The sequence below is a fragment of the Glycomyces algeriensis genome (assembly GCF_027622855.1).
GTDB lineage: Bacteria > Actinomycetota > Actinomycetes > Mycobacteriales > Micromonosporaceae > Glycomyces > Glycomyces algeriensis.
Map to the genome: position 1 here is coordinate 446,181 of NZ_JAPZVR010000002.1, position 115,343 is coordinate 561,523.

Annotated in this window: 94 protein-coding genes and 4 pseudogenes (1 of these 98 only partly in view); 37 read left to right on the forward strand and 61 right to left on the reverse strand. The window is 69.7% G+C overall.

Features of this window, described 5'->3' with window-relative positions; genetic code table 11:
* Both O2L52_RS05320 and bioA read right to left on the reverse strand, forming a co-directional pair.
* Positions 1–275, reverse strand: the beginning of a protein-coding gene (locus O2L52_RS05320) for an aminotransferase class I/II-fold pyridoxal phosphate-dependent enzyme (RefSeq protein WP_344472611.1). 799 nt of this gene lie to the left of the window's left edge; 275 of the gene's 1,074 nt are visible here — the first part of the coding sequence; the start codon lies at positions 273–275; its stop codon lies off the left edge, out of view.
* Between the two features lie 362 nt (positions 276–637).
* On the reverse strand, positions 638–1,960 hold the full coding sequence (gene bioA, locus O2L52_RS05325; protein WP_270114294.1) for an adenosylmethionine--8-amino-7-oxononanoate transaminase: 1,323 nt from the start codon (positions 1,958–1,960) through the stop codon (positions 638–640).
* A gap of 467 nt (positions 1,961–2,427) precedes the next feature.
* Here bioA and O2L52_RS05330 point away from each other — a divergent pair, with 467 nt between their 5' ends.
* From O2L52_RS05330 to O2L52_RS05340, 3 genes are all read left to right on the forward strand, one after another.
* Complete coding sequence (locus O2L52_RS05330; RefSeq protein WP_270114295.1) at positions 2,428–3,732, forward strand: MFS transporter; 1,305 nt, start codon at positions 2,428–2,430, stop codon at positions 3,730–3,732.
* Between the two features lie 146 nt (positions 3,733–3,878).
* Complete coding sequence (locus O2L52_RS05335) at positions 3,879–5,123, forward strand: ornithine cyclodeaminase, nickel-pincer nucleotide-dependent (RefSeq protein ID WP_270114296.1); 1,245 nt, start codon at positions 3,879–3,881, stop codon at positions 5,121–5,123.
* Between the two features lie 280 nt (positions 5,124–5,403).
* Complete coding sequence (locus O2L52_RS05340; protein ID WP_270114297.1) at positions 5,404–6,546, forward strand: hypothetical protein; 1,143 nt, start codon at positions 5,404–5,406, stop codon at positions 6,544–6,546.
* Between the two features lie 59 nt (positions 6,547–6,605).
* Here O2L52_RS05340 and O2L52_RS05345 read toward each other — a convergent pair whose 3' ends face one another.
* Positions 6,606–7,565, reverse strand: coding sequence for an ROK family glucokinase (locus tag O2L52_RS05345; protein WP_270114298.1), 960 nt, complete (start codon positions 7,563–7,565; stop codon positions 6,606–6,608).
* A 329-nt stretch (positions 7,566–7,894) separates the two neighbouring features.
* Here O2L52_RS05345 and O2L52_RS05350 point away from each other — a divergent pair, with 329 nt between their 5' ends.
* The 3 genes from O2L52_RS05350 to O2L52_RS05360 are packed head-to-tail and all read left to right on the forward strand — an operon-like array spanning position 7,895 to position 12,187.
* Positions 7,895–9,703, forward strand: coding sequence for an AMP-dependent synthetase/ligase (locus O2L52_RS05350; protein ID WP_270114299.1), 1,809 nt, complete (start codon positions 7,895–7,897; stop codon positions 9,701–9,703).
* A 13-nt stretch (positions 9,704–9,716) separates the two neighbouring features.
* On the forward strand, positions 9,717–11,462 hold the full coding sequence (locus O2L52_RS05355) for a sensor histidine kinase (RefSeq protein WP_270114301.1): 1,746 nt from the start codon (positions 9,717–9,719) through the stop codon (positions 11,460–11,462).
* A 53-nt stretch (positions 11,463–11,515) separates the two neighbouring features.
* Entirely contained in the window at positions 11,516–12,187 is a 672-nt protein-coding gene (locus tag O2L52_RS05360; RefSeq protein ID WP_205324017.1) for a response regulator transcription factor, read from the forward strand.
* A 266-nt stretch (positions 12,188–12,453) separates the two neighbouring features.
* Here O2L52_RS05360 and O2L52_RS05365 read toward each other — a convergent pair whose 3' ends face one another.
* Complete coding sequence (locus O2L52_RS05365) at positions 12,454–13,590, reverse strand: glycosyltransferase family 4 protein (RefSeq protein WP_270114302.1); 1,137 nt, start codon at positions 13,588–13,590, stop codon at positions 12,454–12,456.
* A 128-nt stretch (positions 13,591–13,718) separates the two neighbouring features.
* Here O2L52_RS05365 and O2L52_RS05370 point away from each other — a divergent pair, with 128 nt between their 5' ends.
* On the forward strand, positions 13,719–15,149 hold the full coding sequence (locus tag O2L52_RS05370) for an NYN domain-containing protein (protein WP_270114303.1): 1,431 nt from the start codon (positions 13,719–13,721) through the stop codon (positions 15,147–15,149).
* 21 nt (positions 15,150–15,170) lie between these two features.
* Here the strand turns inward: O2L52_RS05370 and O2L52_RS05375 are convergent, their stop codons facing one another.
* Positions 15,171–15,605 (reverse strand): RDD family protein, encoded by a 435-nt coding sequence (locus O2L52_RS05375; protein WP_270114304.1) that lies wholly within the window; start codon positions 15,603–15,605, stop codon positions 15,171–15,173.
* A gap of 281 nt (positions 15,606–15,886) precedes the next feature.
* On the opposite strand from O2L52_RS05375, the gene glnA reads away from it, so the two are divergent.
* The 3 genes from glnA to O2L52_RS05390 all read left to right on the forward strand — a co-directional run bounded on the left by glnA (position 15,887) and on the right by O2L52_RS05390 (position 18,431).
* Positions 15,887–17,311 carry a type I glutamate--ammonia ligase gene (gene glnA, locus O2L52_RS05380; RefSeq protein WP_270114305.1) on the forward strand — a complete coding sequence of 475 codons (1,425 nt, stop codon included), beginning with the start codon at positions 15,887–15,889 and terminating at the stop codon, positions 17,309–17,311.
* A 119-nt stretch (positions 17,312–17,430) separates the two neighbouring features.
* Positions 17,431–18,126 (forward strand): AzlC family ABC transporter permease, encoded by a 696-nt coding sequence (locus tag O2L52_RS05385; RefSeq protein ID WP_270114306.1) that lies wholly within the window; start codon positions 17,431–17,433, stop codon positions 18,124–18,126.
* Complete coding sequence (locus O2L52_RS05390) at positions 18,123–18,431, forward strand: AzlD domain-containing protein (protein ID WP_270114307.1); 309 nt, start codon at positions 18,123–18,125, stop codon at positions 18,429–18,431. The genes O2L52_RS05385 and O2L52_RS05390 overlap by 4 nt, the downstream gene beginning before the upstream one ends.
* 104 nt (positions 18,432–18,535) lie before the next feature.
* Here O2L52_RS05390 and O2L52_RS05395 read toward each other — a convergent pair whose 3' ends face one another.
* Both O2L52_RS05395 and O2L52_RS05400 read right to left on the reverse strand, forming a co-directional pair.
* Positions 18,536–19,639, reverse strand: a complete 1,104-nt coding sequence (locus O2L52_RS05395; RefSeq protein ID WP_270114308.1) for an LPXTG cell wall anchor domain-containing protein — start codon at positions 19,637–19,639, stop codon at positions 18,536–18,538.
* Positions 19,640–19,879: 240 nt separating this feature from the next.
* Positions 19,880–20,989, reverse strand: a complete 1,110-nt coding sequence (locus O2L52_RS05400; protein ID WP_270114309.1) for a substrate-binding domain-containing protein — start codon at positions 20,987–20,989, stop codon at positions 19,880–19,882.
* A gap of 327 nt (positions 20,990–21,316) precedes the next feature.
* On the opposite strand from O2L52_RS05400, the gene O2L52_RS05405 reads away from it, so the two are divergent.
* The gene (locus O2L52_RS05405) at positions 21,317–22,228 is read left to right on the forward strand and encodes an MBL fold metallo-hydrolase (RefSeq protein WP_270114310.1); all 912 of its coding nucleotides are present in this window, start codon (positions 21,317–21,319) and stop codon (positions 22,226–22,228) included.
* A 12-nt stretch (positions 22,229–22,240) separates the two neighbouring features.
* Here the strand turns inward: O2L52_RS05405 and O2L52_RS05410 are convergent, their stop codons facing one another.
* On the reverse strand, positions 22,241–22,762 hold the full coding sequence (locus tag O2L52_RS05410) for a MarR family winged helix-turn-helix transcriptional regulator (protein WP_270114311.1): 522 nt from the start codon (positions 22,760–22,762) through the stop codon (positions 22,241–22,243).
* A gap of 132 nt (positions 22,763–22,894) precedes the next feature.
* On the opposite strand from O2L52_RS05410, the gene O2L52_RS05415 reads away from it, so the two are divergent.
* Complete coding sequence (locus O2L52_RS05415; RefSeq protein ID WP_270114312.1) at positions 22,895–23,803, forward strand: EamA family transporter; 909 nt, start codon at positions 22,895–22,897, stop codon at positions 23,801–23,803.
* A gap of 55 nt (positions 23,804–23,858) precedes the next feature.
* Here O2L52_RS05415 and O2L52_RS05420 read toward each other — a convergent pair whose 3' ends face one another.
* From O2L52_RS05420 to O2L52_RS05455, 9 genes and pseudogenes are all read right to left on the reverse strand, one after another.
* Positions 23,859–24,662, reverse strand: a complete 804-nt coding sequence (locus O2L52_RS05420; protein WP_270114313.1) for an ABC transporter permease — start codon at positions 24,660–24,662, stop codon at positions 23,859–23,861.
* On the reverse strand, positions 24,659–25,654 hold the full coding sequence (locus O2L52_RS05425; protein ID WP_270114314.1) for an ATP-binding cassette domain-containing protein: 996 nt from the start codon (positions 25,652–25,654) through the stop codon (positions 24,659–24,661). The genes O2L52_RS05420 and O2L52_RS05425 overlap by 4 nt, the downstream gene beginning before the upstream one ends.
* A 193-nt stretch (positions 25,655–25,847) precedes the next feature.
* Positions 25,848–29,741: an ATP-dependent RNA helicase HrpA gene (gene hrpA / locus O2L52_RS05430; protein ID WP_270114315.1), complete on the reverse strand. Its 3,894-nt coding sequence runs from the start codon at positions 29,739–29,741 to the stop codon at positions 25,848–25,850.
* Between the two features lie 183 nt (positions 29,742–29,924).
* Positions 29,925–30,431: a hypothetical protein gene (locus tag O2L52_RS05435; protein WP_270114316.1), complete on the reverse strand. Its 507-nt coding sequence runs from the start codon at positions 30,429–30,431 to the stop codon at positions 29,925–29,927.
* Positions 30,432–30,520: 89 nt separating this feature from the next.
* Positions 30,521–32,113, reverse strand: a complete 1,593-nt coding sequence (locus tag O2L52_RS05440; protein ID WP_270114317.1) for an ABC-F family ATP-binding cassette domain-containing protein — start codon at positions 32,111–32,113, stop codon at positions 30,521–30,523.
* A 284-nt stretch (positions 32,114–32,397) separates the two neighbouring features.
* On the reverse strand, positions 32,398–32,640 hold the full coding sequence (locus O2L52_RS25415; protein ID WP_344472614.1) for a carbohydrate-binding protein: 243 nt from the start codon (positions 32,638–32,640) through the stop codon (positions 32,398–32,400).
* Positions 32,626–33,213 (reverse strand): annotated as a pseudogene (locus O2L52_RS05445) (lytic polysaccharide monooxygenase auxiliary activity family 9 protein); the annotation flags it as partial. The pseudogene O2L52_RS05445 and the gene O2L52_RS25415, both read right to left, overlap by 15 nt.
* Positions 33,214–33,423: 210 nt before the next feature.
* Complete coding sequence (locus O2L52_RS05450; protein ID WP_270114319.1) at positions 33,424–33,537, reverse strand: methionine/alanine import family NSS transporter small subunit; 114 nt, start codon at positions 33,535–33,537, stop codon at positions 33,424–33,426.
* Positions 33,534–35,087 carry a sodium-dependent transporter gene (locus O2L52_RS05455; RefSeq protein ID WP_270114320.1) on the reverse strand — a complete coding sequence of 518 codons (1,554 nt, stop codon included), beginning with the start codon at positions 35,085–35,087 and terminating at the stop codon, positions 33,534–33,536. Before O2L52_RS05455 ends, O2L52_RS05450 begins: the two co-directional genes overlap by 4 nt.
* Before the next feature lie 327 nt (positions 35,088–35,414).
* On the opposite strand from O2L52_RS05455, the gene O2L52_RS05460 reads away from it, so the two are divergent.
* A complete protein-coding gene (locus tag O2L52_RS05460) occupies positions 35,415–37,628 on the forward strand; it encodes a HelD family protein (protein WP_270114321.1) in 2,214 nt (737 codons plus the stop codon).
* Positions 37,629–37,710: 82 nt separating this feature from the next.
* Positions 37,711–39,510, forward strand: a complete 1,800-nt coding sequence (locus O2L52_RS05465; RefSeq protein ID WP_270114322.1) for a Stk1 family PASTA domain-containing Ser/Thr kinase — start codon at positions 37,711–37,713, stop codon at positions 39,508–39,510.
* A gap of 51 nt (positions 39,511–39,561) precedes the next feature.
* Here O2L52_RS05465 and pyrE read toward each other — a convergent pair whose 3' ends face one another.
* The 7 genes from pyrE to O2L52_RS05500 all read right to left on the reverse strand — a co-directional run bounded on the left by pyrE (position 39,562) and on the right by O2L52_RS05500 (position 46,672).
* Complete coding sequence (gene pyrE / locus O2L52_RS05470; RefSeq protein WP_270114323.1) at positions 39,562–40,101, reverse strand: orotate phosphoribosyltransferase; 540 nt, start codon at positions 40,099–40,101, stop codon at positions 39,562–39,564.
* Positions 40,102–40,127: 26 nt separating this feature from the next.
* Positions 40,128–41,006, reverse strand: a complete 879-nt coding sequence (locus tag O2L52_RS05475; protein ID WP_270114324.1) for a phytanoyl-CoA dioxygenase family protein — start codon at positions 41,004–41,006, stop codon at positions 40,128–40,130.
* A gap of 221 nt (positions 41,007–41,227) precedes the next feature.
* Positions 41,228–42,925: a protein kinase domain-containing protein gene (locus tag O2L52_RS05480; RefSeq protein ID WP_270114325.1), complete on the reverse strand. Its 1,698-nt coding sequence runs from the start codon at positions 42,923–42,925 to the stop codon at positions 41,228–41,230.
* Between the two features lie 158 nt (positions 42,926–43,083).
* Entirely contained in the window at positions 43,084–43,521 is a 438-nt protein-coding gene (locus tag O2L52_RS05485) for a hypothetical protein (protein WP_270114326.1), read from the reverse strand.
* A gap of 121 nt (positions 43,522–43,642) precedes the next feature.
* Positions 43,643–44,110, reverse strand: a complete 468-nt coding sequence (locus tag O2L52_RS05490) for a ribose-5-phosphate isomerase (protein ID WP_270114327.1) — start codon at positions 44,108–44,110, stop codon at positions 43,643–43,645.
* A gap of 9 nt (positions 44,111–44,119) precedes the next feature.
* Positions 44,120–45,325 (reverse strand): DUF1015 family protein, encoded by a 1,206-nt coding sequence (locus O2L52_RS05495; protein WP_270114328.1) that lies wholly within the window; start codon positions 45,323–45,325, stop codon positions 44,120–44,122.
* Positions 45,326–45,517: 192 nt separating this feature from the next.
* Entirely contained in the window at positions 45,518–46,672 is a 1,155-nt protein-coding gene (locus O2L52_RS05500; protein ID WP_270114329.1) for an RNA-guided endonuclease InsQ/TnpB family protein, read from the reverse strand.
* Positions 46,673–46,867: 195 nt separating this feature from the next.
* On the opposite strand from O2L52_RS05500, the gene pepN reads away from it, so the two are divergent.
* Positions 46,868–49,405: an aminopeptidase N gene (pepN, locus tag O2L52_RS05505; protein ID WP_270114330.1), complete on the forward strand. Its 2,538-nt coding sequence runs from the start codon at positions 46,868–46,870 to the stop codon at positions 49,403–49,405.
* A 161-nt stretch (positions 49,406–49,566) separates the two neighbouring features.
* Positions 49,567–50,499: a hypothetical protein gene (locus tag O2L52_RS05510; RefSeq protein WP_270114331.1), complete on the forward strand. Its 933-nt coding sequence runs from the start codon at positions 49,567–49,569 to the stop codon at positions 50,497–50,499.
* 57 nt (positions 50,500–50,556) lie between these two features.
* Here O2L52_RS05510 and O2L52_RS05515 read toward each other — a convergent pair whose 3' ends face one another.
* The 3 genes from O2L52_RS05515 to O2L52_RS05525 all read right to left on the reverse strand — a co-directional run bounded on the left by O2L52_RS05515 (position 50,557) and on the right by O2L52_RS05525 (position 52,025).
* Positions 50,557–50,991, reverse strand: a complete 435-nt coding sequence (locus O2L52_RS05515; RefSeq protein ID WP_270114332.1) for a DUF5130 family protein — start codon at positions 50,989–50,991, stop codon at positions 50,557–50,559.
* A complete protein-coding gene (ctaJ, locus tag O2L52_RS05520; protein ID WP_270114333.1) occupies positions 50,978–51,238 on the reverse strand; it encodes an aa3-type cytochrome oxidase subunit CtaJ in 261 nt (86 codons plus the stop codon). Before ctaJ ends, O2L52_RS05515 begins: the two co-directional genes overlap by 14 nt.
* A gap of 265 nt (positions 51,239–51,503) precedes the next feature.
* Positions 51,504–52,025 carry an HNH endonuclease gene (locus O2L52_RS05525; protein ID WP_344472616.1) on the reverse strand — a complete coding sequence of 174 codons (522 nt, stop codon included), beginning with the start codon at positions 52,023–52,025 and terminating at the stop codon, positions 51,504–51,506.
* A gap of 293 nt (positions 52,026–52,318) precedes the next feature.
* Here O2L52_RS05525 and O2L52_RS05530 point away from each other — a divergent pair, with 293 nt between their 5' ends.
* Both O2L52_RS05530 and O2L52_RS05535 read left to right on the forward strand, forming a co-directional pair.
* Positions 52,319–53,347 (forward strand): mechanosensitive ion channel family protein, encoded by a 1,029-nt coding sequence (locus tag O2L52_RS05530; protein WP_270114335.1) that lies wholly within the window; start codon positions 52,319–52,321, stop codon positions 53,345–53,347.
* Positions 53,348–53,426: 79 nt separating this feature from the next.
* The gene (locus O2L52_RS05535) at positions 53,427–53,855 is read left to right on the forward strand and encodes a globin (RefSeq protein ID WP_270114336.1); all 429 of its coding nucleotides are present in this window, start codon (positions 53,427–53,429) and stop codon (positions 53,853–53,855) included.
* Positions 53,856–54,022: 167 nt separating this feature from the next.
* On the opposite strand, the gene O2L52_RS05540 is transcribed toward O2L52_RS05535, so the two are convergent.
* The 5 genes from O2L52_RS05540 to ettA all read right to left on the reverse strand — a co-directional run bounded on the left by O2L52_RS05540 (position 54,023) and on the right by ettA (position 58,850).
* Positions 54,023–54,904, reverse strand: a complete 882-nt coding sequence (locus O2L52_RS05540) for a hypothetical protein (protein ID WP_270114337.1) — start codon at positions 54,902–54,904, stop codon at positions 54,023–54,025.
* A gap of 138 nt (positions 54,905–55,042) precedes the next feature.
* A complete protein-coding gene (locus O2L52_RS05545) occupies positions 55,043–55,840 on the reverse strand; it encodes a type III secretion system chaperone family protein (RefSeq protein ID WP_270114338.1) in 798 nt (265 codons plus the stop codon).
* Positions 55,841–56,181: 341 nt separating this feature from the next.
* A complete protein-coding gene (locus tag O2L52_RS05550; RefSeq protein WP_270114339.1) occupies positions 56,182–56,748 on the reverse strand; it encodes a hypothetical protein in 567 nt (188 codons plus the stop codon).
* An 18-nt stretch (positions 56,749–56,766) separates the two neighbouring features.
* The gene (locus O2L52_RS05555) at positions 56,767–57,168 is read right to left on the reverse strand and encodes an acyl-CoA thioesterase (RefSeq protein WP_270114340.1); all 402 of its coding nucleotides are present in this window, start codon (positions 57,166–57,168) and stop codon (positions 56,767–56,769) included.
* A gap of 2 nt (positions 57,169–57,170) precedes the next feature.
* Positions 57,171–58,850 carry an energy-dependent translational throttle protein EttA gene (ettA, locus tag O2L52_RS05560; RefSeq protein WP_270114341.1) on the reverse strand — a complete coding sequence of 560 codons (1,680 nt, stop codon included), beginning with the start codon at positions 58,848–58,850 and terminating at the stop codon, positions 57,171–57,173.
* Positions 58,851–59,012: 162 nt separating this feature from the next.
* Between ettA and O2L52_RS05565 the strand changes: the two genes are divergently transcribed.
* From O2L52_RS05565 to O2L52_RS05575, 3 genes are all read left to right on the forward strand, one after another.
* The gene (locus O2L52_RS05565) at positions 59,013–60,431 is read left to right on the forward strand and encodes an alpha,alpha-trehalose-phosphate synthase (UDP-forming) (RefSeq protein WP_270114342.1); all 1,419 of its coding nucleotides are present in this window, start codon (positions 59,013–59,015) and stop codon (positions 60,429–60,431) included.
* A gap of 65 nt (positions 60,432–60,496) precedes the next feature.
* Positions 60,497–63,091 carry a trehalose-phosphatase gene (otsB, locus tag O2L52_RS05570; protein WP_270114343.1) on the forward strand — a complete coding sequence of 865 codons (2,595 nt, stop codon included), beginning with the start codon at positions 60,497–60,499 and terminating at the stop codon, positions 63,089–63,091.
* A gap of 99 nt (positions 63,092–63,190) precedes the next feature.
* Entirely contained in the window at positions 63,191–65,035 is a 1,845-nt protein-coding gene (locus O2L52_RS05575) for a protein kinase domain-containing protein (protein ID WP_270114344.1), read from the forward strand.
* Between the two features lie 279 nt (positions 65,036–65,314).
* On the opposite strand, the gene O2L52_RS05580 is transcribed toward O2L52_RS05575, so the two are convergent.
* Positions 65,315–65,665, reverse strand: a complete 351-nt coding sequence (locus tag O2L52_RS05580) for a hypothetical protein (protein ID WP_270114345.1) — start codon at positions 65,663–65,665, stop codon at positions 65,315–65,317.
* Between the two features lie 393 nt (positions 65,666–66,058).
* Here O2L52_RS05580 and O2L52_RS05585 point away from each other — a divergent pair, with 393 nt between their 5' ends.
* Positions 66,059–66,571, forward strand: coding sequence for a DUF3145 domain-containing protein (locus tag O2L52_RS05585; RefSeq protein WP_270114346.1), 513 nt, complete (start codon positions 66,059–66,061; stop codon positions 66,569–66,571).
* A gap of 59 nt (positions 66,572–66,630) precedes the next feature.
* Here O2L52_RS05585 and O2L52_RS05590 read toward each other — a convergent pair whose 3' ends face one another.
* Positions 66,631–67,278, reverse strand: coding sequence for a mycothiol-dependent nitroreductase Rv2466c family protein (locus O2L52_RS05590; RefSeq protein ID WP_270114347.1), 648 nt, complete (start codon positions 67,276–67,278; stop codon positions 66,631–66,633).
* A gap of 189 nt (positions 67,279–67,467) precedes the next feature.
* On the opposite strand from O2L52_RS05590, the gene O2L52_RS05595 reads away from it, so the two are divergent.
* Positions 67,468–68,277: an AraC family transcriptional regulator gene (locus O2L52_RS05595; protein WP_270114348.1), complete on the forward strand. Its 810-nt coding sequence runs from the start codon at positions 67,468–67,470 to the stop codon at positions 68,275–68,277.
* A 42-nt stretch (positions 68,278–68,319) separates the two neighbouring features.
* On the opposite strand, the gene truB is transcribed toward O2L52_RS05595, so the two are convergent.
* The 4 genes from truB to O2L52_RS05615 all read right to left on the reverse strand — a co-directional run bounded on the left by truB (position 68,320) and on the right by O2L52_RS05615 (position 71,682).
* Positions 68,320–69,252, reverse strand: coding sequence for a tRNA pseudouridine(55) synthase TruB (truB, locus tag O2L52_RS05600; protein WP_270114349.1), 933 nt, complete (start codon positions 69,250–69,252; stop codon positions 68,320–68,322).
* A 227-nt stretch (positions 69,253–69,479) separates the two neighbouring features.
* The gene (locus tag O2L52_RS05605; RefSeq protein WP_270114350.1) at positions 69,480–70,805 is read right to left on the reverse strand and encodes an MATE family efflux transporter; all 1,326 of its coding nucleotides are present in this window, start codon (positions 70,803–70,805) and stop codon (positions 69,480–69,482) included.
* A complete protein-coding gene (rbfA, locus tag O2L52_RS05610) occupies positions 70,802–71,248 on the reverse strand; it encodes a 30S ribosome-binding factor RbfA (RefSeq protein WP_270114351.1) in 447 nt (148 codons plus the stop codon). Before rbfA ends, O2L52_RS05605 begins: the two co-directional genes overlap by 4 nt.
* 137 nt (positions 71,249–71,385) lie before the next feature.
* The gene (locus O2L52_RS05615; protein ID WP_270114352.1) at positions 71,386–71,682 is read right to left on the reverse strand and encodes a DUF503 domain-containing protein; all 297 of its coding nucleotides are present in this window, start codon (positions 71,680–71,682) and stop codon (positions 71,386–71,388) included.
* Positions 71,683–71,834: 152 nt separating this feature from the next.
* On the opposite strand from O2L52_RS05615, the gene O2L52_RS05620 reads away from it, so the two are divergent.
* From O2L52_RS05620 to O2L52_RS05630, 3 genes are all read left to right on the forward strand, one after another.
* The gene (locus O2L52_RS05620; protein ID WP_270114353.1) at positions 71,835–72,362 is read left to right on the forward strand and encodes a DUF6069 family protein; all 528 of its coding nucleotides are present in this window, start codon (positions 71,835–71,837) and stop codon (positions 72,360–72,362) included.
* A 75-nt stretch (positions 72,363–72,437) separates the two neighbouring features.
* Positions 72,438–73,700: a sensor histidine kinase gene (locus tag O2L52_RS05625; RefSeq protein WP_270114354.1), complete on the forward strand. Its 1,263-nt coding sequence runs from the start codon at positions 72,438–72,440 to the stop codon at positions 73,698–73,700.
* On the forward strand, positions 73,691–74,338 hold the full coding sequence (locus O2L52_RS05630) for a response regulator transcription factor (RefSeq protein WP_309299881.1): 648 nt from the start codon (positions 73,691–73,693) through the stop codon (positions 74,336–74,338). Before O2L52_RS05625 ends, O2L52_RS05630 begins: the two co-directional genes overlap by 10 nt.
* A gap of 15 nt (positions 74,339–74,353) precedes the next feature.
* Here the strand turns inward: O2L52_RS05630 and O2L52_RS25555 are convergent.
* From O2L52_RS25555 to rimP, 5 genes and pseudogenes are all read right to left on the reverse strand, one after another.
* Positions 74,354–75,853: pseudogene (locus O2L52_RS25555) on the reverse strand (methyltransferase); the annotation flags it as partial.
* Positions 75,766–78,702 carry a translation initiation factor IF-2 gene (gene infB, locus O2L52_RS05640; protein WP_270114355.1) on the reverse strand — a complete coding sequence of 979 codons (2,937 nt, stop codon included), beginning with the start codon at positions 78,700–78,702 and terminating at the stop codon, positions 75,766–75,768. The pseudogene O2L52_RS25555 and the gene infB, both read right to left, overlap by 88 nt.
* 80 nt (positions 78,703–78,782) lie before the next feature.
* Entirely contained in the window at positions 78,783–79,127 is a 345-nt protein-coding gene (locus O2L52_RS05645; RefSeq protein ID WP_373897053.1) for a YlxR family protein, read from the reverse strand.
* Between the two features lie 4 nt (positions 79,128–79,131).
* Positions 79,132–80,166: a transcription termination factor NusA gene (gene nusA / locus O2L52_RS05650; protein WP_270114357.1), complete on the reverse strand. Its 1,035-nt coding sequence runs from the start codon at positions 80,164–80,166 to the stop codon at positions 79,132–79,134.
* Between the two features lie 74 nt (positions 80,167–80,240).
* Positions 80,241–80,702 carry a ribosome maturation factor RimP gene (rimP, locus tag O2L52_RS05655; protein ID WP_270114358.1) on the reverse strand — a complete coding sequence of 154 codons (462 nt, stop codon included), beginning with the start codon at positions 80,700–80,702 and terminating at the stop codon, positions 80,241–80,243.
* Between the two features lie 82 nt (positions 80,703–80,784).
* Here rimP and O2L52_RS05660 point away from each other — a divergent pair, with 82 nt between their 5' ends.
* From O2L52_RS05660 to O2L52_RS05680, 5 genes are all read left to right on the forward strand, one after another.
* Complete coding sequence (locus O2L52_RS05660) at positions 80,785–81,180, forward strand: hypothetical protein (protein WP_270114359.1); 396 nt, start codon at positions 80,785–80,787, stop codon at positions 81,178–81,180.
* Positions 81,177–81,590 (forward strand): DUF4439 domain-containing protein, encoded by a 414-nt coding sequence (locus O2L52_RS05665; protein ID WP_270114360.1) that lies wholly within the window; start codon positions 81,177–81,179, stop codon positions 81,588–81,590. Before O2L52_RS05660 ends, O2L52_RS05665 begins: the two co-directional genes overlap by 4 nt.
* A 123-nt stretch (positions 81,591–81,713) precedes the next feature.
* A complete protein-coding gene (locus O2L52_RS05670) occupies positions 81,714–82,307 on the forward strand; it encodes a PadR family transcriptional regulator (protein WP_270114361.1) in 594 nt (197 codons plus the stop codon).
* Between the two features lie 20 nt (positions 82,308–82,327).
* Positions 82,328–83,050: an ABC transporter ATP-binding protein gene (locus O2L52_RS05675; protein ID WP_270114362.1), complete on the forward strand. Its 723-nt coding sequence runs from the start codon at positions 82,328–82,330 to the stop codon at positions 83,048–83,050.
* 82 nt (positions 83,051–83,132) lie between these two features.
* The gene (locus O2L52_RS05680; RefSeq protein WP_270114363.1) at positions 83,133–85,865 is read left to right on the forward strand and encodes an FtsX-like permease family protein; all 2,733 of its coding nucleotides are present in this window, start codon (positions 83,133–83,135) and stop codon (positions 85,863–85,865) included.
* Positions 85,866–86,035: 170 nt separating this feature from the next.
* Here the strand turns inward: O2L52_RS05680 and map are convergent, their stop codons facing one another.
* The 9 genes from map to O2L52_RS05725 all read right to left on the reverse strand — a co-directional run bounded on the left by map (position 86,036) and on the right by O2L52_RS05725 (position 98,539).
* A complete protein-coding gene (gene map, locus O2L52_RS05685) occupies positions 86,036–86,932 on the reverse strand; it encodes a type I methionyl aminopeptidase (protein ID WP_270114364.1) in 897 nt (298 codons plus the stop codon).
* A gap of 1,232 nt (positions 86,933–88,164) precedes the next feature.
* Positions 88,165–89,346, reverse strand: coding sequence for a flavodoxin-dependent (E)-4-hydroxy-3-methylbut-2-enyl-diphosphate synthase (gene ispG, locus O2L52_RS05690; protein WP_270114365.1), 1,182 nt, complete (start codon positions 89,344–89,346; stop codon positions 88,165–88,167).
* 28 nt (positions 89,347–89,374) lie between these two features.
* Positions 89,375–90,637, reverse strand: coding sequence for a M50 family metallopeptidase (locus O2L52_RS05695; RefSeq protein WP_344472618.1), 1,263 nt, complete (start codon positions 90,635–90,637; stop codon positions 89,375–89,377).
* Between the two features lie 15 nt (positions 90,638–90,652).
* The gene (dxr, locus tag O2L52_RS05700) at positions 90,653–91,873 is read right to left on the reverse strand and encodes a 1-deoxy-D-xylulose-5-phosphate reductoisomerase (protein ID WP_270114367.1); all 1,221 of its coding nucleotides are present in this window, start codon (positions 91,871–91,873) and stop codon (positions 90,653–90,655) included.
* Between the two features lie 14 nt (positions 91,874–91,887).
* Positions 91,888–92,733 (reverse strand): formyltetrahydrofolate deformylase, encoded by an 846-nt coding sequence (gene purU / locus O2L52_RS05705; RefSeq protein WP_270114368.1) that lies wholly within the window; start codon positions 92,731–92,733, stop codon positions 91,888–91,890.
* A gap of 190 nt (positions 92,734–92,923) precedes the next feature.
* Positions 92,924–94,234, reverse strand: coding sequence for an ABC transporter substrate-binding protein (locus tag O2L52_RS05710; protein ID WP_270114369.1), 1,311 nt, complete (start codon positions 94,232–94,234; stop codon positions 92,924–92,926).
* Positions 94,235–94,277: 43 nt separating this feature from the next.
* Entirely contained in the window at positions 94,278–95,171 is an 894-nt protein-coding gene (locus O2L52_RS05715) for a carbohydrate ABC transporter permease (protein ID WP_373897017.1), read from the reverse strand.
* A complete protein-coding gene (locus O2L52_RS05720; protein WP_270114371.1) occupies positions 95,155–96,156 on the reverse strand; it encodes a carbohydrate ABC transporter permease in 1,002 nt (333 codons plus the stop codon). The genes O2L52_RS05715 and O2L52_RS05720 overlap by 17 nt, the downstream gene beginning before the upstream one ends.
* A gap of 214 nt (positions 96,157–96,370) precedes the next feature.
* Positions 96,371–98,539 carry an MMPL family transporter gene (locus O2L52_RS05725; RefSeq protein ID WP_270114372.1) on the reverse strand — a complete coding sequence of 723 codons (2,169 nt, stop codon included), beginning with the start codon at positions 98,537–98,539 and terminating at the stop codon, positions 96,371–96,373.
* A 156-nt stretch (positions 98,540–98,695) separates the two neighbouring features.
* Here O2L52_RS05725 and O2L52_RS05730 point away from each other — a divergent pair, with 156 nt between their 5' ends.
* Positions 98,696–99,463 carry a TetR/AcrR family transcriptional regulator gene (locus tag O2L52_RS05730; RefSeq protein WP_270114373.1) on the forward strand — a complete coding sequence of 256 codons (768 nt, stop codon included), beginning with the start codon at positions 98,696–98,698 and terminating at the stop codon, positions 99,461–99,463.
* 81 nt (positions 99,464–99,544) lie between these two features.
* On the opposite strand, the gene O2L52_RS05735 is transcribed toward O2L52_RS05730, so the two are convergent.
* Positions 99,545–101,101, reverse strand: coding sequence for a Rieske 2Fe-2S domain-containing protein (locus tag O2L52_RS05735; RefSeq protein ID WP_270114374.1), 1,557 nt, complete (start codon positions 101,099–101,101; stop codon positions 99,545–99,547).
* A 129-nt stretch (positions 101,102–101,230) separates the two neighbouring features.
* On the opposite strand from O2L52_RS05735, the gene O2L52_RS05740 reads away from it, so the two are divergent.
* The gene (locus O2L52_RS05740; RefSeq protein WP_270114375.1) at positions 101,231–101,449 is read left to right on the forward strand and encodes a hypothetical protein; all 219 of its coding nucleotides are present in this window, start codon (positions 101,231–101,233) and stop codon (positions 101,447–101,449) included.
* A 1,987-nt stretch (positions 101,450–103,436) separates the two neighbouring features.
* On the opposite strand, the pseudogene O2L52_RS25560 reads toward O2L52_RS05740, so the two are convergent.
* The 7 genes and pseudogenes from O2L52_RS25560 to rpsB all read right to left on the reverse strand — a co-directional run.
* Positions 103,437–103,724 (reverse strand): annotated as a pseudogene (locus O2L52_RS25560) (DivIVA domain-containing protein); the annotation flags it as partial.
* A 21-nt stretch (positions 103,725–103,745) separates the two neighbouring features.
* Positions 103,746–104,894 carry a dual-specificity RNA methyltransferase RlmN gene (gene rlmN / locus O2L52_RS05750; RefSeq protein WP_270114377.1) on the reverse strand — a complete coding sequence of 383 codons (1,149 nt, stop codon included), beginning with the start codon at positions 104,892–104,894 and terminating at the stop codon, positions 103,746–103,748.
* Positions 104,895–104,994: 100 nt separating this feature from the next.
* On the reverse strand, positions 104,995–105,921 hold the full coding sequence (locus O2L52_RS05755) for a phosphatidate cytidylyltransferase (RefSeq protein ID WP_270114378.1): 927 nt from the start codon (positions 105,919–105,921) through the stop codon (positions 104,995–104,997).
* Positions 105,921–106,478, reverse strand: a complete 558-nt coding sequence (gene frr / locus O2L52_RS05760; RefSeq protein WP_270114379.1) for a ribosome recycling factor — start codon at positions 106,476–106,478, stop codon at positions 105,921–105,923. The genes O2L52_RS05755 and frr overlap by 1 nt, the downstream gene beginning before the upstream one ends.
* A 129-nt stretch (positions 106,479–106,607) precedes the next feature.
* The gene (gene pyrH / locus O2L52_RS05765; RefSeq protein ID WP_270114380.1) at positions 106,608–107,333 is read right to left on the reverse strand and encodes a UMP kinase; all 726 of its coding nucleotides are present in this window, start codon (positions 107,331–107,333) and stop codon (positions 106,608–106,610) included.
* A gap of 225 nt (positions 107,334–107,558) precedes the next feature.
* Positions 107,559–108,371: a translation elongation factor Ts gene (gene tsf, locus O2L52_RS05770; protein ID WP_270114381.1), complete on the reverse strand. Its 813-nt coding sequence runs from the start codon at positions 108,369–108,371 to the stop codon at positions 107,559–107,561.
* Between the two features lie 11 nt (positions 108,372–108,382).
* A complete protein-coding gene (gene rpsB / locus O2L52_RS05775) occupies positions 108,383–109,231 on the reverse strand; it encodes a 30S ribosomal protein S2 (protein WP_270114382.1) in 849 nt (282 codons plus the stop codon).
* Between the two features lie 444 nt (positions 109,232–109,675).
* On the opposite strand from rpsB, the gene O2L52_RS05780 reads away from it, so the two are divergent.
* The 4 genes and pseudogenes from O2L52_RS05780 to dprA all read left to right on the forward strand — a co-directional run bounded on the left by O2L52_RS05780 (position 109,676) and on the right by dprA (position 113,665).
* A complete protein-coding gene (locus tag O2L52_RS05780) occupies positions 109,676–110,230 on the forward strand; it encodes a murein hydrolase activator EnvC family protein (protein ID WP_270114383.1) in 555 nt (184 codons plus the stop codon).
* A 65-nt stretch (positions 110,231–110,295) separates the two neighbouring features.
* Positions 110,296–110,643, forward strand: a pseudogene (locus tag O2L52_RS25420) (YraN family protein); the annotation flags it as partial.
* A gap of 19 nt (positions 110,644–110,662) precedes the next feature.
* The gene (locus O2L52_RS05785; RefSeq protein ID WP_270114384.1) at positions 110,663–112,204 is read left to right on the forward strand and encodes a YifB family Mg chelatase-like AAA ATPase; all 1,542 of its coding nucleotides are present in this window, start codon (positions 110,663–110,665) and stop codon (positions 112,202–112,204) included.
* A 297-nt stretch (positions 112,205–112,501) separates the two neighbouring features.
* A complete protein-coding gene (gene dprA / locus O2L52_RS05790; RefSeq protein WP_270114385.1) occupies positions 112,502–113,665 on the forward strand; it encodes a DNA-processing protein DprA in 1,164 nt (387 codons plus the stop codon).
* 391 nt (positions 113,666–114,056) lie between these two features.
* On the opposite strand, the gene O2L52_RS05795 is transcribed toward dprA, so the two are convergent.
* Positions 114,057–115,286, reverse strand: a complete 1,230-nt coding sequence (locus tag O2L52_RS05795) for a hypothetical protein (protein ID WP_270114386.1) — start codon at positions 115,284–115,286, stop codon at positions 114,057–114,059.
* Between the last annotated feature and the right edge of the window lie 57 nt (positions 115,287–115,343).

Here is a 115,343-nt window from a genome sequence, read left to right on the forward strand (position 1 = left end):
ATGTACCCCGAGGAGTACAGGACGGCGGTCTCGGTGCCGGTGTGCCGGGCGAAGTCGGCTTCGAACCGCTCGTGGACGCCGGTGGTGCCGCGCACGAGGCGGGAGCCGCCCGCGCCGAGCCCGTGGTCGGCGAGCGCGGCGGCCGCGGCGGTCAGGACGGCCGGGTGGCGGGAGAGCCCGAGGTAGTCGTTCCCGGCCAGGTCGATCGCGTCGGTGCGGGTGCGAACGGTGCGGGTCAGGCCGGCTTTGGAACGGAGGTCCGCCTTGCGGCCCAAGCGGTTCCAGACGGCGGCGGTATCGGCGCCCGGTTCGATCGGGGCGGCTGCCGCGCGCGCGGGGAGGGCGGAGTCGGATGCGGTGCTTCCGTCGGCGCCTGACACGCTGCCCACCGGGTCGCGACCAGGCACCCCCGGGCGGGAGGAGCCGGAGGCGGTGCTTCCGTCGGCGCCTGACACGCTGCCCGGGTCGCGACCGGGCACGGTTGCGACGCGCCCCAGGCCGGCGGAGTCGGATGCTGTGCCTCCGTCGGCGCCTGACACGCTGCCCGGGCCGCGACCGGGCACGTTTGTCGCCGCGCCGGTGTCGACTCCCGCTGAGCCTGGCACACCATCGACTTGTTGCGCGCCTTCCGCGGTGCTCACGCGATGACCTCGTCGAGGGCTTCGGCGAGGGCGTTCACGAGCAGGTCGGTCTCGTCGTCGCCGAGGGTCAGCGGCGGCATCAGGACCACCGTGTCGCCCAGCGGGCGCAGCCAGACGCCGCGCTCGCGCGCGGCCTGGCAGACCGCGAAGCCCGTGCGGGCGCCGACCGGGGGGACCTCGACGCCGATCATCGTCCCGAGCTGGCGGATCTCGACCACACTGTCCTTGGCGCCCACCGGTTCCAGCAGTTTTGCGAGGCGTTCGCCGAGCCGGGCGGCCTGGCCGATGACGTCCTGCTCCCCCATCACGCGCAGGTTCGCGAGCGCGGCGGCGCAGCACAGCGGGTTCGCGGTGTAGGTGTGGCCGTGGAAGAACGTGCGGGGCCGCGTGTCGCCGGGTCGGGTCAGGAACGCCTCGTAGACGTGTTCGGCGGCGAGCACGGCCGAGAGCGGCAGGTACCCGCCGGTGATGCCCTTGCCGCAGGTGAGCAGGTCGGGGACGACGCCGGCGTGCTCGGCGGCCCACATCCGGCCGGTGCGGCCGAAGCCGGTGGCGACCTCGTCGAAGATGAGGAGCGCGCCGTGGGTGTCGGCGAGTTCCCTTGCGGCGCGCAGGAACTCGGCGTCGTAGTCCAGCATGCCCGCGGCCCCCTGGATCATCGGCTCGACGATGATCGCGCAGACCTGGTCACCCGATTCGCGCATCACGGCACGCAGTTCGGCGATGGCCTGCCCGTTGCGGTCGGGGCCGAGGGCGCGGTCGCCGGGCGAGGCGACGCCGATCGTGTCGAGCAGGAGGGGCTTGTAGGCGTCGTGGAACAGGTCGTGGCCGCCGACGGCGACCGCGCCGAGGGTGTCGCCGTGGTACGCCTGGTCGAGGCGGACGAACTTGGGCCGGGGGTGCCCGGTCTGGGTGGAGTACTGGTAGGCGATCTTGAGGGCGGCTTCGACCGCGGAGGAGCCGTCGCCCGCGTAGAAGACCTTGGTGAGCTCGGGGCCGTTCCCCTTGGGAGCCAGGGCGACGAGCGCTTCGGAGAGCTCGATGCCGGGGGTGTGGGTGGTGCCGAGGAACGTGGAGTGGTCGAGCTTGGCGAGCTGGGCGGTGATGGCGGCGTTGATGTCGGGGTGCCCGTGGCCGAGGGTCGTGGTCCACAGTGAGGAGACGCCGTCGAGGTAGCGGCGGCCGTCGACGTCGATGAGCCAGGGCCCTTCGGCGCGGTCGACGACGACGGGCCGGTCGCCGGTCCAGGTGGCGTGCTGGGTGAAGGGGTGCCACACGGCCGATGCGTCGCGGGCGGTCCATTCGGCGCTGGCGGTCATCGCGACTCCTTAGATGGTTCCTACAAAACTGGTTGGAGGATACCGCCGCACGCGGGGTGTCCGGCAGGGGCGCGCGGCCGTTCCCGACTCGTGCGATGCCCTTGACTCCACCGTTACCGAACCGAGGCCGCCGCCGCATTCGCGAAGCGGCAGGCGTAGTTTTGGGCGGTCATTACGGACCCACCTGCTCCGTCCGGGTTTTTACACTTTGAACACAGTGGGACGCTTGACAACCACATGCGCCACGGGCAGACTGGTGACACTTGCGGCAATCGCGGAGGATTGTCACTTACCGCCCTTCAGGTATCACTGCGCGCTTCGGAAAGGCCCGGCGATTCCCTGCGCCGACACGGCCCTCTCCGTGTGCGATGCCGGGCGGGGCCGCACCGCCCCGCGGCGGCCCGCTGCGACGGTGCAGACCGGCGCCCGAGTCCGACGCTCGCGGAGCCGAGAACGAGGAAGGCCCAGTGTCGAACCAGAACCCCCCGCCGGCTCCGGCCGGGCCCGCGGACGACGCGCCCGAGTCCGATCGGAAGCCGTCGTTCTCCCAGGTCTTCGGCGACCGCGAAGCCGCCGGGTTCCTCCTCGCGTTCTGCCTCTCGAACGCCGGCGCCATGCTCAACCGCGTCGCCGTCACCTTCCTCGTCTGGCAGCAGACCGAGTCCTCCGCGCTCGCCGCCGCCTCGTTCGCGATCAGCTTCGCGCCCTACCTCGGCCTCGCCCAGGTCCTCGGGGCCTTTGTAGACCGCTACTCGTACCGCAACGTCATGGTCGTGTGCGACGTGCTGCGCGCCGCGCTCATCAGCCTGCTGCTCATCCCCGGCCTGCCCATCGGCGTCATGATCGCGATCGTCTTCGCCGTGGCCGCGGTCCAGCCCGCCTACAACGCGGCCCGCGTCGCGACCCTCGCCCAGATCCTCACCGGCGACGCCCTGTCCGTCGCGATCGCCCTCACCTTCAGCGCCGCCGCGACCGCGCAGATCGTCGGCTACCTCGCCGGCGGCCTGCTCGCCGCGATCGACCCGTACACGGCCCTCGCGGTCAACGCCGCGCTCTTCGTGGTCAGCGCCATCGCGATCAGCGTCCTCGTGCAGTACCGGCCCTCGGTCAACAAGCGCGAAGAGCGCCGCCACGTGCTCACCGAGACCGCCGACGGCCTGCGCATGCTGCGCGACAACAAGGTCCTGCGCACCGTGTCCTTCGGGATCTGGGGCCTGTTCGCGCTCACCGCCGTCCCCGAGGGCGTCGCCGTCCTGTGGTCGGTGCACCTCCACGGCGACTCGAAGACGCAGGGCCTGATCATGGCCGTCGACGCCGCCGCCGCGGTCGCCGCGACACTCCTGTTCACGCGCTTCGTGCGGCCCTCGGTGCGCGACAAGCTCATCCGGCCGCTCGCCTTCATCGGCCCCATCGTCCTCACGATGGCGCTGTTCGACCCGCCGCTCGCCGGGGTGCTCCTCATCGCGGTCGGCGCGGGCGCCGCGAACATGATCATGGCCCCCATGAACGCGACCCTCGCCCAGTGCATCCCCGACGGCTGGCGCGGCCGCGTGGTCGCCGCCGCCAACTCCGGGCTGCAGCTCAGCCAGGGCATCGCCATCGCCGGGATCGGCCTCATCGTCGAGTTCGGGGCGTCCCTGCCGTACGTCGTGGGCGCCTGGGGCCTCATCGGCTTCCTCATCCAGTACCTGGTCACCCGCAACTGGCCCGCGCCCGAGGAGATCGAGGCCGCCAAGGCCGCGGCCGCGCCGCCGCCCGCGACCGCCCCCTGACCCGCCGCACAGGCCCGAGGAGCCTTCGGGCACCGCTGCGCGGCGGGAGCTAGGCTCGTCTCGGCGTCCCCGGGCCGGCGCGCGGCGACGCCCGCGAGCCGCAAGTCCGCGGGGACACGAGGCCGGGAAGCAACAGGAGCACCAACGTGGAACACGCAAAGACCGTCGAGCTGCGCGGACACCTCATCGACCAGGGCATCTTCGCCCGCGTCATGGACGACGTCCTCGAGTACTCGGGGGCCTACACGATCGACCGCTTCGACGTGGGCCGCCACCACACCGACGAGTCCTACGTCCAGCTCACCGTCTCCGCCGAGACGCCGGAGCAGGTCGAACGCATCGTCATGCGCCTCCAGACGCACGGCGCGAACCCGCTCGACCCCGGCATCGCCACCCTCAAGCCGGCCCCGCGCGACGGCGTCTTCCCCGAGGACTTTTACTCCACCACCAACTTCGACACCCAGATCCGCCTCAACGGCAACTGGATGGACGTCGAGAACTCCGAAATGGACTGCGGCATCATCGTCGCCGAGGACCGCGCCCGCGCCTGGACCCTCCCGGTCTCCGACGTCAAGGCCGGCGAGCTCGTCGTCTGCGGCGGCCTGGGCGTCAAGGTCCTCCCGCTGCCCGAGCCCGAGCGCAAGAACCCCGAGTCCTCGAACTTCGAGTTCATGAGCGGCGGCGTCTCCTCCGAACGGCCGCAAGCGCTCCAGGTGCGCCAGATCGCCGAGCGCATGCGCGAGGTCAAGGCCCGCGGCGAGAAGATCCTCTGGGTCGGCGGCCCCGCCATCGTCCACACCGGCGCTGGCAAGGCCCTCGAAGCGCTCATCAACGAGGGCTACGCGGACGTCATCTTCGCCGGCAACGCCCTCGCCGCGCACGACATCGAGTCGAACCTGTTCGGCACCTCGCTCGGCGTCGACCTCGACAAGGGCCACGGCGTGCCGCACGGCCACGAGCACCACATCCGGGCCATCAACAAGATCCGCACCTGCGGCTCCATCAGCGAAGCCGTCGACCAGGGCGTCCTCAAGGGCGGCATCATGCACGCGATGGTCAAGAACCAGAAGGAGTTCGTGCTCGTCGGCTCCGTGCGCGACGACGGCCCGCTGCCCGACGTGTACACCGACGTCATCGAGGGCCAGCGCGCCATGCGCGCCGCCCTGCCGGGCGTGGGCTTCGCGATCATGGTCGCCACGATGCTGCACTCGATCGCGACCGGGAACCTCCTGCCCGCGAAGGTGCCGCTCGTGAGCGTCGACATCAACCCCGCCACGGTCACGAAGCTCGCCGACCGGGGCTCGGCGCAGGCGATCGGCGTGATCACCGACATCGGGCTGTTCTGCGAGCAGCTCGCGGGCGAGCTCGTGGTCGGCTACAAGCGCGACTAGACCGACGATCGGTAGGGCGGCCGGGGTCCCGGCCGCCCTTTCGCGTACGACCGTCCACTAACCCCCACCCACCGCTAGAGGGGAAAAGACTGTAGGGCCCAGCGTGCCGGGCGGGTGCGACAAGAACCCGGCCCCACGGCCGACGTGTCACCCGAAAGGGGTCGGATTCGGGTGAGGTAGCGCTTTCCAAACGGCGCCCCGCCCGCTATGATCCCATTAAATCGATTCATATCGATGTCTCAATTGAATCGTTTCATCGGACCAATGCACAGGAGCACCAATGTCCCTCGCACCGACGCGAAGACTCCGCACCCTCCTCGCCACCGCCACCGCCGTCCTCGCGGGCGCCGCAAGCGCTGTCACCTTCCCGGTACTCGACAGCGTCTTCGAACCCCACGCCGCCGTCGCGCAGGCCGCCTGCGGCGCCAACTCCCCGCACGCCACGGTCACCGGCTCCAGCGGCGCCTACGTCACCAGAGAGGGCTCGACCACCGTCTACTCCGGCGGCGACTACCGCGCCGCCGTCCAGGCGGGCGTCGACACCATCTCCAGCGGCCAGCGCGTCGCCGTGATGGCCTCGGGCAACATCGGCGCCAGCACCATCACCATCCAGAGCGGCAAGACCTTCGAAGGCTGCGGCATGATCACCGTGGGCAACCGCTCCGGCCGCGGCGCGATCGAGGCGATCAACACCACCGACGTCAACATCGCGTACCTGAAGATGAGCGGCAACCCGTACTTCGGGCTCCGGTTCTCCGGGACCAACGGCCTGAAGCTGGGCGACATCGACCTCACCCTCAGCGGCGGCCTGGGCATCCGCTTCGACCGCGACGCCGCCTGGAACTACAACGTGACCATGAACGACATCTACGTGTCGGGCGCGGGCAGCCACGCGGTGGAGACCTGGAACATCGACGGGTTCAACATCACGCGGGTGACCGCGCGGAACGTCGGCGAGTCGGGCCTGTTGATCCAGAACTCGCGCAACGGCTGGGTCGGCACGGTCGACGGCAGCAACGTCGGCGCCGGGACCGGCTACGCCACGTTCCGGATGGCGAACACCAACGGGCGGCTGGCCAGCGGCTCGTACAGCACCAACATCTGGGTGGACAACGTGATCTCCCGGGGCGGCGGGCGCGGGATCTTCTGCGTCTCGCAGTCCGGCGGGGTGGTCATCAAGAACGTCGACCTGGCGAGCAACGGGAACAACTCGGTGCTGATCGAGAACTGCTACAACGTGTCGATCAGGGGCGGGACCGTGAACGGGGGCGGCGAGGTGCGCCTCGCGGCCCGCACGGAGTTCGCGAACAACCGCGACATCTGGATCACGCTGACCGTGAACAACACGTCCGTGCGGGAGTCGCCCTGCGGCGAGAACACCAACTGGACGCTGAGCGGCAACGGATCGCGGAACATCTGCTGACGCTCAACGCAGAGCAGGGCCGGAGCGGCTGCTCCGGCCCTGCTGCGCGTTTAGTGTCCTTAGGGGACGATCTCGCGGTGGCGGGCGAGGTCGGACGCGCCGATGACGCCGGCCTTGGAGCCGAGTTCGGCGGCGCGGACCTCGGCGACCGGGATGCGGTCGCGGCTGGCCAGGGCCTCCTTGTAGTGCTTGCGGATCGGGTCGAGGAGCAGGTCGCCCGCGTCCACGACGCCGCCGGCGATGAGGATGACGCCGGGGTCGATGAGGTTGACCATGTCCGCGGCGGAGTTGCCGAGGTAGAAGCCGATGAAGTCGAAGGCGCCCAAGGCGACCTCGTCGCCCTGGCGGGCGGCCTCGGTGACCTGGCGGCCGGTGATCGACTCGGGGTCGCCGCCGGCGAGTTTGAGGAGGACCGCGGCCTTCTCGGGGTGCTCGGCGGCGCCCTCCTGGGCGGCCCGGGTCAGGGCCCGGCCGGAGGCGTACTGCTCGAGGCAGCCGGTGCGCCCGCAGCCGCATTCGCGGCCGCCGGGCATCACGGAGCGGATGTGGCCGATCTCGGCCGCGACGCCGTTGGTGCCGCGCAGGAGGTTGTCCTTGACGACGATGCCGCCGCCCACGCCGGTGCCGATCGTGTAGAGCACGGAGGAGCGGTGGCGCTTGGCGGCGCCGTACTTGTGCTCGCCCCAGATCGCGACGTTGGCGTCGTTCTCGACGACGACGGGGAGGTCGATGGCCGCGGCGACCTTGTCGCGCAGCGGCTCGTCCTTCCAGGAGAGGTTGGGGGCGAGCATCACGGTGGAGCGGTCGGAGGAGATCCAGCCCGCCGCGCCGATGCCGACGGCTTCGACCTCGCGGCCGGCTCGCAGCTCGTCGACGACTTCCTTGACGGCTTGGATGACGCCGGAGGTGTCGTCCGCTGGGGTGGGGCGCCGGGACGTGGCGAGGACGTTGCCGTCCTCGTCGACGAGGCCGCCGCCGACTTTGGTGCCCCCGATGTCGACCCCGATAGTCAGACTCACTGCTGTACCCTCCAGCGGTTCACGGTTGAGGCGTGGGATGCCGCGCGACGCTGCGGGCCACCGAGGACTTTACAGCGCGATGACCTGGAGATGAAATCGGCCGTTCCGTCCCACTCGGCGAAGGTATCACCGGCCGCGAGGGGAAAGGGTCGCTTGAGTGACAGTCCCGCAACGTGCGTTCGACGGTCCCGCCCCTGCTCCGCTAAGCTGCCCTTAGCATCATGGTCTGCCTCACAGTCCCTCTTCCATCGGAAGTTGACCCACCGGTAACATGAGCTGTGAGCCACTTTACAAAGCCGTGAACATGGCGTCTTGAACGGAGCCTTTCCATGCGCGAGTTCGCCGTCCCCCCCGTGGTGACTGTGCCCGACGAAGACAACACCCTCTCCGCGCTGTGGGACGCGGCCGAGAACCACCCCGCCTCGATCCTCTTCATGCGCACCTTCGACGACGGCGCCACCTGGCAGGACGTCACCTCCGTCGAGTTCCGCGAGCAGGTCGTCGCCGCCGCCAAGGGCCTGGCCGCCGCCGGGATCCAGCCCGGCGACCGGGTCGCCCTCATGTCGGCCACCCGCTACGAGTGGACACTCCTCGACTACGCGATCTGGGCCGCCGGCGCCGTCACCGTCACCATCTACGAGACCTCCTCCGCCGACCAGGCCAAATTCATCCTCGAGGACTCCGGCGCCGTCGCCGTGATCGTCGAGGACGCCGAGATGACCGCGATGGTCGAAGGCCTCGGCACCCAGGTCAAGCACGTGTGGACCATCGACGGCGGGGCGCTCGACGCCCTTGGCGCACTCGGCGCCGACGCCGGTATCGACATCGAGGAGCGCCGCACCTCCCGCAAGGCCGACGACCTGTGCACGATCGTCTACACCTCGGGCACCACCGGCCGCCCCAAGGGCTGCATGCTCACCCACCGCAACCTCCTGGCGGACATCCGCAACGTCATCCCCGAGGTGCCCGGCGTCCTCTACGACGGCGCGCGCATGCTGCTCTTCCTCTCTCTCGCCCACGTGCTCGCCCGCATCCTGCAGCTCGCCGGCATGGAATCGCGCACCACCATCGCCCACGCCGACCGCACCAAGCTCACCGCGGTCATGCCCGTGGTCAAGCCGACCACCCTGCTCGCCATCCCCCGCGTGTTCGAGAAGGTCTACGCCGGGGCGTACCAGAAGGCCGTCGACGGCGGCAAGGGCCACCTCTTCGAGAAGGCCACCGCCTGCGCCAAGGAGTACAGCCGCGCCCTCGACAAGCCCGGCGGGCCCGGCCTGGGCCTCAAGCTCCGCCACAAGCTGTGGGACGTGCTCGTCTACACCAAGATCCGGGCCGCCATCGGCGGCGAGTGCCGCACCGCGGTCTCCGGCGGCGCCGCCCTCGGCCCCGAGCTCGGCCACTTCTTCCGCGGCGTCGGCGTCACCATCTACGAGGGCTACGGCCTCACCGAGACCTCCCCCGTGCTCTCGCTCAACCTCGAGACCGCCATCAAGGTCGGCTCCATCGGCCGCCCCACCCCCGGCACCGCCCTCCGGGTCGCCGACGACGGCGAACTCCAGGCCAAGGGCCCGCAGGTCTTCCCCGGGTACTGGAACAACGACGCCGCCACCGCCGAGGTCCTCGACGCCGACGGCTGGTTCTCCACCGGCGACATCGCCGAGATCGACGACGACGGGTACGTCACCATCACCGGCCGCAAGAAGGACATCATCGTCACCGCGGGCGGCAAGAACGTCGCCCCCGGACCGCTCGAGAAGATCCTCGACGCCCACCCGCTCATCGCGTACGCCATGGTCGTGGGCGAGGGCCGCCCCTACATCGGCTGCCTCATCTCCCTCGACGGCGAGATGGTCCGCGACTGGCTCTCGCGCCACGACAAGGACCCGCAGACGCCCATCAGCGACCTCACCGACGACCCCGAGCTGCGCGCCGAGCTCCAGGCGAAGGTCGACGAGGCCAACCTGACCGTCTCCCGGGCCGAGCAGATCAAGCAGTTCCGGGTCATGCCGGTCGAACTCACCGAGGACGCCGGGGAAATCACCCCGTCGGTCAAGGTCAAACGACACGTCGTCATGGAAAAATACTCAAGCGAGATCAACGCGCTCTACGACACGGCGAAGGCGCAACGAAACGAGTAAGCGAGGTGCCCGTATGGGCGATGAGGCGGTGCTGGAGCGCCAGTGGCGACTGCCCGCCGTCGCGCTGCGGGGCGTGCTGTTCGCGCTGGTCGCGGTCTTCGGATGGGCCTCTCAAGGGCTCGCCGACGCCTTGACGTGGTGCGGCATCCTCGCCCTCGCGGCGCTGCCCGGCGTGGTCCTCCCCCGGCACCGGCTCCTGGCACCCGCTGGGCAGGTCGCCGAGGTCGCCGTCGTCGTGCTCGGCACGCTCGCCACGGACGGCCTCCCCGCCTGGATGCTGCCCTACCTCATCGCGCCGTTCGCCACGGCCGCGTTCGACGCCGCCGACCAGACCGGCGACGACCGGTACAGCCGCATGCGCGCCTGGGGCCCGCCCGTGCTCGTCGCCGTCGCCGCCGTCGGCCTCATCGCCCAGACACCGCGCATCTCCGCCTACGACCGCGGCACCTACGTGACGACCGTGGCCGTGGCGCTCGCCTTCGGGCTCGCCTCCGCCGTCGGCGCCTGGTGGCTGCGCCGCTCCCGCTCCTCCGACCTGCACCACTCGCAGCTGCCGTACGCCGAGGCCGCGGCCCTGCTCACCCAGTTGCGCGTCGTCGCCCGCCAACTCCCCGGCTCCACACTGGACCCTGGCGGGATCGCCACCGAGATCGTCGACACCGCCTCCCGCATCCCCGGCGTGGCCCGCGCCGCCGTGCTCTCCGCGGCCTCCGGCCGGCGCCTGGTCGTGCTCGCCCAGCACGCCGAGGAACGCGTCGACTGGGAGACCTCCCCGCAGCTCAACTCGCTCCTCGCCGACGCCTGGGCCGGCCAGAAACCGCAGGCCGGACAGGTACCGCTGTCGCGTTCCACCCAAGGGCCCGTGGCGTCCCTGGTGATCCCGCTCGTCGCCGAAGGCCGCACCGTCGGACTCGTCGCGATCGAGTCCGACGACCCCGCCGCGTTCGGCCCCGAGGCCATCACCGCCGCCGAGGACCGCACCAAGGGCGCGGCCCTGCGCCTGGAGACCGCGCTCCTGTTCGAGGACGTGCGGTCCATGGCGACCACAGAGGAGCGCCAGCGCCTCGCCCGCGAGATCCACGACGGCATCGCCCAGGAGCTGGCGATGCTCGGCTACGGCATCGACAACGCCATGGCGATCCTGCCGCCCGAGGCCGGGGAGGCGAAGGGCGAGCTGGAGGACCTGCGATCCGAGGTGACGCGGCTCGTGACCGAGCTGCGGTTCTCCCTGTTCGAACTGCGGTCGAACGTCGACCGTCAGGGCGGGCTGGCATCGGCGATTGCGGACTATGCTCGTACTGTGGGCGCTTCCGCCGGCCTCAGGGTGCACTTGTCGCTCGACGAGGGCGGGGCGAGGCTCCCCGCGAGTACCGAGGCCGAGCTGCTGCGGATCGCGCAGGAGGCGATCACGAACGCCCGCAAGCACGCCCGGGCCGAGAATCTGTGGGTGACGTGCGAGGTCGACCCGCCTTACACGCGCATCGAGGTGACCGACGACGGCCAGGGCCTCTCCGGTGAGGCCTCGGAGGGGCGGTACGGGCTGGCGATCATGAGCGAGCGGGCGGAGCGGATCCGCGGATCACTGGAGATCCGGCCGCACCAGCCGCACGGGACGACGGTGGCCGTGGTGCTCAACGCGGGCGCGCGCCCCACGCCCCGGGCCGAGACGCCCCGCCCGGGCTCGGCGGCCTGGGCGGCCGCCGACCGCACTTCGAGAACTGAACAGCAGGCCCGACGGCCCGACCGCGACAAGAACTGAAGGCTTGCGAGCCGGTTCGAGTGGCCGTGGCAGCCAATGAGGAGAGAGACGACATGAACGCTGAGGCGCAGGAGACGACCGGTCAGACGACCGTGCTCATCGTCGACGACCACGACCTGATCCGCAAGGGTCTCCGGCATGCCTTCGACCGCGACCCGGAGTTCGAGGTGGTCGGCGAGGCCGACACGGCCGCGGACGCGCTGCGGCACGCCGCTTCCCTCATGCCCTCCGTGGTCATCATGGACCTGCGCCTGCCCGACGGCTCGGGCCTGGACGCGACGCGCAAGCTCCGCAAGGCGCACCCGAACATGGGGATCGTGGTGCTGACGATGTACGCGGGCGACGACCAGCTCTTCGGCGCTCTGGACGCGGGCGCTTCGGCGTTCGTGCCGAAGTCGGCCCCGGCGAACGACGTGGTCTCGGCGGCGCGGCACGCGGCGGCGAACCCGACGGCGTTCAGCGCCGCGGACCTGGCCGAGGCGATGCAGCGGCGGCTGACCCCCACGGGCCCGCAGCTCTCGCCGCGCGAGTCGCAGGTGCTGAAGCTCCTCGCCGACGGCCTGTCGGTGGCGGGTATCGCGAAGCAGCTGTACGTCTCGGAGTCGACGGCGAAGACGCACATCTCGAAGCTCTACGAGAAGCTCGGCGCGGGCAACCGCGCCCAGGCCCTCATGACCGCCCTGAAGCTCGGCCTCCTCGAAGCCCCCGACCAGCCGAAGTTCTGAGCGGGGCGGCCGCCCCGGCCGCTCCCCCGATCACCACTCCCGGGCGGCTCCTGCGAGCCGCCCGCTTCTCGCCGTCCGCACTTCCCCGCCCACGAACTGAGGCGCACCTTGCTGACCTGCGACGACGCCGGGATGTCGGACCCTTGTGGGAGCATCGTCCTTTTCGGTTGGTCGGAGGTGGATGCGGGTGGGAAGGGGCATGCCCTACGCCGCCGGCGGCCACGCCGCGACAGCGGTCGGAGCCGCCCCGGCCGCACCCGCTCGGCTCAGACCGTCTCGCCGTAGAGCATGCCCTCGAGCCTGCCGGCCTGGCGGTCCCAGGTCCATTCGCTCAGGGCCCATTCGCGACTGGCCTCGCCGAGTTTTCGCGCCAGCGAAGGATCGGCGAGGACCTGCGCGAGCCGGAACGTGATCTCGCCGAGGTCGCGGCCGTCGACCACCCACCCGGACTGGTCGTGCAGCACCGTGTCCGGCGCGCCGCCCGAGTCGCCGGCGATCACCGGCAGGCCGCACGCGGCCGCCTCCAGGAACACCGCGCCGAGCCCCTCCACGTCGAGGCCGCGGCGGCGCGTGCGGCACGGCATCGCGAACACGTCCCCGGCCGCGAAGTGCGCGGCCAGCTCGTGCTCGGGCACACCGCCGGTGAAGACCACCTGCTCCCCCACGCCGTGCATCCGCGCGAGCGCGCGCAGCCGCGCCTCGTACGGGCCCTGGCCGACGATGAGGAGCCGCACGTCCGCGCCCACCTGCTCGCGCACATGCGGCAGCGCCGCGATGAGCATGTCCTGGCCCTTGCGCGGCACGAGCCGCGAGACGCACACGATCACCGGCAAACCCTGGAGGCCGTGCCGTTCGCGCACCGGTGAGCCGTCCACGCCGGGGTGGAACGTCTCGGTGTCGATGCCGAACGTCAACTGCTCCAGCCGGGTCAGGTGCCCGGCGACCGGCGCGATGCGCCGGTGCGTGTAGTCCCCCAGGTAGGTCATGACGTCGAGCGATCCGGCGATGCGCCGCAGGGCGCCGCGCGTGCCGGGCATCATCGCCCAGCCGACCTCGTGCCCGTGGGTGAGGGCGATCGCGCGCTCGATGCCGGTGTCGTGCTTGAGACCCGCCGCGAGCAGGCCGAGAGGGGCGGCGGCGCCGAACCAGACGCGGTCGCAGCGGTGCTCGCGGGCGACGGCGGTGACGGCGCGGGCGACCCGGGGGGTGGGCACGAGCATCGCGCTGCGGTCGCGCACCACGGTGAAGGGCTGGACGGCGTCGAACTCAGCCCAGCCGGGCGAGGTCGAGGTGTAGACCACCAGGTCGTCGGAGGGCAGCCGCAAAGCCATGCCGTGCACAAAGGTCTGTATGCCGCCCCGGCGGGGCGGGAAGTCGTTCGTCACCAGCAGCGTCCGGCTCATCATGACCCCCTACATGATCCGACCAGTCTGACACGCGGGCCCGGACGTGCGCTGCGATCCGCATGACCGGGGGTGAAGACCTGCGGTCGGCAGTCCCCGCATGTGACGGCGGTGGCACACTGGTGCCTATGTTGAGCGGCCAGGAAAGCGGCGACGAAGGCCCTGAACCGACGGCCTCCGGAGACGGGGGCGGTGCGGACGGGGCGTCCGAAGAGGACCCCGCCGAACCGGGGGCCGGGCCGTCCGGCGGTGCCGCAGCGGACGGTGACGGACCGGCGGTGTTCCTCACGGAACCGGTGCGGCGCAGGGCCGTCGAGATCGCCGCGGTCGCCATGCCGGGGCTCGGCCAGGGGAAGGTCCCGGCCCGGCTCCGACGCTTTCTCAAGTTCAGTCCGGTCAAGCGGGCGAAGCTCGCGAAGCCCGAGCTCGTGGTCGCACTCGCCGCCGACGCCGCGTTCCGCGAAGGGCTCGCCGAGGTGCTCACCGCGACCGATTCGCCGCTGATCGCGGCCATCGCCACCGGCGGGGAGGTCTCGCCGATGGCCGATCCGGCCGAGGTCGCCGCGCTCGCCTACTTGATCCGGCCCGAGGGCTGGCGCGACCTCATCGCGACCGCGACCCAGGCCGTGGCCGAGGCCCCGGAGGCCCCGGCCGTCGAGACCGGCGCCGAAGTCGACGCGAAGCGGTTGGCGTCGTTGGAGAAGGAGATCGGGAAGCTCCGCGCGGCGCTCGCCGAGCAGCGGTCGGCCGCCGCGGTCCTGCAGGAGGAGCTGCGGCGGGCCCGCCGCGAACTGAAGGAGGCCGAGGACCGGGCCGCCAAGGCCGCCGGGGACCTCGCCGCCGAACGGGGCCGGCTCAAGCACCTCGACACCGAGCGCCGGTCCGAGCGCCGCCGCATCGAGGCGGAGGTCGAATCGTTGAAGGCGCAGCTCGAACGCGTCCGCAAGGCCGACAGGGAGCACGAGCGGCTCACCTCGGCCCGGCTGTGGCTGCTCCTGGAGACGCTCTCGGGCACGGCCACGGGCCTGCGCCGCGAGCTCGGCCTCGAACCGGTCGTGGAGCGGCCCGCGGACTACATCGCCGACGAGCTCTGCGACGAACCCGAGGAGCGCACCGCCGAGGGCTCGCGGGGCCTCGACCAGACCGACCCGCAGCGCCTCGACCACCTCTTGTCGCTGCCGAACCCGCACCTCATCGTCGACGGCTACAACGTGACGATCTCGGCCTGGGGCGAGACGCTGACGCTCGAGCAGCAGCGCAACCGGCTCGTGCAGGGTCTGGGAGCGGTCGCGGCGCAGACGAACGCCGAGATCACCGTGGTCTTCGACGGGGCCGACGCGATCTTCGGCGCCAAGCCGAACGCCCGGGGTGTGCGGGTCCTGTTCAGCGCCAAAGGGCAGATCGCCGACGACGTGGTGGTCGAACTTGCGCGGGTCGAGCCCGAGGGCCGGCCGGTCGTCGTCGTCTCCTCCGACCAGGAGGTCGCCACGCGGGTCCGGCGCGAGGGCGCCTACCCGGTGCCGTCGCCGCTGCTCGTCCGCTGGCTGCAGCGGAGCTGACGCTCGCGGAGCGACCCGGGCTCACGCCCGGCGCGGTGGCACTTTCAGCATCACCGAGCCGGCGGCGAGGTCGTGCAGGCCTCGGTGGTACGGGTGGGCCAGCGCCGTCAGGGCCGGGAGCAGGAGCGAGAGCAGCACCGCGCGGACCAGGGAGCGCAGGAGGCCGATCGGGCCGCCGTGGTCGGCCGAGACGCACGCGATGCGCATGAGCCACATGCCGAGGGTCTGGGTGCCGAAGGCGAGCAGGGCGGTGCAGTAGGCGGCGAAGAGCAGTGCTCGCAGGAGCGCCTGGCCGAAGGGGTCGGCGGTGACGAGGTCGAGCCAGCTGAGGCCGATCGCCAGGACCGTGCAGGCCATCCAGTCGATGAAGAGTGCGACGAACCGCGCACCGAGGGTCGCCAGATCCTGGCCGGAGCCGGTGGTTTGGGGGGTGTTCGCACCGCGTTCGCTCGTCATGGCGCGAGTCTACGGGTCGGCCCGAAAGATGGCTTGTGCACCGCCCTGAGCAGTGGTTTCGGTCAATGTAGAACAGACTCGAACAACGCAAGTAACACGCACGAAACATTTGATTTACGGTGGGGCAATTGATCGCGGTTAGCGTTTCGCCTAATAAGCTTAGGCGTCGACAGCGAGGTCGGCCAGCCCGGCGAAGCTTGCGAGCCGGCCCTGAGTACGGCTGACGGGGGAACCGGCCTTCCCGGACCCGGCGGCACTCACCTACCGAGAGGAATACCTTCGTGTTCTCCAGCCCTGAAGAGCTCCTCGGCTACGTCCGCGACAACGACGTGAAGTTCATCGACGTCCGCTTCTGCGACCTGCCCGGCGTCATGCAGCACTTCAACATCCCGGCCGAGTCCTTCGACGACGACCTCCTCGAGGAGGGCCTCGCGTTCGACGGCTCCTCGATCCGCGGCTTCCAAGAGATCCACGAGTCGGACATGCTCCTGCTGCCCGACGTGGCGACCGCGTTCGTCGACCCCTTCCGCGAGCAGAAGACCCTCGCCCTGAACTTCTTCGTCCACGACCCCTTCACCCGCGAGGCCTACAGCCGCGACCCGCGCAACGTCGCGAAGAAGGCCGAGCAGTACCTGGCCGGCTCCGGCATCGCCGACACCGCGTACTTCGGGGCCGAGGCCGAGTTCTACATCTTCGACTCGATCCGCTTCGACCAGACCGCCAACCAGGCGTTCTACGAGATCGACTCGATCGAGGGCGCCTGGAACACCGGCGCCGACGAGCCGGGCGGCAACCTCGGCTACAAGCCGCGCCACAAGGGCGGCTACTTCCCGGTCGGCCCCGTCGACCACTTCGCGGACCTGCGCGACCGCATGGTCACCAACCTCATCGAGGGCGGCCTCACCATCGAGCGCGCCCACCACGAGGTCGGCACCGCGGGCCAGTCGGAGATCAACTACCGCTTCGACACCCTGCTGCACTCGGGCGACGACGTCCAGAAGTTCAAGTACATCATCAAGAACACCGCCACCCAGGCGGGCAAGACGGTCACGTTCATGCCCAAGCCCCTGTTCGGCGACAACGGCTCGGGCATGCACACCCACCAGTCGCTGTGGGCGAACGGCGACCCGCTGTTCTACGACGAGACCGGTTACGCCGGCCTCTCCGACACCGCCCGCCACTACATCGGCGGCCTGCTCCGGCACGCCCCGAGCCTGCTGGCCTTCACCAACCCGTCGGTGAACTCCTACCGCCGCCTGGTGCCGGGCTTCGAGGCCCCCGTCAACCTGGTCTACTCGCAGCGCAACCGCTCGGCGTGCACCCGCATCCCGGTCACCGGTTCGAACGCGAAGGCCAAGCGCGTCGAGTTCCGCGTGCCGGACCCGTCGAGCAACCCGTACCTGGCGTTCTCGGCCATGCTGATGGCCGGCCTGGACGGCATCAAGAACAAGATCGAACCGCCGGCGCCGGTCGACAAGGACCTCTACGAGCTTGGCCCGGAGGAGTACGGCGACATCCAGCAGGTCCCCGGCTCCCTCGACGCGGTGCTCGACAACCTCGAGGCCGACCACGACTTCCTCACCGAGGGCGGCGTGTTCACCCCGGACCTGATCGAGACGTGGATCTCCTACAAGCGCGAGAACGAGATCGACCCGATCCGCCTCCGCCCGACCCCGCACGAGTTCGACCTGTACTACGAGGTGTAACAAGGCTCGGGCCCGCAGGGCCTGAGTTCTCTTCGCGCAAGGGGCGCGACCGGTGTGACGCACCGGTCGCGCCCCTTGAACGTTTGTTCACCCGGCCGGGCGCGAGGGATACTCGCCCGGTGCCTCCCCGCTTCATCCCCGAACGCGACCGGGGTGTCTTCCGCGACGCCCTCGCGATGTCGATCGGCATCTGCATAGTCGGCGTCTCCTTCGGTGCCCTGGCCACTTCGGCCGGGCTGCCCTGGTGGATCCCGGTCGCCATGTCCTTCCTGACCTTCGCCGCCACTTCGCAGTTCGCGATGCTCGCCGTCGTCATGGCCGGCGGCGGCGTGATCGCCGGTCTCGCCGCGGGCGTGCTCGTGCACCTGCGGCACATCCCCTACGGCCTCGCCGTGGGGAACCTCTACTGGGACAAGTGGTGGACGCGGCTGCTCGGCACGTTCATGCTCATCGACCAGTCCACGGCGTTCGCCCTGGCGGCCGGGGACGACCGGCGGCGCGCCAAGGCCGCCTACTGGATCACCACGCTGATCATGTTTGTCGCCTGGAACCTCGGCACCGTCATCGGCGTCCTCGCCGGCGGCTTCATCCCCGACCCGGACGTGTTCGGCCTCGACGCCGCGTTCCCGGCGCTCCTGCTGGCGCTGGTGATGCCCGCGCTGAAGGACCACGACACGCTCCTGGCCGCCCTGGTCGGTGCGGCCATCGCCGCCGCGACCGCACCGTTCCTGCCCACCGGCATCCCGGTCCTGCTGGCCCTCATCGGGCTCCTGGCGACCTGGCCGCGCCGCAAGCCGAAGGAGGACGCGGCATGACCATGACCGCAGTGCTCGCCCTCGCCGTCGGCGTCTTCCTGGTCCGCCTCGCCGGGCCGCTCATGCGCAGCCGCATCAACGTCTCCGAGCGGTCCGAGACCCTCATGAAGCGCGGCGCCATCGTGGTCCTCGCGGCCCTCGTGGTCACTGGCGCGCTGTTCGCCGACGGCGGCTTCGCGGGCTGGGCGCTCCCCGCCGGGGTCCTGGTGGGCGGCCTCCTCGCCTGGCGCCGAGCGCCGATCCTCATCGTGGTCGTCGCGGCGGCCGGCACGACGGCTCTGCTCCGGCTCGGCGGGATCGCCTGAGCGGCAGCGACACCGACGAAGTCCTCGCGCTGAGCGCACGAAACGGGGGCCGCGCGATTGCGCGGCCCCCGTTCGTCAAGACCTGCAGTCAGGCCTTGCGGGTTCTACCAGTCCTGCGCGGCGCGGCGGCGACGCATGATCAGGAAGATGGCGGCGGCGGCCACGATGAGCGCGGCGGCCGAGCCGATCATGATCGTCATCGAGCTACCGGTGGTGGGCAGCTGCGGCTGAGCGGACGGGGTGCCGCTGGGCGAGGGGGTCTCCTCGTCGCAGGGGGTCCACCACACGTCGCCGTAGACGGAGTCCTTCGGGGTCTCGACGTAGTAGCTGGCCCAGACTTCCTCAGCGCTGTCGATGGCGACGGGCACGACCACGGACTCACCGGGGTTGAGCTCGTGGACGATGGCGTCCTCGCTGAAGTCGGTCCAGATCTCGAAGTACGTCGGCTCGCCGTCCTCAGGGACGGTCAGCGTGAAGGTCAGGCCCTCGCAGTCGGACTCCACAGCGATGTAGGAGCACAGCTCCTTGTCGTACCACTCGAAGGTCTCGATCAGCTCGCCGTCGACGAGCACGTCGACGGAGAGGCCCGCCTCGAGGTCCTCTACGAAGAAGTACCAGCCGAAGCCCTCGTCGACCTCGGGGGTGTAGCTCTCCTCTTCACCGTCGCTGGAGACGAAGGTGAACTCGGCGAGCGCTTCCGGGTTGGTGTTGTTGGCCCAGACCCAGATGCCGACGCAGTCAACGTCGCTGTCGATCTCGAAGCCCGGCTCGGGCTCCTCGGTCGGCTCGCAGCCGCCCTCGGGCTGGGAGACGATGTAGGGCTGGCCGGTCTCCTTGACGCCGTTGGACCACTTGGACGTGAGCGTGAGGCTCACGGACTCGACGTCGGCGGCCACGACCTGCTCACCCTTGAGGGTGTCGGTCGAGCCGTGGGCGGGGAGGGGCGCGCCTGCGGCGAACAGGCCGCCGGAGACTTCGCCGTCGACGGTCCAGGACTCGACCGCTCCGGTGAGCCCGTCTTCGCGGCCCCCCCAGGTGCCGTCGGTGGCTTCCCAGGTGACAGTCCAGCTGCCGTCTTCGTTGCACTCGGAGGTGCCCCAGTAGTCGGAGTGGTGGGCTTGGGCGGCGGACGCGAAGGTGACCGCTCCTGCGAGGCCGAGGACGACGCTACCGCTCAGTCCCAGCACCCGCTTGAGGGTACGGTTCATGGTTCTCCTAAGGATGGCAATTGCTTTGGGGGATTCGGAGCCGCGCGGCCGAGGGTGTGAGCGCTCGTCCGGCTTCGGCAACTTACCAAAGGAGACACGCCCCCGCACGAGGAGAGGTCGCATAACGATCGCATAACGGGACGACTGCGATCGGCAGTGGCGCAACGGAACCGAGTGGACACAGCGAAACGGCCGGGCTTTCGCCCGGCCGTAGCCGTTTTGTCCGTCCGATTCGGGGGATCAGCCCTCGTCCTCGGGTGCGTTGTCGATCGCTTCTTCGGTGGCGTACGCCGAGTCGACGACGACCTCCTTGTAGTTCTCCACGGTCACGTCGACCGGCTCGAGCAGGTAGGAGGGGATGAACTTGAAGCCGTTGTCGTACGTGCCGAGGTCGTTCACGTCGGGGGTCGAGCCGCCGACGATCGTCTTCACCATCTCCACGGCGACCTCCGCGAGCTGGCGGGTGTCCTTGAAGACCGTCTCGGTCTGGCCGGTGCCCTCCTTGATCGCCTTGAGGGAGCGCAGTTCGGCGTCCTGGCCGGTGATGACCGGGAAGTCGTCCGATCCGGGCTCGAAGTCGGCGTCGACGAGCGCCTCGACGATGCCGCGGCTGATGCCGTCATAGGGCGAGAGCACGGCGTGGAGCGGCCGGTCCTGGTAGTGGTCCTCGAGGAGCTGGGCCATCCGGGTCCGCGCGGTCTTGCGGTCCCACTGCTGGGTGGCGGTGGCCTCCTGCTCGGTCTGGTTGGAGGGGACCACGACCGAGCCGCCGTAGATGTAGGGCTCGAGGGTGTCGAGGCCGCCCTGGAAGAAGTACTGGGAGTTGTTGTCGTCAAGGGAGCCCGAGAACAGCTCGACGTTGTACTGCTCGGTGGTGTCCTGGGTGAGGCCGAGCTTCGTGATGATGTGCTTGGCCTGCAGCACGCCGACCTGGTAGTTGTCGAACGAGGCGTAGTAGTCGACGTCCGGAGTCTCGAGGATGAGCCGGTCGTAGGCGATGATCGTGACGCCCTTGTCCTTGGCCTTGCTCAGGACCTCGCCGAGGGAGGTGTTGCCGATGGCGCCGATGATGAGGAACTCGACGCCCTGCTCGATCATCGACTCGATCTGGGCGACCTGGGTGGGGATGTCGTCCTCGCCGTTTTCGAGGATGGTCTTGTAGCCGAGGTCCTGCAGCCGCTTCTCCAGGTCGGCGCCCTCCAGCACCCACCGGTCGGACGTCGTGGTGGGCATGGCGATGCCCGTGAAGCCGGTCAGCTGCTTCGAATCCTCGCCCGCGCCGCATGCGGCGAGCGATACGGCTGCGACGCCTGCCGTTCCGTACAACAGGCCGCGACGACTGAGGTGCATGGGGAAAGTACTCCTTCGTACAGGTGAGGGGGTTCATATCACCCCCGAAACTTACACGAGTGGAAAGCTCGCCAAATCGGGTCATTCCGTGATCGAACCGTGTCCTGGAAGGAGGGACGAAACGGGATTCGGAGGCGCTTCGCGCCCTATTGCCCCGCTGCGTTCAAGGACCGTGCTCGATTATTTCGCGACCATCCGGAACGAACGTAGAACCTGCGGGTAACCCGCTTCCCGGCGGCCCCCGCGCAAAGCGACGGGTCTCGCTCCCACCAGAACGCTGTGATGACCTTCGATGTGTTCGCGCTTCGACCGCATATCATTGCGCGCATGAGTGATCGGTGGATCGATGTGGCTCCGCGCGTGTGGGTGCGGCGGCTGGAGGAACTGGACCAGACCCTGGGACTGGTGATCGGTGACGACTGCTGCCTGGTGATCGACACCGGCATCAACGCCGAGGCGGGGTTCGCGTACGCGACGGCGATCCGCGAGAAGACCGACCTGCCCTGGCAGGTGGCGTACACGCACGACCACTTCGACCACTGGTTCGGGACCTCGGCGTTCGGCGAGTCCGCGATCTGGGCGGTCGGGGACGGCGCCCACTACCTGCGCGTGGGCGACGAGGCGCGCAAGATCAGGGCCGCGTCCTACCGCCGCGAGGGCCGGGAGGAGGAGGCGCGCCGCATCGCCCGCACGAAGCTCGTGCCGCCGAACTGCCGGGTGAGCGGCGCGATCGGGCTGAATCTGGGCGGGCGCACGGTGGTGCTGCGCCAGGTCGGCTTGGCGCACAGCGACACCGACATGGTGATCGAGGTGCCCGACGCGGGCGTCCTGTTCGCCGGGGACCTGCTGGAGAACGGCGCGCCGCCCTCGTACGACGGCGCGTTCCCGTACGAGTGGCCGCAGGCGGTCGAGTACCTGCTGAGCTGGAAGCCCTCGGTGGTGGTGCCGGGCCACGGCGACCCGGCGGACTACTGGTGGGCGCGCGCGCAGGCGCGGGACCTGGCCGAGGTGGCGCGGATGTGCGGCGAGGTGGCGCAGGGGTTCCTTACCGAAGAGGAGGCGCTGGCGCACAGCCCGTTCGGCGAGGCGCCGATGCGCGCGGCGCTCGACCGGTGCAAGGCCCTCACCCCTCCCCCGCCGCCGGAGCCCGCAGTGCCGGCGGCGCAGCCGCAGACGCCGCCGCCACCGGTGATCGTGTACGACGTCTTCGACTACAGCGTGGACCTGACGCAGCGCTGATCCGAAGGCCGCCTAGTCGCCGAAGGGCTGGTCCTCGAAGCCGAGGTGCAGCTTGCGCAGCAGTGCGCCGAGCTGCGTCCGCTCCTCGTCGGTGAGCACGGCGAGCGTCTCGAGCTGCAGGTCGACGCCGGTACGCACGGCCTCTTCGATGACCTCGCCACCGCGTTCGGTCATGCGGACCTTGAGGCCGCGCCGGTCGGCCGGATCGGGGAGGCGCTCGATGAACCCGGCGGCCTCGAGCTTGTCGAGGCGCCCGGTGAGCCCGCCCGAGCTGAGCATCAGGGTCGCGCCGATCTCCTTGGGCGACAGCGTGAACGGCTCCCCCGATCGGCGGATCGAGGCGAGCACGTCGAACTCGTTGCGCCCCAGGCCCTGCCGGGACCGGAGCTCGTGGAGGCGGGAGCCGAGCTTCTGCGAGATGCGGTGGATGCGCCCGTAGAGGGCCATGGATTCGAGTTCGAGATCGGGCAGCTCACGGTGCCACTGGGCGACGATCCGGTCTACGGCGTCCTGCTCCACGGCGTCTTCGGTCATGGGGGTCATTCTGGCCCACCTGCCTTCCGGTCGCTGAAGTACCTCAGGATGATCTAACTCAACCATAAGTATCTTGACATCAAGTAGCTTGTGAGTAAGCTACTTCTTATCAAGTTACCCTCAGGAGCCATCATGAACCGCAGCACCAAGGACCTCCTCCTCACGGCCCTCGCCCCCGTCATGTGGGGCACCACCTACGTGGTGACCACCGAGTTCCTCCCGGCCGACCGGCCGTTCCTCACCGCCATGCTGCGGGCCCTCCCCGCGGGGCTCCTCCTCATCGTCCTGTCACGAAGGCTCCCCAGAGGCTCATGGTGGTGGCGGTCCGCCGTGATCGGCACGCTGAACATCGCCGCGTTCTTCGCCCTGCTCTTCATCGCGACCTACCGGCTCCCCGGCGGCGTCGCGGCGGTGGCGGCGGCCGTCGGCCCGCTGGCCACGGCCGGGGCGACGCTCCTGATCCTCCACCAGAAGGTCCGCCTGCGCACCTGGCTGCTGGGCCTCACCGGCGTGGCGGGCGTGGCGATGGTGGTGCTCTCAGCGGAAGCGGAGCTCGACACCCTCGGCGCCGCGGCCGGCATCGGCGGCGCGGTCTCGATGGCGGTCGCGGTGGTCCTGACCAAGCGCTGGGGCATCCCGAAGGAGGCCGGCCCCGCCGCCCTCGCGGGCTGGCAGCTGACCGCGGGCGGCCTGCTGCTCATCCCCCTGGCGTTCGCGGTCGAAGGCGCCGTCCCGGTCCTCACCGGCACGAACCTCCTCGGCTACCTCTACCTCGGGCTCGTGAACACCGCGCTCGGCTACTGGCTCTGGTTCCGCGGCATCGGCCGGCTCTCGGTGGTGCCCTTGAGCTTCCTGGGCCTGCTCTCCCCGCTCACCGCCGCCACGGTCGGATGGATCGCCCTGGGCGAGACCTTCACGCCCCTGCAGACCGCCGGCTTCGCAGTGGCCCTGGCGGCGACAGTGGCCGCCCAGCTGCACGCCCGGCCGAAGCCCCCCGCCGTCGCCGTCGCACCGGCGCCGAAGACCCTCGTCCACTCCTGAGCCGACGCGGGCCGGCCGATCCAGCGGGGATCGGCCGGCCCGTTCGTCGTCCCGGTCAGACCATCTTGCGCTTGTAGGCGCGCATCGCCAGGGGCGCGGTGACGGCGAAGATCGCCACGGCCCAGACGAAGGTCCACATCAGCGGCTCCGTGATGGGGCCGAACGAGAGGAGGCCACGCATGGCGTCCGCGAGGTGGGTCACCGGGTTGACCTTCGCCCAGGCCTGCATGAAGCCGGGCATCGTGTTGATGTCGACGAAGGCACTGGAAGTGAAGGTCAGCGGCATGATGATCACGAAGGCGTAGATCTGGACCTTCTCCTCCGAGTCCGCGACCACGCCCATCAGCACCGAGATCCACGAGATCGCCAGCGCGAAGACCACGAGGACCAGGGTCGCGAGGAACGCGCCCGCGACTGAGCGGAGCTCGAATCCCATGAGCAGGCCCAGGCCGAGCATGACCACGATGGACCAGACCTGCTTGAACATGTCTGCGAAGATCTTCCCCGCCAGGGGCGCGGAGCGGGCGATGGGCAGGGAGCGGAAGCGGTCGTACACGCCCTTGCGGAGGTCGGCGTTGATGCCGGTGCCGGTGTACATGGTGAGGAAGATGGCGTTCTGGGCGATGAGGCCGCCGAGGACGTACTGGAGGTAGTCCGAAGTGGATCCGGCCATCTGGCCGCCGAAGACGTAGACGAACAGCAGCAGGAACATGATCGGGCTGAGGCTGAGGTCGACGAGTTCGAACGGGTTGTGCTTGATGCGGACCATCTGCCGCCAGGCCATGGAGAGGGTCTGGCTGACGGTGGCGCCGAGCCCGGGGCGGTGGACGACCGGGGCTTCGATTGTGGCGGCGGTCATTTCGCGGGCTCCTGGTCGGTCTGGGCGGCGCTTTCGGCTTCGGGGTCTTCGGTCTCGGTGCGGCGTCCGGTGAGGGTCAGGAAGACCTCGTCGAGGCTGGAGAGTCCGAGGTGGAACTCGGTGAGCGCGATGCCGCGGTCGCGGAGGTCGGCGGCGAGGGCCGGCATGATGCCGTCGTCGTTGACGCCGACGGTGATCGCTCCGGCTTCGACCGCGGGTTCGAGCTCGGGGTAGCGCGCGGCGACGAGTTCGCGCACGGTGTCGAGCTGGGCGTGGTCTTCCGGCTGGATGCGGAGGCTCTGGCCGCCGATCTTGGCCTTGAGCTGGGTCGGCGTGCCGGTGGCGATGACCTTGCCGTGGTCGATGACGGCGATCTCGTGGGCGAGCTGGTCGGCCTCTTCGAGGTACTGCGTGGTGAGCAGGACGGTGGTGCCGTCGGCGACGAGGCCGCGCACGAGTCCCCAGAGCTCGCCGCGGGCCCGGGGGTCGAGCCCGGTGGTGGGCTCGTCGAGGAAGAGGATGCGGGGGCGGCCGACGAGGCTGGCGGCCAGGTCGAGGCGGCGGCGCATGCCGCCGGAGTAGGCCTTGGCGGGCTTCTCGGCGGCGTCGGAGAGGTTGAACTGGGCGAGCAGTTCGCGGGCGCGGGCCTTGGCGTCCCGGGTGGGCATGCCGAGGAGGCGGCCGATGAACCGCAGGTTCTCCTCGCCGGTGAGCAGTTCGTCGACGCCGGCGAACTGGCCGGTGAGGCCGATGAACGTGCGCACTTTGGCGCCGTCCTTGACGATGTCGTAGCCGCCGACGCGGGCGGTCCCGGCCGTGGGCTGGGAGAGGGTGGCGAGCATGCGGACCATGGTGGTCTTGCCCGCGCCGTTGGGTCCGAGGACGCCGAGCACGGTCCCGGCCCGGGCCGTGAGGTCGACGTGGTCGAGGGCGACGAGGTCGCCGAAGTGCTTGGTCAGGCCCTCGGTTTCGATGGCGTTGTCTTGCGACACTTCGTCCTCCTTTGGAGTGGTGTCGTGGAAGGGTTCGAGTTCTGGTTTCCGGGCAGCGTGCACCCGAGATCATGATGTCATATTGATGCGTGCTTGACATCACCTTTGCGGTGGCGTTTCGCCGTACCGTGCGCGGCGCACACCGGAACTCGATCATGCACCCGGGGTGTGACATCCGGGGTGCGATTAGGGCTTAGAGCGTCTGGAGGAGCTTCCGGATGCGCTTCTCGCTCACCTGGTAGCGGGTGCCGAGCTGCTGCGCGAAGAAGCTCACGCGCAGCTCTTCGAGCATCCAGCGGACCTCGCGGCCCTCGCCGGAGCGGAGCGCGGCGGGCCGGGTGCGCGCGAGCGAGTCCCGTTCGGCCTCCAGGGACTGGATCACGTTCATCTTGCCCTGGTCCCCCGCGACGTCGGCGACCGCGCGCTTGGCGCGGAAGCTGATCGCCTTCACGTACCGCAGCAGGTCGTCCAGGCGCCACCAGCCGGTCGAGCCCACGAAGCCGTCCGCGCCGACGAGCGATTCGAGCTGGCGGCGCATGTCGCTCAACGCGGGCAGCACGCGGAGGTCGAACTTGCCCTCAAGGAGGCGGGACGCCTCGCGCGCCTCGGTCAGCACCGCGGCGGCCTTGCGGGCCACTGCGGGCGACTCGCCCGCGACCTCCGGCCGCGCGCGCTTGAGCAGCGCCTCGAAGCCCTCGCGGTCCCAGGCGGGGCCGCCGCCTTCGATGAGGACCTTGTCGAGCACCGTGCGCACGCAGTCGGCCAGCAGCGCGTCCACGTTCGCGTAAGGGCCGGTGGCCAGTGCGAGCTGCTCGTTGCGGGTCAGGGCTTCCTTCAGGCGCGGGTCCGGCGTGTTCAGGCGCAGGAGCCGGCGCGTGCCCGCCCACATGTTCGCGGCCTGGGAGGCGGGGTCGGGGAAGGCCTTGACGCCGACCGAGCCGCCCTCGTCCACCAGCGCCGGGTACGCCTTCGCGGTGTAGCCCTTGCGCGGGGTCTCGTGGATCTTCGGCAGCGCCTCGAGGTCCCAGGTCTTGAGGCCCGTGCGTTCGAGCTCGAACGCCTCGGACGCGGCCTCCTGGGTCTTGGGGGCGAGCTGGCGCTGCAGGGCGCCGAGCTCCTTGCCCTCGGCGAGGACCTTGCCCTCCTCGTCCTTGACCTGGAAGGTGACGAGGAGGTGCCCGGGGACCTTCGCGAGGTCGAAGGCGTCCTCGGGCACGTGCACCTGGGTCATCGACTTCAAGGTGTCGGCGAGCGCGGCCATCATCGGCCGGCCGGGCGCCGGGGCCATGCGCGCGACGGCGGCCTTCGCGAAGTCGGGTGCCGGGACGAAGCTGCGGCGCAGGGACTTCGGGAGGCTCTTGATGAGCGCTTCGGCGAACTCGGCGCGCAGGCCCGGGACCTGCCAGGTGAAGGCGTCCTGGTCGAGCTGCTGGAGGGCCGGGAGCGGGACGGCCACGGTGACGCCGTCACGGGCGGAACCGGGCTCGAACTCGTAGTCGAGCTCGAGGTCGGCGCCCTCGGAGGTCCAGACCTCGGGGTAGGCGTCGGCGGCGACGCGCTCGCCGCGGTCGCCCAGGAGGAGCTGCTCGTCGAAGTCGAGGAGGGTCTTGTCCTTCTCCTTCTTCCACCAGGAGTCGAAGTGGCGGCCGGAGACGATGTCCGCAGGGAGCCGCTCGTCGTAGAAGTCGAAGAGGGTCTGCTCGTCGGCGAGGAGGCCGCGCTGGCGCACCCGGTTCTCGAGGTCTTCGACCTCGCTGATCTTGGCGAGGTTGCGGGCGAGGAACTGGTGGTGGGTGTCCCACTCGGCCTGGACGAGCGCGTGGCGGATGAACAGCTCGCGGCTGGTCTCGACGTCGATGCGGCCGAAGTTGACCTTGCGGCGGGCGACGATCGGGACGCCGTAGAGGGTCACGCGCTCGAACGCGAGGACCGCCCCGGCCTTCTTCGACCAGTGCGGTTCGGAGTAGGTGCGTTTGCTGAGGTGCTCGGCGAGCGGCTCGACCCACTCGGGTTCGATCTTCGCGCAGACGCGGCCCCAGAGGCGGCTGGTCTCCACGAGCTCGCCGGCGACGACCCAGCGCGGCTGCTTCTTGGCGAGGCCGGAGCCGGGGAAGATCGCGAACTTGGCGTTGCGGCCGCCGAGGTACTCGCGGGTGTCGGCCTCTTTGACGCCGATGTGGGAGAGGAGCCCGGCGAGGAGCGCGGTGTGGACCCGCTTCGGGTCGGGGGTGGTGCCGGGGGCCTCGATCTCGATCTTGAGGCTCTTGAGGACGCCGAGGATCTGGCGCACCAGGTCCTGCCACTCGCGGATGCGCAGGTAGTGCAGGTACTCCTGCTTGCACATGCGCCGGAACGAGCTGGAGGAGCGGGTCTTGCGCTCGTCCTCGAGGTACCGCCACAGGTTGAGGTAGGCGGAGAAGTCGGAGTCGGGGTCGTTGAAGCGCGCGTGCGACTGGTCGGCCTGGGCGCGCTTGTCCGCCGGGCGCTCCTTCGGGTCCTGGATGGACATCGCGGCGGTGATGACCGCGACGGCGTGGACGCAGCCCTCCTCGCGGGCTTGGAGGATCATCCGGGCCAGGCGCGGGTCGATCGGCAGGCGCGCGATGTCGCGCCCGGCCTTCGTGAGGCGCCGCTCCCCCGCCCGCACGTCCTCGAGCGCGCCGAGCTCCACCAGGAGGTCCATGCCGTCCTTGATGTTCCGCGAATCGGGGGCGTCGACGAACGGGAACGTCTCGACCCGGCCGAGCTTCGCGGCGGTCATCTGCAGGATGACGCTGGCGAGGTTGGTCCGCAGGATCTCCGCGTCCGTGAACTCGGGTCGGGCGTTGAAGTCGTCCTCGGAGTAGAGGCGGATGCAGACGCCCTCGGCGACGCGGCCGCAGCGGCCCGCGCGCTGGTTGGCGCTGGCCTGGCTGATCGCCTCGATGGGGAGGCGCTGCACCTTGGTGCGGGCCGAGTAGCGGGAGATGCGGGCGTACCCGGCGTCGACCACGTACCGGATGCCGGGCACCGTCAGGGAGGTCTCGGCGACGTTGGTGGAGAGGATGATCCGCCGGCCGGTGTGGGAGGAGAAGACCCGGTGCTGCTCCTGCGCGGAGAGGCGCGCATAGAGCGGGACGACCTCGGTGTGGCGGAGCTTGGCCTTCTCGAGCGCGTCCGCGGTGTCGCGGATCTCCTGCTCGCCGGAGAGGAAAACGAGGACGTCGCCGTCGCCGACGCGGCCGAGCTCGTTCACGGCGTCGAGGATGCCGTCGATCTGGTCGCGCTGCTCCTCGCCGTCCTCGTCGCGCAGCGGCCGGTAGCGGACCTCGACGGGGTAGGTGCGGCCGGAGACCTCGAGGATCGGGGCCGGGCCCTGCTCCCCTGCGAAGTGGTTGGAGAACCGCTCGGGGTCGATGGTCGCGGAGGTGACGATGACCTTGAGGTCGGGGCGCTTGGGGAGGATCTGGCGCAGGCATCCGAGGATGAAATCGATGTTGAGGCTGCGCTCGTGCGCCTCGTCGATGATGATCGTGTCGTAGGCGCTCAGGAGCCGGTCGTGCTGGATCTCGGTGAGCAGGATGCCGTCCGTCATCAGCTTCACGTAGCTCTTGTCCGACACCTGGTCGGTGAAGCGGACCTTCCAGCCCACGGCCTCGCCGAGCGGCGACCCGACCTCGTCGGCGATGCGCTCGGCCACCGCGCGGGCGGCGATCCGCCGCGGCTGCGTGTGCCCGATCATGCCGCGCACGCCGCGACCGAGTTCGAGGCAGATCTTCGGGATCTGCGTGGTCTTGCCCGAGCCGGTCTCGCCGGCGATGATCACGACCTGGTTGTCGCGGATCGCCTCGAGGATGTCGTCCTTGCGCTGCGACACCGGCAGCTCTTCGGGGTAGACGATCTTCGGGACGCCGGCGGCGCGGGCCGCCAGCGCGGCCTCTTTCCGCTCGACGTCGGCCTCGAGCCTCGCGAAGGCCTCGGTGCGGGCCGGGCCCTCGAGTTCGCGGGCCTCGCGCAGGCGGCGGCGCAGCGCACGCTGATCGGCCGTGCGCAGGGCGAAGACGCGCTCGCGCAGGCTGGTTCGGGATTCAGGGAGGCTACTGGGCATGACGATGGTCAAGGATACGTGGGCGCCCGGTCCGGTCGCCACGCATTAACCGCCGCAGTGGCCTGCATTGGGTGGGTCCAGGCGGGAGCGTCCTCGCAAATCGGACACCCGAAGCCCCCCGATGCCATCATCCCCGCCCGGTCCGACACCCGCTCGGCACGCGAGCGATGCTCGCGGTGCCGCTCAGCCGTCTTCGAGGTCGCCGCACAGCACGCGGTCGGCGTCCAGGCCCTCGGAGTCGGTGAGCGCCTGCGGGGCGTGGACGACGACGCTCTCGGCGCGGTCGTCGAGCATGAGCGGGGCGGAGACGGTCGTGTCGCCCACGCCCGTGTCCGAGGTCGTGAAGGTCAGCTCGATGATGTTCCCGGCGGCGTCCTCGCCGTTCGGGTCGGACATCCAGTGGCCGCCGCCGGGCGGGTCCTCGTCGCATTCGCCGTCGTGGACGTGCGCCGTGTACTCCACGCTCGGGCCGAGGCCGGTCACCGTGAGCTCCACGGAGGTCCCGTCGGAGGACGAGACCTTCGCGGTGCCGGTCCCCCGCGGGTACACCGCGTTCCACGTCGCGGTCGGCTCCAGGGTGGCGGTCCAGGAACCGCCGAGGTCGGGACTGTCCTCGGCGTCGCTGCCGCAGCCCGCGAGGGCTCCGGCGAGGACGACCGCCGCGGCGGTCAGGGCTCGGGTGGACGGCATCGGCGCTCCTTCATCAGTGCCCCCGAAGTCAGCGGGCGCACCCAGTATCGGTCCGCCGGTGCCGTCCGTCCGGGATTCCACGCCGGTCGCTACGCCGCGACCGGGACGTCGACCGCGATCCCCTCCCCGCGCGTCAGCGCCACCCGGCGCGTCAGGCCCAGCCCCTCGAGGAACGCCTCGTCGTGGCTCACGACCACCAGCGCCCCCTGGAACGCCGTCAGCGCCTGCTGGAGCTGCCTGATCGAGCTCATGTCGAGGTTGTTCGTCGGCTCGTCGAGCAGGAGCAGCTGCGGCGCGGGCTGCGAGGACAGCACGGTCGCGAGGGCCGCCCGCAGGCGCTGGCCGCCCGAGAGGGTCGCCACCGGCTGGAACACCGATTCGCGGCGCATCCCGAAGCGGGCCAGGCGGGTCCGCAGGATCTTCTCCTCGGCTTCGGGGGCTTTGGCGCGCACGTTGTCGAGCACGCTCGCCTCGTCGTCGAGCAGTTCGAGCCGCTGGGTGAGGAAGCCGTGCGGGACGCGGGCGGCGTCGGCGATCGCGCGCAGCAGCGTGGTCTTGCCCGCGCCGTTGTCACCGGTGACCGCGACGCGCTCGGGACCGCGGAGGTGCAGTCCGAGGCCCTCCTCCCCGTACAGGTCGCTCACCTTGAGCCCCTTGATGATCGCGATGTCGCGGCGCGAGGAGACGCTGGTCTCGGGCAGGTCGACGCTGATCCCGCCGTCGTCGCGCAGGCCCTCCTCGGCCTCGTCGAGGCGGTCGCGGGCCTCGGCCACGTCGTCGAGTTTCGCGTTGAGCAGCTTCGCCGAGGAGACCTCGCCGGCGTTCTTCTTGGCGTTGAGCAGTATTTTCGGCGTGCCGCCGCGCGCCTGCTCGCGGCGCCAGGACGAGGCGCCCCGGTCGTTCTGGGTGCGGGCGGCGATGAGCTCCCTCTTCTGGCGGGTGAGGTCCTGCTTGGCGTCGCGCACGGCGCGCGCGGCGGCCTCCTGCTCGGCCTCGATGACCTGCTCGTAGGCGCTGTAGTTGCCCTCGAAGACGCGGATATGTCCTTTGTAGAGGTCGGCGACGGCGTCCACGTGCTCCAGCAGCGCCCGGTCGTGGCTCACGACCACAAGGGTGCCGTTGAAGCGGCGGATCGCCTGGTACAGGCGCTTTCTCGCCGAACCGTCGAGGTTGTTCGACGGTTCGTCGAGGAGCAGCACGTCGGGTCGGCGCACGAGGCGTCCGGCCAGGCCCACGAGCATCGACTCGCCGCCGGACAGGGTGGCGACGGTGCGGTCGAAGCCCACGTGGTCGAGGCCGAGTTCGTCGAGGGCCACGCGGGAGCGGTCCAGGAAGTCCCAGTCCTCGCCGATCACGTTGAAGTTGGCCTCGTCCGCGTCACCGGCCTCGATGGCGGCCAGCGCGCGGCGCTTCCCGGCGATGCCGAGCAGGTCGGACACGGTGTCGCCCAAGCGGAGCGGCAGCTCCTGCGGCAGGTACTCGATGAGCCCGGAGGCGGTGATCGAGCCCGATTCGGGCTTGAGCAGTCCTGCCACGAGCTTGAGCAGGGTCGACTTGCCGGTGCCGTTGTCGCCGATGAGCGCGGTGCGGCCGTCGGAGAAGACGACGTCGAGCCCGTCGAAGACCTTTTCGCCTTCGGGCCATAGGAATCGGAGCTGTTGGACGTTGATATAGGTGGTCATGAGACCTCTCTCAGGTCGATGCTGAACGGAATCGAGATGAGAGACATCGCGCCGAATGGGCGTAAAGGAAATCCCCGGAAATGGGCACCCTCTTGATCGAAGACACACCGGTCACGTGCACAGAGACGTGATGGCGCGATGTCTACGACCTAGAGCTTCAAGTGAGTGCCTAACGTCGGGAACAAGGACGTCGTCAAGGTTAGGCCAGGTTCGGCCGGGTCGTCAAGGGAGATGAGTGCCACGGGCCCCTGGTGACGGGGAGGCCCGTGGCCGGGAAGGCAGGTCTAGCAGGCGGCGGCCGGTCTCCAGACCCCCCATTCGCCGGTGGTGCCGGGCTCCTCGCCGGAGGTCCACCAGCCGGCGCGGTAGATGGTCCCCTTGTGGGTGACGGTGTCGCCCGCGGTGTAGACGGCCGCGTCGTTCCAGGCGCCGCAGTCGGTGCCGCCGGTGGGCTGCTCGGTCGGGGTGGAGGTGGTCGGGCTGGCGGTCGGGGTCTCCGTGCCGCCACCGCCGAAGTCGACGTCGATGCAGGAGTAGAAGGCGTTGACGGTGTCGGCGATGTTCCAGACGCCGAGGACCAGGTGCTGGCCGCTGCGGGCGGGCAGCGTCACGGTGTGGTGCATCGTGTGGTCGGGTCTGGCCCCGCCCATCTGGAAGGAGGCGAAGGGCTTGAGGTCGAGCATGCCGCGGGTGAGCGGCTTCGCGGGGTCGTAGCGGTCGTTGGTGAGGTAGTAGTCGAAGGTCGCCGTGGCGTGCGCGGCGGTCATCGTCCAGGTGAACGTCCGGGTGCCGGCGCTCACGGCGGTGGTGGGCCAGTCGCCGCCGCGGGGGTCGTCGAGTTCGGCGAACTCGGCGTGGCCGCCGGAGCAGATCGCGCCGTCGGCGGGGCCGGCGGCGGGGAAGCCCTTGGGGCCTTCGACGCTCTGGGGTTCGTAGGAGATGGCGCCGCAGTTCGACACCGCGCCGCTGGCGCAGAGCGCCGAGCGGCTGGGCGGGTTGGAGGTGTAGCCGTGGCCCCAGGCCAGGGCGGCCATGGAGACCGAGACCGCGAGGGTCGCGGCTCCGGCGAGGGACAGGATGATTTTGCGCTTCGTGCGCATCTTCGTCTCCTATCGACGATGGGTCAGCAGGGTCCTTCGGGGAATCGATGGTGATCGATAGATCGAATTAAAAAGGAACCTAACAGTTAAGTTTGCTTCACACAAGGGGCAAGCGCGCGCCAATCGCCGCAACCCGTATGGGCGTGCCGCTTTCGCACACAACGACAACGGCCGCACCCGAACCGGGTGCGGCCGTTGTCGATCCGAGGATCAGTCGTCTTCGGGCTCGTCCGGATGGGTCATCAGCGTGACGGCCGAGACGAGGAGTCCTCCGCCGATGATGACGATCGCGATGATCATCATGGTCAAGGCACTGGCGCTCATCGGGTCGCCCCCATTTCCGCTTCGGCTTCTTCTTCGGTCTCGAGCTCGGGCAGCTCCCTGCGCCGCAGGATCAGCGCCATGATGACGCCGAAGGCCAGCGCCCCGCCGGCCAGGGACCAGCCGAACGCCTGGTACGTGCGGTAGCCGTACAGGGAGCTCTCAGCGTCGGCGGACAGCAGGTCGCGGATGTTGAGGAACAGGATGATGGCCAGCATGATCGGCGTGATCACGCCGAGGCACACGAACCAGATCGGGCCGACCTTGAAGGTGGAGGTGGCGTTCGCGTTGTCGCGCAGCTCCTTCCACTTCCACAGCACCCAGACGACCACCACGATGGAGACCAGCGCGGCGACGACGATGCCGTACTGGTTGATGAAGTAGTCGGAGACGTCGAGCAGCATCAGGCCGTTCGCGGCGGGCATCAGCGCGAGCGAGACGAGGGCCATGCCGCCGCCGAAGATCATCGTCGCCTTCTTGCGGCCCCAGCCGAAGCGGTCCTCCATGGCCGCGACGGGCACCTGCACGATGCTGACCATCGAGGTCCAGCCGGCCACCACGAGCGAGCCGAAGAACAGCACGCCGAACAGGTCCGCGCCGTACGGCAGGGTGTTGATGATGGTCGGGAACGCCACGAAGGCCAGGCCGACGCCCGTGCTCACCTGCTCGTCGATCGGGGTCCCGGACTGCAGGGCCATGAAGCCCAGGGCCGCGAAGACGCCGATGCCGGCGAGGATCTCGAACGAGGAGTTCGCGAAGCCGACCGTCAGCGCCGAAGTCGTGATGTCCGACTTCTTCTTCAGGTAGGACGCGTAGGTGATCATGATGCCGAAGCCGATCGACAGCGAGAAGAAGATCTGGCCGTAGGCGTTGAGCCAGACCTTCGGTTCTTCGACCAGGGCGTTCCAGTCGGGGGTGAAGAAGGCGTTGAGGCCGTCGACGGCGCCGTCGAGCGTCAGGGCCTGGACGACCAGGACGCCGAACATGACCAGGAGCAGCGGGATGAAGACCTTGCTGGTGGTCTCGATGCCCTTCTTGACGCCCGCTCCGATCACCCAGAGGGTGAAGGCCCAGACCACGACCATCGCGATGAGGAGGCCGAGCTGGTAGCCGCCGAACTCGTAGAGGTCGGGCGTCATCTGCAGGAAGTCGGTGAAGAGGTAGGCCTCGGGCTCGCTGCCCCACTGCTGGCCGATCGAGAAGAACGCGTACCAGCCGGCCCATGCGATGATCGCCGCGTAGTAGACGGCGATGACGATCGAGATGGCCACCTGCCACCAGCCGATCACTTCGGCGTTCTTGTTCAAGCGCCGGAAGGCCACCGGAGCCGAGCCGCGGTGCTTGCGGCCGATGGTGAACTCCATGATGAGCAGCGGGATGCCCGCCGTCAGCAGAGCCACCAGATAGGGCACCATGAACGCCCCGCCGCCGTTCTCATAGGCGACGCCGGGGAATCGCCAGATGTTGCCGAGTCCGACCGCCGAACCGATGGCGGCCAGGATGAACCCGACTCGGGTCCCCCAGTTCTCTCTGATCACTTTCTCTTTGGCCATCTGCGGCTCTCTCCAGTCACGCTGTTCTCCGGGCACATTTCGGGCCAACCCTAATGGGACGTGTAGAGCAGGTCAAATGTTTGTTATACGTACGTTACCAATGTTCACATAGTGGAACTGCGGTTGTGAGGACAAGTGGCCCGCCGCCCGAGCGGGTGGTCACGTTCGCGCCCGGAACGAGACGACTCCCCCTCACGAGCGCTAAGCTTTTTCAGTTGCGCACTTCGCAGCCTCGGCGATGCTGGCGGGACCGGATTTCCCGCAGCGCCCAGGAGTATTCGCGCACCTTCGTCTTGAATCCCATCCGCTCCGCATCCGAGGAGAGCCGTGTCCGCTGCCATCACTCCGGCCGTCAAGTTCGAGCAGCAACGCCTCGACGAGCTGTACGCCCGCCTCGACCGGCTCCGCGAGGAGGCCGCCGAGCGGCTCGGCGAGTCGCGGCGCAAGCACGTGGAGAACGACCAGGAGCGCTCGCAGCGCGACGCCGAGACCCACCTGTACCGTCAGCGGATCGCCCAGCTCGACGCCGTCGAGGAGGGCCTGTGCTTCGGGCGGCTCGACTACCTCGCCTCTGACGTGCCGATGTATCTGGGCCGCATCGGGATCCACGCCGAGGGCGGCGAGCAGCTGCTCGTCGACTGGCGCTCCGAGGCCGGCCGCCGGTTCTACCTCGCGACCGCCGCGTCCCCGGCCGGGGTGCGCCGCAGGCGCCACCTCCACACCAAGGGCCGGCGCCTGCGCGCGGTGAACGACGAGGTCCTGGACCTGGACGCCGCGGGCGAGTCGAGTTCCACGATCGGCTCCGAGGGCGCGCTCATGGCCGCGCTCGACGCGGCCCGCACCGGCGCGATGCAGGACATCGTCGCCACGATCCAGGCCGAGCAGGACCGGATCATCCGCGCGCCCCTCGAAGGCGTCATGATCGTCGACGGCGCGCCGGGCACCGGCAAGACCGCCGTCGCACTCCACCGCGCCGCCTACCTGCTGTACGAGCACCGCGAGCGGCTCAAGCGCCAGGGCGTGCTCATCATCGGCCCCGGCAAGCAGTTCCTGCGCTACATCTCCGAGGTCCTGCCGGGCCTGGCCGAGTCGGACGTGCTGCTGCGCACGCCCGCGCAGTTGTTCCCCGGCGTCGTCGCCGACCGCCCCGAGACCGAGGCCGTCGCCGCGGTCAAAGGCCGGGCCGTGATGGCCGGCGTCATCGCCAGCGCGGTCGCCGACCGCCAGGTGGTGCCGCGCGAGCCCGTGCCGGTCGACTTCGAGGGCCACGAGCTGTACCTGCGGCCCGAGAAGATCACGGCCGCGCGGGACGCGGCGCGCGAGACGGGCCTGCCGCACAACGAGGCCCGCGAGACCTTCCACAAGCGGGTGATCGCGGATCTGGCGACGCAGTACGCGGACATCATCGGCGAGGACCCGCTCGGCGGGGAGAACCTGCTGGGCCTGGCGGACCGGGCGCAGTTCGCGGTCGAGATCGCCTCCGACCCGGTGATCCGGGGCCAGATCGAGGTGCTGTGGCCGCAGCTCTCGGCGCGGGAGCTGCTGGAGGACCTGTTCGCGTCCCGGGAGCTCATCGCCTCGGCGGCGGCGGTCCTGAAGAAGGAGGACCGGGCGCTGCTCCTGCGCAAGCCCGGCGGCTGGAGCGAGGCCGACGTGGCGCTGCTCGACGAGGCCGCTGAGCACCTGGGCGAGATCGAGGCGCCGAAGCGCGCCGGCGAGCTGACGGCCGAGCAGATCGCGTACGCGCAGGACGTGCTGACGATCGCGGCCGGTTCGGCCTCGTTCGACTTCGAGGACGAGGAGTCGGAGATCCTGCAGGCCACCGACGTGATCGACGAGTTCTGGCTCGGCGAGCGGCAGGTGGACGACGTGTTCGTCTCCGTGGCGGAGCGGGCGGCGGCGGACCGGCGCTGGATCTTCGGGCACGTGATCGTCGACGAGGCCCAGGAACTGTCCCCTATGGAGTGGCGGGCGCTGCTGCGGCGCTGCGTGACGCGCTCGTTCACCATCGCCGGGGACCTCGCGCAGGCCGCGGGGCCGACGGCCCCGAAGAGCTGGGGCGAGGTGTTCGGCAGCTCCGGGCTCGCATGGCGCGCCGAGCAGCTCACGGTCTCCTACCGGACCCCGGCCGAGATCATGGAGGTCGCGGCCCGGGTGCTCGACGCGATCGACGTCGAGGCCGCCCGGCCGCGCTCGGTGCGCGAATCGGGCCACCGGCCGTGGCTGGAGATCGCCCAAGAGGACCTCGACGCGCGCGTCGAGGCATTGGTCGCGGCCGAGAAGTCCGCCGTCGGCGAAGGCAGCGTCGCGATCGTGACGACCGCCGAGCGGGCCGCGGGGCTCGCCGGGATCGCGGAGGCGTCCGTGCTCACAGTGAAGCAGGCCAAGGGGCTCGAGTTCGACAGCGTGATCGTCGTCGACCCCGACGCGATCGCGGCCTCGGGCCTGCGGAACCTCTACGTGGCCCTCACCCGGGCGACGAAGCGGCTCGGCGTCGTCGCGCCCGACAAGCCTGTGTTCCCCGGCGCAGAGGTCCTGTAGAAGTCGTATCGAGCTCCTACACTGTTCACCAGGTGGAGGGACACGGCGCCCGCTTGCCGGCAGTGAACGAGTGAGGTGCGGGTTGACAACGACGACAGGGGACTTGACCGGTGCGCGGGTCGACGGGCGCTACCGGTTGGAGCGGCTCATCGCGCGCGGCGGGATGGCCGACGTCTACGAGGCGCGGGACGAGCGCCTCGAACGCACCGTGGCGGTGAAGATCATCACGAACGCGGCTGTGGCCGGGTTCGACGTGAAGGCCTTCGCCAACGAGGCCAAGACCATCGCGCGGCTCTCCCACCCGAACGTGGTGGCCGTGTTCGACCAGGGCGTCCACGAGGGCCTGCCGTACGTCGTCATGGAGTACGTGCCCGGCACGACCTTGCGCGACCTGCTCAACCGGCGGCGGCGCCTGCGCATCGACGAGGCCGTGGAACTGTGCGTCCAGGTCCTCGACGGGCTCCAGGCCGCGCACGACGCCGGGCTCGTGCACCGCGACATCAAGCCCGAGAACATCCTGCTCAAGAACGGCGGCCGGGGCGACCGCGTCAAAGTGGTGGACTTCGGCCTGGCCGAAGCGGTCCACGGCGACCGCGACACCGGCGGGCCGCTCGTCGCCACCGCCGCGTACGTCGCGCCCGAACTGGTCAACGGCAAGCCCGCGACGACTGCGAGCGACGTCTACTCGACCGCGATCCTCCTGTACGAGCTGCTCACCGGCGAGGTGCCGTTCGACGGCCCCGACTCGGGCGCGGTGGCGCGCAGGCACGTCGACGAGGACGTGCCGACCCCGCAGCTGAAGGCCCCTGACGTGTCGGACGGCCTCGCCGAGCTGGTGACCACCGCCGCAGCGCGGCGGCCCGGCGCGCGCCCGGTCGACGCCGGGGCGTTCCTGCGCCGCCTCCAGGCGGTCGACGTCCGGCCCGCGAAGGGCAGCACCGGAAAGGTCCCCCGGCCCACCCGGGTCGTGCAGACCACCATGGTCGTCGACCCGCCGGGCACCAAGCGCTCATGGAAGGCCCTGCTGACGCTCGGCCTCATCGCACTGCTGCTCGTGGGCGTCGCCGCGGCCGGATGGTGGATCGGCATCGGCCGGTACACCGCGACCCCGTCGCTGCTCGACCAGAGCCGCGAGTCCGTGGCCGCGTACGCCGAGGAGGAGGGCTTCGAGGTCGACCTCGTCGACGGCTACAGCGAGAGCGTCCCCGTCGGCGGCATCATCTCGCAGGAGCCGGGCGTGGGCGACCGCATCCGCCGCGGCGCCACCATCACCGTCGTCGTCTCCCAAGGGCCCGAGCGGTACCAGGTGCCCAACCTCGCCGGGATGACCGAGGACGAAGCGCGCGGCGAGCTCGCGGCGTTCTCCGCCGAGATCGAGGTCGAGCACGAGTACAGCGTCGACGCCAAGGCCGGCGAGGTCACCCGCACCGACCCGACCGCAGGCGAGGAGGTCAAGGCCGGCACCCCGGTGACGCTCTACGTCTCCGACGGCTACCCGCCGAACGAGGTGCCTGACGTGGTGGGCCTGACCGAGGCCGACGCCCGGGCCGCGATCGAGACCGAAGGACTCCCGGTCGGCGAGGTCACCCGCCGCACCAGCGACACCATCGCCGAGGGCCTGGTCATCGAGCAGGACCCCAGCCCGGCCTCGCCGGTCGGGCCCGAGAACCCCGTGAACCTCGTGATCAGCTCCGGCCCCGAGATGATCGAGGTCCCCGATGTCGTGGGCATGGACCTCGGCGAGGCGACCGACGAGCTGGAAGGCCTCGGGTTCACCGTCAAGACCGCCCAGATCTGGTTCAGCGGCACGGTCTTCGACCAGTCGATCGACGGCGGCACCGACGCCGAGAAGGGCGCCGAGATCTGGCTCTGGGCCAACTGAGCACGGCGAAAAGGGGGCGGACGCCGTAGCGTCCGCCCCCTTTTCCTTGTCTCAGTTCGCTCCAGCGGTCTTCAACTCGGTCATCGTGAACAGCGGCTGGATCTCCACGCCCACATCGGTCAGGTTCTTCAACCCGCCCGACTCGCGGTCGATGACGCACAGGCCCCGCTCGACGATCCCGCCCCGGTTCCGCAGCTCCGCCACGGCGTCGAGCACGGCGCCGCCCGAAGTGATGACGTCCTCGACGATGAACAGCCGCCGGCCCTCGACCTCGCCGCCCTCGGCCAGACGGCACGTGCCGTAGGTCTTGGCGGCCTTGCGGACGAACAGGGCCGGCAGGCCCGTCACCTGCGACAGGGCGGTCACGATCGGGATGCCCCCGAGCTCCAGGCCCGCCAGTGCGTCCACGCCGTGCGCGGGCACCAGGGGCGCCAGCGCCTCGGCGATGCGCCGCAGCAGGACCGGGTCGGACTCGAACAGGTACTTGTCGAAGTACTCGTGCGCGACCACACCCGACCGGAGGGTGAACTCCCCGGTCAGGTGCGAGCGGTTGAAGATGTCGCGCGCGAGCTCGGCGTCACTGGTGCTCATGCGGTCAGCCTGCCACGTGCGGGCCCTTACGGGCGCAGCGGCGGGTAGTCCGGGTCGAGGAGGTCACGCTCGGCCAGCCAGTTGTACAGCGGAGTCTCCTTCGGCCAGTGGCCCCAGCCGTGGTCGCCGGTGGCCATGTGGCCGCCGAGCATCTGCTGCTGGACCGGGTCGAGGTCGTTCCACCACGGTTCATTCGGCAGGTGGTCGACGAGGTCGCGGGCGCGGATCCAGCGCGGCGTGAACCCGAAGAACGCGACCTTGCGGGTCAGGTCCGAGTAGTTGTCGCTGCGGGCGTGCCAGATGCGGCGGTCGAAGAACATGACGTCGCCGGCGTTGCCGGTGACCTCGATGGCGCCTTCGGGGTCGGGCCATTCGACGTCGCGGCGCGGCGGGCCGTCGATCGTGTTCCACAGGTGCGAGCCCGGGATGATCTTGGTGTTGCCGCGCCCCTCCTCGTTCAGGTCGCTGAAGAAGTACGCGAGCTTGACCGACAGGCGCGGGCGGGGGTCGGTCTCGGTCTCGCGGTTCTGGCGGCCGCCGTCCTGGTGCCATTCGAAGCGGAACGGGCGCTGGCCGGAGATCGGCGGGTGCTTGTCCACGTGCGAGTGGTACACGTGGAAGTTCCAGCCCAGGATCGACCACACGTAGTGGAAGGTCTTCGGGTGGTTCAGGAGGAACGCGAGCTCCGGGCAGGAGGTCACGGCGTCGAGGCGGTGCATCGCGCCCTCGGGGCTGAGCCGCCCCGCTTCCCGCTCGAGCTCGTATACGCGGTCCAAAGCGTCGGAGCAACGCTGGATCTCGTCGGCGTCGAGCGCGCCGCGGATCATCAGATAGCCGTCGCGATCGAAGGCTTCACGCTGCTCAGGGGTGAGAGCTGCGGCACCGACCGATGTCAATGCGGTCATCTCAATGCCTTTCCGGTTTCCAGGGGGATCTGTCGTCTAGCTAGACGCGCGTTCCGCCCTACTCGGTTGCACCGCGGGAGTCGGAAAATCAGGCAAGATTCCCGCGGCGTTGATTACCGGAAAGCGTAGTTCCCATCACTTCAGGAGCGCTGGAGAAAGTCTCGAAGTTTCGTGGGAAACCGCGAAAACAGGCGTGGAATCCGAAAATCGGGACCGTTCCGTCACTCTCCGAATAGGTCGGTGATCCAGTCGAACCATCCGAAGTCGAGCGAGATCCAGTTCCAGCTGAGCTGGTCGAGGTAGCTCATGCCGACCATGAACAGGAAGATCCCGGTCGCCAGGTGCGCCAGGCGCGCCGATTTGCGCTTGGCGTGCAGCCAGCGCCCCCACAGGATGCCGCCCGCGATGCGGATCAGGAAGAACACGCCCACGGCCACGGCCAGCACGAACAGGTAGCTGAAGACCTGGCTGCGCAGCGTGTCCATGCCCTGCTGGATCGCCCAGATCAGCCACATGATGAGCGAGAAGAGACCGCCGATCACCGAGAGCTCGAAGCCCTTCGAGAGCGAACCGGGCGGGCCGAGCAGCGGCGGCCGGTCGGCCTTGTCGAGCTCGCGCTCGCTCGGCTCCTCGGGGTCGGTGGAGAGCTTCAGGCGCGGCAGCGGGCCCCGGCCCGGGGGCGGCCCGGCGGAGCGGCCGGGCGAGTAGCCGTCCGGGTGCTCGTTCTGGCCGGGGACGCGCACGCGCCCGGCGACCGGCTTGTCCTTGGCCGGGCTCGGGCTCTGGAGGCCGGCTTCCATGACGCGGGTGCCGTCGGCCATCACGCGAGTGCCGTCGCCCATCACACGGGTGCTGTCCGCGGCGGGCGCGACCTGGGTGGCCGCGGCGGCCGGCGCGGACGGGCGGTCGAGGCGGCGGGTCGCGGCGGAGTCCATCGGCGAGCCGCCCACGGGCATCGAGTGCGGGCCGGCGGTGTGCTGGGTGTGCCAGTCGACGCCGAGGTCGGGGAGGTTCGCGCGGAAGACGACGTCGCACAGCTCGGAGATCCAGCGCGGCAGCTCCTCGGTGCGCGGCCGGTTCTCCGGGTTGTCGTCGAGCGGCGCGGTCAGCAGCTCGCGCAGGCGCGGGTTCGACTCCAGGACCGGGTGCTTGCGCAGCCGCGCCCACGGGACCGACTGCTCCTGGCCGGGCGAGTCCGTGCGGGCGCTCGCGCCGGTGACCAGGTAGAACGCGATCGAACCGAACCCGTGCACGTCGTAGGCGGGGCCCACGGTCCCCTGGTGCGCTTCGGGCCCGGCGGTCTCGCGGGTGTACGCGATCGTGGTCAGGTGCGCCGGGGTGTAGTAGCGCGCGCCGGTGAAGTCGATGACCTTCGCCGAGCCGTCCGGGCCGATGATCACGTTCGCGGGCTTGAGATCCATGTGCAGCACCGGGTGGGCGCCCACAGGCGGGTGGTGCATCGCCTGCATGACCTCGGCGACGGACTTGAGGGTGCGGGCCGCGTCCACGCGGCCGAGCCGCCACTGCAGTAGCTGGCGCAGGTCGTGGCCGGGCAGGTACTCGAGCACCTGGAACGGCACCGGCTCCCCCTGCGGGGGCTGGCCGGGCGGGTGCGGCAGGCGGCCGTAGAAGGCGTCGATGCGGCGGCAGATGGCGCCCACGCCCCGGCCGTGGAGGTCCATGAGGACCGCGTCGCCCTTGTCCCAGGAGCGGAACTGGTGCTCGCGGGTGTCGTGCGGGTTCAGGCGCAGGACCTTGACGCTCAGCGGCGCTGAGGCGACCCCGGCGGACACGCGAACGGCCTGGTACACGTCGGCCTGCCCGCCCGAGCCGAGCAGGCCGGTCAGCCGGTAGCTCTGCTCAGACCCCGGCAGGGGGTCGGCCGGGCCGCAGACGAGGTCGACGGTGGCGTTCGACATGAGTGGTCCTTCGTGCAGGGAGTTCCGAGGCCGCCCTCGGCGACGCTTGCGGGCCGTAAACCCGTATAGCGTAACGCCCGGAATCCACCTTCCACGGCCCCCGGAGGCGCCGCTGTTCGCATCATCTCAGCTGACAACCCGGCGCGGGGGTCGGGAGCTCAGCGGCCCCCGCCCCACGGGCTCCCGGCCTGCGGGGAGGAAGTCGGCGTGATGCCGCCCGCGGAGGGCTGGCCGTAGGAGCTCGACGGCGGCGCCGGGGCCTGGCTCGCCTGCATCGGCTCGAACACCCCGCCGGGCTGCTGCTGCGGCTGGGACGGGACGGCGTTCGGGGCCTGGACGCGGTCGAACGTCCCGGCCGACTGGGCGGCGGGGGCCTGGCCGCCGACGCGGGAGAGCGACCACAGCGCGGGCGAGAGCGCGAGGGTGAGCACGCCGAAGCCGACGGCCCACAGCTCGACCGGCGCGGAGTCCTCCGCGAGCCCGGTCAGATCGAAGTCGGCGATGTACCACAGGAGCGAGGAGGTGAGGAACAGCAAGGTGCCGACCAGACCCACGGTCTGGAAGATCTGGAGGAGAACGCGAAAACCCTTGGACATGTGTCGACGCTACCAACAAGCGTCCAATTACTCCAGATCCGAAGTGTCGAATTCGCCTGGTTTCCGGCGACGGGAAAGGGCCCAGGCAGCAGCCCGGGCCCCTCCTGTGGTTCGTTGCCGCCTAAGGGAGTTCGGGCAGCTCGTGAGTGGCCTCCCACTCGGTCAGCATGTCGATGCGGCGCTGGTGGCGCTCGGCCCCGGAGAAGGACTCGTCCACGAACGCGTCGGCGAAGCTGGTGGCCTCGTCGAGCGAGTGCATGCGGCCGCCGATGGCGACCACGTTCGCGTCGTTGTGCTGGCGTCCGAGCTTCGCGGTCTCCACGCTCCAGGCCAGGGCCGCGCGGCAGCCCGGGACCTTGTTCGCGGCGATCTGCTCGCCGTTGCCGGAGCCGCCGACCACGATGCCGAGGCTGCCCGGGTCCGCGACCACCTGCGAGGCGGTGTTGAGGCAGAACGGCGGGTAGTCGTCCTCGGCGTCGTACTGGTGCGGGCCGACGTCGACGACCTCGAAGCCGCGGCCGCTCAGGTGCTTCACCAGGTGGTCTTTGAGTTCGAGGCCGGCGTGGTCGGATCCGAGATAAATGCGCACGATGGGACTCTAGCCTTTCGGGAGCTCGACGATGGCGAGACCGGCACGGGCCTTGGGCACGAACCAGGTCGACTTGCGCGGCATCTTCAGCCGCTGGAGGTTCACGTCGATGAAGTCGGGGACCGTCACCGGCGCGATGAGGATCGCCAAGTCGGCCTTGCCCGCGTCCACCTGCTCGGCGAGCCACGACGCCGGGTAGTCGCCGCCCACGTACGTGATGCGCTTGTCCCCCGCGTCCCAGCCGAGCAGGCCCGTGAACACCTCGTTCTCGACCTGCGTGTGGTCGAGCCGGTCCACGACCGAGCCCTCAGCCGCCGGGAACGCGATCTCCCAGGTGCGGCCCTGGCCGTAGACGACCACGGTGCCGCCTTCGGACGGGGTCTCGGGCGGGCCGTCGGTCTCGATGACCGAGGCGCCGATCTGCCCGATCTGCTCAACCAGCTGCGCGGCCGAGCCGGGCAGGCCCTTGACGAGGCGGTGGTAGGGGCGGATGACGACCGACTGCGGGGTGGTGATCACCGCGAGGAACCGGTCGAGCCCGCCCACCTGGGCGGCCAGCGACCGGTGGTTGCCGTCGGCCACGATGAGGTCGCCGGCTCCGGCCAGCGCGGTCAGGGCTTCGCCGTCCTCGCCGCCGATCGCCCAGATCTCGTGCGCGCGACCGGCCTCGTCCACGTCCTTCGCGACGGGCTCGCCCGCCGCGGCGACGGCGGCCTCGATCGCGGCGTGCAGCTCCTCGCCGCGGCTCGACTGGAGCAGCAGGACGGGGCTGAGCAGGTGGCGCAGGCGCTGGTTGAGCTCGTTGCGCTGCTTGACCTTCTCGATGAAGACGTCCTCGTTGCGGATGACCTTGCCGGGCTCCTCGGCGGAGGAGGAGATCTCGGCGGTGTCGACGAGGCAGAACACGCCGTACGCGGTGGGCTCTTCGCCGCCGGAGATCCGGTAGGCGACCGCCACGTCGCCGAACGCGGCGAAACGCCCGGCCTCTTTGAGGGCCGCGAGGCGCTCGGCCGCGGCGGGCAGGGCCTGCTCGAACGTGAGTCCGGCGGCCACCGCCTCGGGCGTGTGGGCGGGCATCTCGACGCCCAGCATGGAGGTCGGGTTCGACTCGATGATCCGCGTGATCTCGGTTTCGTCGGGGAACTCGTCGTAGTTCTTCGCACCAGTGTTCCCAGTGGAGAGCCAGGCCTGGTCGATCGGGTGTGCAGCAGTCACGCCACGAGGGTAGTCGACCCGCCTCGGCGCCCACGTGGCCGCTTAATGAACTTCCAAGATTTGACATCCTCCCCCTTACTGAGAGGAATTTCCCGGCTTGCAGTCCGCGATCGCGATCCGGCTACGGGTGGGTTCCTGGTTCAACGCCCACTGCCCGGTCTCCCGGGACTTGCGCAGGCTCCGCAGGCGTTTTTACGTGTCCGGCGGTCCCTCGGCCACAAGGCGCCTACCTTCGCGCCTGATGTTGATCTCCGCGTTCGCATCACGGTCATGTCGCGCACCGCACGGACAAGTCCACCTTCGGACCTCGAGCCCCGCGAGTCCCTTCGGTCCGGTCAGGGTCCCGCACGCTGAGCACAGCTGCGTGGAGGGGAAGTTCCGGTCCACCATTGCGAACGTCCGGCCCGCTCTCGCGGCCTTGGATTCCAGCCGGGTCAGGAACATGCCCGCAGCCGCATCGTGCCACGACTTCGCGGCCCGGCCCCGGGCCAGACCCCTGACGTTGAGGTTCTCGACGTAGATACCTTGATTCTCGGCAACGATCGTCGCAACCTGCTTGTCGATCCAGTCCGACCGCTTGTGTCTGACCTGCTCATGGACTCGCGCGACCTTCACACGAGCCTTCGCCCAGTTCGCCGAACCCTTCACTTTTCGCGAGAAGGCGCGCTGCACCTTCTTCAACTTGCGTTCGAGCCGTTTGAAGAACCGCGGGTTGTCGATCACCTTGCCGCCACGCAGCACGGCGAAGGCCTTGAGACCCATGTCGATCCCGGTCTCCGCCTCCAGGTCGCTCAACGGCTCCAGCACCTCGGCGTCGTCATCGACCGTCACCACGAAGCTTGCGTAGTACTTGCCCGTGGGCGTTCTGATCACTGTCACCGAAGAGGGATCCGCAGGCAGTTTCCGGGACCAGGCGACCTTGAGTTCGCCGACCTTCGCCACATACAACCGGCCGTTCGGCCGCAGCGCAAACCCTCGGCGCGTGAACCGGGCTGCCTGGGTCCCGGTCCGGCGCTTGAATCCGGGCAGGCCGATACGCGGACCTCGGCGCTTCCCGCTCAACGAATCGAAGAAGTTCTGGTAAGCCATGTGACAGTCCCGCAGCACCTGCTGCAACGGCACTGTCGATACCTCCGCCAACCAGGACCGCTCCTTGGTGCGCTTCGCTTCGGTGATCAGCACCTTGTCGAGCACTGCCGTCGTCGGGTAGGGAAGCCCTGAGGCGTGCGCGTGCTTCCGAGCCGCAACCGCGTCGTTCCAGACCGTGCGCACACACCCGAACGTCCTCGCGAGCACCGCCCGCTGCGGTGCTGTCGGATAAACCCGATACCGGTATCGAAGCAGCACACCTGTACAACGACTCTCCAGGCGACCCGAAACGGCTTCGCGACATGACCGTGCTCACGTCCGCTGCCAGGATCTCGGGACTAGGCGATGCTCGCGTCGCCTCCAAGCCTGAAACGGCGGCATCCCGCTACGGATGAGGACTTCCAGCCGGATGTGACACACTTCTTTCATATCCGAACCCTGACTGGAGGCATTGTGGCGGCAACGCACATTCTCACTCGAGACGAGGCCCAGCGGCGCGCTGAGCTGCTCCGCGTCGAGTCCTACACCGTGGAGCTCGACCTCACCGGGCACGAGCAGGGTGACACCTTCGGCTCGCGCACCGTCGTCAAGTTCTCCTGCACCGAACCCGGTGCCGAGACCTTCATCGAGATCGCCGCCGAGCGCATCGAGGACGCCTACCTGAACGGGGAGCCGGTCAACCTGACGGCCTTCGACCCCAAGGCCGGGCTGAAGATCACGGGCCTCGCGGCCGAGAACGAGCTGGTCGTCAACGCAATCTTCGCGTACTCGACCGATGGCCAGGGCCTGCACCGCATGGTCGACCCGGTCGACAAGGAGACGTACCTCTACTCGCAGTTCGAGGTCGCCGACGCGCAGCGCGTGTACGCCTGCTTCGACCAGCCCGACCTCAAGGCCAAGTTCACGTTCCAGGTGCGCACCCCCAAGCACTGGACCGTGATCTCGAACATGCCCGCCGAGAACGAGGCCGTGGTCGAGGAGATCAACCTGAAGGTGACCCTCTTCGAGGAGTCGGTGCGGATGAGCCCGTACATCACCGCGATCTGCGCGGGCCCGTACTTCGGGGTGTTCGACGAGCACGACGGGATCGGCCTGGGCCTGTACGCCCGCCAGTCCATGAAGGACTACCTCGATCCCGAAGGGGTCTTCGAGGTCACCCGCCAGGGCTTCGACCACTTCCACGAGAAGTTCGGCGTGCGCTACCCGCTGCCGAAGTACGACCAGGTCTTCGCCCCCGAGTACAACTTCGGCGCGATGGAGAACTTCGGCTGCATCACGATCGCCGAGGCCTCGTTCCTGTTCCGCAGCCAGGTCACCGACTTCGAGCTCGAACAGCGCGCCAACGTGATCCTGCACGAGATGGCGCACATGTGGTTCGGCGACCTCGTGACCATGCGCTGGTGGGACGACCTGTGGCTCAACGAGTCCTTCGCCGAGTGGGCCTCCCACTGGGCGAACGTCGAGGCCACCCGCTTCGACGGCGCATGGACGACGTTCCTGTCGGCCCGCAAGAACTGGGGCTACGGCGCCGACCAGCAGCCGACGACGCACCCGGTGTACACCGCAGCCGGTGACACCGAGGAGATCCAGGCGAACTTCGACGGCATCACCTACTCCAAGGGCGCCTCGATCCTCAAGCAGCTCGTCGCCTACGTCGGCATCGACCCGTTCCTGGCGGGGCTGCGCTCGTACTTCCAGAAGCACCAGTTCGGCAACGCGGTCTTCCAGGACCTCCTGGGCGAGCTGGAGGCCGCGAGCGGCAAGCCGCTCAAGGACTTCGCCGACACCTGGCTGCGCACCGCCGGCGTCTCGACCCTGCGTCCCGACGTGGCGGTCGACGCCGACGGGAACTACACGAGCGTCACTGTGCTGCAGGAGGTCCCGGCCGAGCACCCGACTCACCGCACGCACCGCATCGCGATCGGCCTCTACGACCTGGACGGTGAGCGCCTGGTGCGCCGCGACCGGATCGAAGTGGACGTCACCGGTGCTGCGACCGAGATCGCGGCGCTCGCCGGCGTGAAGCAGCCGGACTTCCTGCTGCTCAACGACGACGACCTCACGTACGCGAAGCTGCGCCTCGACGAGCGGAGCCTCGCGACCGCCGTCGAGCACACCTCGGCGCTGGAGGACTCGCTCGCCCGCGCGCTGATCTGGGCCGCCGCCTGGGACATGCTCCGCGACGCCGAACTGCCCGCGACCCAGTTCGTGGAGCTCGGCTGCCGCAGCCTCACCACCGAGGACGACATCAACATCGTCACCGTCGCGCAGCGGCAGGTCGCCGGGGCGCTCGCCTACGCCGACCCCGCCAAGCGCGCCGAGCTGCGCGACAAGTGGGCGCAGGCCGCGAAGGCCGCGATGGAGGCCGCCGCACCGGGCTCGGACCCGCAGCGCTCCTGGGCCAAGGCCTACGCGTCCGCTTCGCGTTCCGAGGCCGACCTGGCCCGCATCGCGGGCTGGCTCGAGGACCGCGAGGTTCCTGAGGGCCTTGCTGTGGACGCGGACCTGCGGTGGGCCTTCCTCACCGGGCTCGTCGGCAACGGCGCCGTCCCTGAGGACGCCATCGACGCCGAGCTCGACCGCGACTCGACCGCCGACGGCCGCCGCCTGTCGTACGTCGCCCGCGCGGTCGTGCCTACGCCTGAGGCGAAGCAGCGCGCCTGGGAGCGGATCACGGACCCGAACTCGGAGAACTGGGTCCGCCGCTCCTCGATGCTCGGCTTCGCGCCGCTCGACCAGGCCGACCTGGTCCGCCCGTACCTGCAGCAGTACCTGGACGCGGTCCCTGAGCTGTGGGAGAAGCTGGGCGCGCAGCAGGCTGTCGAGTTCTCCAAGCTCGCGTTCCCGTCGAACCTCATCGAGGCCGAGACGCTCGAGAAGCTCGACGCCTGGCTCGCCGAGGAGCGGCCCGCGCCCGTCAAGCGCGGCGTGGCCGAAGGCCGGGCCGACATCGCCCGCGCCCTGAAGGGCCGGGAGCTCGACAGGCCCTAGCACCGGTTCGAGTCGTATCGGGGCTCCGGGACCGCCGCGCACAACGGCGGTCCCGGAGCCCCGAGCGCTTTTCGCGCCGTTGATAAGCTCGCGTTGTCGCCAGGGCCTGACAGGCCCTGGACCCCCTGTGCCTCCCGAACATCGAATAGGAGAGAGCCGTCTTGTCCGCGCTTTTGCCGGTGGCCGTCCTGAGCGCCACCTTGGTCGCGTTGTTCGGGATCGTCCTGCCGCTCCTGCTGCTCGGCCCCGTGCTCGCCTCGCGCACCCGGCCGCAGCCACAGCAGCTGATGTTCGCCGTCGTGCTCCTCATCCCCACGGTGCTCATCGGCTCGGGCTTCATGGCCTGGTGGGCGATCGACTGGCTGCGCCGCTACGACGTGCCCGCGCCCGAGCTCGTCGGCATCTCGCTCGTGGCCGCGGCCGTGATCGGCCTGATGGCGCCGCTGCGCCTGCCCGGCGGCAACGGGCCGTTCTGGCTCAAGCCGCTGCTCGGCCTCGCCTCGGGCGTGCTCGTGCCGATGTCGATCATCTGGTCGCTCGACGCGGGCCTGCATGAAGTCGCCGCGGTCGGCATCGGCGTGCTCGTGCTCGCCGCGCTCGTGGTCCTGTTCCGGCTCGTCGCCAAGCCGCTCGCCGACCGCCGCCAGGCCAAGCAGGCGCGGAACTCGGTGCGGCGCTTCGAGGGCCAGCTCGTGGACGTCACCGACGCGGCGTGGAGCCTCTCCAGCGCGCGCGGGGACGCCAACCGGATCGTGCTCACCTACAGCGGCGAGTCCGGCGGCAAGACCGTCGGCGCGGCCCTGATGCTCAAGCGCGACATGGAATGGGTGCCGAAGGCCAAGGAGAACGAGGCGGCGGTGTTCGAGCTCGCGAAGGGCCTCAACGGCCAGCCGACCGAGGCGGTCCTGGCGCAGAAGCAGATCGGCTCCCCCGCCACGCTGACCATGCGCATCCCGGGAACGACGATCCTGTCGATCCGCGAGACCGTCGCCGACTCCCTCTCATGGGTCGAGTTCATCGGCAAGCTCGAACTCGTCGAAGCCGACGCCCTGCTCAAGCGCCAGTTCCCCGAAGACGCCGGGAAGGCCAAGTAGCCCAAGGCATGGCGAAGGCCCGGAAGCCTCGGCTTCCGGGCCATTGCCATGTCTGGTCTAGCGGCTCGAGGCGGTCTCCGCGAGCATGCGCAGGCCGGTGATGATGCCCCCGGCCAGCTGACCGGCGCCGAACGCGGCCTCCATCGAGAAGACCACGAGGGCCGCGGAGCGGTCCGGGACCTTCTCCTGGGCGAGCTTGCCCGTCACGATCTCCAGCTGCCGCTGCTCGGGCGAGACGGCGATGAGGATCGACCGGTCGGGGTCGGAGAGCTTGTCGTGCATCGCCTCCGCCGCGCCCCGGACGGGGTCGTGCAGCGGTCCGACGTAGACGCTGTAGTGCAGGCCGCCGCCGTCGCGCTCGGCGACGGAGAGGGCCTCGTCGATGTGCAGCAGTTCGCGGGTGTCGAACGGGCCTTCGAGGACGGCCGGCTGGACCTCCTCGGGGCTCTTGTCGACGCCCTCGACGATCGCCACCTGGTTACCACTTGCCATGCGAGCCTCCCTTGGGTCCACTGGCGACGGCCTCGGCGCCGTGGGCGCCGGACTCGAGTTCGGCCAAGCCGGACTCGCCTGCCACCGCGCCATTGCGGGCGACGAACCACACCGGTTTGAAGTTGTAGGGATCGCCCGCGCGGTAGCGGGACTGCGGCCTCGGGTGCCGCAGGAAGATCACGGTGAAGACCGCGACCACAACCAGGATCGGGGCGCCGAACAGTATCAGCAAGTCCTGGATCGTCATGTTGCTCCCCTAAATACAGGTACAGGGCGACTCGGCGAAGTCACGGCCGGCAGGCCGCCGCCCCGCTTCGGTAACGGCTGGCAAGCGGGCACCAAGCCTGCCACTCAGACTAATCCAATTACGCCCCTCACATCGCCGCAGGTGGTAACTCCGTGCAGCCGGTCGCACAAGGGCCGAAAGCGTTGGTGCGCCAATGCAAGGACGCGAACAGGGCCCGCCGGCGGTCATGCGACCGACGGCGGGCCCCGCTCGTCCGATGGCGGCTCTAGGAGAGCCGGGCGCGCTCCTTCCCGTGGCGGGGAAGCCAGGCCTCCCACGCCGGGTCGGGACGGCGCTGGCCGCGGAACCCGCGCAGCTGCCAGCCCGAGGGCGGCCGGGGCAGCCGGGGCAGGCGCCAGCCGAGCTCGGCCAGGGTCTTGTCGCTCTTGCGGTGGTTGCAGGGGGCGCACGCCGCCACGACGTTGTCCCACGTGTGCGTCCCGCCGCGCGAGCGGGGCATCACGTGGTCGATGGTCTCGGCCGACGCGTTGCAGTACACGCAGCGCCAGTCGTCGCGGGCGAACACGCCGCGCCGAGAGGGGCTCGCCCCGACCTGCCTGGGGATCGGCACGTAGCGGTTGAGGCGGACCACCGAGGGGACGGGGATGTGCATGGTTTCGGAGCGCAGAAAACCGTCACCAGGAGTGACGGTTTCGGCCTTGCGCGTGAGCAGCAGCACCGCCGCCCGCTTGACTGGTATCACGCACAGTGGCTCGTAGCTCTGGTTCAGGACGAGGGCGGAGCCCAGCGTGGCCGCGTTGTGCGTGAAGAAGTTCGGGAGCACCCCTGGGGCAGGGTCATCGCTGTCGAGCGTGCTCCTATGTCGAGGACCTATCACGGTGACGTACCTCCAAGCCATCGGTCCCGTCAAGTTTGACCTATATCTCAGAAAATTGCACCCTGGTTCCGTGGGATCTTGAATGACACGCGAATATCGTCTGTGCGAACCCACGACGACACCGGATCGGACGGACGTCGGTAAGGGTGCGCGCGGGCCGTGAACGCTGCGGACGCGACTCGATGACATTGAGAAGGACGAACGTGGAACTGCTTGCCGCCGCTGAGGGGAACCCGTGCGACCCGGGCTTCAACTCGTGCTCGCTGCTGTACAAGGTCACCAACAGCGAAGGGTTCGCCGTCGACGGCGGCGTGGTGCTCGACAAGATCGGGCAGGTCCTGCTCATCGTCCTGGCGGCCTTCTTCCTCCGCTGGCTCGTCAACCGGGCCATCGAGCGCATCATCAAGCAGGTCACCTCGATCAAGGGCCCGCAGTCGATCGCCGACCTCGCCGACAAGCTCGGCTCCGGCAACGCCCGCCGCGACGAGCTCCTCGGCGACCGCAGCGACAAGCGCGCGGAGACCCTCACCGGCGTGCTCCAGCACGTCTCCGGGATCGTCATCTTCACCGTCGGGTTCATGCTGGTGCTCAGCGCCTTCAACGTCAACCTCGCGCCGATACTGGCCAGCGCGGGCATCGCCGGCATCGCCATCGGCTTCGGCGCCCAGAACCTCGTGCAGGACTACCTGGCCGGGATCTTCATCCTCATCGAGGACCAGTACGGGGTGGGCGACAACGTCGACGTGGGCGACGCCCAGGGCACCGTGGTGGACATGGGCCTGCGCGTGACCACGCTCCGGTCGCTCGACGGGACCCTCTGGTACGTGCGAAACGGGCAGATCCTGCGGGTCGGCAACTCCAGCCAGAGCTGGGCGTACGTGGTGGTGGACACCCCGCTGCCGCCGACGACGGACATCGACCGGGCCGGCGAGATCATCACGCAGGTCGCCGAGGAGTTCGTCGCGGACGAGGACTGGAGCACCCACATCCTCAAGGAGCCCGAGTACCTCGGCCCGATCGAGATGACGATCGACGAGATCAAGGTGCGCCTGGGCGTGCGGACCACCTCCGACCAGCAGTGGGCGGCCGGGCGCGAGCTGCGGCTGCGCGTCACGGAGGCGCTGCGCGCGGCCGGGATCATCGACCTGGCGTCGGCCGGGCGGATCTACGTGCCGCGCACGGTCGCGAACGGCGGGCCCGGTGCGGCCGGGGCGTCCGGAACGACCGCCTAGGCAGTGATATACGGCCCATTCGGTGTGACGCGTGCCGGATCGCCTTCCCAGTCGGTCCCGCCCACGGCACGATTGGGAGATGCCTAGTGACAGCCCGCGGGCCGTGGTGGCCTTGACGCCGACCGGACAGCCTGCGCCCACGCAGTCCTTCTACGAGGCCGTGGGCGGCGAGGCGACCTTCGAGCGCCTGACCGCCGCGTTCTACGCGCAGGTGGCCGACGACCCCATCATGCGGCCCATGTACCCCGAAGAGGACCTGGCCCCGGCCGCCCGGCGGCTGAAGATGTTCCTCGAGCAGTACTGGGGCGGTCCGCACACGTACTCCGAGGAGCGGGGCCACCCGCGCCTGCGGATGCGCCACGCCCCTTACACGATCGGCGAGCGCGAGCGCGACGCCTGGCTGCGCTGCATGCGCCACGCGATGGACGAGGTCGCCCTGGCGCCCGAGTACGACAAGGTCATGTGGGAGTACATGGAGCGCGCGGCGGACTTCATGCGGAACGCATGATCGGAGCACAGCATGAGGAACTCATGAAGCATGAGATCAGCATGAGGAACGCATGGAGCATGTGAGCAGCATGCGCAACTCGTGAGTCGGCTTACGCGCCAAGGCAACTGAACAACGAGAACGGAGCGGCGGGTTTCCCCGCCGCTCCGTTCTCGTTCGTCCTCAGATCAGACGAGGCACTGCCGCTCGACCTCGCGGTAGAGCTCGTCGTGGGCCTCGGCCCACGCCAGGTACTCGGCGCTGACGAGGTCCTCGAAGTCGTCGACGGTGCCCGGGTACTCGTCGGCGATCAGGGTGTCGAGGGCGTCGGAGCAGACCTGGCGCGCGTCGGAGTCGGCTTGGAGGTTGTCGCGCTCCAGTTGGAGCGCGACGATCTCGTCTTCGAGTTCGGCGCGTTCGGCCTCGGCGGACTCCAACTGGTCGGCCTGCTCGGTGAAGTCGTTCGTCTTCTCCGAGTAGAGGATGCCGAAGGTCGCGGCGGCGGCGAGCAGGACGATCGCGATCACGCCGAAGGCGACTGCGGCCTTGTTGCGGGGCTTGCGCGGTGCCGGCGACATCGGCATCGGACCCGTCGGCATGCCGGGGGGCGGGCCGGCGGGCGCGCCCATCTGCGGCGGCGGTCCGGCGGGAGACCCCATGGGGGGCGGGGTCATCGAGTAGCCCTGGGCGGGCGGGGGCGCCGGCGACGGGAGGGTCGTCTGGGGCATGGCGCCCGCCGAGGCTGCGGCCGGAGGCGGGTATCCGGGCGGGTTCGTCGGGTGCGAGGCCACGGGCGGCCGCGCCTCCGTGAGGAAGTCGTCGTTCGTTGCGGCGAAAGCGGACTGCGGCGCTTCGGCCGGTGCGGCAGCGGGCGCCGGGACGGGCGCGGCGGGCTGGGGGGCCGATCCGGGGACGACCTTGACGGTCGCGTCGGACTCGGATTCGAAGACCGACGGCGAAGCCTGGGCGGGGATCTTGACCGCCGCGTCCGCCTGCGGCGCTGCGGGCGCATGGTCCGGAGCGGCGGCGGGTGACTCGGGTGGTTGGGCGCCTTGGGGTTCGGGAGTCATGGGGTCTCCTATCCAATTTGGAGATGGGGGTTCCTCATGATCGTACCGGCCGAAAGCTCATCGCACCTGCTCAAAGCGCCGCCCCGGATTCCCATGGGAGTCCGGGGCGGCGCCGCACAACGGTCAGACCGGCAGGGTCTACAGCAGTTCACCCTCGAGCCACTCGACGAATGTGCCCGAGATCGCGGTGCCGCAGTCGATGAGCTCTTCGAGCAGGGCGGTGGTGATGCCGGGGCGGACGGGCACCTGGATCTCGCCGAAGACCGGGAGCGCGCCCGAATCGGTCGGCTCGCCCAGGTAGGCCTTGAGGAAGCGGCGGGTGCGGTTCCACTCGTTCATGGCCGCGTAGCCGCGCTCGGCCCACTCGCGGGGGACGGTCTGGTACGCGCGGGCGCGCAGGACCAGGATGTCGGCGTCGGGGCCTTCGGCGCGCACCTGGACGATGTGGCGCTCCCAGAGGGCCACGATGCCGCCGTTCTCGTCCACGAGGTAGCGGATGTCGAGGTTCTTCAGGGCCGCGATGATGCGGTCCGAGTCGAGCGGGGCGGCCTCGTCGGTCTCCTGGGCGACCGCGTCGGCGGCGATCTGCTCCAGGTCCGAGATGAACTCCGGGTCGATCTCCTCGAGGTCGCGCTTGATGAGGTGCCAGCGGTCGACCTCGGAGATCTGCTCGTGCTCGGGGCCGAGCAGGAGCTGTTCCGCGGTGAGCTCGTGGCGCAGCTCGCGGGAGGCGAACTCGAGGTCGACCTCGTACTCCTCGGTGTCGAGCTCGGGGTCCTCGTGCCGTTCGGCGCGCGGGTTCGGGACCGCGCTCGGCTGGCTGCCGCGCGCCTGGGCGCGTTCGGCCGCTCCGCCGAGCTCGGTGTCGGGTTCCGCGACCGCCTCGGCGATCGATTCTTGCTGTGCGTCGCGTTTTCTGCTGCGCCACCATGCCATGGTGTTGTCCGCCTTCCCACCCAAATGCGAATCACTGGCAGTGTTGGGTAATACGTTGGCATTCATGCTGAGCTGAACCATTGGATGTGATTGGTTGTGCTTCGCGGGGCATAGCCAAGTTACGTCGTGTTGCAGTGAGCAGACTAGGGCTCACCACCGACATGGCACAACCGTCAACCAATCCTGACCAAAAGTATGAACCGTCGCGCGTTTGTTCGCAGGCACGAACTGGGTACTGTCACCGGTTTCATATGTATCAGAACAAGAAGCGCCGTCCCATCCTCCGGACGTCGGGTATCCGTCACCGATCGGGCCGATGGTGACTGTCTGTTCCGAATCGGTCACAGCATCGGCAGGCCGCGGTCCCTGTCCCAGACGGTGCCGTAGGTGGCGGCGAGTCCGATGCGGCGGCCGGCCTTGACCACCCGCACGGGTTCGTCGCCGAGGAAGCCCATGCGGCAGAGGCCCGCGACGAGCCGGAACTCGACCGGGTAGATGCGGCCGTCGTGCTCGACGCGGAGGGTGACGTGCTCGAGCATCGCGTCGCGCAGGCGCCGGTCGCCGATGCCCTGGCCGCGGCGCTCCCGCAGGGCCTGTGCGGCCTTGCGGTCGATGTCGGCGATGTCGGCGGCCGGGACGGCCTCGACGGCCGTCCACGGCTGCTTGGGGAGGCGCCCGCGCCATTCGGCGGCGGGCCGCACCGCAACGTTGCCCGCGGCGAGGTCGCCGGCGCGGTAGACCCCGTCGGGCAGGGCGCTGGCGTCGCCCGCCTCGCGGGCGGCGAGGACCCCGATGGGCAGGGCGGCCCAGAGGCGGCCGCCCTGCGCGAGCACCAGGGTGTCGGGATCGAGCCGGGCGGCGCGCGCGGCGAAGGCCGCGTCGTCTCCGGCGGTCGTCGTGTCGGTCATCGGTTCGTCATCAGCGCTTCAGTCGGTCCACTGCTCGAGGAACGCCCGCTCCTCGGCGGTGAGGCGCCGGGGCCGCTGGGAGGCGGTGTCGAAGGGCACCATCACCGACTTTGCGCGCAGCGCGAGCTTGTCGTTCGCCATGAGCTCGTAGGCGAACGAGAACGAGGCGTTCCCGATCCGCTCGACCCAGAGCTCGACGCGGACCTCGGCGGGCACCACCACGGGCAGCAGGAAGTCCACCTCGTGGCGGGCGACGACGACGCCTTCGCGGAAGCCGGGGACGCCGGCCTCGTAGGCCGCGGAGAACATCATCGCGACCCGGGCCTCTTCGAGCAGCACCATGAACTGGTTGTTGTTCACGTGCCCGAAGGCGTCCATGTCCGACCACCGCAGCGGCACGTCGGTCTTGAAGCGCGCCACGGCTAGTCCCGGGTGAGCTTCCGGTGCGTGACCCGGTGCGGGTTCGCCGCGTCGGGGCCGAGCCGCTCGATCTTGTTCTTCTCGTAGGAGTCGAAGTTGCCCTCGAACCAGAACCACTTCGGCAGGCCGTCCTCGCCCTCGCCCTCCCAGGCGAGGATGTGGGTGGCGACCTTGTCGAGGAAGGCCCGGTCGTGGCTGATGACCACGGCGCAGCCGGGGAACTCCAGCAGCGCGTTCTCGAGGCTGGAGAGGGTCTCGACGTCGAGGTCGTTGGTGGGCTCGTCGAGCAGGAGGACGTTGCCGCCCTGCTTGAGGGTGAGCGCCAGGTTCAGGCGGTTGCGCTCGCCGCCCGAGAGGACCTTGGTGGGCTTCTGCTGGTCCGGGCCCTTGAAGCCGAACGCGGCGATGTATGCGCGCGAAGGCATCTCGACCTTGCCGACCATGAGGTAGTCGAGGCCGTCGGAGACGACCTGCCACACCGACTTGTCGCCGTCCAGGCCCGAGCGGTTCTGGTCGACGTAGGAGATGTCGACCGTGCCGCCGATGTTCACGGTGCCGGAGTCGGGCTTCTCGAGGCCGACGATGGTCTTGAACAGGGTGGTCTTGCCGACGCCGTTCGGGCCGATGATGCCGATGATGCCGTTGCGCGGCAGGTTGAAGTCCAGGCCGCTGATGAGCGTCTCGCCGTCGAAGCCCTTGACGAGGTCCTTGACCTCGATCACCGTGGAGCCCAGGCGCGGGCCCGGCGGGATCTGGATCTCCTCGAAGTCGAGCTTGCGGGTCTTCTCGGCCTCCGCGGCCATCTCCTCGTACCGGCCGAGGCGGGCCTTGGACTTGGTCTGGCGGCCCTTGGCGTTGGAGCGGACCCACTCGAGCTCGTCCTTGAGGCGCTTCTGGAGCTTGGAGTCCTTGCGGCCCTCCACCTTCATGCGCTCGGCCTTCTTCTCCAGGTAGGTGGAGTAGTTGCCCTCGTACGGGTAGGTGCGGCCGCGGTCGAGCTCGAGGATCCACTCGGCGACGTTGTCGAGGAAGTACCGGTCGTGGGTGATCGCGATCACCGCGCCGGCGTACGCGGCGAGGTGGCGCTCCAGCCAGAGCACGGACTCGGCGTCGAGGTGGTTGGTGGGCTCGTCGAGGAGCAGCAGGTCGGGCGCCTCGAGCAGCAGCTTGCAGAGCGCCACACGGCGGCGCTCGCCACCGGAGAGGTTGGTGACGGGCCAGTCGCCGGGCGGGCAGCGCAGGGCGTCCATGGCCTGTTCGAGCCGGGAGTCGAGCTCCCACGCGTTCGCGGCGTCGAGCTCCTCCTGGAGCCGGCCCATCTCGGTCATGAGCTCGTCGGTGTAGTCGGTCGCCATCTCGAGGGCGATCTCGTTGAACCGGTCGAGCTTCGCCTGGATCGGCGCGACGGCCTCCTGGACGTTCTCCATGACGGTCTTCGACTCGTTCAGCGGCGGCTCCTGGGCGAGCATGCCCACCGTGGCGCCGTTGGCGAGCTTCGCCTCGCCGTTGGAGACCTGGTCCTGCCCCGCCATGATGCGCAGGAGGCTGGACTTGCCGGCGCCGTTGGGGCCGACCACGCCGATCTTCGCACCCGGGTTGAAGTACAGGGTGACGTCGTCGAGGACGACCTTGTCACCGTGCGCCTTACGCGCCTTTTCCAAGGTGTAGATGAACTGCGCCACGCTGATCCTTCGCTTTGGGACGAGCCGTACTGAACTGACCGGTGTCAATGATGTCAAGTCCCGGGGCGCCCCCGCAAACGGGCCCTTCGCCGTGACCGTCTGCGTCACCGCGACCGCCGGGCCGCGCCTCCCGGTAGGCTGGCGAAAAGGAGGAAATACGAATTGAGCAACGCATCCTTCATTGTCGTCGCCAACCGCCTCCCCGTCGACTCAGTGGTCGACGACGAGGGAAACCGAACCTGGCGCCGATCCCCTGGCGGCCTCGTCACCGCCCTCGAACCAGTGCTCCAGGCCAACAGCGGCACCTGGATCGGCTGGGCCGGCACCGCCGGCGAAGCACCTGACGCCTTCGAATCGGACGGCGTGACCCTCATGCCCGTCCCGCTGAGCGAGCAGGAGGTCCTGCGCTACTACGAGGGGTTCTCGAACGCCTCGCTGTGGCCGCTCTACCACGACGCGGTCGAACCGCGCGTCTTCCGCCGCTCCTGGTGGAAGTCCTACTACGAGGTCAACGAGCGGTTCGCGGACATCTGCGCCCGCGAAGCCGCCCCCGGGGCGGTCGTGTGGGTCCAGGACTACCAGCTCCAGCTCGTCCCGGGCATGCTGCGCGAGCGGCGCCCGGACCTGCGGATCGGGTTCTTCCTGCACATCCCGTTCCCACCCGTGGAGCTGTTCATGCAGCTCCCGCACCGCATGGAGATCCTCAAGGGGCTCCTGGTCGGCTTCCAGCGCCCGCTCGCGGCGCAGAACTTCCTGGCGCTCACCCGGCACCTCCTCGGCTACCGGCCGCGGGGGCACTACGTCAACGTCGACGACCGGCTCGTGCGCGCCGACGCCTTCCCCATCTCGATCGACACCGCCCACAACGAAGAGGTCGCGGGCACCGAGCGGGTCCGCCAGCGCGCCAAGGAGATCCGCGCCGAGCTCGGCGAGCCGGAGACGATCATCCTCGGCGTGGACCGGCTCGACTACACCAAGGGCATCGAGCAGCGGCTCAAGGCCTTCCGGGAGCTCCTGGAGGACGGCCGGCTGCAGGTGCCGAACGCGGTGATGGTGCAGGTCGCGACCCCCAGTCGCGAACGCGTGGACCAGTACATGAAGCTGCGCGAGCGGGTGGAGCGCCAGGTCGGGCGGATCAACGGCGAGTACGGGCAGGTCGGCCTCCCGGCCGTGCACTACCTGCACCAGAGCTTCGACCGGTACGAGCTCGCGGCGCTGTACCAGGCGGCCGACGTCATGGCCGTCACCCCTCTGCGTGACGGAATGAACCTCGTCGCGAAGGAGTACGTGGCGAGCCGCGTGGACAACCGCGGGGCGCTCGTGCTCAGCGAGTTCGCCGGTGCCGCAGGCGATCTGCGGCAAGCGTTCCTGGTGAATCCGCATGATTTGACCGATTTGAAAGACGGATTTGTGACAGCGGCGAACGCGCCGCTCGACGATAAGATGAAGAGGATGCGCGCCATGAGGCGGTATCTGCGCAAGCACGACGTGAGTCGTTGGGCGCGCAGCTTCCTCACAGCGCTAGGAGTTCCGGAGCGCAGCGCGGCGTACAATCCGGGCAGCCCGCCTGCCGAAGTCTGATACCCGGCGGTCGGGCGGCAGGCACAGACATTTCCGCAACGACGGTGTTGGAGAGATACGCCACGATGACCGCACCACGCCCTGAGGGCCCCGCGCCGGAGGACTTCAGTTCCTCCGAGGAGCTGCGCTCGGCCCTCACACTGCTCGCCCGCGTTCCGCAACTGCTGATCGCGTGCGACTACGACGGCACGCTCGCGCCGATCGTGACCGATCCTTCGCAGGCGATGCCGCTCCCCGAGTCGGTCTCGGCTCTGCGGACGCTGGCGAACCTGCCGCAGACGAAGGTCGCGGTCATCTCCGGCCGGGCGCTGCGGGATCTGGCGGCACTCTCCCGCCTCCCTTCCGAGATCCACCTGGTCGGGTCCCACGGATCCGAGTTCGACGTCGGCTTCACCCGGGCGCTCTCCAGCGAGGACCAGCGGTTGCGCGACAAGCTCGTAGCCGAGCTGTCCGCGATCGCCGAACGCTACGAGGGCGCCCGGGTCGAGCCCAAGCCCGCCGGCTGCGCACTGCACGTCCGGGAGGCGTCCGAGGCCGACGCGATGCGCGCGGTCGAGGACGTCCACGAAGGACCGTCCACTTGGGACGGCGTGCAGACCACCGAGGGCAAGGCCGTCGTCGACCTGTCCGTGGTCACCACCCACAAGGGCGACGCGCTCGACAAGCTGCGCCACCAGCTGGGGGCCTCCGCGGTCCTCTTCCTGGGCGACGACGTGACCGACGAGAATGCGTTTGCGCACCTGCACGGCCCGGACGTCGGCGTCCGCGTCGGCCCCGGCCCCACCCGCGCCTCGTTCCGCATCGGCGACCCCGAGGACGTCGCGAAGCTCCTCGCCCGCCTCGTCGACACCCGCCGCGCCTGGCTCCAGGGCGAGCAGGCGCAGCTCATCGAGCGCCACACGATGCTCGCCGACGGCGCCAACCACGCGCTCCTCACCCCCGACGGGCGCGTCACCTGGATGTGCCACCCGCGCCCCGACTCCGGGTCGGTCTTCGCCGACCTCCTCGGCGGCGAGCACGCCGGTCACTTCAGCGTCCAGCCCGTCAACGCCGGCATCCCCCTGGGCCAGCGGTACGTGTCCGGCACGATGACCGTCGAGACCCGGTGGCCGGGCCTCTCGGTCACCGACTGGCTCGACTCCACGCCGCGCCGCCGCGGCGACCTCAACGCCACCGTCCTCGTCCGCGAGATCAACGGCGAGGTCCCCGTCAAGATCACCTTCGCCCCGCGGCCCGAGTTCGGGCAGCTGCCCGTGCAGCTCCAACCCGTCGGCGACGACGGCCTGCGCGTCCTCGGCGGCCGTGAACCGATCAGCCTGCGCTCGCCGGGCGTGGACTGGCACATCGAGTACGACGGCCAGCACTCGCTCGCCGTCGCCGTCGTCGACCTCGCCGCCGTCGGCGGCTCCGTGGTCCTCGAGATGCGCTCGGGATCGGCGAGCCTCGACGAGTGGAAGCCCGCCGTCAACGTCCGCCGCCGCACCACCGAGGCCGGCTGGCGCAACTGGTCGGACTCGCTCAAGCTCCCGCGCGTGGAGACCGAGATGGTCTCCCGCTCCGCGCTGGCGCTCAAGGCGCTCTGCTACCAGCCCACGGGCGCGATCCTCGCCGCCGGCACCACCTCGCTGCCCGAGGAGCTCGGCGGCGTCCGCAACTGGGACTACCGCTTCTGCTGGATCCGCGACGCCGCGATGACCGCGAACGCGCTCGTCGACCTCGGCTCGCTCCAAGAGGCCGAGGCGTACTTCGCATGGGTCGCCGGCATCCTCGAGCGCACCGCGGGCCACCCCGAGCGGCTCGCCCCGCTCTACGACATCGAGGGCATGGCGCCCAGTCCCGAGGCGATCATCGACACGCTCCCCGGGTACGCCGGGGCGCGGCCGGTGCGCATCAACAACGCCGCGTCGAACCAGGTCCAGCTGGACGTGTTCGGCCCTGTGGCGATGCTCGTCGAGGCGGTCGCGCAGCGCCGCGGGCACCTCTCGGACTTCGAGCAGCAGGTCCTCGGCAGCATGGTCGAGGCCGTCGCCAAGCGCTGGCACGAACCCGACCACGGCATCTGGGAGGCCCGCCAGGCCCCCCGCCACCACGTGTACTCGAAGGTCATGTGCTGGGTGACGGTGGACCGCGCGCTCAAGGTCGCGGACCACTTCGGCATGGAGTACGGCCCGAACTGGCACGAGCTGCGCGACCAGATCGCGAAGAACGTGCTCGAACTGGGCTGGAACGACGAGGCCGGGGCCTACACGGCCGCGTACGGCCACGACGACCTCGACGCCGCGTCGCTGTGGATCGGCCTCTCCGGGCTGCTCCCGCCGGACGACCCGCGCTACCTCAGGACCGTGCTCAAGATCGAGGCCGGGCTGCGCTCGGGCCCGACGGTCTACCGCTACCACCGCGACGACGGCCTGCCGGGCACCGAGGGCGGGTTCATCATCTGCGCCGCCTGGCTCGCCGAGGCGTACCTGCAGGTGGGCCGCCGGACCGACGCCGAGGAGCTGTTCGAGCAGATCCTCGCGTGCGCGGGCCCGACCGGCCTCCTGCCCGAGCAGTGGGACCCGATCGCCGAGCGCGGCCTGGGCAACCACCCGCAGGCGTACTCGCACCTGGGCCTCATCCGGGTCGCGAATCTGCTGAACGGCCAAAGCGGACGCATCTAAGGCACCCACAAGGCGAGGGCTACTCTGTTCAGGAATGCACACGGCGAAGCTTGCGAGCCGTGCATGAGCACAGTCGCCTTCTGACAGGAAGCCCTCGCCTTGAGCTCCCCCACTCCTGCCATCCCCGGCTACCGCGACTTCGCGATGGTCGCGCACGGGTCGACCGCGTTCGTCTACACCGCCGTCCAGGAGCGGCTCGACCGCACGGTCGCCGTCAAGGTCCTGCTCGTCGACGACGACATGACCACCGCGGACTCGGTCGAGAAGGAGCTCGAGGCCACCGTCGCGGTCTCGAACCACCCCCACATCGTCTCGATCATCGACACCGGGCATACCGACGCCGGGCAGCCGTACATCGTCATGGAGTACTGCGAGGGCGGTTCCTACTCCGCGATCCTCAAGGCCGGCGGGCCGCTGCCCGTGGACGACGTGATCGACATGGGCGTCAAGATCGGGCAGGCGCTCCAGGCCGCGCACAGCGCGGACATCCTCCACCGGGACGTCAAGCCGCAGAACATCCTGCGCGGCCAGTACGGGCCCGCACTGGCGGACTTCGGCATCGCGCGCACCCCCGCCTCGCTGGCCGCGACCGCCGCGATCGACAAGCTCACGCCGCTCCACGCCTCCCCTGAAGCACTCCTGCGCCAGGCCCAGACCTCCGCGAGCGACCTGTTCAGCCTCGCGTCGAGCATGTGGCACCTCCTGGCCGGGTACGCGCCGTTCGCGAACCCCCAGGGCGGCACCGACCCCGACACGCACCGCGAGCGCGTCACCTCCGACGCGCCGCCGCCGAAACTCCCCCGCGACGACGTCCCCGAATGGCTCGAGAGCCTGCTCGTGCGCGGCCTCTCTCGCGACCCGGCCCGCCGCCCCGCCTCGGGGCAGGCGTTCGCCGAGGAGCTCCAGCGCGGCATGTACGGCGGCGGGGTCGGCAAGGCCGCCGCGCCCGCCGTGATCGGCGACGTGAGCAACGAGGAGACGGTCTACCGGCCCGAGGTCGCCTCGCGCGGCACGCGGGTGCCGCTGGACCCGTTCGCGCCCGTGCAGCAGATGCCGATGCCCGACCGGGGCGGCACGCTCGGCGGCGGCATCACCGGGGGCCGCACCGGCGGTTACGCCGGGGAGCTGGGCCACCCGGTCGACCCGCGGTACGCGCAGCTCGACGGCCTCGCCCAGGGCGGGACGCAGGGCGGGCCGGTCTCGGCCGCGCCGTTCTCGGGCGTGCCGATGAGCGGGCAGCCGTTCTCGGGGGCGCCCATGAGCGCCCAGCCGTTCTCCGGCGCGCCGCAGAGCGCGCTCCACGCCGCTCCCGGCATCGCCCCGTACTCCGCGCCCCCGCAGGCGCCGGTGAGCATGCAGCCGCCGCCGATGCCGTGGGGGCAGCAGGCAGCGCAGTCGCCGCAGTCGCCGCAGTCCTCCGTGCAGGAGCAGGTGTTCGCGCCGCCGGTGATCGGCCGCGACGGGTCCAAGCCGCGCAAGACCCAGGCGTACAAGGCGCCCAAGCCGGTGCAGCCGAAGCAGAAGGACGAGCGCAGCCTCAAGTCGTACGTGTACCTCGGGCTCACGATCACGGTGCTGCTCGGCGGCATCATGACCGTGTGGCTGTGGCTCATCTCCCCGAACCGGGACGCCGAGGACCTCGACCAGGCGAACACCGCGGGCGACGCCGCGCAGGAGCTCACGATCGCGTCGTGGGAGGACGGCTCGGTGAGCCTGACCTGGGGCGCGGCCGAGGACGCCGAGGGCCTGCGGTACATCGTCTTCGCCCAGCGGGTGGGCGACGAGAAGGCCGAGCCGCTCAACCCGGACGGCACCACGGCGACCGAGTTCTCCGCCGCGGGCCTGATCCCCGGCGAGGACTACTGCTTCACCGTGGGCGTGTTGCGGGCCGTCGACGACGTGCCGATGTCGGAACCGGTCTGCACCGCCGATCTGCCCGACTGAGCCGCCGGCCGGAGACGCTCGCCCCATTGGGGATCGTCCGATCGGGTGAGGCGTGCGCGTTCAAGGGCCTATTCGAAGTGACCCTTGATAAACCGCGACCGGCAATTTGCATAGGCACGGTTCCTTAAGACGCGGATCACGGTGACGAGATCCGCAGTTCGGTTTAGATCGCGCATTCGAACAGGCGATCGAGCAATTCGGGACCGCGGTCCGACCGGGAACGAAAAAAGCGCCCCACGCCCTCTCGGGCATGGAGCGCGAAGTTCGCGGGTGCGAAACCTAGGCGGCGACGGCCTCGGCGGCGAAAGCGTCAGCCTCTTCGAGGGTCTTCAGGGTGGTGTCCCAGCCCTGGTCCGCGGGCTGCTTGGCCGCGAGGCCCTCGATCTCGGCCTTGATCTTCGCGCCGTGACCGGCGGCGGCGAGGGCCTTGACGGCCTCGGTGAACGCCTCGGAGCCGGTGGCCAGGTGCAGGGTCTTGCCGTTGGTCAGGTTGCGCAGGTACACGTGCTTCCCGTTGTTGAGCGGGATCAGGTACTTGAACTCGCCGAGGACGTTGAGTCCGCCAGCGGAGCCGCCCTTCTGGCCGGCCTTGACGGAAGCGCGTGCTGTCTTGGAAGTGTTGGCTGCCACGCCGGTCTCCTCACCATGTCGTTACGACGTATCTTCGGCCCGGCGCAGGGAGAGCAGCTCGAAAGGCGGGCTCTGAACCTGGGTTGGACCACAAAAGAAAACCGACAGTCCGCCGGTCATGCGCAAGTCTAGCTCAGGCGGCGGCTGCGGCGACTAGCACACGTACCGGGTGTGACGCATCGAATGATCGAAAAAGTGAGCCCCCGGGGCGCTTTAAGCCTAGCGCGATGCTTTCGAAGCTGTCAGTATGTAACTGAGCGGAATAGCGTGCCGGGTTCGAGTTCATCCCACTCTCATCCCGGCCGATACCCGTTGCACGACTTCAAGTCGTTATGAAATGACCACAAGGAGTGAGCCAGTACTCAGATACGCCGATTCCCAAGGAGGTGCGCGATGCAGACACGCGGCGTGATCTACATCCACTCCAGCCCGTCTGCGGTCTGCCCGCATGTCGAGTGGGCGATCGGACGGGTCCTGGAGCGCTCCGGCTCCGCGGCGAGCCAGGGCGTCAAGCTCGGATGGACCCCGCAGCACGCCGAGCGCGCCACCATGCGCGCCGAGCGCCCCTGGACCGGCTACGCCGGCATGGGCGCCGAGTTCGCGAAGGCCCTCGCGCAGTGGCCGATGCTGCGGTTCGAGATCACCGAGGACCCGAGCGCCGGCGTCGACGGCGAGCGGATCATGCACGTCCCCGGCCGCGGCATCTACCGCGCGGCGATGAGCGCCGGCGGCGACATCATGATCGCCGAGGACCGCATCCGCGCGCTGCTGGCGACCACCACCAGCGCCGAGGCGCTCCGCAACGGGCTGGACCAGCTGCTGGGCCTGGAGTGGGACCGGGAACTGCGGCCGTACCGCCAGGCCGCGGGCGGCACCGAGCAGTCCTGGCTGTCCCAGGTCGGCTAAACGAGACGAACACTAAGGCCCGCAACGCAAAGCGTTGCGGGCCTTAGTGTTCGCGCCGTCTAGAGGTCGGCGGTGAGGTTGTCGAAGTTCGGGCCGTCGGTGCGCGAGCGCTTGAGCTCGTAGAAGCCCGGGGTCGTGACCACGGCGTAGACGCCGTCCCACAGCTTCGCGGCGGCCTCGCCCTGCGGAGCGGGGGTGACCACGGGGCCGAAGAGGCCGACCTGCACGCCCTCGTCGTTCTCGACGGCCACCACCGGGGTGCCGACGTCAGTGCCGACGAGGCCGATGCCGCGCTGGTGCGAGGCCCTGAGGGCCTCGTCCCATTCCTCGCTCTTGCCGGCGTCGGCGAGCTCGGCCGGAAGGCCGACGGCCTCGAGCGCGGCCGGGATGTAGACCTCGGCGTCCTTCTCGGCGCCGAGGTGGATGCGGTTGCCGAGGGCGGTGTAGAAGCGCCCGAGGGTCTCGTTGTCGTACTGCTGGGCCACGGCCGTCGCGACGCGCACCGCGGGCAGTGTCTTGGGCATGAGGGCCCGGTACTTCTCGGGGAGCTGGTCGAGGTTCGGCTCGTTGAGCACGAAGAGGCTCATCACGTTCCAGCGGACGTGGATCGGACGGAGCTTCGCGGCCTCGATGATCCAGCGGGAGGTCATCCAGGCCCACGGGCAGGCGGGGTCGAACCAGAAGTCGACGGTCTTGGTTTCAGCCATGCGGACTACACTACTTCAAATTTAAACAAGTTTCCTGGGCGGCTCGGCCCTATGATCGAGACACAACGTGGAACCACGATAAAAGGGATAAACTTGCCGTCGATGCTGGTGAATACGCGACAAGATGACATAACGGGCCACCTTTTCGGGCCCGTTCCGGAGGCGGCCGGGCACGACGGCCGCGGTCCCTTGATCGAGATCCTGACGCTCGCGCGGCTGCGCGCGAGCGGCGGCGCTCCCGCGCTGGCGCGGCCGTTCCGGTCCGACCGGCACTGCCTGCTCACCCTCACGTCCGGATCGATGCGGCACTCGGTGGACTTCACCGAGCACGACCTCGCGCCGGGCCAGTGGCTGTGGGCGCGGCCGGGCCAGGTGCAGCAGTGGGGCGGCCTCGACGGGGCCGAGGGCACCGTGATCCGCTTCGCGACCGAGTTCCTGGACCCCGACACGGCGATCGGCGTGTGCGTCGACGACCCGCACGCTCCGGCGGTGCGGGTCCCGTCGAGCGAGGACCACGCGCTGCTGCGCGCGGCGACCACGCAGTTGCAGTGGGAGCACTCGGCGGACAAACTGCCGCTGGACACGCGGCTGCAGGTGCTGCGGCACCTGCTCGCGGTGCTGGTGCTGCGGGTCGTGAGCCTGCCCGCGCCGCAGGCGGGACCGGACCCGAGCGAGGTGTACCTGGCGTTCCGGGACGCGGTCGAGCGGGACTACGCGAACTCGCGGCGGCTCAGCGACTACGCCGAGGCGCTCGCCTACTCCCCCAGGACCCTGTCGCGAGCCACGCTCGCGGCGGCGGGGATCCCGGCGAAGGAGTTCATCGACCGCCGGGTGGTCTTGGAGGCCAAGCGCATGCTCGCCTGCTCCTCGATCCCCGCGGCCCGCATCGGCGAACGGCTCGGCTTCAGCAGCGCCACCAACTTCAACAAGTTCTTCACCCAGCGAACCGGCACCACCCCGATCGCCTTCCGCGACTCCGCCCGATCACAAGGACACTGAATCCGTACGAGGAGCCCTTGAACACCGCACACCGCCACGATCTCAGCTCGCCGCGGCGAAGACCGTCTCCGGCTTCGCCTTGCCGTCACGCTCGATCATGACCGCGAGCAGGTCGCCGTCCTCGCTGAGGACCGCGTAGCGTCCCTCCATGCCGACCGGCTCGAGCTGCTTGCCGTACGACAGCGCCTTCGCCTCAGCCTCGGTCGCCGTGCGCGTCGGCATGAGCCGCGCCGCCGCCTCGCCCATCGCGAGCGCGCCCAGCGGCGCGCCCGCCTCGGACCGCTCCCCCAGCGTCTCCAAGGTCGCGGCGACATCGATCCCGAATCCGCCGATCCTGGTGCGCCGCAACGCGGTCAGATGCCCGCCGACCCCGAGCGCAGTCCCGAGGTCGCGCGCGATCGCGCGGATGTACGTGCCCGAAGAGCACGACACGTCGACGTCCACGTCGACGAACTCGCCCTCGCGCCGGATCGCCTCGACCGCGATGGACGCGATCGTGACCCGCCGCGCCTTCAACTCGACCTTCTCGCCGTCGCGCACGAGTTTGTAGGCGCGCTGGCCGTCGATCTTCACCGCGCTCACCGCGCTCGGCACCTGGTCGATCTCGCCGGTCATCGCCGCGAGGCCCTCGCGGATCGCGGCGTCGGCGACCGCAGAGGCGTCGGCGCTCTCGGTCACGTCGCCTTCGGCGTCGTCGGTCACGGTGGCCTGGCCGAGCCGGATCGTCGCCGTGTAGGACTTGTCCAGGCCCGACACGTACGTCAAGAGCTTGGTGGCCTTGCCGACCGCGACGATGAGCACGCCGGTCGCCATCGGGTCGAGGGTGCCGCCGTGGCCGACCTTGCGGGTGCCGCAGATGCGGCGCATCCGGGACACGACCCCGTGCGAGGTGATGCCCTGCGGCTTGTCGACGACGATGAGGCCCGGCTGCACCGGGCGCGCGGACTTGGCGGATGAGGGCGGCACTGTGGTCACGGTCGTAGAGGCTAACCGCGCCCCGGACCGTGCCCGCCGCGCGGGTGGCTACTGGTGCCGGTCGAGCGATTCCTGAAGGGCGCGCAGTGCCTCCGCCTTCTCCTCGTCCCAATTATCGGGACGGGTGCGGCGCTTCCGTCGAGTCGATGCATCAGTCTTCATCCTCGAGACCTTAACGAAGGTTCAGGAAAAATGCTGCGCACAATTCACATAGTGGGATGAGATTTTCAGGAGCGTTCGGCTCCGGTGACGGCCCACTCACCCGAGCGCAGGCGCCAGAGGATCATGCCGAGCCGCACGAGCATGAAGACCGCGATGCCGCCCCAGATGCCGGTGAGGCCCCACCCGAAGACGAGCGTGAGCCACGTGAACGGGAGGCCGCTCGCGATCGAGATGACGGTCATGTTCCGCATGAACCGCAGGTCGCCCGCGCCGATGAGCACGCCGTCGAGCGCGAAGACCACCCCGGCCACCGGCAGGAGCAGCACCAGCCACGGCCAGATGTAGCCGAGCTGGTCGTGGACGCCCACTTCGGCGGTGAACAGGTCCGGCAAAACCGGGAGCAGCGCGAGCACGACCACGAGGAAGGCCGCGCCGTACCCGAAGCCGACGATCGTCAGCCGCTTCGCGGTGGCGCGCGCGGCGTCCGGCCGGCCCGCGCCGAGGTCGGCGCCGATGAGGGCCTGAGCCGCGATCGCCACCGCGTCGAGCGCCAGCGCCGCGAAGAACCACAGCTGCATGCCGATCTGGTGGGCGCCGAGCGCGACCGTGCCGACGCGCGCGGCGACGGCGGTGGCCGAGAAGGAGCTGACCTGGAAGGCGATGCCGCGGATGATCAGGTCGCCGTTGGCGACGAGCTGCTTCGACATGAGCTGCCGGTCGATGCGCAGGGGCACCCGTTCGCGGCGCAGCGCGAGGAGGAACAGGACGCCGGAGACGGCCTGCGCGACGGCGTTCGCCCAGGCCGAGCCGACGAGGCCTAGGCCGACCGGGTAGACGAGGACCGGCGCGAGCACGGCTGAGAGCAGGAACGAAGCCGTCACGAACCACATGGGGCGCTTGGTGTCCTGGACCGCGCGCATCCAGCCCTGGCCGGCGCCGGCCACGAGCAGGAACGGAGCGCCGAGGACGGCGACGCGCAGCCATTCGGCGGCGGCGGCCTCCACGGCCGGGTCGTCGCCCATGAGACCGGCGACGGACCCGGCGAGGAACTGGAAGGCGATGATCATGGCCAGGCCGGCGGCGAGCGCGAGCCAGGTGCCCTGGACGCCTTCGGCCACCGCGCCGGGCCGGTCCCCGGCGCCGAATCGGCGGGAGGCCCGGGCGGTGGTGCCGTAGGCGAGGACCGCGCCGATGAACGGCGCGAGGCCCATGATGACGCCGCCGAGGGCGAGGCCGCCGAGCGGGACCGCGCCGAGGTGGCCGACGACGGCCGTGTCGATGAGGAGGTAGATCGGCTCGGCGGCGAGCACGACCAGGGCCGGGACCGCGAGGGACGCGATGCGCCGGTACGAGGCCGGGCGCGGTGCGGCGTCCCGCGTCGCCGGGGTCACCGGGTGGACTCCTCGGAGTCCTCCTCCGCGTCCTTCTCTATGTACGGGTTCTCGTCGCCCGCGTAGGCGGCGCCTTCGGCGATCTTGTGGACCTCGGCGTCGGCCGCGGCGGCCTTGGCGAGGAGTTCCTCGATGCGGTTGGCCTGGTCGGGGACGGTGTCGGCCACGAAGGTGAGGGACGGCGTGTGGCGCATGCCGAGGGCGCGTCCGACGGTGGTGCGGAGGTGCCCGGTGGCGCGCTCCAGACCGGCCGCGGAGGCCTTGACGTGCTCTTCGTCGCCGAGGACGGTGTAGAAGACCGTCGCTTCGCGCAGGTCGGGGGTCATGCGCGCATCGGTGATGGTGACCATGCCGACCCGGGGGTCCTTGAGCTTGCGCACCGCCTGGGCGGTCAGCTCCATGACCCGCTTGGAAACCTGGGCTCGCTTCGCCGCGTCTGCCATCGCATTCCTGCCTTCCGCTTCACGCGCACCTCGGTTCGGATGCGCCATACTCATGCACGGCCCGCCGGGCTCCGCCGGGTCCGTTCTGCGGCCCGCCGGTCGGGCGCGCCGCTACTGGCCTTGCAACGCTCGCGCGCCTATTCGTCTTCCGGGCCGAAGACGCGCCGCCTGGCGCTCAGGAGCTCCACTTCGGGTCGCCCCGCTATGTGGTGCTCGCAGGCGTCCAGGAGCTCCTGGACGTGCCGGTTCTCGCCGGCCACGGCGGCGACGCCGATGGTGGTGCGGCCGTGGACGTCCTGGTCGCCGACTTCGGCCACCGCCACCTCGTACTTCCGCAGCGAGGCGACGATCGGGCGCACGTAGGAGCGCTTGGCCTTCAGCGAGCGGGAGTCCTGAGGGAGGAGGAGGTCGAATTCTGCGCAACCGGTGAACACCGCTCTAGATTACGCGCCGCCTCCGACATCCCCAAGACGTTTAAAGCCGCCCGAAAACACCGGTTTCGCGACCTCCGTCACGAGTTGCTGCCACCATGGGGCCGAAGAGCGGGCCGTTTCGCGGTCCGGGGCTTCGCCGAGAAGGAGGAACCATGTCGGCACCGCAGGGCGGGTGGGTCGGGAACCACGAAGAACCGACGAGGCGGTACCCGGCGTCGGCGCAGCCGCAGCCGCAGCGGCCCGCGGTCGACGCCGCGAAGCTGTGGGCGGGCGGCTTCGGCACGGCGGTGGTCGCCGCGCTGGTCGCGCTGGTGGGCATCCTGCTCGTGCGCGGGGTCTTCGGGATCCACATCCTCTCGCCGTCCGACGCGGGGGCGTACGGCGACGCGATGACGACGACCTACGCGTTCGGGGCGTTCGCGGTCGCGATCCTCGCGACCGGGGTCGTGCACCTCCTGCTGCTGCTCATGCCGCGGCCGATGAGCTTCTTCGTGTGGATCATGCTGCTGGTGATCGCGGTGGGCGTGCTCATCCCGTTCACGGTGGTGGCCGATCTGGAGTCGCAGATCGCGACGGCCGGTTTGAACTTCGTCATCGGGATCTGCATCCTGAGCCTGCTCAATTCGGTGGCCGGGATCGCCACGCGGGAGCCGCGCCAACCTGGGGCGGGAGCGTACTGAGGTAGGGCTGTCCCTACCAGGAAGACACAGGACGGCCGGGTCGCGGGGGCGGCTCGGCCTTTCTAGTGTTGAGGCATGCGTAAAACCCTGCGACAACTGGGCATCGACACCGGCTACCTGCTGTCGATGTTCTTCATCGCCTTGCCCGCCTTCATCATCGGCGTGACAGGCACCGTGCTCGGCGTCGGCACCGCCGTCATCTGGATCGGCGTGCCCATCGCCGCCGCCACCCTCTTCGCGATGCGCGGCATGGCCGCCGCCGGCCGGTCGATGCTCCCGGCGGTGCTGCGGCGCGAGCTGCCCCGCCCCCGCTACAAGCGCGCCCGCGAGGACGCCTCGGCGCTGCGCCGGTACCTGACCCCGCTCACGGACGGCCAGTCGTGGCTCAACGTGCTGTGGGCCGTCGCGATCCTGCCGATCGCCATCACCGGGTTCGCCGTGGCGATCTCGTGGTGGTGTGCGACCGTCGCCGCGCTGCTGTACCCGGCCTACTCGTGGATCATCAGAGCGGCGACCGACGACAGCGACGACGGCCTGCGCTACGCCACCGAGTGGCTCGGGTGGGGCGACTCGTACCTGGCCCAATCGATCCTGGCGGTGATCGGCGGTGTGTTCATGGCGTTGACGCTGGTCCCGGTCCTGCGCGGCCTGGCGCTCGCCCAGGCGCTCGTCGGCAAGGGGATGCTCACGTCGATCAGCGGCCTGCACGAGCGGATCGACCAGCTCGAGGAGTCGCGGAACGCGGCGACCTCCGCCGAGGCCGACGCGCTGCGCCGGATCGAGCGCGACATCCACGACGGCCCGCAGCAGCGGCTGGTGGGCCTGGGCATGGAGCTGGCCCGCGTCAAGCGCCAGCTGGCGACCAATCCCGAAGCGGCGCAGGAGACCTTGGAGGCCGCGATCGCGCAGACCCGGGAGACCATCGACGAGCTCCGCTCGCTCTCGCGCGGCATCGCCCCACCGATCCTCACCGACCGCGGCCTCGCGGCGGCACTGGCGGCCCTGGCGGCGCGCTCGCTCGTGCCGGTCGAGCTGGAGACGAACCTCAACGGCCGGTACAAGGCCAGCGTCGAGAGCACGGTCTACTTCGTGACCGCCGAGTGCCTGACCAACATCGCCAAGCACTCACAGGCGTCCAAAGCGACCGTGGCGGTCGAGGACTGGGGGGATAGGCTGGTCCTCTCGGTCGGCGACAACGGGATCGGGGGCGCGCACGTCTCGAAGGGGCACGGGCTCTCGGGTCTCACCGACCGGGTCAAAGCCGTCGAGGGCCAGTGGACCATCGACTCCCCCGACGGCGGTCCGACAGTGATCGTCGTGGAGGTTCCGTGCGTGTAGTGGTGGCCGATGACGCCGTGCTCATCCGCTCCGGCCTGGTCAGGCTCTTGGAGGAGTTCGGCTGCGAAGTGGTCGCCGAGGTCGGTGACGGCGACGCCCTCGTGGAGGCCGTCGCCGAGCACCGGCCCGACGTGTCGGTGGTGGACGTGCGGATGCCGCCGTCCTTCACCGACGAGGGGCTGCGGGCCGCGACCCGCGCGCGCGAGCTCGTGCCGGGCGCGCCGGTGCTCATCCTCAGCCAGTACGTGGAGGTCTCCTACGCGGACGACCTCCTCGCGGACGCCCGCGGCGCGGTGGGCTACCTGCTGAAGGACCGTGTGATCGACGTGGACGACTTCATGGACTCGCTGAAGCGGGTCGCCGGGGGCGGCACGGTCTTCGACCCCGAGGTCGTCTCGCAGCTCATGGTGCGCCGCAGGAAGAACGACCCGGTCGCGACCCTCACCCCGCGCGAGAAGGAGGTCCTGGGCCTCATGGCCGAGGGCCACTCCAACAAGGCGATCGGCAAGAAGCTCTTCATCTCCGACGGCGCGGTCGAGAAGCACATCCGCAACATCTTCACGAAGCTGACGCTGAGCAGCGAGGACGGCGACCACCACCGCCGCGTCAAGGCGGTCCTGGCCTACCTGCGCTCGTAACGCGAGGAAGCCGCGCTCGACGAGGCGGCGGATCACGGGGTAGAGCTGGGCGTAGAGCATCGCCGGGGCCGCGCCGTACGTGTCGGCGAGGAGCTGGACCTGGAGGCGCACTTCGGCTTCGCCGTCGCACGCGCCCATGAACTGCACCAGGAGCGGGTCCAGCTCCTCGGCGTAGCGCATGCCGTTCGCCTGCTGGAGCCACTGGCGATCGACGTCCCAGCCTTCGTCGCCGATTCCGGCGGTCTGCTGGAGCACCACACCGTCGGCGACGCGGAGCCTCGCCTGCCACAGGGTCTCCGGTTCGAGATCCCTGTCGCGCACGGCGAACCAGTCCTGGACGCGGTCGCGCCAAGGGGTCTCGACCGCGTGGCGGGCCTCCTCGCAGACCACGGTGGTCGGGCCTTCGGTCCGGCGCACGTTGATGAAGCCGAAGCCCACGCCCGCGACGGAGGCGGTCTCGAACCAGGCGAGCCATGCGGCGGCCTGCTCGGCGTCGTGGTCCTCCCCTGAATCGCGCTGCCAGGTGCGCACGTAGTCGAGCGGGTCGAGCCGCTCGCGCTCCACGGCCCACACCTGGAGGCCCTCGTCCGGGAACCAGCCGGTGACGCGTTCGGCCCAGTCCTCGCCGGCCACGTGCAGCCAGTTCGCGAGGAACTGCATGGTGCCGCCCGGGTTGAGCAGGTCGGCCGCGGCCGCTGCGAGTTCGGCGGCGAGGCCGTCGCCTTCGCGGCCGCCGTCCCGGTAGGTCCAGCCCGATCCCGGGGTGCCGATGACGAACGGCGGGTTCGCGACGACCAGGTCGAAGCGGCGCCCCTCCACGGGCGCGAGCAGGTCGCCTTGCAGCAGTTCGAGTTCCACGCCGTTGACGACCGCGTTCAGCTCCGCGAAGGCCACCGCGCGCTCGCTCAGGTCCGTGGCGGTCACGCGCTCGGCGTGATCCGCGAGGCCGAGCGCCTGCACGCCGCAGCCGGTGCCCAGGTCGAGCGCACTGCCGACCGGGGTGCGGAGCGTGACGTCCAGGAGGAGTTTCGAGGCGCCGCCGACGCCGAGCACGTGCTCGCGCGTCCTGCCGCCGGTCGTGTTCGGAAGCTGGTCGGAGAAGAGCAGCCGGTCATCGGAGAACTGGGCGCCCCAGCCCGCCAGGTACTCCGTGTTCCCCCACACCAGGCCGCATTCGCGGGCCTCGTCGAAACCCAAGGGGGCCAATGCGCTCACGGCCTCCTCGGCCGGGACCGGCACGCCGATCACGAACAGTCGGGTGAGCACCCCCAGCCGGTCGTCCCCGCACTGCGCGAGGAGCGCCCGGTAGTCGCCGCGGTCGGCCGCGCGCATCGCATCGTCGCCGTAGACGGCCGACAGCGCGGCCCGGCGGAAGCCCCGAAAGGCTTCGCCGAGCCGCGCTGCGGCGTCGGTTTGGAGCAGTCGCACTAAACGCGCGGCTTCTCGCGCATCTCGAAGGCCTCGACGATGTCGCCCTCTTCGATGTTGTTGTAGTTCTTCAAGGTGAAACCGCACTCGAAGCCCTCGCGGACCTCGGTCGCGTCGTCCTTGAACCGGCGCAGCGAGGAGATGGTCGTCTCGATGACGACGTTGCCGTCGCGCATGAGGCGCACCTTCGCGTTGCGCTTGATCGAACCGCTCGTGACCAGCGCACCGGCGATGTTGCCGAGCTTCGAGGAGCGGAACACCTCGCGGATCTCGGCGGTGCCGAGAGCCACTTCCTCGTACTCGGGCTTCAGCATGCCCTTGAGCGCGGTCTCGATCTCTTCGATCGCCTGGTAGATGACCGTGTAGTACCGGACGTCCACGCCTTCGCGCTCGGCCATGTCGCGGACGCGACCCTCGGCCCGAACGTTGAAGGCGATGATCGTCGCCGACTCGCCGTCGCCCGCCGCGGCGAGGTTGACGTCGCTCTCGGTGATCGGACCGACGCCGCGGTGGATGACCTGCAGGTGCACTTCCTCGGGGATCTCCAGCGCGACCAGGGCCTCTTCGAGGGCCTCGACCGAACCGGCGCCATCGCCCTTGATGATGAGGGAGAGCGTGGTGCGCTCGCCTTCGGCGATCTTGTCCATGAGGTTCTCGAGCGTGGTGCGCGAGACGCGGGACGCCTGCTGAGCGGCGCGGCGGCGAGCCTGGCGCTGCTCGGCGATCTGCCGGACCATGCGGTCGTCGTCGGCGGCGAGGAACACGTCCCCCGCCATCGGGACGGACGCGAGGCCCTGCACCTGCACCGGGAACGACGGGGTCGCCTCGGTGACGCGGTTGCCGTCGGCGTCGTGCATCGCACGGACGCGGCCGTGGGCCCCGCCGGCGACGATCGAGTCGCCGACCCGCAGCGTGCCCTTCTGGACCAGGACGCTCGCGACCGGGCCGCGGCCCTTGTCGAGGTGCGCCTCGATCGCGATGCCCTGCGCGTTGCCCTCTTCCGACGCTTCCAGTTCAAGGGAGGCGTCGGCGGTGAGGAGCACCGCTTCGAGCAGTTCGGCGATGCCGATGCGCGGCTTGGCGGCCACGTCGACGAACATGGTCTGCCCGCCGTACTCCTCGGCGACCAGGCCGTACTCGGTCAGCTGCTGGCGGACCTTGCCCGGGTTCGCGTCGGGGAGGTCGGTCTTGTTGACCGCCACCACGACGGGAGCACCGGCGGCGCTCGCGTGGTTCAGGGCCTCGACCGTCTGCGGCATGACGCCGTCGTCGGCCGCGACCACGAGCACCACGATGTCCGTGACGTTCGCACCGCGAGCACGCATGGCGGTGAACGCCTCGTGGCCCGGGGTGTCGATGAAGGTGATCGCGCGGTCTTCGCCCTCGTGCTCGACGTGCACCTGGTACGCGCCGATGTGCTGGGTGATGCCGCCCGCTTCGCCGGCGACGACGTTGGACGAGCGGATCGCGTCCAGCAGCTTCGTCTTACCGTGGTCGACGTGGCCCATGACCGTGACGACCGGGGGACGCGCGACGAACGTGTCCTTGTCCTCGGCGTCGAGGTCGATGCCGAACTGCGAGAGCAGCTCGCGGTCCTCTTCCTCCGGGGACACGATCTTGATGTCCCAGTCGAGGTGGGCGCCGAGCAGCGTGAAGGTGTCCTCCGACACCGACTGCGTGGCGGTCACCATCTCGCCCAGGCCGAACAGCTCCTGGACGAGCGTGCCCGGCAGGGTGCCGATCTTGTCGGCGAAGTCGGAGAGCGACGCGCCGCGGGCCAGGCGAATGGTCTCGCCGTTGCCGCGCGGAGCGCCCGACTGCATCCTCGGCGCTGCGAGGTTGTCGAACTCCTGGCGCCGCTGACGACGCGACTTGCGGGACTTGCCTCGGGGGCCGCCGCGACCGAACGCACCGGCCGCACCGCCGCCGCGGGCCTTGCCGCCGCCGCCTGCGCGACCGCCGCCACCGCGGTACGGGGTCGGCGTGCCGGTCGAAGGACCGGAACCGCCCGCACCGCCGGCACCGCCACCAGTGCCGCCGCCGGCGCCACCGAAGGTGCCGCGGTAGTTGCCGCCGCCGCCACCGGGACGACCGCCGCCGCCACCAGGGCGGCCTGCGCCGCCACCGGGGCCGCCGCGACCGCCGCCGCGGGCCCCGCGGGGACCGCCGCCGTCACGACCGCCGCCGGCCGGACGACCGGGCATCATGCCCGGGTTCGGCCGCGGAGGCATCATGCGCGGGCTCGGACGGGGACCGCCCGGGCGCTCCGCGCCGCCGTCGGCGGCAGCGGGACGCGGCTTGGCGCTCGCACCGCCGACACCGAACGGGTTCTTGGGGCCGGGCTTCGGCGCGCCCGGACGGGCGGCCGGAGCGGGCTTGGGGCCGGGCTTCGGAGCGGCAGCGGCGCGCTTGGCGGCCTCGGCCTGCTCCTGCTGGCGCTTGACCAGTTCCTCGGCGCGCTTCTGCTCCGCGGCCACCTCGATGTCGCGGGCGCTCGTGGGCTTGGCTTCGGCCGGGGCCGGCGCGGGGGCCGGCTTCGGGCCGGGCTTCGGACCGGCGGCCGCACCCGGCTTCGGGGCGGCCTTCTTCTCGGCCTTCTTGGCTTCGGCCTCGGCCTTCGCCTCGGACTTGGCGTCCTTGGCTTCGACCTTGGCCTGCATGATCTTGGACGGGCTCGGTGCCGCCGGGCGCGGGCCCTTGGGGGCCGCGGCCGCCTTGGCGGGCTCAGGCGTCGGGGACTCGGTCTTCCCGGCCGACGCGGCCGGGGCGCCCTGTGCGGCGTCGTATTCCTGCCGCAGTCGACGCGCCACAGGCGCTTCGACCGTGCTCGACGCTGACTTCACGAACTCGCCCATGTCACCGAGGCGGGAGAGCAATTCCTTGCTCGTCGTGCCCAGTTCCTTGGCAAGTTCATGTACGCGGGGCTTTGCTGCCACTGCACTCCTCAATTCGAGGTCGTACGGGCAGCGCCCGCCGACCTTATCTACCGACTAGCAACGTGTTCATTCGAAGAACTTCATCGCGTGGTCTTCATTCGGTCCATACCTGCTTCGTGTGCGGGAGTCGGCCTCTCGGCCGACTCCGACTCGACATGGGCTCGCACCGCTCCAACGTCTGCCGCTCCCTCGATTCTGAGGGCTCGGGCGAACGCACGCTTACGAACTGCCTGTTCAAGGCAGTTCAGGTCGTGGTGCACATGTGCTCCGCGGCCGCTGAGGCGGCGCTGCGGGTCCGGAACCAAGCGATTCAGGGAACCCTCAGAGCGTTGAACGACGACGCGCAGCAGCTCACCGGCCGATGCGCGTCTGCGGCACCCCACACAAGTGCGGACTACCGCTGCGTCACGTTGCGATCCGCTGATCAGTCTACCTCCCGGACCGCCGACCGCCACCGGCCGGGCCGGTCTCCTCCTTCGCGCCGCCGGAGACGTGCGCGTCGGACTTGATGTCGATCCGCCATCCCGTGAGGCGCGCGGCGAGCCGGGCGTTCTGGCCTTCGCGGCCGATCGCGAGCGAAAGCTGATAGTCCGGGACGATCACCTCAGTGGACCGCGTGGACTCGTCCACCACCCGTACCGACAGGGTCTTAGCCGGCGACAGGGCGTTCGCGACGAACCGTGCGGGGTCCGCGTCCCAGTCGACGATGTCGATCTTCTCGCCGCCGAGTTCGCTCATGACGGCGCGCACGCGCGAGCCCATCGGGCCGATGCACGCGCCCTTCGCGTTGACGTCCTTCGTTGTGGCGCGCACCGCGATCTTGGAACGGTGACCGGCCTCACGTGCGATGGCCGGAATCTCCACCGCGCCCTCGTCGATCTCGGGCACCTCGAACGCGAACAGCTTCTTCACCAGGGCGGGGTGGGTGCGCGAGAGCGTGATCTGGGGGCCGCGGGCGGTGCGGTTCACCTGGATGACGATCGCGCGGATGCGCTTGCCGTGCTCGTAGTTCTCACCGGGGACCTGCTCGTTGAGAGGCAGGGTGGCCTCGATCTTGCCGAGGTCGACAGTGACGATCCCGCGCTCGTTGCGCTCGCCGTGGGCCTGGACGACACCGGTGACGATGTCGCCCTCCTTGCCGGAGTACTCGCCGTAGTTGACCTCGTCGGCGGCTTCGCGCAGCCGCTGCAGGATGACCTGCTTCGCGGTCTGCGCGGCGATGCGGCCGAAGCCCTCGGGGGTGTCGTCGCGTTCCGAGACGATCTCGTCCTCTTCGTTCACCACCGGGATCAGGACATTGGCGATACCGTTGTCACGGTTCACCACTACTCGCGCGCGCTCATCGGCCCCGGGGGTGTGCTTGTAGGCGGTCAGCAGCGCCGTTTCGATAGCGCCGAGGATGGTCTCGAAAGGGATGTCGCGCTCGCGTTCCAGCGACCGCAGCGCGGCCAGGTCGATATGCACCCGTTCTCCTTAAGTCTTGAGTTGTCCTCACCGCGGCCGTTCAAGGCGTGCGAGCCGCGTCTTCGAGCAGACGCTCATCTCAGCTCGATCTGCACCTTGCCGGGCCCCAGCTCGGCATAGGTAGCCGAGCGGCGCGCGCCGTCGGCTTCTAGTTCAATCCCCCGCTCGCTGGCGGCCGTGACGCGCCCAGTGAAGGGCTCCTCCCCGATGTGCACGGCTACCAAGCGCCCAATATTACGCCGCCAGTGCCGAGGCTCGGTCAGCGGACGGTCCACGCCTGGCGAGGACACTTCCAGGGTATAGGCGGTCTCGGCGAAGAGGCCGCCCGTGGAGTCCGCCTCGTCCAGCGCCTTCGAGCAGGCTTTCGAGACGACCGCCACATCGTCCAGGCTGATCCCCCCGTCCTTGTCGACGAGTACCCGGACGAGCAGCCGCCGCCCGGCCTTGGTGACCTGCAGCCCTTCAAGATCGAATCCGATCTTGGCGACGGCCGGAGCCAGGATCGCCTCCACCTCGGCTTGCCGCTCAGCACCCATGCGCAATTCCCTCCCGTTGGCTGTTCGGCCGAGATTAACCGCCCGGGGACAGAATGGAAAGGCAGCCTGGGAAACTGGGGGGGTGTTCACGACCCGACGCGGACTCCTGGTCGGGGCGGCCGTTCTCACGGCCGCCGGATGCACCCGGGAGACGGCGCACATCATCACGTCAGACGCGGACCTCACCGCCGCGCTCCACGCCGCGCGCACGCTGGCCGCGGCCTCCGACGCCCTGGGCTTCGGCGACTTCGCCGCGGACCACCTGACCCACGCCGCCACATTGGAGCGACTGCTGCGGCCCAATGTGGTCGCCGACCAAACCGGCGAGCTCCCGGCGGACGCCGCCGCGCTCGCAGCGGCCGAGGCCGCCGCCAGTGCGGAGGCCGGGGACGCCTGCCTCACGACCGAATCGGACTACGCCGTGCTCCTCAGCGAGATCGCGGCCTGCCGCGCCGCCCACGCGGCGGTGCTCGCATGACCGTCGTCGACACCGGCCTCGCCGCCGAGTACGCCGCCATCTACGCCTACAGCGCCGCCGCGGTGCATCTTGACGGCGACCCGCGCTGGATCGCCGAAGAGCTCGAGTCCGAGCACCGCTCGCGGCGCGACGCGCTCCTGGACTACTACGACGAGCACGGACTCGAAGCCGCTCCTTCCTTGGCGGGCTACGACATCGAGCCGATCGCCGACGCCGCCGCCGCGCAGGAGCTGCTGCTCGGCATCGAGCAGCACGTGACCGCGACCTGGCGCGCGGGCGTCGTCACCACCGAGCCGCACGAGCGCGAGCTCTGCCTGCGGATGTACGGCGACTCCGCGGTCGCCCTGGCCCGCTGGCGCATCGCCGTCGGCCAGTCCGCCGCCGACCCCTGGCCGGGCCGCCCCGCGTAGCCCGGGTCCGTTCCACAGCGTTCAACGAGAATTCCATACCCCGTATCCCCGAGCTGCATACCAGTTATGCCATACTCGGTATCTCTCCGTCTGGAGAGGCGAAGTAGCGATACGAGGTTGCTCATGAGTGTCAAGCACAGCCTCCTCGCGCTGCTCGAACGGGGACCCGCCTACGGCTACCAATTGCGGGCCGCGTTCGAGAGCGCCACGGGGAACACCTGGCCGCTCAACATCGGACAGGTCTACACCACCCTCAACCGGCTCGAACGCGACGAGCTCGTCGAAGCCCTGCCGGAGAACGACTCCGGCCAGCGCCCGTACCGGATCACCGAGACGGGCCGCCGCCACCTGGCGGGCTGGTTCGCCTCGCCGGTGCAGGCCGCGGACCGGCCCCGCGACGAGCTCACGATCAAGCTGGCCCTGGCGGTGACCACGCCCGGCGTGGACGTCGCCGACGTCATCCAGCGGCAGCGGGGGGCGACCCTGCGCCTGCTGCAGGAGTACACGCGGCTCAAGGCGGCGGAGGAGCACGCGGAACTGGCCTGGCGCCTGGTGCTGGAGTCCATGATCTTCCGCGCCGAGGCCGAGATCCGGTGGCTCGACCACACGGAGGCCGTCGTGGCCCGCGCCGAACTGCCCGCACCGTTCCCTTTCGCGGTCGACGAGCCGGACTCGGCCGACGCGACGCCTGAACGCAACCGAACCCGAACCCACTAAGAGAGAACGCGGTACCCCCCATGACCGTTCTGCACCTGAAAGGCGTGAGCCGCACCCACGGCACCGGCGAGAACCTCGTCCACGCCCTCGTCGACGCCGAGCTCACGATCGAGGCCGGCGAGCTCGTCGCCATCATGGGCCCGTCCGGGTCCGGCAAGTCCACACTGCTCAACCTCGCCGGGGGGCTCGACGCCCCCACCTCGGGCGAGGTCCTCGTCGAGGGCACCGTCCTCGCCTCGCTGAACAAGAAGCGGCTCGCGGGGCTGCGGCGGCGCAGCATCGGGTACGTGTTCCAGGACTACAACCTGGTGCCGAGCCTGACGGCGGCCGAGAACGCGGCCCTGCCGCTGGAGCTGGACGGGCTCGCCGCGGGCAAGGCCCGCAAGATGGCGCTCGCGGCGCTGGAGGAGGTCGGGCTGGACGTGAAGCAGGCCGACCGGTTCCCCGACGAGATCTCGGGCGGGCAGGCGCAGCGCGTCGCCATCGCGCGGGCCCTCATCGGCGAGCGGCGGCTCGTGCTCGCCGACGAGCCGACCGGTGCGCTCGACTCGCACACCGGTGAAGAGGTGCTGAAGCTGCTGCGCCGCCGCGTGGACGCGGGCGCGGCAGGCCTCCTGGTCACCCACGACGCCCGGCACGCGGGCTGGGCCGACCGGGTGGTGTTCCTGCGGGACGGGCGGATCGTGGACTCCTCCGCGCCGCTCGCGGGTGCGGACAGCCTGCTCGAAGGCGCGGGTTCGTAGCGTGGGACGACTGCTGGCGAGCCAACGTCTCGCTTTCAGGATCGCGCGCCGCGAGGCCTTGCGCTACAAAGGACGATCGGCATTGTCGATCACGCTGCTGGGCCTGCCGCTGCTGGCCGTGGCCATCGGCGCGAGCGCCTACGACACGATGGACCTCTCCGACGAGGAGCTGGTGCAGCAGTACGTGGGCGAGAACGACGCGTTCATCCAGGACACCGGCGCCGGCGTGCCCATCGAGCAGTACTCGTGGAACGACCAGTGGCCCTCTTACGGCAGCGACGAGGACTGGGTGGAGGGGGCGGACGGCGCGACCGAGGGCGAGATCCTCAACGCGCTCCCGATCGGCTCCTGGATCGTGCCCTACACCGTGAGCGGCGGGTGGGAGGAGATCCGGGTCGAGACCCCCGACGGGCTCGGGTCGATCTCCGCCTACGGGTACAACCTCACCGACGAGCTGTACGAGAAGGCCGGGATCGAGTTCCTGGACGGCTCGGCGCCCGGGAAGGGCGAGGTGGTCCTCTCCGAGGCCGCCGCGGAGCACCTGGAGCTCGGGGTCGGCGACACCCTCGTGGCCGACCAGACCGTCGGCACGCAGGAGGCCGAGGTGAGCGGGATCGTCGAGATCCCCTGGAGCCTCAACGAGCGGTTCGCGATCGGCTCGATGTTCCCGATGCCGACCGGGGGCTGGCTGCTGGACACGCCCGAGGAGCTGACGTACGAGGACGCGCTCGCGCTCAACGAGATGGGCGTGACCGTCTGGGCGGGCTCGCTGGTCGACCGGCCGACGGCCGACGACTACTACTACTCGACGGAGCTCGACGACTCGTTCATCATGATCATCGGGCTCATCGTGGTTGCCGTGGTCATGGAGGTGATCCTGCTGGCGGGGCCGGCGTTCGCGATCAGCGCCCGCCGCCGCACCCGCGAGTTCGCGCTCATGAGCGCCAACGGCGCGACGCCGGCGCAGATCCGCCGGATCGTGCTCGCCGGGGGCGTGATCTTCGGTGTCATCGCCGCGTTCATCGCGATCGCGATAGGCATCCTCGCGGTGTTCGCCGGCATCCCCTTCCTGGAGGGGATCTACGGCTACCGCAGTGCGGGGCTGCAGGTCCTGCCGCTGCTGCAGCTCGCCCTGGTGGGGGTCGCGATCACGACCGGCCTGCTCTCGGCGCTCGCGGCGGCGATCAGCGCCTCCCGCGTCAACGTGGTCGCGGCGCTCATGGGCCGCACGCCGGGCCGCAAGGGCTCCAAGCGGTGGATGGTCGTGGGCCTGCTCATGCTGGGCGCGGGCATCGCCTCGGGGCTCGTGGGCGTCTCGATGTGGAGCCTGCCGCTCATGTCCGCCGCGATCATCCTGGCGCAGCTGGGACTCGTGGCGTGCACGCCGGCGCTGCTGGCGGCCATGGCGAGGCTCGGCCGCTGGCTGCCGCTCGCGCCGCGCATGGCGCTGCGCGAGGCGGGGCGCAACCGCGGTTCGGCCGCGCCCGCGATCGCCGCGGTGCTCGGTGTCGTCGCCGCCGGCATGGTGTTCTCGATGATCGTGACCGCGGACGCGGAACGCAAGGAGCAGTCGCAGGTCATCGAGTTGCAGCAGGGCGCGGTGACGCTGGACCTGTACGACAACGGCATGGGCGATCTCGAAGAGGGCGAGGAGCCCGACTGGGACTCCGGGCTCGCGGAGTCCCGCACCGTGCTCGAACGCCACCTCGACGACCTCGCGATCACCGAGATCCCGATGTACTCGAGCTGGAACGGCTGCACACTGCCCATCGTCGAAGCGTTCCAAGAGACGGCGGAGTGCTCCTGGACCGTGACCCGGCCCGAGGCGAACCGGTGCTCGTTCTGGGAGACCGAGCCCGCCACCGACGAAGCGATGCGGGAGGCGGTCGAAGCGGCGCGGGAGGACCCGAACTGCAACGAGAACTCGAACGACGTCGGCGTCAGCTCGGACCGGACTGTCGTGAGCGCCGATCCGACGGTCGTGGCGGCGTACACCGGGTTCGAGGGCGCGCAGCTCGACGAGGCGGTGGCCATGCTCGAGCGCGGCGGCGTGCTCGTCGCCGACCCGCTCGCGCTCACCGACGAGGGGACGGTCGTGCTCGAGGGCACGATCTTCAACTGGGACGAGGAGACCGGCGAAGGCGAGGAGTTCGACCCGCAGTTCCTGGAACTGCCGGCGATGGCCGTCGACGACTCGCTCCTGGGCTACAACAAGCTGCTCCTGAGCCCCGCGGCCGCGGAGCAGATGGGCCAGATCCCCAGCGTGTACGACCGGGTGTACCTGGTCGAGACCTCGACGCCGGTGGAAGGCGCGGTGTCGGAGGCCATCTCCGCCGACCTGGAGACGATGACCAGCGGCGCCGCCATGGGCGCGTGGCTTCACGTCACCGATTACGAGGACGACTTCACGTTCTACATGGTGCTGCTCGTGTCCGGGCTGTGCGCGCTCGTCGCGCTCGGGGCCACCGCGGTCTCGACCGGGCTCATCATCGCCGAGCAGCACAAGGACATGACGACCTTGGGCGCGGTCGGCGCGGCACCGGGCCTGCGGAAGCGGTTCGCGATGTGGCAGACGGTGATGATCGCGGCGTTCGGCGCCGGGCTCGGCACCGTCGCCGGCCTCATCGGCTACGCGATGGTGCAGCAGGCGCTGAACCGGCCGCTGCGGTTCACCTACCCGTTCGACGTGCCGTACGGGTGGGAGCTGCCGTGGGGCGCGATGGGCGTCATCCTGGTGGCCGTGCCGGTCCTCGCCGCGATCGGGGCGCTCGTCTTCACCAGGGCGAGGCTCCCCAGTGAGCGACGGTTGACGTAACGATCCGAAGCAAGTGAAGGGCCTCAGTGCATCTGCACTGGGGCCCTTCGCTTTCGCTCGTTCGATTGTGGAGGCGGCACCGGCTCAACCCCTCGGAGACATCGGCATCTCGCGGACCGGCACCGCCCCGGCCCAGCCTATGCAGTGCCTGCCAATGACAGTGCCGCCGCTCAGCGCCGCTGCTCGGGCGTGCCTGCGGGCACGCCGCTGGAGGGCATCGTGAGGATCTCGAAGCCGTCGTCGGTGACGAGCAGCGTGTGCTCGAACTGGGCGGTCCACTTGCGGTCGCGGGTGACGGCGGTCCAGCCGTCGTCCCACATCTCGTGCTCGGCCGTGCCGAGGTTGATCATCGGCTCGATCGTGAAGGTCATGCCGGTCTCGATCTCGACGTCGAGGCCGGGGTTGTCGTAGTGCGGCACGTACAGTCCGGAGTGGAACGCGGTGCCGATGCCGTGGCCGGTGAACTGGCGGACCACGCCGTAGCCGAAGCGCTTCGCGTAGGCCTCGATGACCTTGCCGACCACGTTGAGCTGGCGGCCGGGCTTGACGGCCTTGATGCCGCGCCACGTGGCGGTCCAGGTGCGCTCCACCAGGTCGCGGGCCTCCTGCGAGACGTCCCCCGCGAGGAACGTGGCGTTGCAGTCGCCGTGCACGCCGCCGATGAACGCGGTGACGTCGATGTTCACGATGTCGCCGTCGCGGACCACTGTGGAGTCGGGGATGCCGTGGCAGATGACCTCGTTGAGCGAGGTGCAGCACGACTTCGGGTACTCGCGGTAGCCGAGCGTCGAGGGGTAGGCGCCGAGGTCGCACAGGTACTCGTGGACGATCCGGTCGAGCTCGTCGGTGGTGATGCCGGGGGCGACCGCCTTCCCCACGGTCTCCAGTGCGTCGGCGGCGATGCGGCCGGCGACGCGCATCCGCTCGATCGTCTCGGCGTCCTTCACCTCCGAGCCGGTGAACGGCGAGGGGGCCGGCTTGCCGACGTACTCGGGCCGCTCGATGGCGTCGGGGACACTCCTGCGGGGACTCTGCCTGCCTGGGCGCAGCGCGGGACGGGATTCCATCCGGCAAGCCTAACCGGAGGGCTTCAGGGCCGGTCCGGACCGTTACCGAGACGACGCCCGGAAAAGCCCCGGCGACCGCGAAAACCTCTTGCGTTCCGGCACGCCAGGCAGCATCCTGGACATCCGGCAGCCCGTGCCCGAGCAATTCGGAGCGGGGCGGTCCGGGACCCCGCGAACAGGCGCGCGACGAGAGTCCGAACGACTTTCCTACCGAGCCGGCGTGGGGCGCTGCTCCCGCAGGAGTTCCGCGGTCCGGCTCGCCGGACGCGGTGTACGACACCTCCCGCGGTCGAGCGCCCCGCCTGTCCAACCCAGGCGGCGTGCAGTCGCCCCGCGCCGGCTCACCACACCCCTCCCCCGCACGCGCGAAGGCCCGCCGCCCTCGAGCGGCGGCGGGCCGTCGCGCAACCGACCCGGCGTCGAGCGCCATGGTCGGCTCCTCCGCGTCCGCGCCCGGTTCGGCCGCCGCGGCCATGTCGGCGGTCCCGACCTCCTGCGCGAGCCGCTCCCACAGCATCCCGCCGGAGTGGGCCAGCGCGCCGATGATCGAGGGGACGAACGGGAGCACCCAGTCGGCGAGGAACCCCGAGTGCGGCATGTTGAGCACGAGCATGGCCGATCCGGCGCACAGCAGGCCCTGGAGCGTGCCGCGCCAGGCGGCGCGGGTGCCGTCCACGACCGCTTCGCGGCGCTCGGTCGCGGGGTCGTGGAACTCGGAGAGGCCCGCGGCGTCGCGTCGGCCCAGGTAGGCGCCGACGACCGCTTGGACGGCGGTGCCCGAGACGACGGCGGCCAGCAGGTTGTTCTTCGTGACCACGTAGATCAGGGCGAAGAGCAGGCCGCCGCCGAGGATCGTGAGCACACCTCTGATCCAGTCGACCTTCTCGCCGGGGTACCAGTAGTACTTGGTGACGCCCTCGGAAATCTGTCGTTCGAACTTCCCCATGCCGGTCGCTCCCCTTTCGCGGACGCAGCCGTCAAAGCTGCGCTTGACACGCACGGAAGTCATTATGCGCGGCGCCGGGCGGCGGTTCGGCGGAATCCCTCGGAGTCATCTTTGTGGAGTTTTGCACAAGATGATCCGAATGTCGGATTACACGACGGGTACCGGGGTCTGCAAGTGGCGCTGCGTACCAGCGTACGGAAGGATCGCCGACCGGTGAGTCGGCGATCCGACAGTCGCGCCTGTGCACTTGGACTACTCGCACTTGAACGACGTGCGCTCGGACGACTCAGTGGACCTGGACGACCGGTCCGGCGAGGCCCTTGAGCTCCTCGGGCAGCTCCGCGCCCATCGCCTCGGCCAGCTTGAGGGCCTCCTCGATGAGCGTCTCCACGATCTGCGACTCGGGCACGGTGCGGACGACCTCGCCCTTGACGAAGATCTGGCCCTTGCCGTTGCCGCTCGCGACGCCCAGGTCGGCCTCGCGGGCCTCGCCGGGGCCGTTGACGACGCAGCCCATGACGGCCACGCGCAGCGGCACGGGCAGGCCCTCGAGCCCGGCCGTGACCTGCTCGGCGAGCGTGTAGACGTCCACTTGGGCGCGGCCGCAGGACGGGCACGAGACGATCTCCAGGCCGCGCTCCTTGAGGCCCATCGACTCCAGGATCTGGTTGCCGACCTTGACCTCCTCGACCGGCGGGGCCGAGAGGGAGACGCGGATGGTGTCGCCGATGCCCTCGGCGAGCAGCGCGCCGAACGCGGCGGCGGACTTGATGGTGCCCTGGAAGGCGGGCCCGGCCTCGGTGACGCCCAGGTGCAGCGGGTACTCGCACTGCTGCGATAGGAGCCGGTAGGCCTTGATCATGACGACCGGGTCGTTGTGCTTGACGGAGATCTTGATGTCGCGGAAGTCGTGCTCCTCGAACAGCGAGGCCTCCCACAGCGCGGACTCGACCAGCGCCTCCGGGGTGGCCTTGCCGTACTTCTGGAGCAGGCGCTTGTCGAGCGAGCCGGCGTTGACGCCGATCCGGATCGGCGTGCCGGCGTCCTTCGCGGCCTTGGCGATCTCCCCCACGCGGTCGTCGAACTGCTTGATGTTGCCGGGGTTGACGCGCACGGCGGCGCATCCGGCGTCGATCGCGGCGAAGACGTACTTCGGCTGGAAGTGGATGTCGGCGATGACCGGGATCTGCGACTGCTTGGCGATGACCTTGAGCGCGTCGGCGTCGTCCTGGGTGGGACACGCGACGCGCACGATGTTGCAGCCGGTGGCGGTGAGTTCGGCGATCTGCTGCAGCGTGGCGCCGATGTCCGAGGTCCGAGTGGTGGTCATCGACTGGACGCTGATGGGCGCGCCGCCGCCCACGAGGACGCCGCCGACGTTGAGCTGGCGGGTCTTGCGGCGCGGGGCGAGCGGCTCGATCTCGTGGTCGTGCCGCTTGGTGGGGATACCGAGGTTCACTGCGGTCATGTGGCTAGTTTCCACCTTGATTCGCGGGTTAGTTGAAGATAGTGATCGGGTTGACGATGTCTGCGGTGATCGTCAGCAGCATGAAGCCGCCCAGGAGGACGATGACAGCGTAGGTCAGCGGCATGAGTTTCATGTAGTCGACACGCCCGGGGTCGATCTTTCCTCGCTTCAGGGCGATCCACGACCTGGCCTTCTCGTACCACGCGATGGCGATGTGCCCGCCGTCCATGGGCAGCAGCGGCAGCAGGTTGAAGATGCCGATGAAGTAGTTCAGGACGACGAGGAGCATGAAGAACATGGCCCACTGGTCGTACTGGACCATCTCGCCGCCGAGGCGGGAGGCGCCCACGACGCTGACGGGCGAGTCCGCGCTGCGCTCGCCGCCCATGATCGCGTCCCACAGCGGCGGGATCTTCGAGGGCAGCTGGCCCAGGGCGATGAAGGTCTCCTTGAACATGTCGCCCGTGGTGGTGAAGGTTTCGCCGATGCCGTCGATCGGGCCGACGGCGATGGTGGGGGCGATCGCGGGGTCGACGTAGCCGACGACGCCGAGGCGGGCCACGGTCTCGGTCGTGCCGTCCTCGTTCTCCACGGTGGCGGCGTACGGGGTGACCTCGACGGTCTTCGTCGTGCCGTCCGAGTCGACCGTGACGGCGACCGGCTCGTCGGGGGTCAGCTTGGTGACCGTGGCGACGAGCGACTCCCAGCCGTTGATCGCGGTCCCGCCGACGGCGGTGATCGAGTCGCCGTCCTGGATGCCGGCGGCGTAGGCCGGGCCCTCGATCTGGCCGTCCGGGCAGTCCCCGGCGGGGGCCGCGGTGTCGGTGGACTCGACGCACTGGGAGACGGCGACCTGGGCGTTCTCCTGCGACTCGTCGAACGCAGCGGCGTGGGCCGGGTTGGCGACGACGCCGACGAACGAGACGAGGATCCAGAGGGCGACGAAGCCGATGATGAAATGCGTGACCGAGCCGGCGGCGAGCACCACGGTGCGCTGCCACAAGGGCTTGCGCCAGAAGACCCGCTTCTTGTCGGCCTCGTTCAGCTCCTCCTCGTCCTCTTCAAGGGGGGTCATCCCGACGATCTTGACGAAACCGCCGAGCGGGATGCCCTTGACGCCGTACTCGGTCTCTCCCTTGTGGAACGACCACAGGGTGGGCCCGAAACCCACGAAGTAGCGGGTGACCTTCATGCCGAAGCCCTTGGCCGTGAGCATGTGGCCGAATTCGTGCAGGCTCACGGAGATGAGGATCGCCAATGCGAACAGGACGATCCCGGTGATGTAGGCCAGCAAGTCGGTCTCCTTCTAACGCTCGGACGCGTCCAACACTAGCCGTCGGGCGCACGCGCGCGCCCAGTTCTCCGCCTCGAGTACGTCTGCGACACTGGCGGGTCGCGAACTGCGCCCGGACAACCCGTCCGGAGCGGCGGCGAGGACGGCCTCGATGGTGTCGACGATGCCGAGGAACGGGAGCCGCCCGTCACGGAAGGCCGCGACGGCCTCCTCGTTGGCGGCGTTGTACACGGCGGGCATGAGGCCGCCGGCGCGGCCGGCGTCCTTGGCGAGGGCGACGGCCGGGAACGCGGTCGCGTCGAGCGGCTCGAAGTGCCAGTCTGCGGCCTTCGTCCAGTCGACCGGCCGCGCGGCCCCCGGGAGCCGGTCGGGCCAGGCCAGCGCGTGGCCGATCGGCAGGCGCATGTCCGGCGGGGAGGCCTGGGCGATCGTGGAGCCGTCCGTGAACTCGACCATCGAGTGGACCACCGACTGCGGGTGGACCACGACCTCGACGTCGTCGTACGGCACGTCGAACAGCTCGTGGGCCTCGATCACCTCGAGGGCCTTGTTCACCATGGTCGCGGAGTTGATCGTGACGACCGGGCCCATCGCCCAGGTCGGGTGGGCGAGCGCCTGCTCGACGGTGACCTCGGCGAGTTCGGCGCGGGTCCGGCCGCGGAAGGGGCCGCCCGAGGCGGTGAGGATGAGCTTCGCGACCCGCTCCATCGAACCCGAGCGCAGGCACTGGGCGAGCGCGGAGTGCTCCGAGTCGACCGGCACGAGCTGGCCGGGCTTGGCGAGGTCCCGCACGAGCGGGCCGCCGGCGACGAGGGACTCCTTGTTGGCAAGGGCCACTTGGCGTCCGGCCTTCAGCGCGGCGAGCGTCGGTTCGAGGCCGATGGAGCCGTTGATGCCGTTCACGACGGTGTCGCAGGGCCAGGCGGCCAGTTCGGCCATGGCCTTGCGCCCGGCGATGAGCTTCGGGATCCGCGCGTCGCCGGAGGTCCAGCCGGCCTTGGTCGCGGCGGCGAACAGCCGCAGCTGGACGTCCTCCACGGACTTGGCGTCGGCGACCGCCACGACGTCGACCCCCAGTTCGATCGCCTGCTCGGCCAGGAGCGCCGGGTTGCCGCCGCCGGCGCCGATGCCGACGACCCTGAAGCGGTCGGGATTGGCGCGGACGATGTCGATGGCCTGCGTGCCGATGGAGCCGGTGGACCCCAGGAGCACGATCTCGCGTTGGTCAGTCACGGGATGATTATCCGCTAGCGGAAAACCACCGTCTTGGTGCCATTGATGAGGACGCGGTCGTCCAGGTGGGCGGCCAGGCCGCGGGCCAGGCAGGTCGATTCCAGGTCGCGTCCGGCGGCCACGAGCTCCTCGGGGCTGTGCGCGTGGTCGACGCGCGCCACCTCCTGCTCGACGATCGGCCCCTCGTCGAGGTCGGCGGTCACGTAGTGGCAGGTCGCGCCGATGAGCTTGACACCGCGCTCGTGCGCCTGGTGGTACGGCTTGGCGCCCTTGAAGCTCGGCAGGAACGAGTGGTGGATGTTGAGGATCTTCCCCGGCAGCTTCGCGCAGAAGTCCGAGGAGAGGATCTGCATGTACCGGGCCAGGACCACCGTGTCGATGCGCTCCTCCTCGATGATGTCGAGGATCCGCTGCTCCTGCACGGCCTTGCCCTCGAGGCCAACCGGCAGGTAGTGGAACGGCACTCCCGATGAGGCCGCGAGGTCGGCCCAGTCGGGGTGGTTCGAGACGACCGCGGCGGCCTCGCCGTGGAGGGCGCCGATCCGGAAGCGGTACAAGAGATCGTTGAGGCAGTGCCCCTGCTTCGAGGCCATGATGAGGACGCGGCGCTTGACGGCGCGGTCGTGGAGCTGCCAGTCCATGTCGAACTCGCGGGCGATGTCGGCGAAGCCCACGGCCAGTTCGTCCCGCTGCGCGGCCGTGTTGAACTCCACGCGCATGAAGAAGCGGCCCGATCCGTGCTCCGAGAACTGCTGGGAGTCCTCGATGTTGGCGTCGCGGCGGGTCAGGAAACCCGAGACGGCGTACACGATGCCGAGGCGGTCGGGGCACGAGAGCGTGAGCACGAACTGGCTGGTCATCCTACCAATGATACGGAGCTGCCGAAGCGGGCGACAATCGACTTCCATCACGGACGGGTTGTCACGGCGTGTCGCATTTCGACCAGGCTCGGCCGTGAAAAGGAGCCGGACAAGGACGAAGGGCGGACTCTTTCGAGTTCACCCTTCGACCCTCTTACTGTGACTCACTCAGAGCAAGATCCGAGTGTCTTTAGGCGCCGATCTCGGCGTTGAGCTGGTCCATGAACGACTTGGTGCTGTCCTCGACGCTCACGTCGCCGAAGATCATCGTCTCGAACACGCCCAGCATGATGTCCGCGGCGGAACCGGAGCCGACCGGCGGCACCGGCGGGCCCTCGGCCAGCTCGGGGGTGATCGTCGCGATGAAGTCCGCGCCCAGCTTCTGGTCGGGCGGGAGGTTCGGCAGGATCCGCTCGCGCTGCGCGGTGTTCGAGGGCACGCCCCGGTCGCCGAGCATGAGGTCCAGGGACTCGTCGCTGTTGAGCAGGAAGTCCACCAGCTTCGCGGCGGCGGCCTGGTCCGAGGTCGTCCGCGAGATCGACCAGTACATGGCCGACTTCAGGTACAGGCCCGGCTGGACGCCGGTGCTCTCGCCCGGGACGCGCAGCAGGACCAGGTCCCCGCCGAGCACCTTCTGGATCGCACCGATCTGGTTGGTCCAGTAGAACTCCGTGACACCCGTGCCCGTCGCCAGCGGCGCCTGGTCCTGGCCCGCCGAGAACGCCTCGACGATCTTGCTCGGCTCCGGGATCGCCCCGGAGTCGCGCAGGTCGAGGACCATCTGCCACCACTCGTTCATGGTCGCCTCGGTGAAGCCGAGCTTCCCGTCCGCGGTGTAGAGGCTCTCGCCCTTCTGGCGCGCGAAGATGTTGAACAGGGACTCGTTGCTGAACGAGATCGCCGAGTTGCCGATCGCGTCGCCCTGGGCGGACAGGTCGGTGATGAACTGCGAGAAGTCCGCCCACGACCAGGTCGTGTCGTCCGGCATGGCCATGCCCGCGGCTTCGACCAGGGCCGGGTTGACCAGCAGCGCCATGGCGTTCACGCCGGTGCCGATGCCGTAGGTCTTGCCGTCCAGCTGACCGGTCTTGAGGGTGCTCTCCTCGATGTTGGAGAGGTCGATGCCGATGTCGTCGAGCGCCAGGAGGGCGTTCTTGTCGGCGTAGTCGCGCAGGTAGCGCTCGTCCTGCTGCAGGACGTCGGGCGCGTTGTTGCCCGACACCGAAACGTTCAATGCGTCCCAGTAGGCGTCGAACTCGTTCGGGCTCGGCTTGATCGTGACGCCGTCGTTCTGCGCGAGGAAGGCGTCCACGATCTTCTGGGTGTACTCGTGGCGCGGGTCGGAACCCCACCACCAGAAGTCGAGCTCGCCGTCGCCTTCCGCGGCACCGCCGCCGCCGTCGTTGCCGCAGGCCGCGAGGAGGGGTGCGGTGGCGGCGCCGAAGATCCCGGCTTTGGCGAGCGTTCTCCGAGAGACGCCCGAGGGGTTGGATGACTGCATTGTCGTGGTCCTTTCAGGACTTTCGTGAGGGTTGTTTGCCGGTTTACTTGATACCGGTGGTGGCGATACCCCTGACGAGGTAGCGCTGGCCGGCGAGGAAGAACCCGAAGATCGGGCCCAGAGCCACAATAGACATGGCAAAAAGCGCGCCCCAGTTGGTGGTGCCCGTCGAGTCCATGAACAGGCGCAGCGCCAGGGGGACCGTCTGGAGGTCGACGTCGCGCAGGTAGATCAGCTGCGAGTAGAAGTCGTTCCAGGTCCAGATGAACGTGAAGATCGCGGTGGTCGCCAGCGCGGGCATGCACAGCGGCATGATGACCCGCAGGTAGGTGCCCCAGTAGCCGCAGCCGTCGATCGAGGCGGCCTCGTCCAGCTCCTTCGGGAGGCCGCGGATGAACTGCACCATGAGGAAGATGAAGAACGCGTCGGTCGCCAGCAGCTTCGGCACGATCAGGGGCCAGAAGGTGTCGACCCAGCCGAGGTTGTTGAACAGGATGTACTGCGGGATGATCACGACGTGGATCGGCAGCATGATGGTGCCGAGCATGACCGCGAAGAGCATGCCGCGCATGGGGAACCGGAGCCTCGCGAAGGCGTAGGCGGCCATGGAGCAGGAGACCAGGTTGCCGATGATGGACCCGGCCACGATGACCATCGAGTTCCAGATGTACTTCTCGAACGGGTGCGGCAGGGCGTTCCAGCCGTCGGCGTAGTTCCCCCACTCCCAGGAGGACGGGATGAGCCCGGGGTCGGCGAAGATCTCGTTGATCGGCTTGAGGCTGGCCGAGAGCATCCACAGCAGCGGATAGATCATGACCATCGCGGCGACGATGAGCACCAGGTGGAAGACGAAGCGCTTGAGCCCGAGGGTCGCGGGGCTCTGCTTGGCGCGCGGCCGGGCCGGCGCGGGGGTCGGAGTCTCAGTCATTGTCGCCATAGAACACCCAGAATTTCGACATCAGGAAGTTGAGCGCGGTGAAGATCGCGATGATGGCCAGCAGGAGCCAGGCGATGGCCGAGGCGTACCCCATGTCGAACTGGGTGAAGCCCTGATCGTAGAGGTACAGCGTCAGGAACATCGTGGAGTCGGCCGGGCCGCCCTTGCCGCTGGAGATGATGAACGCCTGCGTGAAGGACTGGAACGAGTTGATGATCTGCAGCACGAGGTTGAAGAAGATGATGGGCGTCAGGAGCGGCAGCGTGACGCTCATGAACCGCTGGACGACGCCGGCGCCGTCGATCTTGGCGGCCTCGTAGTACATGGTGGGGATCTGCCGCAGGCCCGCCAGGAAGATGATCATCGGTGAGCCGAAGGTCCACACGTGCAGGATGATCAGAGTGCCGAGGGCGTAGTCGGGGTGCGAGACCCAGCCTTCGCCCTGGATGCCGAAGATGGCGAGGACCTGGTTGACGAGGCCTTCGGTGCCGAACACCTGCCGCCACATGATCGCGATGGCGACGGAGCCGCCGAGCAGCGAGGGCAGGTAGAAGATCGAGCGGTAGAAGGCCATGCCGCGCAGGCCGCGGTCGAGGACGATCGCGAGCAGGAGCGCGGCGGCGAGCTGCAGGGGCACCGACACGAAGGTGTAGACGGCGGTGACCTTGATGGCGTTGGCCAGGCGCGGGTCGTCGAACATGCGCGCGTAGTTCTCGCCGCCGACCCATTCACCGTAGCCGAGGCTGTAGTCGGTGAACGAGAGGTAGAACGAGGCGATCATGGGCCCGATGGTGATAGCCAGGAGGCCGATCAGCCACGGCGAGAGGAAGCTCAGCGCGGCCCATCGCTCGCGGGTGCGGATGGACGCGCGGGTCCTCCTGCGTGCCCGTTCCGGGCTCGGGGAGGGTGCGGAAGCGGCCGGCCCGGGGGGTGCTCCCGAGCTGCGCTGCTTCGGGCGCACCACAGCGACATCGTTGTCGGTCATAAGGTTTTGGGACCTTTCGGAGGGGGTTGGCTCCTAGATCACATCAGGCTATGCAACCGCTTGCCTCTTGTCAATGCCTGTACTTAAATTCCCGAATATCTTTCGGGCATCGGCCCCGAACCGTTACCGGAGTGCGATTCCGCCGCTCCCGCAACGCAGTGCGGCCCGCCCGGTTTGTCCGGGCGGGCCGCTGGTTCCCCAGTGGATGGTCTGGCTAGCGGACGCCGGCGGGCGAGCGCTCCTCAACGGCGGCAACCGAGTCGTCGCTCTCCTTGATGCCGTACTTGGAGTACAGCCGGCCGAGCGGCCCCGGGACCCACCAGTTGGCGCGGCCCAGGAGGCGCATCGTGGCGGGCACGAGCAGCATCCGCACGACCGTGGCGTCGAGGAAGATCGCGATCGCCATGCCCAGGCCGATCATCTTCATGAAGGTGATGCCGCTGAAGGCGAACGCGCCCACCACCACGATGAGGATCAGGGCCGCGGCCGTGATGATCGAGCCGGTGGACTGCATGCCGCGCAGCACGGCGGTGCGGTTGTCCGCCCCCTTGTCCCATTCCTCCCGCACCCGCGAGAGCAGGAAGACCTCGTAGTCGGTGGCGAGGGCGAAGAGCAGCGCGATCATGAGCAGCAGGTTCGACGGGTCGATGAAGCCCGAGGGCGTGAAGCCCAGCGGGCCGGACAGGTGGCCCTCCTGGAAGATCCACACCACGATGCCCAGCGCGGCGCCGAGCGAGACGGCGTTCATCAGGACCGCCTTGATCGGCAGCACGATCGAGCCGAAGGCCAGGAAGAGCACCACCATGGTCACGATGACGATGTAGCCGAGCATGTAGGGCAGGCCCTCGCCGATCGCGTCGAGCATGTCGACCCGGTCGGAGGCGCCGCCGGTCACGTACAGGTCGGCGCCGTCGACCTCGATGGCGCGGGTGTCCTCGATGAGGGTGCGGGCCTCGGCGCTGAACGGGTCGAGGTCGTAGAGGACGTCGAGGAGGGTCGCGTCGTCAGTGGGCGGGGCGGCGGGCACGACGTCGTCGACGTTGTCGAGCTCCAGGATCGCCGCAGTGGCTTCGGCGGCGGCATCTTGGCCACCGGTGACCATGACCTGGAACCGTTCCTCCTCGCCGCCGGGGAAGTCGGCGGCGATGGTCTCGGTGACGACGCGGGACTCGGCGTCCTTCGGCATGTCGCGTTCGTCGACGCCGCCGAACTGCACGCCGAGGATCGGGCTGGCGAGCAGCGCCATGAACGCGAGGACCGGCAGCAGCACGAGCACGGGGCGGCGCATCACGCCGGCCGCGAGGCCGTGCCAGAACCCGGTGTCGGTCTTGGGCTCCTTGTTCTTCCGCCAGGGCAGGCGGCCCTTGTCCACGCGGTGGCCGAGCAGGTAGAGCAGCGCCGGGAGCGCCACGAGCGCCGAGAGCATAGCCACGCCGACGGCGGACATCACGCCGTAGGCGATGCCGTGCAGGAACGGCACGTCGACCAGGAGCAGGCCGCCCATGGAGAGGACGATGATGATGCCGGAGACCATCACGGTGCGCCCGGCGGTGGCGACGGTGTTGAGCACGGCGCGGCGCTTGTCGCGGCCCGCGGCGAGCTCCTCGCGGAACCGGCGGAGCACGAACAGCGAGTAGTCGATCGACATGCCGAGGCCGATGATGGTGATGACGTTGGCCGCGAAGACCGAGACGTCGGTGAACTCGGTGATCACGCGGGTGATCGCGAAGCCGCCGAGGATCGACATGCCGCCGATGAGCAGCGGCAGCGAGGCGGCCACGAGGGCGCCGAAGACCACGATCATGATGAGCAGCAGGATCGGCATCGAGATCATCTCGGCGATCTCGAGGTCGTGCTGGACCTGCTCGTTGAGGTCGGCGAAGATCGCGGCGCCGCCGCCGAGGGTGACGGTGAGGTCGCCGGTGTCCCCGGCGTCCCGCAGCTGGCCCTCGATGGCCTCGAAGGACTGGGCCTGGGCCTCGTCGGAGGAGCCGGCCAGCGAGACGGCCGCGTAGGTCGCGTGCCCGTCCTCGGAGACGAACGAGGGCAGCTGCGTGTCGTAGTAGGAGGTGACGCTCTCGACCTCGTCGATCGCGTCGATGTCGGCGACGGCGCTCTCGACGGCCGCGGCGAATGCCGGGTCGTCCGCCGTCATCGTCTCGGACTCGTACAGGACCACGACCTCGGCGCCGGTGGAGCCGAACTCCTCCTCGATCGCCTCGGCGTCGCGCACCGACTGCGAGTCCTGGGAGACGTAGCCGCCGTCCGTGAACTCGTCGAAGACGCCGAGGCCCCAGGTCGCGCCGATCGCGAAGACCGCGACTATGCCTGCGACGATGAACCAGCGGGCCTTGATGACCGCTCTGCCTAGCAGGGAGTACATGTGCTTCTCCAAAAGGTGAGGCATTGACCGCTGGTGCACGAGGGGCGCCTGGCGGTAGGATGGTGAGCGTTGATTAGTTTGCTAACGGTGTTCACTCTAATAAACGCCCATCGGTAGAGTCAACACCGTTAACCAAGTTGTAGCCTGAGGAGAGCAGTGACCTCGAACACCGCGGGAGGCCCGTCCCGTCGCGAACGGATGCGCGCCGAGACGATCGCCGAGATCAAGGCGAGCGCCAGAGGCCAGCTGCTGCAGCACGGCCCGAGCGGCATCTCGCTGCGGGCCATCGCCCGCGAGGTCGGCGTGACGCCCGCCGCGCTGTACCGGTACTTCGACAGCCTCGACGCGCTGCTCATCCAACTCGTCTGCGACCTCTATGACGAACTTATCGCTGCGACGCGCGCCGCGATGGACGAAGCGCCGCCTGAAGCGCACCTCGATCGGATGAAGGCCTGGGTCTGGGCGTTCCGTGCCTGGTCAGTGGGCAACCGCCGCGAATTCGAACTCATGATCAGCTATCCCGAGGGCAACAGCGCGATGTCGATCTGCGCCGACCCGAAGACCATCGACAGTCTCGAGTTCGACGCGGTCACCCTGAAGTCGATGGAGCACGCCCAGCTCTGCGGGCGCGAACTCGCCCAGTTCTACCGCCAGACCGAGGGCGAGGGATTCGAGTTCGGCTCGGTCACCCTGCCCGAGATGTCCGACGGGCTCCAGCAGGAGCTCATCGAGAGCTGCTCGCTGATGATCATCGGCGAGCGCCTCCCCGTGTCGTGGGTGTTCGCGTTCACTTCAGCGTGGGTGCGGGTGTTCGGCCTGGTCACCATGGAGGCCTTCGGGTCGCTGCCGGTGCAGAACAACATCGACGAGTTCTACAAGGCCCAGATCAAGTCCATGCTGCGCGACTTCGGCATGGAGCAGTGAACGGCCGGACCCTCCGGTCCGGCCGTCTCGTCTTACGACGCTTCCACCGCGCCCTCTTCGGCGCGAGCGCTTCGACCCTGCTCAAGCATCCTCAGCGCGAGCGCTTCGGATGTCGTGCCCGACGCTCGTCATGCACTTGCCGGACTTGAGGTTCCACTTCCAGCCGTGCATCTGGCAGGTGAGGACGCCCTCCTCGACCTTGCCGAACACCGAGAGGTCGGCCTTGAGGTGCGGGCAGCGGCGCTGGAACTGCCAGCCCTGCACCGTGATGTCCTCGTCGTCGGGGCGCTGCTCGGCGTACCAGCCCTCCGCGTACTGCAGCCGTTCCTCGGAGAGGCACTTGAAGAACGCGTACACGTACTCGTTGTACTGGCCGATGCGCGCCGCAGTGAAGCGGCACGAGAGAAACAGCGAGTTGACCCAGTCGACCTCGCGGATGTGCAGCAGGTGCTCGATGAGGCGCCGCTCGGTGCGGAACCGGTAGCGGACCTTCGCGCCGTCGTCGTGGTAGATCCTGCGCTCGAGGAAGTCGAAGACGATCGACTCGACCACTTGTTCGGAATCGGGGGCGGTGAGGTCGAAGCGGACGGGGCCGCCGATGCCCGTGGCGATGTGCTCGGCCGACTCCATGAGCGGCTCGATGCGCTCGCGCAGCGTCTCCAGGACGTCGATCTCCGGGTGCGACCAGGAGGCCTTCTCGGCTTCGAGGCGCGGCTGCATCCGCTCCTTGTACTCGTCGAGGTGCTGCTTCTTGTTCTTGAACCACTCGCGGATGTCGTCGACGGGGTGCTCGACCGAGGCGGAGCCGTCGGCGCTGACCTCGGCCACCGAGCCGGGCAGCAGGATGATGTTCTGCTTGCGGCCCTGCTCCTCCAGCCACTCCACGTAGGACATCTGGTCGGGGAAGATGTTGCCCTCGTCGCCGAACACGTCGTTGAACTGGTACAGCGAGTCGTCGAGGAAGCAGGGCGGGCCGGCGATCGGGAAGACCCAGTCGCCCTTGACGTCGTCGATGTAGCGCAGCGAGCGGTCGAAGCCGCGCTCGCGCTTCTGCTTCCCGAAGGCGCGCTTGGCGTTGTCGGGCAGCTCGTAGACCATCGGGAACCAGATCGCGCCCGAGAACTGCAGCAGGTGGGCGTGGATCTTGCCGTGCTGCAGGAACACGCTCATATCGGTGGGCCGCGCGTCGTTCTGGTTGAACAGGCGGGTCCCGTCGGCGTCCTCGACCCACAGCGACGAGTCGCCGATCGGGCCGTCCGTGGGGCTCGTGAGCGCCTGGATCATGACCTTGACGCCGCCGGGGAGCTCCACGATCTCCTCGGAGACGGTCTTGATGAACTTGTGGAAGCCCAGGGCCCGCAGCTCCGACTCCAGCTCCGCGGTGGGGTACTCCGGCAGCAGGACCGTCGTGTCCTTGCTGATGTGCTCCGAGAGGTTCTCCTCGTCGAAGTGGTCGCGGTGGAGGTGCGAGACGTACAGGTAGTCGGCCTGCCCGAGGGTGTCCCAGTCCAGCTGCGAGTTGTCGGGGAAGGGGAACCACGAGGCGAAGTAGGCGGGGTTCACCCAGGGATCGCACAGGATCGACCCCGCGGCGGTCTCGATGAACATGCTGGCGTGGCCAGTACCGGTGATTCGCACAGTGACCCTTCCGGACAGGAGGACGACGACGCCTCAACTCTACAAGTCACAGCATCGACGGGGCCCCGACGTTCGGGCTTGTGGCGTGGGAGACTGTGGCCGAACAACGAAGAGCTCGGAGGAAGTCACATGGCCGCAGAAGAGCAGGTGCTCTCGCCCGCCCAGCGCAAGCCCACCAGCCGCAAGGCCCTGTACACCGCGCTGAGCGTCGCCATCGTCATCAACCTGGCGTACCTGTTCGGCAACCACCAGGGCTGGATCGAGGACGTCTTCATCGGCATCACCGTCGTGGTGCTCCTGGGCGTCATCGTCTCCGACGCCTGGATGCGCAAGACCGGCCTGCGCTAGCGCCGCCCCCGGCGCTCTGCGCGCGGGGCCACGAACATGAGAGGGCGGGTCCGCGATCGCGGACCCGCCCTGCTTCGTACTCTCGCTAGTGCATCATGCCGCGGCGGGCGAACATCTCGCGCACCTCGCGCAGCGCCGAGTCCACTTCAGCCTCGAAGTACCCGCCCTGGACCAGGGAGAACTGGCTCGTGTCGAGTTCGCGGTCCGAGAGCGGGACCGGGTTGCGCCCGGTCATCGCCGCGGAGACCGCGTCGAACATCTGGTCCACCTGGCTGGGGTCGTAGCCCGAGCCGAAGCGGCGCGGCTGGAAGGCCCGGCGCATCTGCTCCAGGCGCTGCACGTCGTCCGGGGTGAACGGGGAGTCGGACGCCCGCATCTCGGTCGTCATCTCCTCGCGGCCGTGCCGGCCGGGGGCCTCGAACGCGCCGCGGCCCTCGTACGGGTTGCGGCGGCCGAAGTCCGGCGGGGTGGCGGCGCCGCGAGGGGCGCCCTGCTGGCCGAACCCCGGGTCTGACGGGGGCGCGGGCGGAGCGCCCTGCGGTCCGCCTTGCGGTCCGAACGCGCCGTGGTCGGCGGGACCGGGAGGCGGTCCCACGGGAGCGCCGAAGCCGCCCGTCGGCTCGTGCTGCGGGCCGCGGTCGAAGCCCTGCTGCAGGGGCGGGCTCGGTGCGGCCGCGCGGCGGCCGTATCCGGTGTCCTCCGGCGGCTGCTGTCCGAACCCGCCGCCCTGGCCGTACTCGCGGCCGCGCGGGGCGCCGCCGTACGGGTCGGACTGCTGCGGCTCGGGGCGGCCCATCGGGTTCTGGCCCATGCCGTTCACGAGGTTCTGCGGGATCGCCTGGGTCGGTGCCGCGGGCGGCATCGGCTCGGGTTCGGGCTGGCTGTAACGGCCGGCCTGCGGGATCGCGCCTGACGGCGGGCCCTGGTGGCCGCCCTGCATGGGCGGCTGCTGCTGCATCGGGGGCTGCTGCGGCATGCCGCGGCGGCTCCCGGTGTCGCTGAACTCGTCGTCGTAGGCCGCGCCGAACCCGGGCGCGGGATCGGGAGCGGACCGTCGGCCCTGGCCGTAGACGCCCGGGGCGTCGTTCGGACCGAAACCGCCGGGTGCCTCGTTCGGCGCGAAGCCGCCCGGGGCGTCGTTCTGACCGAACGGGCTCGGGATGTCATTCGGACCGAAGCCGCCGCGACGCGGGTCGGACTGCAGCGGAAGCTGCTCGGTGGCGCCGTGCGGGATCGGCCCGGCCTGCGGGCCGTCGTGCATCGGCATCCCGGCGCGGGGCACCGCCTGCGTCGGCGGGGCGAAGTCGCCCCGCACCGGCTCGGGACCGCGCGGGGCGCCGTACTCGTTGCCGAAAGTTGCAGGCTCGGGAGCGCCGTACTCATTGCCGAAACCGGCGGGCTCAGGAGCGCCGTACTCGTTCCCGAAGCCGGCAGGCTCGGGCGCGCCGTACTCGTTGCCGAACCCGGCGGGTTCAGGCGCGCCGCCGCGCGGGCCGAAGCCGTTGCTGCCGTTGGCACCGCGCTGCCCGCCGAAGTCGCCTTGACCGGGCCCGAAGTCGCCCTGGCCGCCGCGTCCGAAGTCGCCTTGGCCGGGTCCGAAGTCGTTCGGGCCGCCGCGACCGAAGTCCTGGCCGGCGCCGTTGCGCTTGGCGAACGGGTCGTCGTAGTCGTCGTCGGGGGGACCGGCGAGGAAGCCGAAGCCCTCGTCGTCGCCGCCGCGCAGGTCGCCGAAGCCCTCGTTGTCAGGGGGCGGGGGAACCGCCGCACCGCGCGAGGCGCCGCGTCCGCGGCCGACCGGTTCGGGAGTGGGAGGGGGCGCCATTTCACGGGCGCCCATCATCTCGTGTGCGGGGATCGCTTGCGTCGCAGCGGGAATGACCTGCGTCGCCTGGGGTTCGGGGGCGCGCCGCGACCCGGGGCCCGCCTGCATCGGCGGAGGCTCATCGAATTGACGGCTTGCAAGCTGCCCCGAAGAGGCAGCGCCGACCTCGGCCTTCCCGTAGTCGGGGGCGGGTGCGGTGCCGAGGACACCGCGCTCCTCGAGCTCGGCGAGCTGGCGCGCGACCCGGTCGAGGTAGACGTCCACCTGCCACTCGTCGTAGCCGCCGAAGCGGACCCTGAAGACGACGTCGTCGACCTCGTCGGCCGACACGGGGCTGCCCACCGGCTCCCCGGCGAGGGTCGCCTCGACGCGGTCGAGGAACGCATCGACCTCGTCGACCTTGTAGCCCCGGCTCAACGCCCGGCGCCGGAACCGGTCACCATGACTCGCCACTACCAAGCCACCCTTCTCCGCCTAATCCTCGGCGCCAGAGGCGCCGAGCGGCTTCGCACCGGCGCGGCCGGGCGTGCCGGCCTCCCGGACCGAAGCGGCCAGCTGCCCGCAGGCGCCGTCGATCTCTTGGCCGCGCGTATCGCGCACCGTCGTGGACACACCCGCGGCTCGCAGCCGCCGTACGAACTCCGCTTCGACCGGCTTGGGACTGGCGTCCCAGCGGCTTCCCGGAGTCGGGTTCAATGGAATCAGGTTGACGTGCACGAGTTTGCCCGCGAGCAGCTTCCCGAGGAGGTCCGCCCGCCAAGGCTGGTCGTTGACGTCCCTGATCATCGCGTACTCGATCGAAACACGACGTTTCGTCACCCGAGCGTACTCCCAGGCCGCGTCGAGCACTTCGGCGACCTTCCAGCGGGTGTTGATGGGGACGAGCTCGTCGCGCAGCTCGTCGTCGGGGGCGTGGAGCGAGACCGCCAGTCGCACCGGCAGGCCCTCCTCCGAGAGCTTCTTGATGGTGGGCACGAGGCCGACCGTGGAGACGGTGACGTTCCGGGCCGAGATCCCGATCCCGTCGGGCACCGGCTTGGTGATGAGGTGCAGCGCGGACTTGAGTCGCGCCCAGTTCGCGAGAGGCTCGCCCATGCCCATGAACACGATGTTCGAGAGCCGCCCCAGACCGCGCTCCTCGGCGAGCCGCGCGGCGGCGACCACCTGGTCGACGATCTCGGCGGTGGTGAGGTTGCGGTCGAGGCCGCCCTGGCCGGTGGCGCAGAACGGGCAGGCCATGCCGCAGCCGGCCTGCGAGGACACGCACGCGGTCACCCGGTCCGGGTACGCCATGATGACGCTCTCGACGAGCGCGCCGTCGTAGAGGCGCCATACGGCCTTGACGGTCCGGCCGTCGTCGCACGAGTCGACGCGCACCGGGCTGAGCAGCTGCGGGAGCAGCGCCTCGCCGATGGCCTCGCGCGCGGCGGCGGGCAGGTCGGTCATGAGGGACGCGTCGCCGACGTGGCGGCCGAAGTACTGCTGTCGCAGCTGCTTGGCGCGGAAGGCGGGCTGTCCGATCTCGGAGAGGACGGACTGGCACCCGGCCAGGTCGAGGTCGGCGAGGTGCCGCGGCGCAGCCTTGCGGGGGCGCGGTTCGGTCAACGTGAGTGCTACAGACATGTCACGACCTAGTCTCGCATGACAGGACCGGAACCCGCCAACCCCGGATCATGGAATTCACCCCGGGCCCTCCTTGTACGGATACACCAATCAGGACACATCACCCGAGCAGGTAACGGAACCACACGTAAGCCACTGGGGCGACCATGAGGATCGAGTCGAGCCGGTCCATGACCCCGCCATGGCCGGGAATGAGATTGCTCATGTCCTTGATGCCGAGGTCCCGCTTCAGCAGCGAGACGGACAGGTCCCCCAACGTAGCGGCCAGCGCGACGCACACGCCGAACGCCACGCCCAACGGGAAGGGCACGTCGAAGAACAGCCACAGGGTGACGGAACCGCCTATGGCGGCGGCCACGACGGATCCGCCGAGGCCCTCCCAGGACTTCTTGGGGCTGATGCGCGGGGTCATCTGGTGGCGCCCGAACAGGACGCCGGCGGTGTAGCCGCCGGTGTCGGAGCAGACGACGGTGAACAGCGCGATGATGACCTGCGCGGCGGCGCCGTCGATCCAGCGCGCCGAGTCGTTGTCGGCGTTCGCGAGCAGCATGATGAACCCGGCCAGGAAGGGGACCTGGACGAGCAGGAGCGCGGAGGCGGCGGTGTCGGTGCGGTAGCCGGTGGCGCCTTCGGAGAGGCGCCACACGAACAGTGCGGCCACGCCGACGGCCGTGCCGAGCAGGAGGCCGGTGGCGCCGCCGAACCAGGCGAGGACCACGATGAGCGCGCCGGCGGCGGCCAGCGGGATCACCGGGACGTTCCGGCCGCCCTTGTGCATCGCGGTGCCGGTCTCCCAGCAGGCGACGGCGACGGCGATGACGGCGACGCCGAGGAAGGCGGTGGGCCAGATCAGGAGCGAGGCCAGGACGACCGCGGCCATGCCGAGCCCGGCGCCGATGGCGACGGGGAGGTTGCGGCCGGCCTTGGGCTTGCGGTCGTCGGGGTCGGTCTCGGCGGCGCCGGGCCCTCGCCCGTCCGGCGACGGTTGCGGGCGACGGCCGGGCGGTCCGTCGGGAAGGGCGTTCATCAGATCTCGAGCAGCTCGGACTCTTTGGAGCTCATGAGCTCGTCGACGTTCTTGACGAAGCGGCCGGTGAGGTCGTCGAGCTCCTTCTCGCCCGAGTGGCCCTCGTCCTCGGAGACCTCGCCGTCCTTGACGGCCTTGCCGATCTCGTCCTTGGCCTTGCGGCGGACGTTGCGGATGGCGATCTTGGCGTCCTCGCCCTTGGTCTTGGCGACCTTGATCATCTCGCGGCGGCGCTCCTCGGTCATGGGAGGCAGGTTCAGGCGCAGCTGGGTGCCCTCGTTGGAGGGGTTGACGCCGAGGTTCGAGTTGCGGATCGCGTCCTCGATGTCCTTCATCTGGGAGGCGTCGAAGGGCTTGACGATGACCATGCGCGGCTCGGGGATCGCGATGGAGGCGACCTGCGGGATGGGGGTGGGCGCGCCGTAGTAGTCGACGGTGATCCGGTTGAACATTGAGGAGGATGCGCGGCCGGTGCGAATGGCGGCGAATTCCTCCTTGGCGTGCTCGATGGCCCGCTCCATCTTCTCCTCGGCTTCGAGGAGGGTGTCGTCAATCACGGCTTTCTCACATTCTCTCGCGGCCTGACAGCACTTCTGACCGTACCGTCCCGGCGGCGTGGCTCGGTGGCGTGGATGTCGTCGGACGCGGCCTGTCTGTCCCTTGCGGGCGGCCGGCGTCCGCGCGGGTCAGTCGTCGGCGGCGTGGATGAGGGTGCCGAGCTGTTCGCCGATGATGGCGCGGCGGAGGTTGCCGTCGTCGTCGGCGCCGAAGACGAGCATCGGCAGGGCGTTGTCCTTGCAGAGGCTGAAGGCGGCCTGATCGACGACCATGAGCTCGCGCTTGAGGGCCTCGTCGAAGGTGATGTCGTCGAGTCGCTGGGCGTCGGGGTCGGTGCGCGGGTCGGCGGTGTAGACGGCGTCGACGCCGTTCTTGCTGACGAGCACGACCTGCGCGCCGATCTCGAGGGCGCGCTGGGCGGCGACGGTGTCGGTGGAGAAGTACGGCATGCCGGCGCCGGCGCCGAAGATGACGACGCGGCCCTTCTCGAGGTGGCGGATGGCGCGCAGCGGCAGGTAGGCCTCAGCGACCTGGGCCATGGCGATGGCGGTCTGGACGCGGGTGTCGACGCCTTCCTTCTCCAGGAAGTCCTGGAGGGCGAGGCAGTTCATGACGGTGCCGAGCATGCCCATGTAGTCGGCGCGGGCGCGGTCCATGCCGCGGCGCTGGAGTTCGGCCCCGCGGAAGAAGTTGCCGCCGCCGACGACGATGGCCACTTGGACGCCCGCGGCGACGCCGGCCGCGATCTGGCGCGCGACGGCCTGGACGACATCGGGGTCGACGCCGACGGCGCCGCCGCCGAAGGCCTCACCTGACAGTTTCAGCACGACCCGGCGGTACGTGTCTTGACTCATGGCACTCCCCTGCTCTGACGTGACCCTGGCGGCTGCGCTGCCGTTGACCGTACTGCCCGCGCCGGGCCGCGCTCGCTCCGGCCGCGGTGGCGGCCTGGCGTGCGGCGGCGCTCGAGGGCGCGGGCGCTGCTTTCTCCGGGCATGGAACGGGGCGGCGGCCTGCGCCGCCGCCCCTTTCCGTGCTCACGGCTGGAGCCAGTGTAGTCCGCGCGTGCGGGCTACTTGCTAGTCCAGGCCGACTTCGTAGCGGATGAAGCCGGTGACCTCGGTGCCCGCCTCGGCGAGCACCTGGGACACGGACTTCTTGTTGTCGAGGACCGAGGTCTGCGAGAGCAGGGCGAAGTCACGGAAGTAGGCGTTGACCTTGCCTTCCACGATCTTGTCCCAGGCGCGCTCGGGCTTGCCCTCTTCCTTGGCGGTCTCGAGTGCGACGCGCTTCTCGGCCTCGATGATCTCGGCCGGGACCTCGTCGCTGGTGAGGTACTTCGGACGCATCGCGGCGGCCTGCATGCCGACCTGGCGGGCGGCTTCGGCGTCACCGGTGTACGAGACGATGATGCCGACGGCCGGCGGGAGGTCGGCGGCCTTGCGGTGCATGTAGACCGCGACGTCGCCTTGGAGCGAGCCGACGCGCCCGAGGGCGAGCTTCTCGCCGAGCTTCACCGACTCCTCGGCGATGACCTCGGCGACGGCCTTGCCGTTCAGCTCGGCCTTGGCGAAGGCCTCGGCGTCCGCGGGGCGGACCTCGTCGGCCAGCTCGACCAGCGTCTGGGCGAGCTCGATGAACGCGCCGTTCTTGGCGACGAAGTCGGTCTCGCACAGCAGCTCGAGCAGCGTGTTGCCGGACTGCGCGACCAGGCCCTGGGCCGTGGTGCGCTCGGCGCGCTTGCCGACGTCCTTGGCACCCTTGATGCGCAGGGCCTCAAGGGCGGCGTCGTAGTCGCCGTCAGCCGCTTCGAGGGCCTTCTTGACGTCCATCATCCCGGAGCCGGTGGCTTCCCGGAGCTTCTTGACGTCAGCCATCGTGAAGTTGGCCATTGCTCCCCTTCTTACTTCTCGTCTTCGACGGTCTTCTCGCCGGACGGCTCGACGACCTTCACGGACTCTTCGGTGTTCTCTGCGGCCTCGACGGCGGCTTCGGTCGCGTCGGTCGAGAGCAGTTCCTTCTCCCAGTCCGCGAGCGGCTCGCCCTCGCCCTTCTCGACCTGGCCGCCGGAGCGGGCCAGCAGGCCCTCGGCGACACCGTCGGCGATGACCTTGGTCAGCAGGGCGACGGAGCGGATCGCGTCGTCGTTGCCGGGGATCGGGAAGTCGACCTCGTCGGGGTCGCAGTTGGTGTCGAGGATCGCGACGATCGGGATGCCGAGCTTGCGGGCCTCGTCGACGGCGATGTGCTCTTTCTTGGTGTCGACGATCCAGATCGCGGCCGGGGTCTTCTCCATGTCGCGGAGGCCGCCGAGCGTGCGCTCGAGCTTGTCCTTCTCGCGCATCAGCTGGAGCATTTCCTTCTTGGTGCGGTTCGCCGCACCGTTGGCCTCGATGATCTCGAGTTCCTTGAGGCGCATGAGGCGCTTCTGGATCGTCTGGAAGTTGGTGAGCATGCCGCCGAGCCAGCGGTGGTTCACGAACGGCATCCCGACGCGCAGGGCCTGCTCGGAAACGGCCTCCTGGGCCTGCTTCTTGGTGCCCACGAACAGGACCTCGCCGCCCTCGGCGACGACGTTCTTGACGAAGTCGTGGGCCTTGACCGCGAAGTCGACCGACTGGCGCAGGTCGATGATGTAGATGCCGTTGCGGTCGGTGAGGATGAACCGCTTCATCTTCGGGTTCCAGCGACGGGTCTGGTGACCGAAGTGCACGCCGCTCTCGAGGAGCTGACGCATAGTGACAACCGACACGGTTGTATTCCTTTCGTTCCCTGGTTCATTCGCGGGAGGCGCCCGAAGTCCGGGCGTCCCGCGCCTGGCGCTCGCCTCCGGCGATCTGCAACCGGGAAGTCCCGGACCTGGGAGATCGCTAGGGCCGGACCGCATCCGTCGCAGTGCGCCCCTGCAGGGCGTGCGATGGAGGTCGGGCCGCGGCGAGCGCGCGAAGTCGGTTCAGGGCGCAAGGGCCCCGTACCGCTCCGATCAGTGTACTCAAACCCCCGTGCGCACTACGAACGCGGTGGACCGCAGTGACAGACGCAATCGCCGCTCGCATCAAACCCGGCATGCCGAAACACACTCGGGTTCCGATACCTCGTGAACCAGACGAGCAGGTCGCAACCCATCCGAACAAAGTTATCCACAGGCAGAAAACTTTCTGTTGCCGATACCGGGCACCCCGGTCAGCATTGAGTCATGCGACAACTACACAAAGCAATCGTCACCAGCCTCATAACCGCATCACTCCTGGCCGCAGCCGTCATCGCCGCCCCCGCGCTCGCCAAGGCCGAACCGCCCGCCCCCGAGCAATCCGCCACGCACGGACCCTGGCGCTCCCCCGTCGGCACCCTCGACCTCCTCACCCGCTTCGACCCGCCGCCCGAACCATGGCTCCCGGGCCACCGCGGCGTCGACCTCGCCGCGGAAACCGAACTCCCCGTCACCGCCGCAGGCGCGGGCACCGTGGTCTTCGCAGACGACCTCGCCGGACGAGGCGTGGTCAGCATCGTCCATGACAACGGCCTCCGCACCACCTACGAACCGGTCGAACCCCTCGTCGCCGCCGGCGCCACGGTCACTGCGGGCCAGACGATCGGACACCTCCAACCGGGCCACGACTCCTGCCCCGGCCGGACCTGCCTCCACCTCGGCCTCAAGCGCGGCCCGCTCTACCTCGACCCGATGCTCCTCTTCGGCGCCGGCAAGGTCCGCCTGCTCCCCCGCCCCGGCCGAGCGGAGGCCCGACCGTGAACCCGCCCGCCTCCATCGCCGCACCGCCCGCGCAACGCCACGAGACTCCGCCACTGCCGGACCCCGTGAACCTGAGACGGCTCAGCCCGCACCAGCTCGGCCGGCTCGGCGAACGGCTCGCCGCCGCCCACCTCCAGCGCGACCGCATGCAGATCCTCGCCCGCAACTGGCGCCACCGCCTCGGCGAACTCGACCTCATCGCCCGCACCGCCGACACCGTCGTCTTCTGCGAGGTCAAGACCCGTCGCTCCGACCGGTACGGCGGCCCGCTCGGCGCGGTCGACGGCGACAAGCTCCACCGGATCGAGAAGCTCGCCCGCGCCTGGCTCAAGCAGCACTGCCGCACCGACCAGCCCTGGCGGATCGACCGCCTCGCCCTCACCGTCACCGGCCGGCGGCGACTCGCACTCGAACACCGCCAAGGGGACCGCCATGGGTTATGCGCGCACCAGCACCGTCTGCATGATCGGCGCAACCGCCGTAATGGTCACCGTCGAAGCCTCCGTCTTCAAGTCCTCCGCGAAGGGCACGGACACGGTCCGCATGTCAGGCCTGCCCGACAGCGTCGTCAACCAGGCGCAGACCCGCGTCCGCTCCGCAATGGCGAACTCCGCGCTGCGATTTCCAGACAAATCCGTAACTGTCAACTTTGGTCCGGCATCACTCCCGACCACCGGATCGGCCGCCGACCTCGCACTGGCGCTCACCATCATGTGCGCCGACGACACCCTGCCGACCGAGCAGCTGAACGACACGGTCCTGCTCTCAGAGCTCGGCCTCGACGGCACACTCCGCGCCGTGCCCGGCACGCTCCCGGCGCTCATGGAAGCCCGGAAATCCGGGCTGCGCACCGCGATCGTCTCCCCGGAGAACGCCGCGGAAGCCTCCCTCGTCGACGGCCTCGCGGTCTACGCCCCGCGCGATCTGGCGACGCTCGTGGCCTGGCTGTTCGGCCAGACCACCCTCGACCCGGTGGTGCGAACGGCCCCGGACGCACCGCCGCCGCTGCCGGACCTCGCCGACGTGCGCGGCCAACCGGCCGCCCGCCGCGCCCTCGAGATCGCGGCGGCGGGAGGCCACCACATGCTGATGGTCGGTCCCCCGGGCGCGGGCAAGACCATGCTGGCCGAGCGCCTGCCGTCGATCCTGCCGCCACTGACCGACGCCGAAGCCGTGGAGGTCACCTCGCTGCATTCGCTCCGAGGCCGCTTCTCCGGAGGCGCGGCGACGCTGATGCGCCATGCGCCCTTCGAGGCCCCGCACCACTCGATCACCATGCAGGCCTTGATCGGAGGCGGCACCGGCTTCGTGGGACCGGGCTCGCTGGCCCTCGCGCACCGGGGCGTGCTGTTCGTCGATGAGGCGCCCGAATGGAAGCGATCGGTCCTGGACTCACTGCGCCAGCCCTTGGAAAGCGGCGAGGTGCGCATCAGGAGGGCGAACACTTCGATCTGCTACCCGGCCAAGGTCATCCTCGTCTTGGCGGCCAACCCCTGCCCGTGCGCGCCGAACAAGCCATACGACTGCACCTGCACCCCGCAGGTGAAGCGCGGCTATCTGCCGAGGATCTCGCGGCCGCTGATGGACCGGATCGACCTGCGAGTGGACCTCCCGGCGGTGCCGCCCTCGGCGATCCTCGCCGAGCTGTCAGAGGCCGAGCCGTCCGAGCAGGTGGCGAAGCGGGTGGCGAGAGCCAGAGAGGCGGCCACGGCGCGGTGGTCCGAGGCGGGTGAGGGGTGGCAGTGCAACAGCGAGGTCCCCGGTCCGGCGTTGCGGTCGCAGCGGTGGCGACTGCCGACGCCGATCAGGAAGAGCGTCGACGACCTGCTGATGAAGGAGCGGATCACGGCCCGGGGGTACGACCGAATCCTCAAGCTCGCATGGACGATCGCCGACCTGAGAGACCACGACCGCCCGACGGCAGAGGACATCACCGTCGCCAGCGAACTGCGAATCGGCTACACGCTCAGCTGACCACTCGGCCGCCCCACGACCCACGCCCCACGACCCACGACCCACGACCCACGACCCACGACCCACGACCCACGACCCACGACCCACGACCCACGCCCCACGACCCACGACCCACGACCCACGACCCACGACCCACGACCCACGACCCACGACCCACGACCCACGACCCACGACCCACGACCCACGACCCACGACCCACGACCCACGACCCACGACCCACGACGACTGTTACCGCCGCCGAACTCCCCAACGACATCGACACACCGAACACCGAACACCGAACACCGAGGAGGAACCGTGACGAACCTGCCCGACGACCCTCGCCTCGCCCTCATGCTCTTGTCCTCGATGATCGAGCCGGGCGACGCAGAACTTGACGACCTCCTGGGCGAGATCGGCCCGATCGAGGTCGTCAAACGCCTCTGGGAAGGCGAGGTTCCCGAACGGCTGCAGCGGATCACGAGCGCGATCGTCTCGTGCACCCACGATCCGGCAGCCCGGGCCGCCGACATCGCGGCCGCCACTGAGGAGTGCGGTGCCCGCGTCCTGATCCCAGGCGATCCCGACTGGCCCGACCAGCTCCGCGACCTGCTGCTCGTGTGCGACGCCGACGAACCGCATGTGCGACCGCCTCGCTGTCTCTGGGTGCGCGGTGAGCAGGATCTGGACCGCTTGTGCCGCCGTTCGGTGGCGATCGTCGGCGCAAGGGCTGCGACCGAGTACGGCCAGCATCTCGCAGACGACCTCGCGGCCGAGCTGACCGAGGCGGGCTGGACCATCGTCTCCGGCGGCGCCTTCGGCATCGACCGGGCCGCGCATCTCGGCGCGCTGGCACGAGGCGGGTCGACCGTTTCGGTCCTGGCCTGCGGGGTGGAGCTGCCCTACCCGAAGGGCAACCACTCGATGTTCAACCTCATCGCCGAACGCGGCCTGATCGTCAGCGAATGGCCGCCGGGGACCACGGTCATGAAGCACCGCTTCCTGACTCGGAACCGAGTCATTGCGGCTCTGACCGCCGGCACGGTGGTCATCGAAGCCGCTCACCGCTCCGGTGCCCGCAACACGGCCCGGTACGCGGCCGAGCTCGGACGCGTCCTGATGTTCACCCCGGGACCGGTGACCTCCTCGATGTCAGCAGGCGCACACCAACTGGCAAGGGAGCCATGGGAAGCCCGCCTGGTCACCCGCGCCGAGGAGGTGATCGAGGACCTGACCGGCATCGGCGGACCACTGGCGACACCGCCGCCGCCCCAGCGTCGGCCCTTCGACAGGTTGACGGAGATCGAAGCCCGCCTCGTCGAGTCCCTCCCGAGGGGCTACGTGGTCGAAACGACCCGCCTGGCGGCAGCCGCCGGAGTCCCGGCGGACATCGCCGCCGAAACGCTCGACCGCCTCCTCCAGACCGGCTGGGTAGACCGCATCGACAACCGCTGGCGCCTCTCGAGAGGAAGCCACTCGTGACAGCGAACCGAGCCCGAGCCCCGCCACACACCAGAGCCAAGGCCGGCACAGTCACACACTGGCTCTGGCTCTGGCTCTGGCTCTGGCACCGATTGGACCGAAAGCCCAGGACTGCAACATGAAAGGGGACCGCACAAGCTCAACACCCGAGCGCTGCCAGCGCGCGACACGGCAACACGACAAGTCCATTAATGCGGTGCGCACCGCATCCGAAGACAAGGGGTGGGTGGGGCGGGGGCGGGGGGAGGGGCCCCGAAGGAGGTGAGCGCGATCGACCAGACCTTCGCTGAAGGGCAAAGGGGAATCGGAGGGACCTCCGCGCTGGCGCGCGGAGGCTCGCCGCGCCACCGTGCTGAGCCCAAGGCCAAGGGCGGCGAAGGTCGCGGTGCGGTCAGCAGAGGGCGCGGGGGCTGCCGTTCGGGTAGTCGACCACGGCCATGCGCGGGTTTTCAAGCTCGCCGAGCGGTGCCCAGCATTCGTAGATGCCGCGTTCGACGCAGGTCGCGTCAGTGGCCATGATCGATTCGAGGTCGGGTTGGCTCAACCGCACGCGCACCCAGTCCTCGTTGCGGCCCAGCGCGAGCACGTCGATGTCGCGCCAGCGCGCCCGCGTGTGGAACCGCTGCGGGCGGGTCACCGGGCTGCGGCTCGTGGCGCCGCGGGCGAAGACGCTGAACCCGTGGCCGGGGTCGGCGGTCACCGGGACGCGTTCGCCCTCGTGGTCGCCTATGAGTCCGGCGTGGACGGACGGGTTGGTGCGGAAGAGCGCCCGGCCGGTCTCCAGGCCCGGGATGCGGTTGACGAGGTCGCGGTGCCGGGCGCCGGCCATGCGGTCCCACACGCTGGTCTGCGGCTGGTACTGGAAGAGCGAGATCTCCGAGCCGTCGGGCGTGTACGCGAGGATCTCGGCCCGCGCGGTCAGCGGCAGGTCGGCGAAGCCCGCGGTCGCGAACTCGGGGATGAGGTGCGTCCCGCTGGGGAGGAACCCGGTGCCGAGGATCATCGATCCGCGCCGCTCGCGTCCGGGGACGCTGACGAGTCCGGGGAAGTTGGCGGCTTCGGTGCTCTGGTAGTCGCAGGCGCAGATCGCCTTCCAGCGCAACGCGAACGAGGTGTCGCGGGCGTCGTCGGGGTCGCCGCAGAGCACCACGCGGTCGTCGGGGGTGCGCAGGTGGGCGACGTCGAACTCGCGGAAGCAGACGCCGCTGACGAGGGGCGCCGAGGTGAGTTGCCGGGCCACCTGGTGGCGGCTGAGCGGCTTGATCATGCGGGTGCCGACCGTGACGAACGCGGTGGCGCGCGCGGCGGAGACGAGCGCGCGTTCGGCGGGGCCGATGCGCGGGTTCTGGCTGTACCGGTGGACGGTGGCGGCGTCGGCGCCGGGCATGACCGGGATCGCGAGGGGGGCGACGCCGGCGAGGAGCAGTTCGCCGCCGGGGCTGGTCACCTCGGAGGCGTGCACGAACCGGTGGAAGCCGTTGCCGGTGGCGTGGAAGCCGTCTTCGCGAGTGTCCGAATAGATCTCGAATGCGGCGCCGCCCGCGATCGCTCGCGCCCGGTATCGCCGTTCGTGCCAGACGATTTCAGTGGTGCCGGTCGGCGCGGCTGGTGGTGCCTGCATGACAGAGAGTGTAGGTAAACGGGTGAACATCTCGGTGAACCGAAGGTGAACACCCGT

Bases quoted from the DNA above. Each gene is read 5' to 3' on its own strand.
- bioA (WP_270114294.1), bottom strand. From the start codon at position 1,960: ATGACCGCCAGCGCCGAATGGACCGCCCGCGACGCATCGGCCGTGTGG.
- O2L52_RS05340 (WP_270114297.1), top strand. From the start codon at position 5,404: ATGTCCCTCGCACCGACGCGAAGACTCCGCACCCTCCTCGCCACCGCC.
- O2L52_RS05350 (WP_270114299.1), top strand. From the start codon at position 7,895: ATGCGCGAGTTCGCCGTCCCCCCCGTGGTGACTGTGCCCGACGAAGAC.
- O2L52_RS05355 (WP_270114301.1), top strand. From the start codon at position 9,717: ATGGGCGATGAGGCGGTGCTGGAGCGCCAGTGGCGACTGCCCGCCGTC.
- O2L52_RS05360 (WP_205324017.1), top strand. From the start codon at position 11,516: ATGAACGCTGAGGCGCAGGAGACGACCGGTCAGACGACCGTGCTCATC.
- O2L52_RS05365 (WP_270114302.1), bottom strand. From the start codon at position 13,590: ATGAGCCGGACGCTGCTGGTGACGAACGACTTCCCGCCCCGCCGGGGC.
- O2L52_RS05370 (WP_270114303.1), top strand. From the start codon at position 13,719: ATGTTGAGCGGCCAGGAAAGCGGCGACGAAGGCCCTGAACCGACGGCC.
- O2L52_RS05375 (WP_270114304.1), bottom strand. From the start codon at position 15,605: ATGACGAGCGAACGCGGTGCGAACACCCCCCAAACCACCGGCTCCGGC.
- O2L52_RS05390 (WP_270114307.1), top strand. From the start codon at position 18,123: ATGACCATGACCGCAGTGCTCGCCCTCGCCGTCGGCGTCTTCCTGGTC.
- O2L52_RS05395 (WP_270114308.1), bottom strand. From the start codon at position 19,639: ATGAACCGTACCCTCAAGCGGGTGCTGGGACTGAGCGGTAGCGTCGTC.
- O2L52_RS05400 (WP_270114309.1), bottom strand. From the start codon at position 20,989: ATGCACCTCAGTCGTCGCGGCCTGTTGTACGGAACGGCAGGCGTCGCA.
- O2L52_RS05405 (WP_270114310.1), top strand. From the start codon at position 21,317: ATGAGTGATCGGTGGATCGATGTGGCTCCGCGCGTGTGGGTGCGGCGG.
- O2L52_RS05410 (WP_270114311.1), bottom strand. From the start codon at position 22,762: ATGACCGAAGACGCCGTGGAGCAGGACGCCGTAGACCGGATCGTCGCC.
- O2L52_RS05415 (WP_270114312.1), top strand. From the start codon at position 22,895: ATGAACCGCAGCACCAAGGACCTCCTCCTCACGGCCCTCGCCCCCGTC.
- O2L52_RS05420 (WP_270114313.1), bottom strand. From the start codon at position 24,662: ATGACCGCCGCCACAATCGAAGCCCCGGTCGTCCACCGCCCCGGGCTC.
- hrpA (WP_270114315.1), bottom strand. From the start codon at position 29,741: ATGCCCAGTAGCCTCCCTGAATCCCGAACCAGCCTGCGCGAGCGCGTC.
- O2L52_RS05435 (WP_270114316.1), bottom strand. From the start codon at position 30,431: ATGCCGTCCACCCGAGCCCTGACCGCCGCGGCGGTCGTCCTCGCCGGA.
- O2L52_RS05440 (WP_270114317.1), bottom strand. From the start codon at position 32,113: ATGACCACCTATATCAACGTCCAACAGCTCCGATTCCTATGGCCCGAA.
- O2L52_RS05450 (WP_270114319.1), bottom strand. From the start codon at position 33,537: ATGAGCGCCAGTGCCTTGACCATGATGATCATCGCGATCGTCATCATC.
- O2L52_RS05455 (WP_270114320.1), bottom strand. From the start codon at position 35,087: ATGGCCAAAGAGAAAGTGATCAGAGAGAACTGGGGGACCCGAGTCGGG.
- pyrE (WP_270114323.1), bottom strand. From the start codon at position 40,101: ATGAGCACCAGTGACGCCGAGCTCGCGCGCGACATCTTCAACCGCTCG.
- O2L52_RS05475 (WP_270114324.1), bottom strand. From the start codon at position 41,006: ATGACCGCATTGACATCGGTCGGTGCCGCAGCTCTCACCCCTGAGCAG.
- O2L52_RS05480 (WP_270114325.1), bottom strand. From the start codon at position 42,925: ATGTCGAACGCCACCGTCGACCTCGTCTGCGGCCCGGCCGACCCCCTG.
- O2L52_RS05485 (WP_270114326.1), bottom strand. From the start codon at position 43,521: ATGTCCAAGGGTTTTCGCGTTCTCCTCCAGATCTTCCAGACCGTGGGT.
- O2L52_RS05515 (WP_270114332.1), bottom strand. From the start codon at position 50,991: ATGGCAAGTGGTAACCAGGTGGCGATCGTCGAGGGCGTCGACAAGAGC.
- ctaJ (WP_270114333.1), bottom strand. From the start codon at position 51,238: ATGACGATCCAGGACTTGCTGATACTGTTCGGCGCCCCGATCCTGGTT.
- O2L52_RS05535 (WP_270114336.1), top strand. From the start codon at position 53,427: ATGCCTAGTGACAGCCCGCGGGCCGTGGTGGCCTTGACGCCGACCGGA.
- O2L52_RS05540 (WP_270114337.1), bottom strand. From the start codon at position 54,904: ATGACTCCCGAACCCCAAGGCGCCCAACCACCCGAGTCACCCGCCGCC.
- O2L52_RS05545 (WP_270114338.1), bottom strand. From the start codon at position 55,840: ATGGCATGGTGGCGCAGCAGAAAACGCGACGCACAGCAAGAATCGATC.
- O2L52_RS05550 (WP_270114339.1), bottom strand. From the start codon at position 56,748: ATGACCGACACGACGACCGCCGGAGACGACGCGGCCTTCGCCGCGCGC.
- otsB (WP_270114343.1), top strand. From the start codon at position 60,497: ATGACCGCACCACGCCCTGAGGGCCCCGCGCCGGAGGACTTCAGTTCC.
- O2L52_RS05585 (WP_270114346.1), top strand. From the start codon at position 66,059: ATGCAGACACGCGGCGTGATCTACATCCACTCCAGCCCGTCTGCGGTC.
- O2L52_RS05590 (WP_270114347.1), bottom strand. From the start codon at position 67,278: ATGGCTGAAACCAAGACCGTCGACTTCTGGTTCGACCCCGCCTGCCCG.
- rbfA (WP_270114351.1), bottom strand. From the start codon at position 71,248: ATGGCAGACGCGGCGAAGCGAGCCCAGGTTTCCAAGCGGGTCATGGAG.
- O2L52_RS05620 (WP_270114353.1), top strand. From the start codon at position 71,835: ATGTCGGCACCGCAGGGCGGGTGGGTCGGGAACCACGAAGAACCGACG.
- O2L52_RS05625 (WP_270114354.1), top strand. From the start codon at position 72,438: ATGCGTAAAACCCTGCGACAACTGGGCATCGACACCGGCTACCTGCTG.
- rimP (WP_270114358.1), bottom strand. From the start codon at position 80,702: ATGGGTGCTGAGCGGCAAGCCGAGGTGGAGGCGATCCTGGCTCCGGCC.
- O2L52_RS05665 (WP_270114360.1), top strand. From the start codon at position 81,177: ATGACCGTCGTCGACACCGGCCTCGCCGCCGAGTACGCCGCCATCTAC.
- O2L52_RS05670 (WP_270114361.1), top strand. From the start codon at position 81,714: ATGAGTGTCAAGCACAGCCTCCTCGCGCTGCTCGAACGGGGACCCGCC.
- O2L52_RS05675 (WP_270114362.1), top strand. From the start codon at position 82,328: ATGACCGTTCTGCACCTGAAAGGCGTGAGCCGCACCCACGGCACCGGC.
- map (WP_270114364.1), bottom strand. From the start codon at position 86,932: ATGGAATCCCGTCCCGCGCTGCGCCCAGGCAGGCAGAGTCCCCGCAGG.
- ispG (WP_270114365.1), bottom strand. From the start codon at position 89,346: ATGACCGCAGTGAACCTCGGTATCCCCACCAAGCGGCACGACCACGAG.
- purU (WP_270114368.1), bottom strand. From the start codon at position 92,733: ATGACCAGCCAGTTCGTGCTCACGCTCTCGTGCCCCGACCGCCTCGGC.
- O2L52_RS05710 (WP_270114369.1), bottom strand. From the start codon at position 94,234: ATGCAGTCATCCAACCCCTCGGGCGTCTCTCGGAGAACGCTCGCCAAA.
- O2L52_RS05715 (WP_373897017.1), bottom strand. From the start codon at position 95,171: ATGGCGACAATGACTGAGACTCCGACCCCCGCGCCGGCCCGGCCGCGC.
- O2L52_RS05720 (WP_270114371.1), bottom strand. From the start codon at position 96,156: ATGACCGACAACGATGTCGCTGTGGTGCGCCCGAAGCAGCGCAGCTCG.
- O2L52_RS05725 (WP_270114372.1), bottom strand. From the start codon at position 98,539: ATGTACTCCCTGCTAGGCAGAGCGGTCATCAAGGCCCGCTGGTTCATC.
- O2L52_RS05740 (WP_270114375.1), top strand. From the start codon at position 101,231: ATGGCCGCAGAAGAGCAGGTGCTCTCGCCCGCCCAGCGCAAGCCCACC.
- rlmN (WP_270114377.1), bottom strand. From the start codon at position 104,894: ATGTCTGTAGCACTCACGTTGACCGAACCGCGCCCCCGCAAGGCTGCG.
- O2L52_RS05755 (WP_270114378.1), bottom strand. From the start codon at position 105,921: ATGAACGCCCTTCCCGACGGACCGCCCGGCCGTCGCCCGCAACCGTCG.
- pyrH (WP_270114380.1), bottom strand. From the start codon at position 107,333: ATGAGTCAAGACACGTACCGCCGGGTCGTGCTGAAACTGTCAGGTGAG.
- tsf (WP_270114381.1), bottom strand. From the start codon at position 108,371: ATGGCCAACTTCACGATGGCTGACGTCAAGAAGCTCCGGGAAGCCACC.
- O2L52_RS05780 (WP_270114383.1), top strand. From the start codon at position 109,676: ATGCGACAACTACACAAAGCAATCGTCACCAGCCTCATAACCGCATCA.
- O2L52_RS05785 (WP_270114384.1), top strand. From the start codon at position 110,663: ATGGGTTATGCGCGCACCAGCACCGTCTGCATGATCGGCGCAACCGCC.
- O2L52_RS05795 (WP_270114386.1), bottom strand. From the start codon at position 115,286: ATGCAGGCACCACCAGCCGCGCCGACCGGCACCACTGAAATCGTCTGG.